General features: G+C 34.4%; 97 protein-coding genes and 6 tRNA genes (1 of these 103 only partly in view). 63 read left to right on the forward strand and 40 right to left on the reverse strand.

Annotated elements, in window-relative coordinates; all coding sequences use genetic code 11:
* The 8 genes from groL to miaB form a co-directional block, all read right to left on the reverse strand.
* On the reverse strand, nt 1–13 hold the beginning of the coding sequence (gene groL, locus ACNQGJ_RS04755; RefSeq protein WP_417969565.1) for a chaperonin GroEL. 1,613 nt of this gene lie to the left of the window's left edge; only the first 13 of its 1,626 coding nucleotides appear in the window; its start codon is at nt 11–13; its stop codon lies off the left edge, out of view.
* A gap of 136 nt (nt 14–149) precedes the next feature.
* A complete protein-coding gene (locus ACNQGJ_RS04760; protein ID WP_007137725.1) occupies nt 150–425 on the reverse strand; it encodes a co-chaperone GroES in 276 nt (91 codons plus the stop codon).
* Between the two features lie 140 nt (nt 426–565).
* Nucleotides 566–910: a preprotein translocase subunit SecG gene (secG, locus tag ACNQGJ_RS04765; protein WP_417969562.1), complete on the reverse strand. Its 345-nt coding sequence runs from the start codon at nt 908–910 to the stop codon at nt 566–568.
* 3 nt (nt 911–913) lie between these two features.
* The gene (locus ACNQGJ_RS04770) at nt 914–1,765 is read right to left on the reverse strand and encodes a tetratricopeptide repeat protein (protein WP_417969560.1); all 852 of its coding nucleotides are present in this window, start codon (nt 1,763–1,765) and stop codon (nt 914–916) included.
* 89 nt (nt 1,766–1,854) lie between these two features.
* The gene (locus ACNQGJ_RS04775; RefSeq protein ID WP_417969558.1) at nt 1,855–2,358 is read right to left on the reverse strand and encodes an LptE family protein; all 504 of its coding nucleotides are present in this window, start codon (nt 2,356–2,358) and stop codon (nt 1,855–1,857) included.
* A gap of 99 nt (nt 2,359–2,457) precedes the next feature.
* Nucleotides 2,458–3,714: a sigma-54 interaction domain-containing protein gene (locus ACNQGJ_RS04780; RefSeq protein ID WP_417969556.1), complete on the reverse strand. Its 1,257-nt coding sequence runs from the start codon at nt 3,712–3,714 to the stop codon at nt 2,458–2,460.
* Nucleotides 3,715–3,770: 56 nt separating this feature from the next.
* Entirely contained in the window at nt 3,771–4,142 is a 372-nt protein-coding gene (locus ACNQGJ_RS04785; protein WP_417969554.1) for a GxxExxY protein, read from the reverse strand.
* Nucleotides 4,143–4,231: 89 nt separating this feature from the next.
* Nucleotides 4,232–5,677: a tRNA (N6-isopentenyl adenosine(37)-C2)-methylthiotransferase MiaB gene (gene miaB, locus ACNQGJ_RS04790; RefSeq protein WP_417969552.1), complete on the reverse strand. Its 1,446-nt coding sequence runs from the start codon at nt 5,675–5,677 to the stop codon at nt 4,232–4,234.
* Nucleotides 5,678–6,438: 761 nt separating this feature from the next.
* Here miaB and ACNQGJ_RS04795 point away from each other — a divergent pair.
* The 8 genes from ACNQGJ_RS04795 to ACNQGJ_RS04830 all read left to right on the forward strand — a co-directional run bounded on the left by ACNQGJ_RS04795 (nt 6,439) and on the right by ACNQGJ_RS04830 (nt 17,157).
* Nucleotides 6,439–6,996 carry a hypothetical protein gene (locus ACNQGJ_RS04795; protein ID WP_417969550.1) on the forward strand — a complete coding sequence of 186 codons (558 nt, stop codon included), beginning with the start codon at nt 6,439–6,441 and terminating at the stop codon, nt 6,994–6,996.
* 361 nt (nt 6,997–7,357) lie between these two features.
* Complete coding sequence (gene topA / locus ACNQGJ_RS04800; RefSeq protein ID WP_417969548.1) at nt 7,358–9,874, forward strand: type I DNA topoisomerase; 2,517 nt, start codon at nt 7,358–7,360, stop codon at nt 9,872–9,874.
* Nucleotides 9,875–9,941: 67 nt separating this feature from the next.
* Nucleotides 9,942–11,093: a formimidoylglutamase gene (locus ACNQGJ_RS04805; RefSeq protein WP_417969546.1), complete on the forward strand. Its 1,152-nt coding sequence runs from the start codon at nt 9,942–9,944 to the stop codon at nt 11,091–11,093.
* A 272-nt stretch (nt 11,094–11,365) separates the two neighbouring features.
* Complete coding sequence (gene porK, locus ACNQGJ_RS04810; protein WP_417969544.1) at nt 11,366–12,769, forward strand: T9SS ring complex lipoprotein PorK/GldK; 1,404 nt, start codon at nt 11,366–11,368, stop codon at nt 12,767–12,769.
* A 50-nt stretch (nt 12,770–12,819) separates the two neighbouring features.
* A complete protein-coding gene (gene porL / locus ACNQGJ_RS04815; RefSeq protein ID WP_417969542.1) occupies nt 12,820–13,467 on the forward strand; it encodes a type IX secretion system motor protein PorL/GldL in 648 nt (215 codons plus the stop codon).
* A 45-nt stretch (nt 13,468–13,512) separates the two neighbouring features.
* On the forward strand, nt 13,513–15,060 hold the full coding sequence (porM, locus tag ACNQGJ_RS04820) for a type IX secretion system motor protein PorM/GldM (RefSeq protein WP_417969540.1): 1,548 nt from the start codon (nt 13,513–13,515) through the stop codon (nt 15,058–15,060).
* 53 nt (nt 15,061–15,113) lie between these two features.
* A complete protein-coding gene (gene porN / locus ACNQGJ_RS04825; RefSeq protein ID WP_417971340.1) occupies nt 15,114–16,004 on the forward strand; it encodes a type IX secretion system ring subunit PorN/GldN in 891 nt (296 codons plus the stop codon).
* Nucleotides 16,005–16,104: 100 nt separating this feature from the next.
* Nucleotides 16,105–17,157: an NAD(P)/FAD-dependent oxidoreductase gene (locus ACNQGJ_RS04830; protein ID WP_417969538.1), complete on the forward strand. Its 1,053-nt coding sequence runs from the start codon at nt 16,105–16,107 to the stop codon at nt 17,155–17,157.
* A 2-nt stretch (nt 17,158–17,159) separates the two neighbouring features.
* Here ACNQGJ_RS04830 and ACNQGJ_RS04835 read toward each other — a convergent pair whose 3' ends face one another.
* Nucleotides 17,160–17,543, reverse strand: a complete 384-nt coding sequence (locus tag ACNQGJ_RS04835; RefSeq protein WP_417971338.1) for a DUF983 domain-containing protein — start codon at nt 17,541–17,543, stop codon at nt 17,160–17,162.
* A gap of 774 nt (nt 17,544–18,317) precedes the next feature.
* On the opposite strand from ACNQGJ_RS04835, the gene abc-f reads away from it, so the two are divergent.
* Nucleotides 18,318–20,225 carry a ribosomal protection-like ABC-F family protein gene (gene abc-f / locus ACNQGJ_RS04840; RefSeq protein ID WP_417969536.1) on the forward strand — a complete coding sequence of 636 codons (1,908 nt, stop codon included), beginning with the start codon at nt 18,318–18,320 and terminating at the stop codon, nt 20,223–20,225.
* A gap of 32 nt (nt 20,226–20,257) precedes the next feature.
* Here abc-f and ACNQGJ_RS04845 read toward each other — a convergent pair whose 3' ends face one another.
* Nucleotides 20,258–21,226, reverse strand: a complete 969-nt coding sequence (locus ACNQGJ_RS04845) for an App1 family protein (RefSeq protein ID WP_417969534.1) — start codon at nt 21,224–21,226, stop codon at nt 20,258–20,260.
* Nucleotides 21,227–21,290: 64 nt separating this feature from the next.
* Between ACNQGJ_RS04845 and ACNQGJ_RS04850 the strand changes: the two genes are divergently transcribed.
* Nucleotides 21,291–22,181 carry a diacylglycerol/lipid kinase family protein gene (locus ACNQGJ_RS04850; RefSeq protein WP_417969532.1) on the forward strand — a complete coding sequence of 297 codons (891 nt, stop codon included), beginning with the start codon at nt 21,291–21,293 and terminating at the stop codon, nt 22,179–22,181.
* Here ACNQGJ_RS04850 and ACNQGJ_RS04855 read toward each other — a convergent pair.
* Entirely contained in the window at nt 22,174–23,322 is a 1,149-nt protein-coding gene (locus ACNQGJ_RS04855) for a GNAT family N-acetyltransferase (protein ID WP_417969530.1), read from the reverse strand. The two genes, ACNQGJ_RS04850 and ACNQGJ_RS04855, sit on opposite strands and share 8 nt — an antisense overlap.
* 96 nt (nt 23,323–23,418) lie before the next feature.
* On the opposite strand from ACNQGJ_RS04855, the gene ACNQGJ_RS04860 reads away from it, so the two are divergent.
* A complete protein-coding gene (locus ACNQGJ_RS04860) occupies nt 23,419–23,697 on the forward strand; it encodes a 4a-hydroxytetrahydrobiopterin dehydratase (RefSeq protein ID WP_417969528.1) in 279 nt (92 codons plus the stop codon).
* A gap of 59 nt (nt 23,698–23,756) precedes the next feature.
* Here the strand turns inward: ACNQGJ_RS04860 and ACNQGJ_RS04865 are convergent, their stop codons facing one another.
* The gene (locus ACNQGJ_RS04865; protein ID WP_417969526.1) at nt 23,757–24,239 is read right to left on the reverse strand and encodes a DUF1761 domain-containing protein; all 483 of its coding nucleotides are present in this window, start codon (nt 24,237–24,239) and stop codon (nt 23,757–23,759) included.
* 181 nt (nt 24,240–24,420) lie between these two features.
* On the opposite strand from ACNQGJ_RS04865, the gene ACNQGJ_RS04870 reads away from it, so the two are divergent.
* Nucleotides 24,421–25,275 carry a leucine-rich repeat domain-containing protein gene (locus ACNQGJ_RS04870; protein ID WP_417969524.1) on the forward strand — a complete coding sequence of 285 codons (855 nt, stop codon included), beginning with the start codon at nt 24,421–24,423 and terminating at the stop codon, nt 25,273–25,275.
* A 358-nt stretch (nt 25,276–25,633) separates the two neighbouring features.
* Here ACNQGJ_RS04870 and ACNQGJ_RS04875 read toward each other — a convergent pair.
* Both ACNQGJ_RS04875 and ACNQGJ_RS04880 read right to left on the reverse strand, forming a co-directional pair.
* A tRNA-Met gene (locus ACNQGJ_RS04875) sits at nt 25,634–25,706 on the reverse strand.
* 25 nt (nt 25,707–25,731) lie between these two features.
* Nucleotides 25,732–25,804, reverse strand: a tRNA-Met gene (locus tag ACNQGJ_RS04880).
* Between the two features lie 116 nt (nt 25,805–25,920).
* On the opposite strand from ACNQGJ_RS04880, the gene era reads away from it, so the two are divergent.
* Nucleotides 25,921–26,802: a GTPase Era gene (gene era, locus ACNQGJ_RS04885; protein WP_417969522.1), complete on the forward strand. Its 882-nt coding sequence runs from the start codon at nt 25,921–25,923 to the stop codon at nt 26,800–26,802.
* Nucleotides 26,803–26,960: 158 nt separating this feature from the next.
* On the opposite strand, the gene ACNQGJ_RS04890 is transcribed toward era, so the two are convergent.
* A complete protein-coding gene (locus ACNQGJ_RS04890) occupies nt 26,961–27,524 on the reverse strand; it encodes a hypothetical protein (RefSeq protein ID WP_417969521.1) in 564 nt (187 codons plus the stop codon).
* A gap of 41 nt (nt 27,525–27,565) precedes the next feature.
* Between ACNQGJ_RS04890 and der the strand changes: the two genes are divergently transcribed.
* Nucleotides 27,566–28,876, forward strand: a complete 1,311-nt coding sequence (gene der / locus ACNQGJ_RS04895) for a ribosome biogenesis GTPase Der (RefSeq protein WP_417969519.1) — start codon at nt 27,566–27,568, stop codon at nt 28,874–28,876.
* Between the two features lie 60 nt (nt 28,877–28,936).
* Here the strand turns inward: der and ACNQGJ_RS04900 are convergent, their stop codons facing one another.
* On the reverse strand, nt 28,937–29,176 hold the full coding sequence (locus ACNQGJ_RS04900; protein ID WP_417969517.1) for a hypothetical protein: 240 nt from the start codon (nt 29,174–29,176) through the stop codon (nt 28,937–28,939).
* 125 nt (nt 29,177–29,301) lie between these two features.
* Complete coding sequence (locus tag ACNQGJ_RS04905) at nt 29,302–30,042, reverse strand: DUF2490 domain-containing protein (RefSeq protein WP_417969515.1); 741 nt, start codon at nt 30,040–30,042, stop codon at nt 29,302–29,304.
* Between the two features lie 112 nt (nt 30,043–30,154).
* Between ACNQGJ_RS04905 and ACNQGJ_RS04910 the strand changes: the two genes are divergently transcribed.
* Nucleotides 30,155–32,929: an outer membrane beta-barrel protein gene (locus tag ACNQGJ_RS04910; protein ID WP_417969513.1), complete on the forward strand. Its 2,775-nt coding sequence runs from the start codon at nt 30,155–30,157 to the stop codon at nt 32,927–32,929.
* 63 nt (nt 32,930–32,992) lie between these two features.
* On the opposite strand, the gene ACNQGJ_RS04915 is transcribed toward ACNQGJ_RS04910, so the two are convergent.
* The 7 genes from ACNQGJ_RS04915 to ACNQGJ_RS04945 form a co-directional block, all read right to left on the reverse strand.
* On the reverse strand, nt 32,993–35,581 hold the full coding sequence (locus ACNQGJ_RS04915) for a TonB-dependent receptor (RefSeq protein ID WP_417969511.1): 2,589 nt from the start codon (nt 35,579–35,581) through the stop codon (nt 32,993–32,995).
* A 246-nt stretch (nt 35,582–35,827) separates the two neighbouring features.
* Nucleotides 35,828–36,241: an RrF2 family transcriptional regulator gene (locus ACNQGJ_RS04920; protein WP_417969509.1), complete on the reverse strand. Its 414-nt coding sequence runs from the start codon at nt 36,239–36,241 to the stop codon at nt 35,828–35,830.
* Between the two features lie 111 nt (nt 36,242–36,352).
* Complete coding sequence (locus ACNQGJ_RS04925; RefSeq protein ID WP_417969507.1) at nt 36,353–37,165, reverse strand: TPM domain-containing protein; 813 nt, start codon at nt 37,163–37,165, stop codon at nt 36,353–36,355.
* Nucleotides 37,165–37,602: a TPM domain-containing protein gene (locus tag ACNQGJ_RS04930; protein ID WP_417969505.1), complete on the reverse strand. Its 438-nt coding sequence runs from the start codon at nt 37,600–37,602 to the stop codon at nt 37,165–37,167. The genes ACNQGJ_RS04925 and ACNQGJ_RS04930 overlap by 1 nt, the downstream gene beginning before the upstream one ends.
* A gap of 144 nt (nt 37,603–37,746) precedes the next feature.
* Nucleotides 37,747–38,334 (reverse strand): LemA family protein, encoded by a 588-nt coding sequence (locus ACNQGJ_RS04935; RefSeq protein ID WP_417969503.1) that lies wholly within the window; start codon nt 38,332–38,334, stop codon nt 37,747–37,749.
* Between the two features lie 65 nt (nt 38,335–38,399).
* A complete protein-coding gene (locus ACNQGJ_RS04940) occupies nt 38,400–38,732 on the reverse strand; it encodes a MerR family transcriptional regulator (RefSeq protein WP_091165014.1) in 333 nt (110 codons plus the stop codon).
* A gap of 79 nt (nt 38,733–38,811) precedes the next feature.
* Nucleotides 38,812–39,789 carry a peptidoglycan DD-metalloendopeptidase family protein gene (locus tag ACNQGJ_RS04945; RefSeq protein ID WP_417969501.1) on the reverse strand — a complete coding sequence of 326 codons (978 nt, stop codon included), beginning with the start codon at nt 39,787–39,789 and terminating at the stop codon, nt 38,812–38,814.
* Nucleotides 39,790–40,129: 340 nt separating this feature from the next.
* On the opposite strand from ACNQGJ_RS04945, the gene alaS reads away from it, so the two are divergent.
* The 5 genes from alaS to ACNQGJ_RS04970 all read left to right on the forward strand — a co-directional run bounded on the left by alaS (nt 40,130) and on the right by ACNQGJ_RS04970 (nt 46,479).
* The gene (gene alaS / locus ACNQGJ_RS04950) at nt 40,130–42,778 is read left to right on the forward strand and encodes an alanine--tRNA ligase (protein WP_417969499.1); all 2,649 of its coding nucleotides are present in this window, start codon (nt 40,130–40,132) and stop codon (nt 42,776–42,778) included.
* A gap of 239 nt (nt 42,779–43,017) precedes the next feature.
* Nucleotides 43,018–43,782, forward strand: coding sequence for a hypothetical protein (locus ACNQGJ_RS04955; protein ID WP_417969497.1), 765 nt, complete (start codon nt 43,018–43,020; stop codon nt 43,780–43,782).
* 135 nt (nt 43,783–43,917) lie between these two features.
* Complete coding sequence (locus ACNQGJ_RS04960; RefSeq protein WP_417969495.1) at nt 43,918–44,772, forward strand: hypothetical protein; 855 nt, start codon at nt 43,918–43,920, stop codon at nt 44,770–44,772.
* A gap of 133 nt (nt 44,773–44,905) precedes the next feature.
* A complete protein-coding gene (locus ACNQGJ_RS04965) occupies nt 44,906–45,856 on the forward strand; it encodes a GSCFA domain-containing protein (protein ID WP_417969493.1) in 951 nt (316 codons plus the stop codon).
* A gap of 2 nt (nt 45,857–45,858) precedes the next feature.
* Nucleotides 45,859–46,479 carry a DUF4230 domain-containing protein gene (locus tag ACNQGJ_RS04970; RefSeq protein ID WP_417969491.1) on the forward strand — a complete coding sequence of 207 codons (621 nt, stop codon included), beginning with the start codon at nt 45,859–45,861 and terminating at the stop codon, nt 46,477–46,479.
* A 69-nt stretch (nt 46,480–46,548) separates the two neighbouring features.
* On the opposite strand, the gene ACNQGJ_RS04975 is transcribed toward ACNQGJ_RS04970, so the two are convergent.
* Nucleotides 46,549–48,306: an aromatic amino acid hydroxylase gene (locus ACNQGJ_RS04975; protein ID WP_417969489.1), complete on the reverse strand. Its 1,758-nt coding sequence runs from the start codon at nt 48,304–48,306 to the stop codon at nt 46,549–46,551.
* A 346-nt stretch (nt 48,307–48,652) separates the two neighbouring features.
* On the opposite strand from ACNQGJ_RS04975, the gene ACNQGJ_RS04980 reads away from it, so the two are divergent.
* Together ACNQGJ_RS04980 and ACNQGJ_RS04985 are read left to right on the forward strand one after the other, a co-directional pair.
* Entirely contained in the window at nt 48,653–48,901 is a 249-nt protein-coding gene (locus ACNQGJ_RS04980; protein WP_417969487.1) for a hypothetical protein, read from the forward strand.
* Nucleotides 48,898–49,017 carry a type II toxin-antitoxin system RelE/ParE family toxin gene (locus ACNQGJ_RS04985; protein WP_417969485.1) on the forward strand — a complete coding sequence of 40 codons (120 nt, stop codon included), beginning with the start codon at nt 48,898–48,900 and terminating at the stop codon, nt 49,015–49,017. The genes ACNQGJ_RS04980 and ACNQGJ_RS04985 overlap by 4 nt, the downstream gene beginning before the upstream one ends.
* Before the next feature lie 240 nt (nt 49,018–49,257).
* On the opposite strand, the gene ACNQGJ_RS04990 is transcribed toward ACNQGJ_RS04985, so the two are convergent.
* The 5 genes from ACNQGJ_RS04990 to ACNQGJ_RS05010 form a co-directional block, all read right to left on the reverse strand.
* Nucleotides 49,258–50,391: an esterase-like activity of phytase family protein gene (locus ACNQGJ_RS04990; RefSeq protein ID WP_417969483.1), complete on the reverse strand. Its 1,134-nt coding sequence runs from the start codon at nt 50,389–50,391 to the stop codon at nt 49,258–49,260.
* A gap of 60 nt (nt 50,392–50,451) precedes the next feature.
* Nucleotides 50,452–50,853 carry a group III truncated hemoglobin gene (locus ACNQGJ_RS04995; RefSeq protein WP_417969481.1) on the reverse strand — a complete coding sequence of 134 codons (402 nt, stop codon included), beginning with the start codon at nt 50,851–50,853 and terminating at the stop codon, nt 50,452–50,454.
* Nucleotides 50,854–50,913: 60 nt separating this feature from the next.
* On the reverse strand, nt 50,914–51,450 hold the full coding sequence (locus ACNQGJ_RS05000) for a DUF4136 domain-containing protein (RefSeq protein ID WP_417969479.1): 537 nt from the start codon (nt 51,448–51,450) through the stop codon (nt 50,914–50,916).
* A gap of 49 nt (nt 51,451–51,499) precedes the next feature.
* Nucleotides 51,500–53,482, reverse strand: coding sequence for a urocanate hydratase (locus ACNQGJ_RS05005; RefSeq protein ID WP_417969477.1), 1,983 nt, complete (start codon nt 53,480–53,482; stop codon nt 51,500–51,502).
* 208 nt (nt 53,483–53,690) lie between these two features.
* The gene (locus tag ACNQGJ_RS05010) at nt 53,691–53,867 is read right to left on the reverse strand and encodes a DUF5522 domain-containing protein (protein WP_417969475.1); all 177 of its coding nucleotides are present in this window, start codon (nt 53,865–53,867) and stop codon (nt 53,691–53,693) included.
* A 115-nt stretch (nt 53,868–53,982) separates the two neighbouring features.
* Between ACNQGJ_RS05010 and ACNQGJ_RS05015 the strand changes: the two genes are divergently transcribed.
* The 5 genes from ACNQGJ_RS05015 to hemL all read left to right on the forward strand — a co-directional run bounded on the left by ACNQGJ_RS05015 (nt 53,983) and on the right by hemL (nt 60,161).
* Entirely contained in the window at nt 53,983–54,321 is a 339-nt protein-coding gene (locus ACNQGJ_RS05015) for a hypothetical protein (RefSeq protein ID WP_417969473.1), read from the forward strand.
* A 799-nt stretch (nt 54,322–55,120) separates the two neighbouring features.
* A complete protein-coding gene (locus tag ACNQGJ_RS05020; protein WP_417969471.1) occupies nt 55,121–56,956 on the forward strand; it encodes a T9SS type A sorting domain-containing protein in 1,836 nt (611 codons plus the stop codon).
* An 86-nt stretch (nt 56,957–57,042) separates the two neighbouring features.
* The gene (locus tag ACNQGJ_RS05025) at nt 57,043–57,939 is read left to right on the forward strand and encodes a 1-aminocyclopropane-1-carboxylate deaminase/D-cysteine desulfhydrase (protein WP_417969469.1); all 897 of its coding nucleotides are present in this window, start codon (nt 57,043–57,045) and stop codon (nt 57,937–57,939) included.
* Nucleotides 57,932–58,843: a glucosaminidase domain-containing protein gene (locus ACNQGJ_RS05030; protein WP_417969467.1), complete on the forward strand. Its 912-nt coding sequence runs from the start codon at nt 57,932–57,934 to the stop codon at nt 58,841–58,843. The genes ACNQGJ_RS05025 and ACNQGJ_RS05030 overlap by 8 nt, the downstream gene beginning before the upstream one ends.
* A 31-nt stretch (nt 58,844–58,874) precedes the next feature.
* Nucleotides 58,875–60,161 (forward strand): glutamate-1-semialdehyde 2,1-aminomutase, encoded by a 1,287-nt coding sequence (gene hemL, locus ACNQGJ_RS05035; protein WP_417969465.1) that lies wholly within the window; start codon nt 58,875–58,877, stop codon nt 60,159–60,161.
* 65 nt (nt 60,162–60,226) lie between these two features.
* On the opposite strand, the gene ACNQGJ_RS05040 is transcribed toward hemL, so the two are convergent.
* From ACNQGJ_RS05040 to lysS, 3 genes are all read right to left on the reverse strand, one after another.
* Nucleotides 60,227–60,688 (reverse strand): hypothetical protein, encoded by a 462-nt coding sequence (locus ACNQGJ_RS05040; RefSeq protein ID WP_417969463.1) that lies wholly within the window; start codon nt 60,686–60,688, stop codon nt 60,227–60,229.
* A gap of 437 nt (nt 60,689–61,125) precedes the next feature.
* Nucleotides 61,126–61,623 (reverse strand): hypothetical protein, encoded by a 498-nt coding sequence (locus ACNQGJ_RS05045; protein WP_417969461.1) that lies wholly within the window; start codon nt 61,621–61,623, stop codon nt 61,126–61,128.
* Nucleotides 61,624–61,899: 276 nt separating this feature from the next.
* Nucleotides 61,900–63,609, reverse strand: coding sequence for a lysine--tRNA ligase (gene lysS, locus ACNQGJ_RS05050; protein WP_417969459.1), 1,710 nt, complete (start codon nt 63,607–63,609; stop codon nt 61,900–61,902).
* Nucleotides 63,610–63,874: 265 nt separating this feature from the next.
* On the opposite strand from lysS, the gene ACNQGJ_RS05055 reads away from it, so the two are divergent.
* The 3 genes from ACNQGJ_RS05055 (at nt 63,875) to lipB (ending at nt 66,953) form a co-directional block, all read left to right on the forward strand.
* Nucleotides 63,875–64,600 carry a hypothetical protein gene (locus ACNQGJ_RS05055; protein WP_417969457.1) on the forward strand — a complete coding sequence of 242 codons (726 nt, stop codon included), beginning with the start codon at nt 63,875–63,877 and terminating at the stop codon, nt 64,598–64,600.
* A 274-nt stretch (nt 64,601–64,874) separates the two neighbouring features.
* Nucleotides 64,875–65,981, forward strand: coding sequence for a glutathione-independent formaldehyde dehydrogenase (locus ACNQGJ_RS05060; protein ID WP_417969455.1), 1,107 nt, complete (start codon nt 64,875–64,877; stop codon nt 65,979–65,981).
* Nucleotides 65,982–66,233: 252 nt separating this feature from the next.
* Nucleotides 66,234–66,953 (forward strand): lipoyl(octanoyl) transferase LipB, encoded by a 720-nt coding sequence (gene lipB, locus ACNQGJ_RS05065; protein WP_417969453.1) that lies wholly within the window; start codon nt 66,234–66,236, stop codon nt 66,951–66,953.
* Nucleotides 66,954–66,959: 6 nt separating this feature from the next.
* Here the strand turns inward: lipB and ACNQGJ_RS05070 are convergent, their stop codons facing one another.
* On the reverse strand, nt 66,960–67,622 hold the full coding sequence (locus ACNQGJ_RS05070; RefSeq protein ID WP_417969451.1) for a ribonuclease HII: 663 nt from the start codon (nt 67,620–67,622) through the stop codon (nt 66,960–66,962).
* A gap of 198 nt (nt 67,623–67,820) precedes the next feature.
* On the opposite strand from ACNQGJ_RS05070, the gene ACNQGJ_RS05075 reads away from it, so the two are divergent.
* Together ACNQGJ_RS05075 and ACNQGJ_RS05080 are read left to right on the forward strand one after the other, a co-directional pair.
* Nucleotides 67,821–70,925: a SusC/RagA family TonB-linked outer membrane protein gene (locus ACNQGJ_RS05075; RefSeq protein WP_417969449.1), complete on the forward strand. Its 3,105-nt coding sequence runs from the start codon at nt 67,821–67,823 to the stop codon at nt 70,923–70,925.
* A gap of 4 nt (nt 70,926–70,929) precedes the next feature.
* Complete coding sequence (locus ACNQGJ_RS05080; protein ID WP_417969447.1) at nt 70,930–72,480, forward strand: RagB/SusD family nutrient uptake outer membrane protein; 1,551 nt, start codon at nt 70,930–70,932, stop codon at nt 72,478–72,480.
* A gap of 790 nt (nt 72,481–73,270) precedes the next feature.
* Here ACNQGJ_RS05080 and ACNQGJ_RS05085 read toward each other — a convergent pair.
* From ACNQGJ_RS05085 to ACNQGJ_RS05095, 3 genes are all read right to left on the reverse strand, one after another.
* On the reverse strand, nt 73,271–73,738 hold the full coding sequence (locus ACNQGJ_RS05085; RefSeq protein WP_417969445.1) for a DDE-type integrase/transposase/recombinase: 468 nt from the start codon (nt 73,736–73,738) through the stop codon (nt 73,271–73,273).
* Nucleotides 73,735–73,956: a hypothetical protein gene (locus ACNQGJ_RS05090; RefSeq protein WP_417969443.1), complete on the reverse strand. Its 222-nt coding sequence runs from the start codon at nt 73,954–73,956 to the stop codon at nt 73,735–73,737. The genes ACNQGJ_RS05085 and ACNQGJ_RS05090 overlap by 4 nt, the downstream gene beginning before the upstream one ends.
* Before the next feature lie 65 nt (nt 73,957–74,021).
* Nucleotides 74,022–74,267 (reverse strand): transposase, encoded by a 246-nt coding sequence (locus ACNQGJ_RS05095; RefSeq protein ID WP_417969441.1) that lies wholly within the window; start codon nt 74,265–74,267, stop codon nt 74,022–74,024.
* Between the two features lie 229 nt (nt 74,268–74,496).
* On the opposite strand from ACNQGJ_RS05095, the gene ACNQGJ_RS05100 reads away from it, so the two are divergent.
* From ACNQGJ_RS05100 to ACNQGJ_RS05140, 9 genes are all read left to right on the forward strand, one after another.
* On the forward strand, nt 74,497–76,446 hold the full coding sequence (locus ACNQGJ_RS05100; RefSeq protein WP_417969439.1) for a S8 family serine peptidase: 1,950 nt from the start codon (nt 74,497–74,499) through the stop codon (nt 76,444–76,446).
* A gap of 196 nt (nt 76,447–76,642) precedes the next feature.
* On the forward strand, nt 76,643–79,699 hold the full coding sequence (locus tag ACNQGJ_RS05105; RefSeq protein WP_417969437.1) for a SusC/RagA family TonB-linked outer membrane protein: 3,057 nt from the start codon (nt 76,643–76,645) through the stop codon (nt 79,697–79,699).
* Nucleotides 79,700–79,710: 11 nt separating this feature from the next.
* Nucleotides 79,711–81,192 (forward strand): RagB/SusD family nutrient uptake outer membrane protein, encoded by a 1,482-nt coding sequence (locus ACNQGJ_RS05110; protein WP_417969435.1) that lies wholly within the window; start codon nt 79,711–79,713, stop codon nt 81,190–81,192.
* Between the two features lie 15 nt (nt 81,193–81,207).
* Nucleotides 81,208–81,975, forward strand: a complete 768-nt coding sequence (locus ACNQGJ_RS05115) for a hypothetical protein (protein ID WP_417969433.1) — start codon at nt 81,208–81,210, stop codon at nt 81,973–81,975.
* Between the two features lie 613 nt (nt 81,976–82,588).
* Entirely contained in the window at nt 82,589–84,547 is a 1,959-nt protein-coding gene (locus tag ACNQGJ_RS05120; RefSeq protein ID WP_417969431.1) for a putative porin, read from the forward strand.
* A 207-nt stretch (nt 84,548–84,754) separates the two neighbouring features.
* Nucleotides 84,755–86,116, forward strand: a complete 1,362-nt coding sequence (locus tag ACNQGJ_RS05125; protein WP_417969429.1) for a pyridoxal-phosphate dependent enzyme — start codon at nt 84,755–84,757, stop codon at nt 86,114–86,116.
* A 99-nt stretch (nt 86,117–86,215) separates the two neighbouring features.
* Nucleotides 86,216–86,698, forward strand: a complete 483-nt coding sequence (locus ACNQGJ_RS05130) for a 3'-5' exonuclease (RefSeq protein WP_417969427.1) — start codon at nt 86,216–86,218, stop codon at nt 86,696–86,698.
* Between the two features lie 77 nt (nt 86,699–86,775).
* On the forward strand, nt 86,776–88,056 hold the full coding sequence (locus ACNQGJ_RS05135) for a DUF2851 family protein (RefSeq protein ID WP_417969425.1): 1,281 nt from the start codon (nt 86,776–86,778) through the stop codon (nt 88,054–88,056).
* Nucleotides 88,057–88,110: 54 nt separating this feature from the next.
* Complete coding sequence (locus ACNQGJ_RS05140) at nt 88,111–88,338, forward strand: PspC domain-containing protein (protein WP_417969423.1); 228 nt, start codon at nt 88,111–88,113, stop codon at nt 88,336–88,338.
* A 74-nt stretch (nt 88,339–88,412) separates the two neighbouring features.
* Here the strand turns inward: ACNQGJ_RS05140 and ACNQGJ_RS05145 are convergent, their stop codons facing one another.
* Nucleotides 88,413–89,891, reverse strand: a complete 1,479-nt coding sequence (locus ACNQGJ_RS05145) for an amino acid permease (RefSeq protein ID WP_417969421.1) — start codon at nt 89,889–89,891, stop codon at nt 88,413–88,415.
* Nucleotides 89,892–90,263: 372 nt separating this feature from the next.
* Between ACNQGJ_RS05145 and ACNQGJ_RS05150 the strand changes: the two genes are divergently transcribed.
* The 20 genes from ACNQGJ_RS05150 (at nt 90,264) to ACNQGJ_RS05245 (ending at nt 108,718) form a co-directional block, all read left to right on the forward strand.
* Nucleotides 90,264–91,058, forward strand: coding sequence for a ComEA family DNA-binding protein (locus tag ACNQGJ_RS05150; RefSeq protein ID WP_417969420.1), 795 nt, complete (start codon nt 90,264–90,266; stop codon nt 91,056–91,058).
* Between the two features lie 164 nt (nt 91,059–91,222).
* Nucleotides 91,223–92,392, forward strand: a complete 1,170-nt coding sequence (locus ACNQGJ_RS05155; RefSeq protein WP_417969418.1) for an acyl-CoA dehydrogenase family protein — start codon at nt 91,223–91,225, stop codon at nt 92,390–92,392.
* Between the two features lie 326 nt (nt 92,393–92,718).
* Complete coding sequence (rpsU, locus tag ACNQGJ_RS05160; protein WP_035670421.1) at nt 92,719–92,913, forward strand: 30S ribosomal protein S21; 195 nt, start codon at nt 92,719–92,721, stop codon at nt 92,911–92,913.
* 69 nt (nt 92,914–92,982) lie between these two features.
* Nucleotides 92,983–93,876, forward strand: a complete 894-nt coding sequence (locus ACNQGJ_RS05165) for a tyrosine-type recombinase/integrase (RefSeq protein ID WP_417969416.1) — start codon at nt 92,983–92,985, stop codon at nt 93,874–93,876.
* Between the two features lie 35 nt (nt 93,877–93,911).
* Complete coding sequence (gene hpf, locus ACNQGJ_RS05170; RefSeq protein WP_417969414.1) at nt 93,912–94,214, forward strand: ribosome hibernation-promoting factor, HPF/YfiA family; 303 nt, start codon at nt 93,912–93,914, stop codon at nt 94,212–94,214.
* 90 nt (nt 94,215–94,304) lie between these two features.
* Nucleotides 94,305–94,378: transfer RNA gene (locus ACNQGJ_RS05175), tRNA-Thr, on the forward strand.
* Between the two features lie 33 nt (nt 94,379–94,411).
* Nucleotides 94,412–94,492, forward strand: a tRNA-Tyr gene (locus ACNQGJ_RS05180).
* Nucleotides 94,493–94,563: 71 nt separating this feature from the next.
* Nucleotides 94,564–94,635: transfer RNA gene (locus ACNQGJ_RS05185), tRNA-Thr, on the forward strand.
* Between the two features lie 54 nt (nt 94,636–94,689).
* Complete coding sequence (gene tuf, locus ACNQGJ_RS05190; RefSeq protein ID WP_417969412.1) at nt 94,690–95,877, forward strand: elongation factor Tu; 1,188 nt, start codon at nt 94,690–94,692, stop codon at nt 95,875–95,877.
* A 60-nt stretch (nt 95,878–95,937) separates the two neighbouring features.
* Nucleotides 95,938–96,008: transfer RNA gene (locus ACNQGJ_RS05195), tRNA-Trp, on the forward strand.
* 16 nt (nt 96,009–96,024) lie between these two features.
* Nucleotides 96,025–96,222, forward strand: coding sequence for a preprotein translocase subunit SecE (gene secE / locus ACNQGJ_RS05200; RefSeq protein ID WP_131908565.1), 198 nt, complete (start codon nt 96,025–96,027; stop codon nt 96,220–96,222).
* Nucleotides 96,223–96,232: 10 nt separating this feature from the next.
* A complete protein-coding gene (gene nusG, locus ACNQGJ_RS05205) occupies nt 96,233–96,784 on the forward strand; it encodes a transcription termination/antitermination protein NusG (protein ID WP_417969409.1) in 552 nt (183 codons plus the stop codon).
* Nucleotides 96,785–96,852: 68 nt separating this feature from the next.
* Nucleotides 96,853–97,290: a 50S ribosomal protein L11 gene (rplK, locus tag ACNQGJ_RS05210; protein WP_035639405.1), complete on the forward strand. Its 438-nt coding sequence runs from the start codon at nt 96,853–96,855 to the stop codon at nt 97,288–97,290.
* A gap of 13 nt (nt 97,291–97,303) precedes the next feature.
* Complete coding sequence (rplA, locus tag ACNQGJ_RS05215) at nt 97,304–97,993, forward strand: 50S ribosomal protein L1 (protein WP_417960970.1); 690 nt, start codon at nt 97,304–97,306, stop codon at nt 97,991–97,993.
* A gap of 22 nt (nt 97,994–98,015) precedes the next feature.
* Nucleotides 98,016–98,528 (forward strand): 50S ribosomal protein L10, encoded by a 513-nt coding sequence (gene rplJ / locus ACNQGJ_RS05220; protein WP_417969407.1) that lies wholly within the window; start codon nt 98,016–98,018, stop codon nt 98,526–98,528.
* Nucleotides 98,529–98,618: 90 nt separating this feature from the next.
* Entirely contained in the window at nt 98,619–98,987 is a 369-nt protein-coding gene (gene rplL / locus ACNQGJ_RS05225; RefSeq protein WP_143389578.1) for a 50S ribosomal protein L7/L12, read from the forward strand.
* A 276-nt stretch (nt 98,988–99,263) separates the two neighbouring features.
* Nucleotides 99,264–103,076 carry a DNA-directed RNA polymerase subunit beta gene (gene rpoB, locus ACNQGJ_RS05230; RefSeq protein WP_282710498.1) on the forward strand — a complete coding sequence of 1,271 codons (3,813 nt, stop codon included), beginning with the start codon at nt 99,264–99,266 and terminating at the stop codon, nt 103,074–103,076.
* 307 nt (nt 103,077–103,383) lie between these two features.
* Nucleotides 103,384–107,700, forward strand: a complete 4,317-nt coding sequence (gene rpoC / locus ACNQGJ_RS05235) for a DNA-directed RNA polymerase subunit beta' (RefSeq protein WP_417969404.1) — start codon at nt 103,384–103,386, stop codon at nt 107,698–107,700.
* 3 nt (nt 107,701–107,703) lie between these two features.
* Nucleotides 107,704–108,015, forward strand: a complete 312-nt coding sequence (locus ACNQGJ_RS05240; RefSeq protein ID WP_073354716.1) for a DUF3467 domain-containing protein — start codon at nt 107,704–107,706, stop codon at nt 108,013–108,015.
* A gap of 343 nt (nt 108,016–108,358) precedes the next feature.
* Nucleotides 108,359–108,718 carry a hypothetical protein gene (locus tag ACNQGJ_RS05245; protein ID WP_417969402.1) on the forward strand — a complete coding sequence of 120 codons (360 nt, stop codon included), beginning with the start codon at nt 108,359–108,361 and terminating at the stop codon, nt 108,716–108,718.
* 83 nt (nt 108,719–108,801) lie between these two features.
* Here ACNQGJ_RS05245 and ACNQGJ_RS05250 read toward each other — a convergent pair whose 3' ends face one another.
* Entirely contained in the window at nt 108,802–110,391 is a 1,590-nt protein-coding gene (locus tag ACNQGJ_RS05250; protein ID WP_417971336.1) for a peptide chain release factor 3, read from the reverse strand.
* Between the two features lie 188 nt (nt 110,392–110,579).
* The gene (locus ACNQGJ_RS05255; protein ID WP_417969400.1) at nt 110,580–112,022 is read right to left on the reverse strand and encodes an alpha-amylase; all 1,443 of its coding nucleotides are present in this window, start codon (nt 112,020–112,022) and stop codon (nt 110,580–110,582) included.
* Between the two features lie 766 nt (nt 112,023–112,788).
* Here ACNQGJ_RS05255 and ACNQGJ_RS05260 point away from each other — a divergent pair.
* Nucleotides 112,789–114,219 carry a peptidylprolyl isomerase gene (locus ACNQGJ_RS05260; RefSeq protein ID WP_417969398.1) on the forward strand — a complete coding sequence of 477 codons (1,431 nt, stop codon included), beginning with the start codon at nt 112,789–112,791 and terminating at the stop codon, nt 114,217–114,219.
* 116 nt (nt 114,220–114,335) lie between these two features.
* The gene (locus ACNQGJ_RS05265) at nt 114,336–115,289 is read left to right on the forward strand and encodes an AAA family ATPase (RefSeq protein ID WP_417969396.1); all 954 of its coding nucleotides are present in this window, start codon (nt 114,336–114,338) and stop codon (nt 115,287–115,289) included.
* Nucleotides 115,290–115,343: the final 54 nt, after the last annotated feature.

Here is a 115,343-nt window from a genome sequence, read left to right on the forward strand (position 1 = left end):
TATCTTTTGCCATTTTTATTGTCATTGCGAGGTACGAAGCAATCGCATCCTCATTATTAATTTAATTTGTTTTAAGTTTGCTTTACCAGTTCCAGCAAAGCTATCGAGTCAAATTGTCTCGATACTTAATTTTTCAGATTGAATACTATTTAGATAATCGCTAAAATATCATCTTCACGCATGATCAGGTAATCTTTACCTTCCAGTTTCAATTCAGTTCCTGCATATTTTCCGTACAGTACTGAATCGCCAATTTTCACAGTCATTGTGTGTTCTTTTGTTCCGTTTCCAACAGCAACAACAGTTCCTTTTTGTGGTTTTTCTTTAGCTGTATCTGGAATAAAAATACCTGAAGCAGTTTTTGTTTCCGCTGCAACGGGTTCGATAAGAACTCGGTCTGAAAGAGGTTTAATGTTTAAAGCCATAATTTTATATTTTTTATATTAGTTGTTTTTATTACGGTTAACTATATTTCAGAAATTATGCCAGCCTAATAAAACTGACATAATTTCTTATAAAAAATGCCAGCTTTGACAGGCTGGCATTTAGAATATGGTGTACTAATTTATTCTGCTGGATTTGTTGCAGCAGGTGTGTTTTGTGCAGGAGCAACTGGTGTGGTTACAGCAGGCGTTGCATTTCCTGTGTTTTCAATGATTTTAGAGTCAGTATCACTTAATGTTCCCGTAAAGCTTAAGCTAGAAAGTAATATAAGTGCAATTAGTATAGTTGCTAATGTCCAAGTACTTTTGTCTAAAAAATCAGTTGTTTTTTGTACTCCACCTAACATTTGAGAACCACCTAATGTAGATGATAATCCTCCGCCTTTAGGGTTTTGAACCATGATAACTACGATTAATAGAAAACAAACTATAGTTATTAAAACTAAAAAAATTGAAAATGTACTCATTGTTTAATTATTATTATGTTGTAAAATCTTAATATCCGATATGCGGTCTGCAAAGAAACTACTTTTTTCTGGATATTTCAAAATTAATATTTCATAAGCTTGAATCGCTTTTTGATATTTTTTTTGCTCCAAATAGACTCTGGCTAAAGTTTCCGTCATCAAGAACGAATTGTCAGCAGCATTTAGGTCAAATTGAACAGTGGCAGCAACTCCGTGTCTTACTGGAGAAATCTTTGGACTTGCTTCAATAAATTTATCTATTAATTCTAATTTCTTTCTTTTACCTTCGTTTACTATAAGCGGCATTAAGTTACTGGGACTTTCTTTTTCTCTTATTATAGGTTCAGTGCGGGAAAGTTGTAACCATTCTTGAAAGGAATGTTGTTCACGTACAGAAAAATCTAACGGTTTGCCAATTGCCAGTTTTTCTTCGGTGATTTTTGAAGCATTATCAACTTCGAGTACTGAAGCTTTTCTTATCGATGTCAATATCGATTTTTCTAAAGAATTTATTTTGGATTCAGTTTTTTCTGCACTAATAATAATTTCACTGTCAACAACTGTTATATCAAGAATTTCTAATGCTTTTTTATCATAAAGATCTTTTTGAATCGAAGTGAATGTATCTGATGTAATGAAATCAAATAAAATAGATCGGTCCGTTGAATGTGCTGCGGTGATTTTTAAGGCAGTATTGTATTTAAAACTGTTTTGATTGTAAAGCCCTTTTAATTGAATTGCTCTGGCGCTTTGAAAATAAGGAAACTCCGTGAGTACGTTTTCCAAAGCTTCCGTTTGCTTTTCATGGATCGCATTAGGTTTATTAATCAAGTAAGTATAATCGGTTACGTTCATCTTTTAAGAGTTCAATGTTTAGTGATCAGTGTTCAATTTTTAGTGTATTTAAATGAATACTAAAAACTGCCAGTGGAATACTACTTCAGTTACCATTTTGCCAAAGACTCATTAAAGATGTCTTGTGTTATTCTTTCAAAAATTTCTTTCAAAGCATTGTTTAAAGTCGCTCCTGTCAATTGCTGTTGCGCGGGATAGTCATAGAAGAACGTAAATGGTTTTTCAAAATCATCCGTTTCTTTATTTTTATTGGTAAACCGAACGTTGACTCTAATTGTCAAACGATTTTGAGATGCCTGCTGATCTGCAGTTGCTGTCATCGGACTTATTCTGTAATCTACAATTTCGCCTTCGTAAGTGAGATCCGCATCATTTTTAACCAAGTTCAAATTGGTTTGATTCTGAATTAAATCCTGTAGTTCTAATGTAAATGTTCTGTCAATACCAGGCTCAATCAATTCAGCGTTATTCTGAAAAAAACCAACCTGAAATGTTTTAGCATCAATTTTACCGGTTCCTGTAAAGTTATAAACCGAGCAACTGTTGATGCTCATTATGATTATTGAAAGAAGAATAAGTTTAATATGTTTCATTTTATGTTTTAAAAATTGCTTCCCCGGTTCGCTAACGCGTGGGTTAAAGATATTCATTTTGAATTATAGCATTTGTCTCTGAGTAATTTGAGGTAAAAACTACAAGTCAAATTGCTTAATTTTTCGATATAAAGTCCTTTCAGAAATGCCTAATTCATCCGCGGCAGCTTTTCGTTTTCCTTTATTTTTCTCTAATGATTTTTTAATCATTTCGATTTCTTTTTGTTCTAGACGTAAAGTTTCTTCTTCTTCGATTGTTTCTGCAAAAAGGTAATTCTCATCATTTTCCTGATATACATCTTCATTGTTTTTAGCAGTGATTAATGTTGACCTTGGTTCTTCTTCAAAATCTATTTCGCTGTCATTTTCTTTGGAACCATATATTTTTTTTATTAAATGCTGATTGGTTTCCTGTACTTTGGACACGCCATTTTGAATCAATTCCAACGTTAATTTTTTCAAATCATTCAAATCACTTTTCATATCAAAAAGTACTTTGTACAAAATTTCTCTTTCAGTACTAAAATCACTTTCGCTTTTCTTATCTTTTATGACCGATGGTAAATTGTTGCCCAAAACCGGTAGATACGATTGCAAAGTCGCACCGGAAATATCCCGATTTGTTTCCAAAACAGATATTTGTTCGGCCACATTTCGCAATTGTCTGATATTACCACTCCAACGGAATTTTTGTAATAATTGAATAGCGTTTTCTTCCAGTTTTAACGGAGGCATTTTATATTTATGGGCAAAATCAGCCACGAATTTCCGGAATAACAAATGAATATCATCTTTTCGATCGCGCAAAGGCGGTAAAGTAATATCCACCGTACTTAATCGGTAATATAAATCCTCGCGAAATTTCCCTTTTTCAATAGCCTCAAATAAATTGACATTTGTAGCCGCCACAATTCTCACATCTGTTTTCTGTACTTGCGAGGAACCCACTTTTATAAATTCGCCATTTTCTAAAACACGCAACAAACGAACTTGAGTGGTAAGCGGCAATTCACCTACTTCATCTAGAAAAATAGTTCCGCCGTCAGCGACTTCAAAATAACCTTCACGAGTATTAGTCGCACCGGTAAAAGCCCCTTTTTCATGCCCGAAAAGTTCACTGTCAATCGTTCCTTCCGGAATGGCTCCACAGTTTACGGCAATATATTTCCCATGTTTTCTGTGCGAAAGCGAGTGAATAATTCTAGGAATATTTTCTTTTCCCACACCGCTTTCTCCTGCAACTAACACCGTAATGTCAGTAGGAGCTACCTGTATGGCTTTTTCTATCGCACGATTGAGCTTTTGATCGTTCCCGATAATCTCAAATCGTTGTTTTATGTTTTGAATTGATTCCATACTTTATTTTTTTTGCCACAGATTAAAAAGATTTTCACAGATTTACTTAATTTTATTTACAAAGCATATCTTTTATATTGTAAAGATTTATTTTGAAAATTAACTAATAATCCAACTTTTGAATCTGCTAATTTCAAATAGTTTAAAATTTGTGCAATATGTTCGTTGCAGAATTCTTTTACAGCTTTTATCTCTAATACAATATCTTCACATACAATAAAATCGGCATTAAATTTACTACGCAAAATCTCACCTTTATAATTAATTGAAAATTCTTTTTCTCTTTCGTAAGAAATATTGTTTAGCTTGAATTCTATTTCTAAAGCATCTTTGTAAACAATTTCTAAGAATCCTGGACCAAGAATTCTATGTACTTCCATACAAATTCCTATAATTTTATACGTTTCTTGTTCTCTGTATCCTTCCATCACAACGTTTTAATTTTTTATAGCAGATCAGAAAGATTAAAGAATTAAAAAGAAATCTGTGAAAATTTTTTTAATCTGTGGCTAATTTTTTAATTCATTTCACTCAAACCAACTGCTGTTCCTTTTAAAGTTCCGCTGGTGCAGCTTTCAATTTTAACTAAAACAAAAGCACCGATTTTATAATCTTCTTTTGGAAAAACCACCGTAATGCTTTGTGAATTTCTACCTGAAAATTCTTCGGTTGATTTTTTTGAAACTTTCTCTACCAAAACTTCAACGGTTTGTCCTATGAATTCTTCACTGCGGAACCAAGCGTGTTTTTGTTGTAAATCGACAATTTCCTGCAATCTTCTTGCTTTCGTTTCTTCGGTTACATCATCTTCCATTTTTCGGCCAGCTAAGGTTCCGGGACGTTCTGAATACGAATACATATAACCAAAATTATATTTCACATATTCCATTAAACTTAAGGTATCGTTATGATCTTGTTCGGTTTCTGTTGGAAAACCACTAATCATATCCTGTGAAATTGAACCATTTGGAATAATTGTTCTGATTTTATCAATCAATGTCATGTATTCCTCACGCGTATGTAAACGGTTCATTGCCGCTAAAATTCTATTGCTTCCTGATTGAACTGGTAAGTGAATATGCTTGCAAATATTAGGATGTTTCGCAATTACATGTAACACACTTTCATGCATGTCCTGCGGATTAGAGGTTGAAAATCGGATTCTCATTTTTGGGAAACCAACCGCCACCATATCCAGTAATTGGTCAAAGTCAACAGCAGTTGCTTTTTGCATTTCAGTAGCATTTTCAAAATCTTTCTTCAATCCGCCACCGTACCAAAGGAAACTATCCACGTTTTGTCCCAAAAGCGTAATTTCTTTAAACCCTTTATCCCACAAATCCTGAATTTCGGTCATGATGCTCTGAGGTTCTCTACTTCGTTCTCTCCCGCGGGTAAAAGGTACCACGCAAAACGTGCACATATTATCACAACCACGAGTAATTGAAACTAAAGCGGTAATTCCGTTACTCATTAATCGCACTGGAGATATATCGCCATAGGTTTCGTCTTTCGACAAAATCACATTAATCGCATCACGGCCTTCTTCCACTTCTTGTAAAAGGTTTGGTAAATCTTTATACGCATCAGGACCCACAACAAGATCTACAATTTTTTCTTCTTCCAAGAATTGACTTTTCAAACGCTCGGCCATACAGCCTAAAACGCCTACTTTCATTTTCGGATTAATACGTTTGACGGCATTGTATTTTTCTAAACGTTTGCGAATCGTCTGCTCTGCTTTGTCCCGAATAGAACAGGTATTGACCAAAACCAAATCGGCTTCTTCCAAAATTTGCGTTGTATTGTATCCGTTTCCCGATAGAATGGAAGCAACGATTTCACTGTCTGAAAAATTCATTGCGCAGCCATAACTTTCAATAAAAAGTTTCTTTGTATTCTCGGGTTTATTTTGTAAAACAAGACTTTCGCCCTGTTTGCTTTCTTCAATAATCTTTTCCATTATGTATTTTCAAAGTGCAAAGATAAGGGAATTCAAATAAATATGACAAGATGTCAGATTAAGAATTAACACTATTTTGTTTTTTACATAATTACATTAAAAAGAGGGTAAGATTTCTTTAGCGGTGCCTTTAATATCATAATTAGTTTTTAATACCAGTCCAAAATCCTAGTTGTTAATTTTTTCGAGTTTGTTGATATTGGGTTGCGCTAATTCCTTTAAAGCGATTGTTGTTTTCTTTTATGTTAAAAAAAAACAACTGAGCTGTTATGATTGGTTTTTCTGAGGGCAGTAATAGTTTCGTTTTTTATAATGATCTGGCAGTTACAGCTCGGATTAATCTATGGATTATTTACTAGAAAGGTAAAATTAATTTTAATCGTAGTATAAATTCTATTTACTAAGTGGTTGTTTTATTTCTATAAAAATCAATTATTTGATAATTTAAATAGGTTTCTAAAGATTACGATACAAATTATATTAGACCGTTAAATTTTTATTAAAAAACTAAAAATCAGATATTTATAAATTAAATTTATAATAATTTTACGGATGTAATTAATTGGAAGAAGTAGTACTTACCGTATTTTTTGGATATAAGATATCAACATCTATGTGAACGGTTTCCACCTGTACATTTTCTTGTTATCGATGTGATTATTCGAACAAAAAACAAAAATTAATCGTATTTATTATAATTAAAACTAATTGCACCTATTATTTAATTCTAATCAAATAATTCTAATCTTAAATTAAAAACTATGGACACTGAAAGAGATCAAAACCGAGCTGAAGGAACTAATTCGGAACGAAAAATGTTAACAGGAATGTTTTCAGATCGCGAAAGCACCGAGAAAGCTTACAATTCACTTCATGAAAGAGGGTATAGTAAGGATGATATAAACTTAATTATGTCTGATGATACTCGTAAGAAACATTTTGCCGATGATGCTCAAGAAACGGAAATTGGTACTAAAGCAGCAGAAGGAGCAGGAAAAGGATCTGCTATCGGAGGTACCGTGGGCGCAATTGTAGGAGTGGTAGCAGCACTAGGCACTAGTTTAGTTATACCTGGCTTAGGGTTGCTTGTGGCCGGGCCTTTAGCAGCCGGTTTAGCGGGTGCGGGTGCGGGCGGAATTGCAGGTGGAGTAATTGGAGCCTTAGTGGGTTCAGGAGTTCCCGAAGAACGCGCTAAATTATATGAATCTGGAGTAAAAGATGGGCATATTATTATGGGAGTTCATCCTCGTAATGATGAGGATGCTACGATGATAGAACAGTCGTGGCGTGAAAATAAAGGACAAGAAATATACCGTTAAATTTAACAGTTTTAAAAAGGGGAATGTATTGCAAAATGCTTCCCTTTTTTTTATTGCTTTAAATTTTAGCTTTAAAATAATTATTAGGTTAAGACAAATTTAAAATTAGGCAATCAGTTTAATCCCTAGTTTCAATCAAATCCTATTAAATTTTTTTTTGAAAATAAAATGTGGGTGCTAAGGAATAAGTATGGAATTTTGAGAAAATAATACAATAATTTTTATTTGTTTAATTGATTGATATTTTAGCGAGTTGGTAGTAATCCAAAGCTGTATTTCAACGAGAAAATTTACTTTTAAAATTTAAAAAACTTAAAATTTAAAAAAATCATATACTTTTGCCGACATAAACAATTGGAATATGGCAAAGAATTTAGTTATAGTGGAATCACCTGCGAAGGCAAAAACAATCGAAAAATTTCTAGGAAGTGATTTTCAGGTCGAGTCAAGTTACGGACATATTGCTGACTTGCCCTCTAAAGAAATTGGTGTAGATGTAGAAAATGGTTTCAAACCCAAATATGAAGTTTCTGCTGATAAGAAAGCGTTGGTAAGCAAATTAAAAACTTTAGCCAAGAATGCCGAAATGGTTTGGTTAGCAAGCGATGAAGATCGTGAGGGGGAAGCTATTTCTTGGCATTTAGCCGAAGAATTAAAACTAGACAAAAAGAAAACCAAGCGAATTGTTTTCCATGAAATAACTAAAACTGCCATTCTAAAAGCGATTGATAATCCACGTGAAATCGATTATAATTTAGTCAATGCACAACAAGCCCGTCGTGTTTTGGACAGATTAGTTGGTTATGAATTGTCTCCAGTACTTTGGAGAAAAATAAAAGGCGGGCTTTCTGCGGGTCGTGTACAATCAGTATCCGTTCGTTTAATTGTAGAGCGCGAAAGAGAAATTCAAAACTTTAATGCAATTGCATCATATTCTGTTGTAGCTGAATTCACTACTGAATCTGGCAAAACATTTAAAGCCAAACTGCCTAAAAATTTCAATACTAAAAAAGAAGCCGAAGATTTTTTAAATAAAAATATAGGTTCTACATATAAGGTTTCGGATTTAGAAACAAAACCTACCAAGAAAACTCCAACTGGTCCATTTACGACTTCGACCTTGCAACAAGAAGCTGCACGTAAATTGTATTTACCTGTTGGGATTACCATGCAACTTGCACAACGTTTGTATGAAGCTGGACTTATTACATATATGAGAACGGACAGTGTGAATTTATCTAAAGATGCGATGGAAGCTGCTCAGGCTGAAATTATCAAATCCTACGGAAAAGAATTCTCGAAACCGCGAACTTTTGTCAATAAAAGCAAAGGCGCACAGGAAGCGCACGAAGCAATTCGGCCTACGGATATGTCTCGTCATACCGTAGATATCGATCGAGATCAAGCACGATTGTACGATTTGATTTGGAAAAGAACATTGGCTTCGCAAATGAGTGATGCGCAATTAGAACGTACTAACGTGAAAATTGAAGCAAATAATCACGGTGAAATATTCACAGCTTCTGGAGAAGTATTGCTTTTTGAAGGTTTTTTGAAAGTGTATCTTGAAGGTCATGATGACGATGAAGAAGAGCAGGAAGGGATGTTGCCAGCTATGAAAGTCAATGAAAAGTTACAAAACAATTATATTTCAGCGACTGAAAGGTACTCTAGAGCGCCTGCACGATATACCGAAGCTTCATTGGTAAAAAAATTAGAAGAATTGGGCATTGGTCGTCCTTCGACTTATGCGCCAACAATTTCTACCATTATCAACAGAAATTATGTAGAGAAAGGAAATCTTGATGGACAAGAACGTAATTATAAACAATTGACTTTACAGTCCGGGAAAGTAGGGGAGAAGTTGTTGAAAGAAAATACAGGTTCTGATAAAGGAAAATTAGTTCCTACAGATATTGGAACTATTGTTACCGATTTCTTGGTAAAGAATTTCGGAAATATTTTAGATTATAATTTCACGGCAAAAGTCGAACAGGATTTTGATGAAATTGCTGAAGGAAATATTGTTTGGACAAAAATGATGCAAGAGTTCTACGATAAATTTCACCCGACGGTAAAAGACGTAGAGGCCAATGCAGAAAGAGAAAGCGGTGAAAGAATTTTGGGAACAGATCCAAAAACGGGAAAACCAGTTTCAGTTCGTTTGGGTAAATTTGGTCCGATGGCTCAAATTGGAGCTGCAGATGATGACGAGAAAAAATTTGCCAGTTTGATGACCGATCAAAATATTGGAAACATTACTTTGGAGGAAACGTTGAAATTGTTTTTGTTGCCAAAAAATCTCGGAGAATATAAAGGAGAAGAAGTTGAGGTAAGTAATGGACGATATGGCCCATACATTCGTCATGGCGCTGCTTTTGTTTCTTTGCCAAAAGGAGAAAATCCCTTAGATGTAGATTTTGAAAGAGCTCAGGAATTAATTGATGAGAAAGCAGTTGCCGATGCTCCGATAGCTATTTATAAAGGGGAAGGTGTGCAAAAAGGAACAGGCCGTTTTGGTCCTTTCATTAAATGGAACGGTTTGTTTATTAATGTAAGTAAAAAGTATAACTTTGATAACCTATCTCAATCGGATATCGAAGCCTTGATTGAAGATAAATTGCAAAAGAATATTGATAAGGTTTTGCATAATTGGGAAGAAGAAGGAATTTTGGTTGAAAAAGCCCGTTGGGGACGCTCCGTTATTACTAAAGGTAAAATCAAAATTGAATTGAGTAAAGATGTTGATGCTGCAAAATTGACCTTAGCAGAAGTTCAGGAAATGGTTGCCAAGAAAACGCCAGCCAAAAAAGCAGCTGCCAAAAAAGCACCGGTCAAAAAAGCTCCAGCAAAGAAAGCTGTTGTGAAAAAAAAATAATAACTAATTCCAATCTTGTCTCCCTCTCTCTTAAAGAGGGTTGGGGAGCGGAAAAAATATAAATATAATGGAATTTGATTTTCTAAAACCAGTCGATAACGAAATTCTTACTTATATAAACGGATTGACTTCTCAGCAATTAGGAAGTAAAATAGTGTTGCATACTGATAAACAGTTTCCAGATTTAAATAAGATTAAAATTGCTGTCATAGGCGTTGTAGAAAATCGAGGAGATAAAAAAGCCGTTTCAGATGTGGATTTAATACCACTTAGAAAAGAGCTTTACGGATTGTTTCCTGGAAACTGGGATGCTTCTATTGCTGATTTAGGCGATATTCTTGCTGGGAATTCTAGTGAAGACACTTATTTTGCATTAAAAAAAGTTGTTGCAAGTTTAATTAAGAAAAAAATTACTCCTATAGTTATTGGTGGTTCTCAAGATTTGACGTACGCGCTCTATAGAGCTTACGATGATTTGGAACAAATGGTTAATTTAGTTTCGATAGATAATAAATTTGATTTTGGTAAGGACGAGGAAGCAGTTTCGGCATCGTCTTATTTGACAAAAATAATTGTAGACGAACCCAATAATCTTTTTAACTATTGTAATATTGGGTATCAGACGTATTTTAATTCGCAGGAAGAAATAGATTTAATTGAAAAACTATTTTTTGATGCGTATAGGCTAGGAGAGGTTTCCAATAACATTTCTATTTCGGAGCCAGTTTTTAGAGATGCTGATTTAGTAAGTATTGATTTACATTCAGTCAAATCATCTGATTCGGGAAATTTTATTTCGTTCGCGCCAAATGGATTTAATGGAAAAGAAATTTGCGCTTTGTCACGATATGCAGGAATAAGTGATAAAGTATCGTCATTTGGAATATTCAACCATAATAACTCAATACAAGAATCGGTGCTTATAGCGCAGATAATTTGGTATTTTATAGAAGGGTTTCATTATCGCTCTAATGAGTATCCTTTTGGAAGTAAGGAAAATTATTTGAAATATATAGTGCCATTGGAAGAGGAGGAATTAATTTTTTTTAAAAGTGATAAAACGGATCGCTGGTGGATCGAAATCCCTTTTATTTCAAATGGTAATAATAAACTAAAAAGAAATACGTTATTACCATGTTCCTACGAGGAGTATTTATTGGCTTGCAACCAAGAATTACCGGAAAGATGGTGGAAAGCACAACGTAAAAATATTGTGTAAATAATGTAACTAGATTCACGATTCAATCCTTAAAAAACGTTTGAAAATTAATGTGTTTTATGGTAGTTTTACCGTAATGTAATACATGAAAAATGCAGTTTAGATGTATTTTATCGGTTATTTTGGTATTTTATCGATAAAATATTTTTTTTGTATTTTATTTAACATTATTTTTGAGCGTCAATTAATTTCACGGCAAAAAATATTGTTTTATAAATAAATAATAAATAGGTTTACACACTTAAAAATAATGAATAGATAACAAAATTTATATGAAGAAGTTCATTGCATATACGTCAATTTTAGCCCTTTTGATCGGCTGTGGTAAATCAAGCGATAAAGGAGAATTAGTTGGTATTAATGGAGGCAAATGGCATCCTGAAAAACCGTATGGAATGGCTTTAATTCCTGGTGGTGCTTTTATTATGGGTAAATCAGATGCTGATTTAGCTAATGTGGAAGATGCACCTACTAAAACCGTTACTGTTCGTTCATTTTACATGGACGAGACGGAAATTACTAACAGTGAGTACCGTCAGTTTGTAGAATGGGTAAAAGACTCTACAATGAGAGTTCGATTAGCGATTATGGCTGATATGAGCGGGCAAACTGCTGATGCAGGGGCTGCTAAAGGTAAAAATGCTGGAAGCATTGGTGATTTTGCTTTTAATGATTCAGATCCTGAAAAAATGACGGCGTATGATAAATACATGTATGATAATTATTATAGTGTAGGTACCGCTGACGATCCTTATGCAGGTAGAAAATTGAACAAAAAAGTGAAACTTATCAAAGATACTAAGCTGTATCCAGATGCTGAATATACTGAAGTGATGGATTCTATGTACTTGCCGATCGAAGCTTCATACAATGGATTAAGAACTATTGACGTAAATAAATTGAAATTTCGGTACTCCTGGATGGATATTCAGGCAGCTGCAAAAGCTAAAGTAGGAAATAGAAAAAACTTCATCAGAACAGAAGAAGTAAAAGTATATCCTGATACAACGGTTTGGATTAAAGATTATGCGTACTCCTATAATGAGCCTATGCATAATGATTATTTTTGGCATAAAGCGTACGGAGACTATCCGGTTGTAGGAGTTAGATGGACTCAGGCAAAAGCATTTTGTGCTTGGAGAACATTAAATAAAAATACCTACATAAAATCTAAAAAGAAAGGCCACGATCTGATAAACTCTTTCAGATTGCCAACAGAGGCTGAATGGGAATATTCAGCAAGAGGAGGTTTAGAATCCGCTACTTATCCTTGGGGTGGTCCTTATACTAAAAATGACAGAGGTTGTTTTCTTGCTAACTTTAAACCTAACAGAGGGGATTATGCGGCAGATGAAGCTTTGTATACAGTAGAAGCAAAATCCTATGAGCCAAATGGTTATAATCTTTATAATATGGCTGGGAACGTTTCGGAATGGACAGATTCTTCCTATGATCCAAATGCTTACGAATATGTTTCTTCTATGAATCCGAATGTTCAGGATTATAGAAATCAAAGAAAAGTAGTTCGAGGTGGTTCATGGAAAGACGTTGCTTATTTTCTTCAAGTAAGTACTCGTGATCATGAATATGCAGATTCTGCAAGAAGTTATATTGGTTTTAGAACGGTTCAAGATTATATGGGCCTTCAAACTACTGGAACCGGGAAAAAGAAATAATTATAACAAAATCAAATCTATATCTACTAAATTTTAAAAAAAAAACTATCATGGCTTTACTAAGTAAAAAACAAATGAATTTCGCATACGGTATGGGAGCTGCGGTTGTAATTATTGGAGCGTTATTCAAAATTACACATATTGAATTTGGAATTATAACAGGGAATTTAATGCTTACAATAGGTCTTATAGTGGAAGCTTTAATTTTTGCTCTTTCTGCTTTTGAACCAGTTGATGATGAGTTAGATTGGACATTAGTTTATCCTGAATTAGCAAATGGAGTAAAAGGAGAACCAAAGAAAAAAGTGGAAACGCCATCAGATGCGCAAGGATTATTGTCTCAAAAATTGGATGCAATGTTGAAAGACGCTAAAATTGATGGAGAATTAATGGCCAGTTTAGGTACTAGTATAAAGAACTTTGAATCAGCAGCTAAAGGAATTGCTCCAACGGTAGATTCTATTACGGCAACCAAAAAATACAGTGAAGAATTGTCTATGGCTGCGGCACAGATGGAATCTTTGAATAGTCTCTACAAAGTACAATTGGAAAGCGCTTCAAGAAATGCTGAAGCAAATAAAGAAATTGCTGAAAACGCTGTGAAATTAAAGGAGCAAATGCAATCTATGACTACAAATATTGCATCATTAAACAATGTTTACGGCGGTATGCTATCTGCAATGGGTAATAAAGGATAATTAGTTTCAAACTATAAAAAAACAACAAACTAATTAGTAGAAAATATGGCAGGAGGAAAACTAACCCCTAGACAGAAGATGATTAACCTAATGTACTTGGTTTTTATCGCAATGTTAGCTTTAAATATGTCCAAAGAGGTTTTATCAGCTTTTGGGATTTTAAATATTAAAATAGTAGAGTCTAACTCTATAACGGATACCAGAAATGAAAGTTCATTTCAACAGTTAGCTCAAAAAGCTGTAGATCAGCCAGGGCAGTTTGGGGATAAAAAAGCAAAAGTCGAAAAAATTAGAGCTTTGTCTAAAGAGTTTAACGACTACATAGAAAACATCAAGACAACTGTTACCCAAAAATTTGTAAGAGATGCCGAAGGAAATTTGCCCTATGAGGAAATGGATAAAGGGGATTTAATTGATAGAATGTTCTTTACCGGAGATAAAGTTTCTAAACAAGGGAAAGAGTTTTTAGATAAAATCAATAATTTTTCTTCTCAAATAAAAGCCATTGGTGGAAGTTCAATTGCTGAATCTGAAATGAAAAAAATAGAAGCAAGATTTGCTACAAAACCAATTTATTCTGAAAAAGCAGGTGCTAAATTAGATTGGATAGATTATAATTATAAAGGGTATCCGCTTATTGCTACAATTACTAAATTATCGCAATTACAAGCAGATATCAAAGCAACGGAGAGCGACGTAATGACCGGAATGTTCCAATCGGATTTAGTTGCAGCTGCATCACTTACGGCCTATCAACCGATTGTAGTTCTTGATAAATCAGTTTTCTTTCAAGGAGAAGCAGTAACAGGAAAAATTATTTTAGGAAAATTTGATCCATCATTAAAAGCAAAATCGGTTATTGTCAATGGATCTAGTGTGCAAGCGCAAGCTGGTCAAGCTAAATTCTCTTTTGGAGCGGGTAATATAGGTGAACATGCTATCGGAGGGTCTTTTAATTTTGATGAAAACGGGAAAGTGGTAAGCTTACCTATCAAAGATAAATACGTAGTTGTTGCTAGACCAAAATCAGCTACTATTTCTGCGGATAAAATGAATGTAGTTTACAGAGGTGTTGTAAACCCGATGACTATTTCTTTTGCGGGTGTTTCTGCAGATAAAGTGTCGGCAAGTGCTCCAGGATTAAGTTCTGCGGGTGGTGGAAAATATAACATGAGTCCGGGATCAGGAACAGAAACTGTTATCAATGTAACAGGAACACTTCCTGATGGTTCTAAAGTTACGGATAGAAAAACCTTTAGAATAAAAGGTATTCCTGGTCCAACTGGAACTATTAGAGGAGAAATGGGTGTGGTAAAAGGACCTAAATCAAATTTACAAATTGCTACAATTGGAGCAAAATTAGTGGATTTCGACTTTGAAGTTGGTTTGAATGTTGTCGGATTTAATTTAAAAGTAACAGGTCAGCCTACTGTTGTTGTTCAAGGCAATAAATTGAATGCACAGTGTAATGCTGTACTTTCAAAAGCAGTTAGAGGGGATCAAGTTACTATTTCTGAAATAAAAACAAAACTTGTAGGTGCAGGTAGCTATTTATTGCCAAGAACTGCTCCCGTAATTTTTGAAATACAATAAATAAAAAGTAAGTTTATATTTGACCTACTTCAATATCTTATTATGATACCATGATGAACGTAAGAAATTTTTTAATCGCTATTGTCTCTATCACGGGGAGTTTCGCTTCCTTTGGACAGTCTAATTTGCTTAATGCAAAAACTCCTGACCAAATAGGGCTTAAAACTGCAGCACAGCTCATTTCAGATAATGACAAACCATTAGAGTATGGTTATGTGCATGATAGGGATGTTTTAATGGGTAAGACTACATGGGAAATTATTGACTTAAGTGAAAAAATTAATTTTGCTTTGTATTTTCCCGTTGATACTGCAAATATTGGATCCGATAGAAGATCGTTATATGATGTGCTTACCAAAGCTATGAAGAATGGTGAAATTACTGAGGTGTATACCGATAGTTATTTCAATACCAAAAAATCAATGCAAGATATTCAAGCTTCATTGACTCGAATTGACACTACTGATGCAGGTCGAGAACAGATTAATGCAGGAAATCAAATATCTGATGAGTATATTTTACGACAAGACTTATCTGCTCAAGATGTAACCCAATATAAAATTAAAGGATACTGGTATTTTGACAAACGTCAAAGCGAATTGAAGTATCGTTTATTGGGAATTTGTCCTGTAACTCCTGATGTTTACACGATGAACAGTGATCAAAAAGATTATATTGAATTGTTCTGGGTATTCTTCCCAGCAGCACGAGAAGTTTTACATGAAGCAAAAGCTTTCAATGATAAAAATTCAGCAATGCCAGTTTCATTCGATCAAATATTAAACTCCAGGCGTTTTAATAGTGTTATTTACAAAGAAGAAAATGTATACGGTGATAGAAGCATTGACGAATACATGAAAGATAATGCGCAGAATCAATTATTAGAATCGGAAAGAGTAAAAGAGAAAATTCGTAATTTTGAATCCGATATGTGGAATTATTGATACCAATTTTAAAAGATTATATAAAACTCTTACTGTAATGGTAAGAGTTTTTTTGTTTTAATTTGGTTACTTTGCACTTATTTAAAAGGTATAATTTCAAATGATTGATTATTTAATTGTAGGATCAGGTTTAGCAGGGATATCATTCGCAGAGGTTGCTTTGCGCCATGATAAATCTATTTTGGTATTGGACAATGACTCCCAAAATTCATCTAAAATTGCTGGAGGTTTGTACAATCCTGTTATTTTAAAGCGTTTTAGCGAAGTGTGGCAAGCACAAGAACAATTGGCGTTGATGAATGAATTTTTTGCTATTTTAGAAGAAAAACTAAATTGCAAGGTCGATTTTAAAACTCCTATTTTAAGAAAATTCTTTTCCGTTGAAGAACAAAACAATTGGTTTGCTGCTTCAGATAAAGTAACGCTTGCTCCTTTTTTGTCGACAACATTAATTTCTAAAAAATATGTCGGGATTGATTCTCCTTACGGATATGGCGAAGTTTTACAAACTGGTTATGTGGACACCGCTTTGCTTTTAAATAAATACAGGGACTATCTGAAAAATAACAATTGGTTTCAAAAAGAATCCTTCGATTATAGTGCTTTGCAAACAGTGTCTGATGGCATTCGTTATAAAGATATTCACGCTAAACATATCATTTTTGCGGAAGGTTTTGGTATGCATGCAAATCCCTATTTTAATAGTTTACCCTTAGACGGGACTAAAGGCGAGCTTTTCATTATTAAAGCACCTGAATTAGATTTAGACGTAATTGTAAACACGAGTGTGTTTATTTTGCCACTTGGGAATGATTTATTCAAAGTTGGAGCAACATACAATTGGAAAGATAAAACAGATGTACCTACAGAGGAAGGTAAAACGGAGTTAATGGCGAGAATAAAAGAAATTATTACATGTGATTTTGAAATTGTTGAGCATTTTGCTGGCGTTCGACCAACAGTTAAAGATAGAAGACCATTAGTGGGAACGCATCAAAACCAGCAAGCAATACATATTTTAAATGGATTGGGAACTAGAGGAGTTATGTTAGGACCTGCAATGGCAAAAGCGTTATTTGAGAATATAGAACATCAAGTTCCACTAAACAAAGAAATTGACATTACTAGATTTCTAACTAGAGCAAAGAAATAATTTTATTTTAGTTTTGTTTTTGGATCATAGGAAACAAACATATTGATATAGATGTTTCTGGACCACCGCAAGACAAATGGAAATAAAACGATTATCGATGCAATTATGGTAATAAATGCAACTTTTAGGCTGGAGCCAAATAAAATAAATGAAATTACAAAGGCTGCTATTCCAGTAGCGACATTTAGTCCGTAACTCACATACATTGCACCATAAAAAAAAGATGGTTCAATTTGATATTTTAAGCCACAATGGCTACAATGTTCATGCATTTTTAAAATTTTACTGAAATGTAACGGATTTTCATCCGAATACATACTCTCATTCTGACATTTAGGGCAAGTTCCTGTTAAAATGCTATTTAATTTGGATCCTTTTTTAAACATTTGCATAAATAATTAATTTTTTAATGTGCTGTAATACAGGTATGTGTGAAGATTAACTTGTTGTTGCTGTCGAATTTACAGTTGAATAGGTAAGCATTCGATGTGATAGTCAAGTTCTATCATTTTAGGTGCTGCAAATATAGTGATTTTTGACCAGATATTATAGCGTGTACAAGAGATTTATTGTCATATTCTTAATAAAACCGAATTATTGTTGAATAATAACTGAATAAAATAAATAAACAATTATAATAAACTAATTTAATTCAAGGTTTATTGATAATGATGCAATATAATTGTTAAAATAGATTCAAATGAACGGTATTCGTTAACCTCAGCTCCAAAAAAGCTTTAACGAAATACTATTAAAGTGAGCACGTTTAATTCTTTTACCCGTGCTAATCACCTTAGTAATTGAATTTGGTGAAAAATGTAATCGAGATTTCACCTCAAACCTGACCATCAATTTCTTTTTTAAACTTATCGAATCTAATATTATTTACCATACTTTTGCATTTTGAAAATTACAATGATAAATATGGATGTTTTACTTTCGAATTTAGTGTTGAATTCAGCAAAAATTTAATAAAAAAACAGGCATACTGTTGAATTACAATCGAATTATAAAAATATAAATAACAGATTAATAATTAGTTAGGTGTTTTGGTAATAGCGTAATTCTAAACATTTGCAAAAAATTTAATTTTTCCTTTTTTACTCCCGGCAATTCGGGATACAAATTTGCAAATTCGAAAAGGAATAAAATAACAATACATGCTTAATATACACAATTTATCCGTTTCGTTTGGTGGTACTTATTTATTTGAAGAAGTTACTTTTCGATTGGGTGCCGGTGACCGTGTGGGTCTTGTTGGGAAGAACGGAGCCGGAAAATCTACCATGCTTAAAATGTTGGCAAAAGATTTTGCTCCTGATTCAGGTGTTATTTCTCAAGAGAAAGATCTTCGTATGGGATTCCTGCGTCAGGATATCGATTTTGAACAAGGAAGAACAGTGCTTGAAGAAGCATACGAAGCTTTTACCGAGATTAAAATTGTGGAGAAAAAACTTGAAGAGATTAATCACTTATTAGTTACAAGGACTGATTATGAAAGTGATGAATACAGCCAGATTATAGAAGACTTATCCGATTATACGCATCGTTTTGAATTATTAGGCGGTTATAATTATGTAGGAGATACAGAGAAGATTTTACTAGGCTTAGGATTTAAAAGAGATGTTTTCGATAATCAAACGGAAACTTTCTCTGGTGGATGGAGAATGCGTATTGAATTAGCGAAATTATTATTGCAGGCCAATGATGTTTTGTTGCTGGATGAGCCTACGAATCACTTGGATATAGAAAGTATCATTTGGTTAGAAAGTTTCCTCCGTAATTATCCCGGAGTGGTAGTGATTGTTTCACACGATAAAATGTTTTTGGACAATGTAACAAACCGAACTATCGAAATTTCCTTGGGTAAAGCATATGATTTCAATAAACCGTATTCGCAGTACTTAGAACTGAGACATGAAATACGGGAGAAGCAATTGGCGACGCAAAAAAACCAAGCCAAGAAAATTGAAGAAACAGAAAAATTGATTGAAAAATTTCGTGCCAAAGCTTCCAAAGCGTCAATGGCACAATCATTAATCAAAAAATTAGATAAAGTAGAACGAATTGAAGTTGATGAAGATGACAATTCTGTGATGAACATTACTTTTCCAGTTTCAAAAGAACCGGGACGGGTAGTTATAGAAGCCGAAAATGTAACCAAAAGCTACGGTGATAAAACAATTTTGAAAGATATCAATCTGTTAGTGGAGCGTGGAAGTAAAATTGCATTTGTTGGACAAAATGGACAGGGAAAATCGACTTTTATTAAGGCTATTGTTGACGAATTCGAATATAAAGGAAACATCAAGCTAGGTCATAATGTACAATTGGGTTATTTTGCCCAAAATCAAGCGGAATATCTGGACGGTGAAATCACATTGTTGCAAACAATGGAAGATGCCGCTGCAGATACGAACCGAATGAAAGTACGCGATATGCTGGGCTCTTTCTTGTTTCGTGGCGATGATGTAGAGAAAAAGGTAAAAGTCCTCTCTGGGGGCGAAAGAAATCGTTTGGCGTTGTGTAAACTATTGTTGCAACCCATTAATGTTTTATTGATGGATGAGCCTACGAATCACTTGGATATCAAATCTAAAAATGTTTTGAAAGCCGCTCTTCAAAAATTTGGCGGTACTTTATTGTTAGTTTCTCATGATAGGGATTTCTTGCAGGGAATGTCAAATTTAGTATATGAGTTTAAAGATCAAAAAATTAAAGAATATTTAGGCGATATCAATTATTTCTTGGAGCAACGTAATATGGAGAATATGCGTGAAGTAGAGAAAAAAGATGCTGAAAAAGCAGCCGCACCTAAAGAAAGCAATAAAGCTTCCTACGAAGATCAGAAAAAAGGAAAAGCACTGCAAAATAAATTAAGCAAAGTGGAGAGTCAAATTAAGCAATTAGAAAAAGATATTCAGCAAGATGATAAAATGCTCGCTTCTAATTATGACAAACATATTGAAGACGCGAAGTTTTTCATAGCTTACAATAAAAAGAAAGCAGAGTTGGAGAAATTACTGTTAGATTGGGAAGTAGTTCAAGACGAAATAGAGCATTTATAAAGAAGAGAGAGTTCCAGTTTGGAACTCTTTTTTTATACAATAATCCCAATCATTTTTGAGTGTGCAATGGCTTCACTGCTATTTTGGAAATAACAAACAGCAACGTTCAGGGTTTCTAAATTTTTCAAAACCTTCGTCACCTTCTCTTTTTTGCTTGTCCTGGTTTGCCTTATATAAACCGCTTTTACGGTTACTGGAAAAATTTTACAAATGGCCTCGTAGAGAAATGGATCGTGCTGAGAGTCATCTCCAAGAAGTACATATTCTAAATTAGGATAGAATTCTAATATGTGTTTTATTTTGTCAAACTTATGATTGTGATTGCCGCTGCCGGTAAAGAAAAAATCAGTGAGACTCGTTTTAATATCCTTCAATAATAAAACTGCTTTTGGAAGTTTATGAATTTCGGTGAATTTTGTAATAAAACGATACAGATTCCATTCACTGCTGGAAACATAGAAAAAAGCATTAAATTCTTCTTTATTTTCCCTTCCGGCGGTACTTAAAGCCTGATAATGTGTGACTACATCTTCATATATTTTTCTTTTGTTTACATTTTTAAATAATAAAACATATAATTTTTTTAAAGGATTAAACGTGTGTGAAACTAAAAAAGTGTCATCGATATCAGATATAATTCCCAAATTTCCTTTGTGAGGTCGAATGTAACTGTCTCGGGTTTTTACGAATTGATTTTTGTAAACGATACTTACTTCATAATCAATCCAGCCATAATTAGTTTTTTGATCTAATGGGACACAGAATTTAAAATAACCATCGATTAATGTTTTGGTATGAATTTTGGCATTGTTGTGTTCTAAATATACATCGGCGTTTGCTTGTGTTTTTATTTGAAACATTTTAATTACCGAAGTAGCGTTTTTTAGATTCTTTTTTTGAAAATTATATTCCTCAATTGTGGAAGGTATAAAAACGTGCCCCATCACAATCAATTCTTGTTCATTAGCATAACCGCGATATAATTTTAAAATTGGTTTCATTTATTGTAGTACTTTTGAGTGTTGTTGAAATTAATTATTTTTAATCAATAAAAGAAGAAAAAGTTTGAAAAATAATATTATGTTGATTGTAAATCCAATCTCTGGAGATGTTGACAAATCAGAATTAATCGATGCAACAACGATATTTGCCGGAAACGAGAATTTAAATCTGGTGATTTATAATACCTCGGGAGCTTCTGATATTGAGAATATAAAAGTGCTCTTTCAAACCTATAATCCGGAGCGAATAATTGTTGCTGGAGGTGACGGAACAATAAAAATGGTTGCTGAGGCGATGGAAAGTCATGATGTTATTATAGGGATTTTACCGGCTGGGTCTGCCAATGGTTTAGCGGTCGATTTAAATTTGCCAACTACCATCGAAGAAAACTTAGAAATTGCATTTCATAACGACTACATTGAAATAGACATGATTTCTATCAATGGAAAAAAAAGTATTCATTTAAGCGACTTGGGCGTAAATGCGGAAATGATCAAGAACTATGAAAATAGTAGTATCAGGGGTAAATGGGGGTATGCGATACAAACAGTCAATACTTTAATTGATTTGGATGAACCATTTACAGCGACCATAAAAGGCGATTTTGAAACGATTGAATGTACAGCAAGAATGATTGTAATTGCGAATTCTCAAAAGTACGGCACAGGAGTTTCTATTAATCCAAATGGCGTAATGGATGACGGAAAGTTTGAATTAGTTATTTTGAAAAATTTAGATTTAGTTGTGCTTGGGAAAATTATTTCAGGCAATATGCCTGTAGATTCAGAAGATGTTGAGATAATATCTACCGATAAAGCGGTTGTTACAACAAATGTTCCGGTTAGTTTTCAAATCGATGGGGAATATTGTGGGACAGAGATAGAACTGAATATTGAAATTTTGCCCAAACAAATGAAAGTGGCTATTCCAAATATAAATAGTGACATTATTTAAAAGGGTTTCGTTCGTGCCAATTAGTTTCGGGTTCTAAATATCTAAATATTTTTGGCATGTACGAATTGAGTATTTGATTGCTGTGCGCTATAAATCCATACATTTTTATAGGTTTTGCACCCACCGAACTTTTGATTTCCAATGCGGTTCTAGCAAGTACAATTTCCTTAAAACCTTTATTTATTGAATACGCTATCATATCATATAACATATTTAAATACAGCATTTTCTCGCGTTGAATACTTTCGTCATATCCTAAAAAGTAAGTGTCCATTACGGAACCATTTTTTATCAAAGTATTAAATCCAATTAATTTGTCATCAATAAAGTAGCCATAAAAAAGAAATTTTTCTTTAAAGATTTCTTTAAAAATTCTAAAATGGGTTTTTGGCAGAAAAAAAGTATTGAAAGGAGCATTTTGGGCTACATGAAGGTACAAATCATAAATAGAATCTTCCAAAGCTATGATGTCCTCCAAATGCATTTTTCTTTTCTCAATAGAATCTGCTTTTTTCCGAGCTCTTTTATATTGATCTCTGTATTTTTTTGAAAGCGAGTCGATGTAATCTTGTTCTGATTTCCAGTTTTCATTAATGTGAAAAACCATATTTGGTTGTGTCGAAAACTGATAATCATTTTTGAATTCCGGAATGGCAAAATTCTCAATGTCTTCTTTGTGAAAATCTTTGTAGGTAGTAATATGAATCTTTTTACCTTTACAATGAAACATTTTTTTTAATGCTATTGTAGCTGTATGCAAGGTTTGCAATGCTTTCTTATTATCAATAGATTCGGAAAATGCAAAAGAATTTTGCCCGGTCAACATATTGTTTCCAATTACGAGAACATGAGAGCCAAATTTCCTGAAGACTAAATTCCGAACAATGGTTTTAATACATTTATCGCGATCTCCAAAGGATTTTAATTGATTTAAATCTAAAAATTGAGAAAGAGCAATGCCAACTAAATTTTCATTTTCGAATAGTCCAATAAAATGACACATCATGTTTTCCGGAGATGATTTTTCTAAAATCTCCAAGTATTTTTTGGATAAAAATATGGATGAAACTGCTAAATCATCCCAGTTTGACGGAAGATGTGCTGTGGCGCTATAAATTTTAAAGGAATAAAGTGTATTCAAATTGAAAAATAATTTTTTTCAAAATTAGTTAATAAAGTTAAAGTATTTCTCAATATCTCGAAATTAACTAACTTTATATGAATTAAAAAGAAGATTATGAAAACCTATTCAAAAGAGACCATTCAACCAGAGTTGAAACTACTTAAAGACTGGCAATTTGCTAATAATGGAATGGAGAAAAAGTTTGTTTTTTCAGATTTTACCCAAGCATTGGGTTTTATAGTGCAAGTAGGTGTGATGGCCGAGAAAAGGAATCACCACCCGGAATTATTCAATGTATATAATAAGGTAACAATTAGGCTGACAACCCATGATGCGAAAGGAGTTACTGATAAAGATTTAGATTTAGCCAAAGCTATTGACGGAATCCAATAAAAAAAATAAATTTCGTCGTGTTATTATTTAAAGACGAAATTTATTTTTATTTTTTATAATTATTTCCAAGCGCAAATAATCCCTCCCATTATCATAAAGCATACGATCCAAAAACCACCGGTAACGAGCGTGTATTTGAAACTTCTTCTTTCGTATAAGGCATTCGTTCCTATAACGGGTAATACTAAAAAAAGCCCAGTCATAAAACCGTGTAATGCGCCGTGCTTGAAAGTTCTAAATGAGGATCCATAATCTGCCATAAAAGCTTGGTAAGAAGGTTTTGCTACGCTTGGATCTCCTCCCACCATTCCTAATGCACCAAATTGATGTATTGTTAGCATCTGTAGAACGAAGCTTATAAAAAAAGCATATAATAATGAGATTCCAAATGTTAAGAGCATACTTCCTCCTTTCATTTTTTCTTCCGTCATGCCAGATTCATTCATCCAGATTGTTCCAAAAACTTTTGGATTGTACCACACAAATCCTACTACAAGTGTAGACAGTGCTGCAACAAAAAGTGCTAAAAAATTGATTTCCATAAAATTAGATTTAAAGATTAGTTAATCAAATTTAATAAATTAATATTTAATTAAGAAAATCCATCTTTCTTGTAAGATATAACGCTATAAAATTATAAAACCGTGTATTTCGTCGATTTTATTTGCTGATTAGCTTTGGAGTATGTAGTTTTATGTGTAATAAAGAATTAAATCTAACGGTATGAAAAAAATAACTACTCTATTTTTAACCCTTTTGTTTTCATTGCCAATGTTGGCAGATGTGTCTCAATCCGAGAAAGATGCGTTGATAAAACTGTATCAGGCTACAAACGGAGACAAGTGGACCGTAAAATGGGATTTAGCTTTGCCAATTTCTACTTGGTATGGAGTTAAGGTTCAAGACGGTAAAGTAATTTCTATTACTTTAAACAATAACAATTTAGTTGGTGAAATTCCGGAAGAAATTTCAAGCCTGGTAAGTTTGCAAGAATTGGATTTACATAAAAATCAACTATCAGGTACAATCCCTTCCGCTATCGGAAAATTAAAAGAAATGAAAATATTGAATCTTTCTTTCAATAAAATATCAGGTACAATTCCTTCTTCTATTTGTGAAATGAGTAATCTGAAAGATTTAGAATTGTTTATGAATACAATTTCAGGTGAATTACCAATGCAAATTGGAGCTTTGAATCAATTAGAAACGCTTTCTTTATTTAACAATGAAATAGAAGGACAAATTCCAAATTCTTTATATGATTTAAAAGCGTTAAAAATATTACTCTTAAACAGTAATAAACTTTCGGGAGGATTAAGTAGTGAAGTGGTAAACATGACATCACTTGAAAATCTTAGTTTATTTGATAACAAAATGAATGGTCAAGTACCTTTAGAACTTGAGAAATTAGATAAATTAAAAGAAATGAATATTTCTTACAATAGGTTTAAGGGTTTAATATCTAAAGATTTGGCAATATTAGATACACTGAACATGACAATGATAAATGATAAGGGAGTAGCGGTTTTGTTAGAAGTAAATACTGGTAAAAATACAGCGTTTGCATCTGAGGATTAATTTATATTTAGTTGTTTTAATAAACGTAGTTGGTCTGAACCTGTGAAGCTTGCTTTACAGGTTTTTTATTTAGATTAGTTTCCGAAGTGATAATATTATGTAATATTTTTTTAGCCGCTTAATGTATCACATTTAAAATAAGGAAGTTTTTAGTCCAATTTGTGCAAAAAGAATCCGCATAGCGATAAAGAAAATAAATATGTAAGTCCGAAGGAATTATTGATACTATTTTGGCTTTTAAATGTAGTAGGTTTTTACCGATTATCTAAATTTAAAAAATTTCACAAATTTTAAAGAACAATTATTTCAAAAAGGGTTTTAAATTAAAAAAGCTTCAGATTTCTCTGAAGCTTTCTAGTAGCGGGAACAGGACTCGAACCTGTGACCTTCGGGTTATGAGCCCGACGAGCTGCCTACTGCTCTATCCCGCGATGTACGGTAATTTCAATAAATTAGTAGCGGGAACAGGACTCGAACCTGTGACCTTCGGGTTATGAGCCCGACGAGCTGCCTACTGCTCTATCCCGCGTTGTTTCGGGTGCAAATGTACGACGAATTTCCGTATTTCCAACGAAAATTTTAAAAAATGTTTTATTTCGTCTATTGACTTGATATGTCTACCTTTGCAAACAAATTATAATAGAAATGTCACACAAAGCAGGTTTTGTTAACATCATAGGGAATCCAAATGTTGGGAAATCAACATTAATGAATGCCTTTGTTGGAGAAAGATTGTCAATAATCACATCAAAAGCACAAACAACACGTCATAGGATTCTTGGAATTGTAAATGGGGAAGATTTTCAAATGATCTTGTCGGATACTCCTGGGATCATAAAACCGGCATACGAAATGCAGGAATCAATGATGAATTTTGTAAAGTCAGCTTTTGAAGATGCTGATGTTTTGATTTACATGGTGGAAATTGGAGAACAAGAGTTGAAAGATGAAGCGTTTTTTAATAAAATAATCCATGCCAAAATCCCTGTCCTGCTGTTATTGAATAAAATTGACAATTCAAATCAGGCGCAGTTGGAAGAACAAGTGGCTTTCTGGACTGCAAAAGTTCCTAATGCCGAAATTTTTCCAATTTCAGCCTTAAAGAATTTTAATGTGCCGGAAGTTTTTGGAAGAATCATTTCATTATTACCAGAATCTCCTGCGTATTATCCAAAAGATCAACTGACAGATAAACCGGAACGTTTCTTTGTAAATGAAACTATACGCGAGAAAATCTTATTGAATTACAGCAAAGAAATTCCTTATGCCGTAGAAATTGTAACCGAAGAGTTTTTTGAGGATGAAAATATCATTAGAATCCGTTCTTTGATTATGGTGGAGCGTGAAACCCAAAAGGGAATTATTATAGGTCACAAAGGTGCTGCTTTGAAGAAAGTAGGAATGGAAGCGCGTGTCGATTTAGAGAAATTCTTTGGAAAGCAAATTCATATTGAGTTAGTGGTGAAAGTGAATAAAAACTGGAGAAGCAACGCGAATATGTTAAAGCGTTTTGGGTATAACCAATAATTTTTCTGGTCCGTTTTTTTCAAAAATCAATATTGGAATTCAATTTCTGATATTGATTTTTTTTTAGCCCAGATAGCAGCGGCATCCTTTTATGCAGTCCCGAAACATCGGGACGGCATAAAAGATATAGCGGAGAGCTGGAATTGCTCCAGATATAACTAAGATTCTATAATTTCCAGAAATAAGTTTTCCAGATCATTCATTTGGTTGTGGCCGTTACTTCGGATTTGTTTGGCTATAATATAGAGTAAAAACCAGACGAAAACCATTAATCCCATTACTACTAAATCGAATGTTACGGGATTTTTCAGGATATAATCTGAATAACCAATTCCCGAAAAAATCAAAAAGATTCCCGCAATAATAAAATGGAAGAACATAAAAAGTGTCCATAAAGTTGGGTCAGGGCCAAATAATGCTCTGACATGAGTCTCGTTTTGGTCTTTTGATTCCATTTCTATATGTAAATGGGGAGACCAATACGCTTTTTTTGGGCCTTTTATGTTTAACCAAATGTGGTAGCCGCGAATTTTAAAGAAGTAATCGTTGGACTTGATTTGGTTGTAATTGACAAATTTAACTCGCAAAGCATCTATGTTTTGCGGAACATCTTTATAAAACCGTAAGCGAAGTCTGAGCTCAGTATTAGCATCCATAGCAGTAAACTTGTAAGTATTAAAAAGATAAGGGTTTGCTAATATATCAAAAAAATTGATATTCATGGTTTTAAACACTAGCTTTGCAAAATATTTGAATTTATATTATGAATAATATTGTTGCGATAGTAGGAAGACCTAATGTAGGGAAATCAACCCTTTTTAATAGGCTGATACAAAGAAGAGAAGCTATTGTAGATTCAGTATCGGGGGTGACCCGAGATAGAAACTATGGTAAAAGCGAGTGGAACGGAAAAGAGTTTTCTGTAATTGATACCGGCGGATACGTGCGTGGTTCTGATGATGTTTTTGAAGGAGAAATCCGTAAACAAGTGGAACTTGCAATCGATGAGGCGGATGTTATCATTTTTGTGGTTGATGTAGAAGAAGGTATTACTCCAATGGATGATGCTGTTGCGAGATTGTTGCGTAAGGTGACAAAACCGGTTTTGCTTGCCGTAAATAAGGTGGATAATTCGATGCGTGAGAAAGATGCGATCGAGTTTTACAACCTTGGTTTAGGAGAATATTATACGTTTGCCAGTATTTCAGGAAGCGGAACTGGAGATTTATTGGATGCATTGATTGATGCTTTTCCAGTGAAACCAGAGCCAACTCAAGAAGAAGTGGTATTGCCTCGTTTTGCGGTTGTAGGTCGGCCTAATGCTGGAAAATCAAGCTTTATCAATGCTTTAATTGGTAAGGACAGATATATTGTTACTGATATTGCTGGAACAACCCGTGATTCGATTGATACCAAATTTGACCGTTTTGGTTTCGAATTCAACTTAGTGGATACCGCAGGAATTCGTCGTAAAGCAAAAGTGAAGGAAGATTTAGAGTTTTACTCGGTAATGCGTTCGGTGCGTGCGATTGAGCATGCTGATATTTGTATCTTGATTATAGATGCGACTCGTGGATTTGAAGGTCAAGATCAAAGTATTTTTTGGTTGGCGGAGAAAAACCGTAAAGGAGTTGTAATCTTAGTGAATAAATGGGATCTAGTGGAAAAAGAAACGATGTCGACTCGTGATTACGAAGCTAAAATTAGAGAAGAATTGATGCCATTTACTGATGTGCCTATTCTTTTTGTTTCGGCATTAACAAAACAACGTTTGCTCAAAGCATTGGAAGCAACAGTGAAAGTTTTTGAAAACAGACAACAACGTATTGCGACTTCAAAATTCAATGAATTTATGTTGAAAGTGATAGAGGCGTATCCACCGCCAGCAACAAAAGGGAAATATGTGAAAATTAAGTATTGCATGCAATTGCCGACACCAACACCTCAGTTTGTGTTTTTTGCCAACATGCCACAATATGTAAAAGAACCTTATAAACGTTATCTGGAAAATAAAATTAGAGAGAACTGGGACTTTTCAGGAGTGCCAATCGATATTTATATCAGAGAGAAATAGTGAAAATCCCGAGAAATCGGGATTTTTTTTTGGTTAAAACAAGTGTCAAGAATAATTGTACTACTGGTCTTCTTTATCTTCCAAAGTTTCCATGGGCTGATCCTCGTACCAATCTTTAAATGTTTTGGACGTTGTATAATCATCGTTTAGTACGGTGTACACCATGAAAAGGATTAACGGTATTCCAACGCAATATACGGTCATTATTACCGGTAAAGGAAGGTAAGTTTGACATAAACCGGCAAATACAAATACATAAATGGTAGTAAACCAAACGAGTTTAATTGCAAAATTTTTCATGGCTATATCTTTTTATTAAAGATACACAAGGAATTGCAAATATTAAGTTAATATGCTGATAATCAGCGAATAAAATAAAATAAATTATTTATTATTCTTTTCAATTTTAAAAAGGTAACGCTGATTTAAACTTTTTTTTGGATTTTTATTTTATGGAAAATACTGAATCGGACAATATCTCTGTTAAAATAATCAATTCCATTGGCTCGTCGTTGATAACTGTTTAAATAGCCCAATTCTAATGCAATATTTTTATTTATGCCGTATTGCAACGCAGCATAAATTCTATTTTGATCAAAGGTGTTTTTAGCGATTGCATTTCCGGCATTGAACATTATCTCATCCGAAAGAATAGTTTTCAAATATTGATTTTCTTTTTTCCAAAAAATGTAATCACCCTGAAGTCTGTATCTGAATCTCCAGGAAAATGTAGTGCCAGGTAATAAGGATTCTTGATTGGCATTATGAATAAATCGTTCTTCTACCTGAAATCGCTGGTTCACTGTAATTTTGCTTACATTAAATTTCCATGTAAGATCTTGCTGTCCCCTATATTCAGGTATATTGAAATCATAAGAGAGTTGGGGGTTTTGTGTAGCAACTGAGAAATGAGCAAAACCAATTCCTGTTTCCAAATGTTCATTTATTTTATATCGGGTTTGCACTCGTATTACGTATAGATTTTCCTGTACTGGTTTTAAAAAAAGCCTATTGTCAAATTCTGTATGTAAAGACCATTTTTCATTTAATAACAATTGATTGTAATAGCGTGTCCAAAGAATGCTTTGATGATCTATGTTTTTCTCCGTTTGCGCTTGGCAGAAAACGGATACAGATAAAAAGAAAATGATTCGAATGGTTTTCACGGATTATTATTTCAATTTTGGCAAATTTACATAAACGCATTAAAAATTAAGTGTAGATTAAACCTTTTATTTTTTTTATTGTCTTATCTAAATTATTTAAATAAATTTTTGCATGTCTAAATTTCACTTTTTTTTGGTTTTTTTACTTTTATGTTTTTCTGCCAATGCTCAAGAGGAGTTCATTCTTAAAGGAACAGTCCTTGACGTTACTACCCAGATTCCTTTAGAGGCTGCAACGGTTTATTTTTCCACGGTAAAAGATTCCGTAGTATTAGAATACACGACTACCGATAAAAATGGGTTTTTTAAAATTACTACCAAAAAATATGAAAAACCTGTTTTCTTGAAGATTTCTTATATGGGATATCAAACCGAAGTTGAGGAACAAAAAGAAATTACTGAGAATAAAGATTTTGGGAAAGTTTATTTATTAGAAAATGTAAATGCATTAGCTGGTGTAGTTATAAAAAGTGAAGCGCCTCCAATTCGTATAAAAAAAGATACATTAGAGTTTAATGCCAACTCTTTTAAGGTACGACCAGATTCTAATGTAGAAACCTTGTTAAAGCAATTGCCCGGTTTTGAAGTTGATAGTGATGGAAAAATTACGGTTAACGGTAAAGAGGTGACCCAGTTTTTAGTAAACGGAAAAACTTTTTTTGATAGAGACGGAGCAATGGCTTTGAAAAACCTGCCAGCCGAAATCATCAGTAAAATTCAGGTTTCCGATTTCAAAACCAAAAAAGAAGAATTGTCTAAACAAGAATCAACGTCAGATTTTTCGAGTATCAATTTGACTATAGAGGAAAAGAAAAACAAAGGGTTTTTTGGGAAATTCTTAGGAGGATATGGTACGGATGATCGGTACGAAGCCAGTATGGTAATGAACTTTTTTAATAACAAACAAAAAATAAGTGTTTTAGCTTCTTTTAACAACATTAATTCTACCGGTTTTTCGATGGATGAGGTATTTGATAGTATGGGTGGAGGGAGAAACACTAGAGGAGGCAATAGTGCTTCGGGAAGCGGTAAAGGAATTACTCAGTCTAATTTGGCCGGATTCAATTATACCGATGAATGGTACAAAGGCTTTGATGCTACTGCAAATTATTCTTTTTCGAATACAGTTACCGAAAATGAAAATAAGTCGAAACAAACCAATTTCTTGCCTACGGATAACTTCTCCACTGAATCCGAGTCGAAATCAAGGGATGAGAATACTGTAAATAAAGCAAATTTGGAGTTTGAATATAAAATTAATCCAACAACGAGACTTGTAGTTATTCCAAAAGTGAATCTGTCAAATTCTAATAGTAATTCTAGTGCTGAAAGTTTCTCCAGAGATGAAGACGAAGGACTTTTAAACGAAAGCATATCAAAATCGTATCGAGAAAATAAATCGACTAATTTTGGTAACACGATAAATTTTAATAAAGCGTTCCAAAAAAAGTCTCGTAATCTAAGTTTTGTTTTCAATAATAATAATACTAATAGTGGCTCAGATGCTTTAACGGAGTCTAAAACTGTTTTTTATCAAGATGGGCAATCTGATGATGAGAGAAATCAAAAGAGTAAAAATGAAAACACCTATGATTCGTACTCAGCTGATATTGAATATACAGAGCCGATAACCGATTCTATACGCATTCGTTTTGGTGCCGATTTTGATTGGAGGAAGGAGGTGAAAGATTTGAAAACCTTCGATTTTGAGGATAATTCTCAATTGTATTCTGTTCTAAATGAGTCTTTGACTAATTTTATCACTTCCAGACAAAATTCCATTAGTCCAAAAGTGGGTATCACTTTCGAAAAAAATAAATTCACTTTTAATTTGAATTCTAGTACTTCCATTATTGATTTTGATAATCATTCGCTATACCTAAATAAAGTAACTGATTTGAATAAAAAATATGTGTTGCCTTATGGTAGAGCCCAAATTAGATACAAGTTGGATCGTTCAAAATTTATTACTTTGCGATATGATTATTCCAATAGTCTGCCTTCGTCAAGTCAATTGCTGGCAGTAGAAAATCTGGCTAATCCTTTGAATACGATAATAGGAAATCCTAATTTGAATCCAAACGAAAAACATAGTGCCAATATCAATTTCAGGAATTTTGATTTTCGTACCCGTTCGGGGTATAGTTTGTTTGTAAGGGGAGATTATAATAATAATGAGGTAGTTTCCATTTCGGTATACGATGCCAGTAGAAAAAGAACCACCACTTATGAAAATATTTCAGGAACATACGCTACTGCTATAGGAGGAAATTGGAGTCAATCCATAAAAAGAGAAGCACATGCGCTACGATATGGGATTGGTTTGAATGGGAGTTATTCTTTGGATAAAGGGTTTACCAATGGCGTTTTGTATAGTGCAAAATCATTGGGGATTACACCAAGGGTATATTTAAATTATGATTATGGGGAAGTGTTGACTATAGCGCCATCGTATAGTTTATATTATAATGAATCGAAATATTCAAATTATGTAACCAATGGAAGTTCTAATGTGGTACACCGAATTAATCTGCAGACGACCAGTTATTGGCCAACAAACTGGGTTTTCGGAAATGATTTTGGGTATACCTACAATTCTAATATTGCACGTAGTTTCAAGAAAGATTTTTATCTCTGGAACACCAGTTTGTCTTATAGTTTTTTAAATAAAAACATGATTGCTAAAGTAAAAGTGTATGATGTCCTCAATCAGAATCAGAGTTCCACAAGAACCATTTCTGCTACCACAATTCGCGATGAAGAAAATACAGTTTTAAAGCGTTATGCAATGTTTTCTGTAACCTATAAAATTCAAGATTTTTCAGGAATGAAGAAGCTTCCAAGAGGTGGAAATTGGAGAGAAGGTAGGGGAGATAATATGAGATAAAATTAAAAAAAGCGGTTGTAACTCACAACCGCTTTTTTATGGGATTGTATCACTTTGAAACTATTATAATGAATATTTCAATGTAATTCCATACGTTCTTTGGTCTCCTAATACACCAGCGTATTGTCCCGCATTACCTCCAGCAGGTAATAATTGTTCATAGTAATCCTTATTTAAAAGGTTACGGCCCCAAATGTAAATTGATAGCCCATGCGAAGCTCGGAAACCAATACGACCGTTAAGCAGGGCATAGGAATCAACTACCAGATATTTTGAAGGCGATGCGCTGGAAGAAAACGAGGAACGATAGTATGTGTCTAAAGCAAAGTATAACTTCCCTACATTTCCGAACAGTTGCCCCGAGTCAGCAATTTCAGCGCCCAAAGAACCTGCCCATTTTGAGATGCCAGGAAGAGCTGCGCCCGAAATATCCTTAGCAAACACGGCGTTATTATTGGCATCTTTTAATCCCGTTTCTTCCAGTGGAAGTGGGGCGTTCTTGAAAGTAACGTATGTTCCATCAGTGTAGGATACTGCACCGTTTAATGACAGATATTGGTTGATAGTAACACCAGTATCAAGCTCAGCTCCGCGCACACGTACCTTTTCTGCGTTAGCAAGATAGCCACGGTTTAGACTCAAGTCAGGACTTTGAACCAGGGTCTGAAAATTTTTGATATCTGTATTATAAAGTGTGAAATTGATTATCGTATTGTTAAACGGTGTAGTTTTCATTCCCACTTCAAGATGATTTACTTCTTCAGGTTTTATCTCAGCAAGCGCTACTATCGGACCATTGACATCAGTAGGTATGCCACCCACATTTACTCCTACGGGCTTGTAGCTTCTCGCATACGTTGCAAAAGTGTGGACACGATTAGAGGCTTTGAACGCCAAAGTTAAAGTTCCTGAAAAGTTGGTGTCATCTGCAGCCACTTTAAAAGCTTGATTAGAATAAACCTTCTTTTTTAAAGCAAGTAAAGCTGGATCGGTGGTTTGAAGACCACCATATGTTTCTCTACTGTAATCCAATTTTTTTTTGTCATAATTATACCGTAGACCAGGCAATACGTGAAGGCTTTCAGTAATTTCCCAGTCCAATTGACCAAATACTGCCCCACTAAACGTATTAAGTGTGTTCCGTGTTTTGATTCCGTATCCATTTAGAAGGCCGGGTGTCTGCCATAATGAGTAACCATTGGAATCATTAGGGGTATCTTGTGAAAAGCGCCATTGAGCCGATCCAGCTTCTTCGATCTGGACAGGATCTGCTTTAAGTTCTTGTCCAATAGCGAATACGCCAATGACGCCACTTAATTTTCGAAAAAAATCTCCAGCATACCGAACTTCTTGCGACCACTGTTGGTGTTTTGAGGTAGCTTGAGAGAGTTTGAGTACTTGAAGACCGGTAAAATCCCTATCGTTAGATGGATCCCAATTCCAATAACGCCAGGCGGAGGTCGATGTAAGTGTTGCTTCTCCAATTTTAGTTTCCGCATTTAGCGATATTCCACCTAAATCTTGTCCTGAATGCCATGGCGTATCCGTGTCAATTTTACGGTCGAATGCATTTCGACTAGGTAGTTTGTAATTTAGGTCGGTTATGATCTGTTCAAATTGGCGGTATGGAGCTCGTTTAGTAGGAGCCACTCCTGCAATTACTTGCGCATATCCTACGGGACGCTGACGCGAAAAGTCTGCTGCTAATAAAATTTCTGTGTTTTCACTTGGGCGATACAGCAATTGTCCACGAACACCTTGATTATTAAGGTCATTAACAGATTTTCCTGTAGCGGCATTCTCTATTAAACCGTCACGTTGCGTGCCTGAAAATGATAACCTTCCTGCAATTTTTGTGGTTAATGCGCCAGTGATTGAACTCTTGGCTTGAAGGAATCCGTAATTTCCGTAGCTAACTTCAAGGGTAGCGGCGGAAGTAAAGCTGGGTTTTCGAGTGGTTACGTTAAAGGCACCGGCAGTAGTGCTTTTGCCAAACAAGGTGCCTTGTGGTCCGCGCAATACCTCAATTCGGTCGATGTCAATAAAGTCTAGCGTTGTTGCTGCGGGACGGGCATAATAAACACCGTCAACGTAAAAACCGACACCTGGATCGATTCCGTCATTGGTAAGTCCAAAAGTGGAACCCAACCCACGAATATTTATGGTTGTATTTCTGGGATTTGACGAATAAAGCTGAACTGACGGTACCAGTTCCTTCAGACGATTGACGTTGAAAGCACGGGCTTCTTCGGCTTGTTTGCCACTTATAACAGATATGGGGATGGGAACATTTTGTGCTTTTTCAATACGACGTCTGGAGGTGATCACCACTTCAATAAGTTGATTTTCTTCAGAAAGAATTATTTGTAAGACTACCGATGTTGGTTCTGGAATATTGATTTCTTTAAATTGATAACCAGCATTTTGTATAAGAAGTGAGAAAGGAAGTTTTTGCGGGGTTTCAATAGTAAAGCTACCACTTGAATCTGTAGTAGTGTTGTATTTTGTGCCTTTCAATAGAATATTTGCACCTTGCAAAGGTATGTTTTGGTTATTTGTTACCACTCCTTGTACAACACTTTGTGCTTTAAAGGAGGTGAATGTCAACAATAATATTAAAGTTGTAATCGCTTTTGTATAGATGGTTTTCATAATTATATAAATTATATGTATTTAGTAGAGTTTAATTTAAATTTTTTTAAACTAATACATGCACACTATTTGGAAACTCTTTTTTTTAATTATGATTTGGTTGTTTTTGCGGGATTGCTCTTTTAAAAAAGCAAACTTACTTTCGTACGTTTTCATAGGCGCAGATTTGGATTGTTACTTATATATTACATTACAACAAATATATAATTAATTCTATAAAATTAGTAGGGTTTAAATAATATTTTTTTATTTTTTTACTAATGAGGCAATAGTAATGCCTTCCATAGCTTTTAAAGTTTCTTCTCTAATGGTTATCAATCCATCTCTTAACAGGCATTCCGATTCATCGGCGCAATCAGAACAGCGTTCATAAAAATTCAGTGATGCACAAGGAAGCAAGGCAATTGCGCCATCAAAAAGTCTATGAATATCGGCTAAAGTAATATCGTTTTTAGATTTTAAAATATAGTAACCACCAAATTTCCCTTGTTTACTGCCCACAAAATGGCCGCGTTTTAGATCCAATAGAATCTGTTCCAAAAATTTTTTTGGTATAGAGGCTGCCTCGGCAATTTCGATAGTTCGAGATACATGGGTTTCCTCTTGTTGCGCTAAGTATAAGAGTGCTTTTAGAGCATATTTGGCTTTATGTGAAAGCATTTACTATAATTGATTTATGTTTTTTGAATAAATTTAAGACGCTGCAAATATTTAAAAGTGTCTTAAATTTTTGAATTTCGGAATTTGTTTTATCAAGATGGAAATTGAATACTACCAACCTCCACCAGATCCACCACCAGAAAAACCTCCGCCGCCAAAACCTCCGCCGAAACCGCCTCCTCCAAATCCGCCACCAGATGAACCTCCGCCAAAACCACCTCCGCCTATGTTTCGTCCAAGGCTGCTTAGAATAATGATATCAAGTAGACTTGAGCCTACGCCACTGCCGCTGTTACCAGAATTTCCACCACTACCTTTGTTTCGAGATATCAGCACCAGTATAATAATGACAATAACAATTAATGGTAAAATGGGAAATCCTTTATCTTTGGTTTTTTTTACACGCTCGCCTTTATATTTTCCTTTAAAGACATCAAATAAAGCATCCGTTCCTTTATCAAGTCCTTTGTAATAACTTCCCGCTTTAAATTCAGGAATAATAATATTTCGGGTAATTTCTCCACCAATACCGGCAGTCAATCGATCTTCAAGACCATAACCTGCGGAGATCCATATTTTTCTTTCGGCTTTAGCCAATAAAATAAGAACTCCATTGTCATTTTTTGCTGTTCCTCCAATTCCCCAAGTTTGTCCCCATTTTGGTGTAAGAATACCAATGTCTTCCCCTTTAAGAGTTTCTATTGTAACAATCACAATTTGGGTGGTGGTAGAATCAGAATATCTAATCAGTTTTTCTTCTAATTGTGCTTTTTCTGTTGCGCTTAAAACATTCGCATAATCATAAACAGAAGTCTGTAAAGTTGGTTTTTCAGGAATGGTGAATTGTGCAAAGCCAATTTGTGTGAATAACAAACAAACAAACAGCTTTAGGAAAATTGTAGTATTCTTTTTTTGTAATAGCATTATCCTCTAGATATTTCGTTTGATAATTCATTTGTGTCGCCTTCCAGCCAAGGGAAATATTTCTGTAATTGCGCTCCGGCTCTGGTAATTCCGTCAATAAGACCTTGTTTGAAATCTCCTTTTTTGAACTCTGCTACCATAATATCTCGGGTACAATTCCAAAAATCATCTTGAACAACATCATTAATGCCTTTGTCACCACAAATTACAAAATGTCTGTCTTCTACAGCTAAGTAAATCAAAACACCATTTTGAAGTTCGGTTTCATCCATTTTCAGTTCATGAAAAACTTCCATGGCGCGATCATACGCATCCATGGAAGTTGTTTTTTCAATATGAACTCTAATCTCGCCAGAAGTGTTTTTTTCAGCCATACGAATAGCTTCAACAATTTCTTGTTCATCTTCTTTGCTTAAAAAATCTTCTACTTTTGACATTGAAATATTTTTGAGTTAAGAATAGCGATTTTTGCTTTTAGAAATGTTGAATCTGCAATCAAAAATCATTAATTTTTAAAGTTTGTTTCTTAAATTTAATCTATTTTGACTTCTGAAAATTTAAGAAGTCTACTATTCTAATCTTTAGAATTGTACTTCAACGGGTTTATCTGCACCTTCAACCGCATTAAAGTATGCTTTGTCTCTAAATCCAAACAAGCCAGCAAATAAGCTATTTGGGAACGTTTTAATATGAGAATTATAAGGTTTAACCGCTTCGTTGAAACGAGTTCTTGACGTTAAAATTTGATTTTCAGTACTGGCTAATTCATCTTGTAATTTTAAGAAATTTTGATTGGCTTTCAACTCAGGATACGCTTCGACAGTTACTAATAAACGAGACAATGAACTGCTCACGCCACTTTGTGCTTTGTTAAATTCCGCTAACTGTTCCGGAGTAATATTTGCTGGATCAATTTTTACAGAAGTAGCTTTAGACCGCGCTTCGATAACTGCTGTCAAAGTGCTTTTTTCAAAATCAGCGGCACCTTTTACCGTATTTACTAAATTCCCAATAAGGTCATTTCTTCTTTGATACGCTGTTTGTACATCACCCCAAGACTGTTCTACATTTTGGTTTAAAGTTACGGCGGTATTATTAATTCCTTTAACCCAGCTGTAAATGACAAACAGCACAACTGCTCCGATAATCCAAGGCAAAAATCTTCTCATGTTTATTTAATTTAAGTTTATTGTTTAATTTTTTAAAAATTCTGATTGATGAGTAATCCTACTGACTACAATTCGTTTTTGATATTTGTTAATTGTGTGCGTATTGTTTCTAATTTTCGAATAATTTCAAACTTATCCAATGTTTTCTTTTGTCCTTCTTTCAAATGTGTTTTGGCGCCTTCCAGCGTAAAACCTCTTTCTTTTACTAAATGATAGATCAATTGTAAATTAGTAATATCCTCCGGAGTAAACATTCGATTCCCTTTGGCATTCTTTTTTGGTTTCAGAATATCAAATTCATTGTCCCAAAAACGAATCAGCGATGCATTCACGTCAAATGCTTTGGCTACTTCTCCAATGCTGTAATATCTTTTATCTTTAGAAAGTTCAATGTGCATGTTTTTTTATTTTAATCTTTTCCCTGAACACTTCTTTTATAGACTGTTAAGACTGAATACTGAACACTTTGTTAAAGCATTAATCTAACGATTGATTCTCCTGATTGGCCAATTTTGCGATGACAACATACTCCACTGCCGAAATATTCCCGTAATAAAAATTTAGCGGATTCACCACTTTTTTGTCCTTGTGCACCTCATAATGTAAATGTGGTCCTTCTGATCTTCCCGTGCTGCCCACATATCCTATGACATCTCCTCGTTTTACACGTTGTCCCGCTCTAGCTTTATATTTGCTCAAATGCGCGTATAAAGTTTCGTATCCAAATCCATGCCGAATAACAATATGATTTCCATATCCTGAGGCGGAATTGTCTGCTTTTGCTACTACTCCGTCGCCAGTGGCATAAATAGGAGATCCTTTTTTAGCTGTAAAATCCATGCCTTCATGCATTTTTCTAGCTTTTGTAAAAGGATCCGTTCTATAGCCAAAACCAGATGCAATTTGTTTTAAATTCTCATTTCGTACTGGCTGAATGGCAGGAATGGCTGACAAAAAATCACCTTTGGCTTCTGCCAATCTCAATATTACATCCAATGATTTTGATTGAATAGCTAATTCATTTCTAAGGACATCAATCCTTTTTGTGGTGTTCAGCACTAATTGCGAATTGTTATACCCCTCTAATGCTTTATACCTGTTTATATCTGAAAATCCTGCTTTCCGAATCGAATCAGGAATCGCCGCTTTGTTAAAATACACACGATACAAATTATTATCTCGATCCTCGATAGCTTCAACAACACTATTTACCTCGTCCATTTTTTTGTTTAACAGCGCATAATTCAATCTCAAATTTTCAATTTCACGCGCTTGCAAACGGTCTTTTGGTGTTTCAAAATAAGGGGTGTTCAGTAAAACAATAAAACTTAAAAAACCAAATAATACTGATGCTAATAAAAACAGGATAATAACACCGAATTTTTTTCTTTTTCGTGTTTTTATTTTTCTGTAGGCTAGATTTTCGGAATCGTAATAATATTTTACTTTCGACATATTTTAAAATACCCTATTTTTGCAGACTGTAAAAGGTTAGACGAACAAATTTAATAAATGTTTCATTTGTTACACCCTTTTTTCAATAATAAATAAAATAATGTGCCTATTCCAGCTATTCGTTGCAAGTTCTCGTTTATAAATCTTTTTTTCTAATGAGCCAGCAGGAGCTTCCTCCGGTCGCTCTGCCATCTCAAGAAAAAATAGATGTATAAATCTCGAAGCTTTTCACTTTTATCTGGGGCAAAAGAAATTAAAAGATATAATCATTTTAAGATTGAAAATCTCAATTCTAAATAATCTTTAAATTTTTGAATCTTTAAATATTTAAATTATAAAAATGACATCACAAGAAGTACGCAAACAATTTCTGGATTTTTTCGCATCTAAAGGACACTTAATCGTTCCATCGGCACCCATAGTTCTTAAGGACGATCCAACACTGATGTTCAATAACTCAGGAATGGCACAGTTCAAAGAATATTTTCTGGGTAATGGAACGCCAAAAAGTACTAGGATTGCCGATACTCAAAAATGTCTTCGTGTTTCAGGAAAACACAACGACTTAGAAGATGTTGGTTTTGATACCTATCATCACACCATGTTCGAAATGCTTGGGAACTGGTCTTTTGGTGATTATTTCAAAAAAGATGCCATCAAATGGGCGTGGGAACTTTTGACAGAAGTGTACAAAATTCCAAAAGAAAACTTATACGTTTCTGTTTTTGAAGGAAATCCAGAAGAAAATGTACCCTTCGATCAGGAAGCTTGGGACATTTGGAAGGAATTAATTGACGAAAATCGAATCATTCTTGGAAACAAAAAGGACAACTTCTGGGAAATGGGGGACCAAGGACCTTGCGGACCGTGTTCAGAAATCCACGTTGACATTCGTTCCGCAGCAGAGAAAGCTTTGGTTTCCGGAAAGAGTTTGGTGAACAATGACCATCCGCAGGTTGTGGAAATTTGGAACAATGTATTCATGGAGTTCAACCGTAAAGCCGATGGTTCTCTGGAAAAATTGCCTGCCAAGCACGTTGATACCGGAATGGGATTTGAGCGCTTATGCATGGCATTACAAGGAAAAACATCTAATTATGACACGGATGTTTTTACGCCACTTATTGAAAAAGTAGAACAAATTACAGGATTAAAATACACGACCAATGATGTCATTCTGAACGATAGTGAAGAATCTCAAGAGCAAAACAAAACAAATATTGCTATTCGTGTAGTGGTTGATCACGTTCGTGCCGTAGCTTTTGCTATTGCTGACGGGCAACTGCCATCAAACACAGGTGCAGGATATGTAATTCGTAGAATTTTGCGTCGTGCAATTCGTTACGGATTTACGTTCTTGGATATCAAAGAGCCTTTTATCAATCAATTGGTTGCTGTTCTGGCCAATCAAATGGGGGAGTTTTTTCCGGAAATAAAATCGCAACAACAATTGGTTACCAATGTGATTCGGGAAGAAGAAGCTTCTTTCTTAAGAACGTTGGACCAAGGATTACAATTACTGGAAAATGTGGTTACGGAAACTAAAGGTGCAATAGTTCCTGGAACAAAAGCATTTGAATTATACGATACTTTCGGGTTTCCAATTGATTTAACGGCATTGATTCTTAGAGAAAAAGGATTCGAACTGGATGAAGCAGGTTTTAACGTTGCGATGCAAGAACAAAAAAATCGTTCGCGTGCCGCATCAGAAGTTTCGACCGAAGACTGGTCCGTGTTAATTCCAAGAAATGTAGAAACATTTGTTGGGTATGATCAATCAGAAAATGACGTGAAAATCACTCGTATCCGTAAAGTGGACAGTAAAAAAGACGGTGTTTTGTACCAAATCGTTTTGGATAACACGCCATTTTATCCAGAAGGAGGAGGACAAGTGGGAGATAAAGGAATTTTAGTTTCGGCAAATGAAATTATCGAAATCATCGATACTAAAAAAGAAAATAATCTGATTTTGCATTTTGCCAAAAAAATACCGGAAAATATAAATGCTAGTTTTACAGCCAAAGTAAATCAGGATTTGAGAGGTTTGTCTTCTAGAAATCACTCGGCTACGCACTTAATGCATCAAGGGCTGAGAAGTATTCTTGGAACACACGTAGAACAAAAAGGTTCCTTGGTAAATCCAAACTATTTGCGTTTTGACTTTTCTCATTTTGCTAAAATGACAGAAGCCGAATTGCAACAAGTAGAGGATTTTGTAAACGAAAGAATTCAAGAGCAATTGCCATTAATTGAAAGAAGAAACATTCCTTTTGCGCAAGCAGTTTCAGAAGGTGCAATGGCTTTGTTTGGAGAGAAATATGGTGATGAGGTTCGCGCCATAAAATTTGGCGACAGCATGGAATTATGTGGTGGAATTCACGTAAAAAACACGGCTGAAATCTGGCATTTCAAAATCGTTTCAGAAGGTGCGGTTGCAGCGGGAATTCGTCGTATCGAAGCCATAACGAGTGAGGCGGTAAAAGCACATTTTGCTTCGTATGAAAATACATTGAACGAAGTAAAATCTGCCTTGAAAAATCCTCAGGACATCTTGAAAGCCGTTCAATCGATGCAAGAAGAAAATACGAAATTGACCAAACAAATTGAGGCTTTGGTAAAAGATAAAGTGAAAAATTTGAAAGCGAGTTTAATTGCTGAAATACAGGAAATAAACGGTGTTCAATTCTTGGCAAAACAAGTGGATTTGAGTCCGGAAGGAGCAAAAGATTTGGCCTACGAATTAGGGCATTTAGGAAATAATCTATTTCTTGTTTTGGCTACAGCCGACGAAGAAAAACCAATGTTGACCTGTTATATTTCTAAAGAATTAGTTGCGGACAAAAACCTAAATGCAGGACAAGTAGTTCGTGAATTGGGTAAATTTATAGAAGGTGGCGGTGGCGGACAACCATTTTTTGCGACAGCAGGAGGAAAGAATGTAGCTGGAATTCAACAAGCTTTGGAAAAAGCAATTGAGTTTGTAAAGTAGAATAAATTTATTTTTTATAATAAAAACCTTTTAGGACTTAAGTTCTAAAAGGTTTTTTTTTGTTTAAAAGGCTATTTATGAGGTCTTCACATAGCGTAATTAGGAGATTTGTAAATAGTAGTTTAACCGAAATATAGGGTTTGTAACGATGAATATTGTAGCTTTTGTTTTATTTTTTTACGTTTGAATGATGTAGCGCCTATAGCTTAGATAAAGGCGAATACGATTTATTTACTATAATGAAAAAGACAAAAAACATATTTTGGGTATTATCAATTTTTGTATTGGCACTTTGTTCGTGTTCAAATGACACCGACGGAAGCCGAAAATTACTAAAAAAGGTAGTAGCTACTTCAGCAGATGGAGTTGTAGCGACAACTTTGTTTACTTATAACGGTACTAAAATTGTAAGTGTTGATGGCGTTCAGAAGCATACTGACTATACCTATACGGATGGTTTAATTACCAAAAGTGTAACGCTAAATAAAACAAATCAGCTTGTGGAAACTATTGAATACAGTTATGTTGAAAGTAAATTAGTCGAAGTTGAATCTTTGGGTAATTACCGAATAAACTACATTCATAATTCAGATAAAACGGTGTCTTATGAAAGATTCACGATTGTTTCGGCGAATCAGAAAGTAAAAGAATTTCACGGAACATTATATTTTGAAAATGAAAATTTTATTAAAGAGGAAAGAATATTAGACAACACAGCGGCTGGTGTTTTGTCAAAATACAGTATCAGTTTTGACTATGATTCTAAGAATAATCCGTTGTATCCTATTTTAGGATATAAAAGATTATTAGATCATATGAAGGGTATTTCGTCAAATAACAGTTTGATCAATACTGTAATTGCAACTACTACAAATGGAGATCAAGTATTATCGTCCGCTAATTTTTATAAAAGTTCTTTTAAATATGATTCTGATAATTATCCAACAGAACAGATTTCGGAAAATGAAAATACAGGATATTTGAAAACAGAATACTTCTACTAGTGTACGAAATGCGCACTAATAATACCAGGTGTAAATCAAAACTTAAATATCCACTTAATAAGATATTTGATTTTTTTTATATAATTAGTAGTGCTAAGTTGTTTTTTTATCGTTTAATTTATTAAAAATTATAATATGAAAAAAACAACTTTAATCTTAAGTGTTTTGATATTAGTATTATCATCGTGTTCAAGCGATAGTAGTAAAAGTGATATGCCGATAATGCCACCATCAGTACTTGTCAAAAAAATTATTGAACTAGATAAGAATGGAAAAGAAATGAGTACGACTGATTTTGTTTACAACGGAAACAAAATCGTAAGTGAAGTTATAGCAAAAAAAGATCTTTCGGTAGTTGGGAATGTAGGTTTTTTGTATAAGTATAAAACTGAATACACCTATACGGGTAATTTAATCACCAGTATAAAAGTAAAAAATAGTATTGCTCAGGATAAACTTGTTTTAAAAACAGATTTTTTGTACGATAGTAACGAAGATTTAATTTCTTCGACGAGAGAACAATATTTTGATACGTTTAAAGGTATTTTGAGATTAGTATATAGTAAATTAGAAGCTAATGCGGTTACTTGCAAAATGTACTCTAGTGATTCTAGGGATAATATAGAAACTAAAATATGGGAAGGTAAGTTTTCTTTTGATGCAAATAAAAATATTATCAAATCAGAGTTTTTGGATGCTAGTTTTCTTTTTGGCAGTTTTGAATATGACACAAAATCGAACCCTAAAAAGGGTATTTTAGGTTTAAATAAAATTATGTTTCAGGAAATTCCACCTCTTTATACTGCCTCAGCTTTACAATATCATTTGCATAAGTTTAATAATGTTTTGAAATCTAATATTTCTGGCTTTTCTCCTAAATTTAATCAATATACTTATAATACTACTGGATACCCAATTGAGATGACAGAGTATTATATCTTTAATGGAAACAATATTCACGATGTAACTTTTCAATATTTTTATGAATAAATTTTTGAGATTATAGATTCATAAACCCTTTCAAAGTTTAAAACTCTGAAAGGGTTTTTTTGTGCAAACGAAAAAAGAGTTAAACTTCGTTTAATTCGCTAAAATTATTGAAATTTGCAGCAAATAAATAGCAATGCAATTTAGAACCCAAATTCCCATTCCTAAAAGTAATTATCCTATGGATTACAATTCTAAAATTGTGTCTTTGGGTTCTTGTTTTGCGGTAAATATGGCGGAGAAACTAGACTATTTTAAGTTTCAAAATAGCTGTAATCCAGTTGGTATTTTATTTCATCCATTGGCAATTGAAAAACTGATTGATTTTGCTGTTTCTGGAAAGCAATATACTGAAAATGACATTTTTTTTCACAATGAACGTTGGCATTGTTTTGACGTGCATTCAGATTTGAGTAATTCAAATAAAGAGGAATTGTTAGCGTCTTTAAATGCAATAATTATATCAACAAATCGACAATTAACCGAATCAACACATTTTATTATCACCTATGGAACATCGTGGGTCTATCGAAATATAGAAAGTGATTCTATTGTGGCGAATTGTCATAAAGTGCCACAAAAGCTATTTCAGAAAGAATTACTTTCTATTGAAGAAATAGAGGAAAGTATAGGAAATACAGTGAAGTTAATTCATTCTGTAAATAGTAATTGTAACATTATTTTCACGGTTTCGCCAATACGTCACATTAAAGACGGTTTTGTCGAAAATCAGTGGAGTAAAGCTAATATAATTAGTGCACTTCATAAGACTTTTGACTTTCGATTTCCGACTGTAAGTTACTTTCCCAGCTACGAAATCATGATGGATGAACTTCGAGATTACCGTTTTTATACCGAAGATATGTTACATCCCAATCCAGTGGCAATCGATTATATTTGGAAACGTTTTAAGGAAACAACGATTTCTGAAACTGCTTTTGATGTGATGGGTGACGTGGAAGGTATTCAAAAAAGCCTTTCGCACAGGCCTTTTAATTCAGATTCTACTAGTCATTTAAAATTTAAGACCAAACTTAACGAAAAAATCACTAAATTAGAGAATCGATATTCATTTATGAAATTTTAATTATGCTTAGAAGAATACTTATTGGAGTAGGAGTAATCGCCGGAATATTTTTATTATTCAAATACTGCGATTTTAAGAAAAACGACGATGAAGATATCGAGTACAACACAAATCTTATTCAACAACAAATTCTAAACGTTGGAAAATTAGTAGTTACCGAAGGTCATTTCTCGGAAGTGATTACCTATAAGAATCAGCAGAAATACTTATTGGATATGCTTTCATTCGAGAAAAAAGCATTAGTGATCGTCAATGCCGATGTGACTGTTGCGTATGATTTGCACAAAATGAAATACGATATTGATGAAAAAAATAAAACAATCACTATTATTAGTATTCCCAAAGAAGAAATAAAAATCAGCCCTGATATTCAGTTTTACAACGTCGAACAAAGTAAATTGAATCCATTTACGGGAGATGATTATAATAAAATTAATAAATCTGTAAAAGCAAATTTAGCCAAGAAAATTGAAAAATCGTCACTGAAAACGAATGCGCAAAACCGCTTAATTAGCGAATTATCTAAAATATTAATTTTGACCAATACTATGGGTTGGAAATTGCAGTACGAAGGAAAAGTTATCGAAAGCGAGAAAGATTTTGGACAAAAAATTAAATTATAAAAAAAATGAACCGCAGATTCGCAAATTATTAGAGTTGTCTAAAATCTGTGAATCTGCGGTTAGTTTTTTTTAAGCTTTCTCTTGGTCAAAGATCAAATCCAAACCACCAGCAATCAAATGTGCTACTTTGGGTCTCTTTACTTTCAATTGATCGAGATAAACCAGTACTTCCTGTAATAAGTGCGGTTCATTTCGATCCTTCAAAAGTTCTGCAATTTCAATAGTCAGTAACCAATCGTTTGGATGATTGGCACATAATGTATTAAAAATCGGCGACAAAGAAATTTTTGTATCCTTGGTTTCTCTTATGTTTCGAATTGTTTGGTATAAGACCTCTAAATCCTCACGTTCTGCGGTGTGTATTGATTTGATAGTTTTACTACTTGGAACATGCGAAATAAAATCGTAGCTATTGACATCAGCGGGGCCTGAAAAAGCCGAAAGCACTTTTTTACCAACAGCCATGTCGTAAATTCCCCATTCCGGTTGAAATAAAATAGTTTCTCCATGCGTCACTGTACAATTCTCTAAACTGATTAAAATAATCTCTCCGTGAAGGTTTCTGGATCCAGTGATAATTTCTCCTTTTACGGTAATATCACCTTCAAATTCCAGTACTACACTTTTACTTTCGGTAATGGAATAAGCGCTTAAATCTCTTGGACTCATGTCTTCAATTGCGAGATTTATTCCTTTGAGTTTTCCAATAGGACTTCCAAAACCTTCTGCATGTTTAGCCGTTCCATGACCCACTAATTCTTTTTCTCGGTATGATAATGCCGTTTTTCCTGTTGTTTGGATATAAACGGGTTTTCCTTCTTCTTCAATAACAGTGGTGAAAACGCCTGCAATCTGAATTCCAGTGCTCAGTTCAATTGTTCCTAAAGCATTCGAATGGATCAGCTTATTGATTCCCGATAATCCGCCGGTGCGCAACGCCATTTTATTGGCAAATTCTTCTAAAACCAAGCTCAAATAAGCAAAATCTGGAGTGACGTAAAGTTGTGGTTGCAGTTTTGTAATATCAAAACTCTGGTTGGCTGCTGATATGTCGTAAGGGATTTTTTGTACATTATCCGTCATGCACCACGCACTTTCACCAATAGATGACAATAGTCCAGCCCCATAAATTTTTGGATTGTCGATAGTGCCTATCAAACCATATTCCACAGTCCACCAATGCAGATTTCTTATTTGTGCCATTTCTGATAATTCACCCATGTTATTCTGCAAATCTTCCACTGCTTTTTCGGCCGCATCGATATCGGCTTGCGGCGTATCTTCGGCTTCTTTTAGGATAGAAAGCAGTCGGATAGCTTCGTACATTTGATAATCTTTATGCGAAGAAATCGCTTTGCAACCTATTTCTCCAAAACGACGCAGGTATTCCGCATATTCCGGATTGGCAATAATAGGCGCGTGGCCGGCACCTTCGTGAATAATATCCGGTGCAGGCGTGTATTCTATATGTTCGAGTTGGCGTATGTCAGAAGCAATTACAAGGACATTATACGCCTGAAATTCCATAAAAGCATTTGGTGGAATAAATCCGTCAACGGCTACTGCAGCCCAACCTATTTCTGTCAATATACGATTCATACCGTACATACTCGGAATGTTATCAATCTCGATTCCTGTTTTTTTTAATCCTTCTAAGTAGGAGCTATGCGCCACTTTTGATAAGTAATCTACATTTTTGCGCATCACATAACGCCAAACCGCTTGATTTATGGGCGTATAATCGTTATAATCCTGAGGCTTAACGAATTGCTTTAAGTGCTTTGGCAATCGGTCTAGTAACGGATTGCTTTCTATAGTTGAGTTCATATCGAAAACGTTGTAGTTCTACAACAAAAGTACAAATTTCAAGAGCTATTTCCCGCTTTTCACTGCAAGTTTTTGCAAACCCGTTTGTTTTTCTAAAGTTCATAAAAGAGCTTCCCTTGGTCGCTTTTTATAAACTAGAAAAACCAAAACGGCGTTCGCAAAAAGCTTTTCATTTCACTCGGGGCTAGGGATTTGCGGTTTATGAGAAAGTCCTCTTCAAATTTTTACGTTTTTTATTACTGGTTAGTTTTGCTATTTTTTAAAATAAACCGTTCCATGAAAGAGTAATTTCTATTTAGTGATGCGTTTTAAAATTCGTATATTTACTTTATTAAATAAATGGGAAATGAATATCGATGCATATAAAAATCAGATTATTAAAAAACTAATAGACATTCAAGACAAAAAAATATTAGAACAAATAGATGCCGTTTTAAATGGAAATCCTACTGTTGCAGATAGTCTTGATGGCAAATCTTTAACTAAATCCCAGTATATAGAACACATTGAATCTATTAGCGAATCAGTTGCTGATGGAGCAGAAACGTATACTTCTGAACAGGTTCGGGAACACATTTTATCCCAAAAAAAATGAATGTAATTTGGTCTCACGAAGCTAGAAAATCGCTTTCTGAAATTTATAATCACATTTCTAAGGACAGTCCACATAATGCCGAGAAAGTCTTAAATAAGATAATTGATTTGGCATAGTCGTTACTCGATGATCGATATGATTATGCAATTGATCCTATCATTAATAAAGAAAAATTCCGTCATATAAGTATTTGGTCTTACAAAATTATATATGAGCGAACTAAAAAGGGAATACTAATTTTAGAGGTTTTTAACGGAAAACAAAATCCTGATAAATTAAAAAAATATTAAAGAAGAGTAATATCACGATTACGATTTTTGATGTTCACTTTTGAATATTGTATATAAGCAAATAGGCTACTTCACCACTTCAAACATTAACACCTGAGTTCTTTGTTGATCTGAAAAATTATTATCTGAAACAAAAATTATAGATGGATTGCCATTAGCCAATTTTGGTCCAAAAGTAAGTCCTTCGATATTATCAATAAAAATTCCCAAATCATCCATGTTCAGTATTAGTTTTTTAGAAGCTAGTTCCAATTTTTGGTTTTGTAAGGAAGCGTGATTTTTAACGTTAGTTGCTTTTTTCAAATCACATAAAAATACTTTTACCGTGCAGGCTTGCGTACCGGTAGAATAGGAACGTTCCACAACCAGCAACTGATTTTTACCGTAATACAGAATAGCCGAAACGCCATTTACACCAAAAGCGCCTTTCGGACTGGGTTCACGAGCAATAGGCTCTAATTGGTAGCCGTATTGGGCAGTATTCTTTTTTGTTTTGGCATTAAATTGATACAACCGAATTAAACCGCCTTTGCTGGTGTTGGCTTGGTTGCCATCATCAAATAAAGGTTCTTCTATATTAGTATAGATATTTTTATACTTTTTGTCAAAAGTTATCCCTTCTAATGTGCCGTTATTTCTAGGACCTTTTTCTAGTTTCTGCATTGCTAAATTTTCCGGGAAGGTTATATTTCCTAGAAAATCACCTTTTAAATCCATGAAATTCACGAAAGGATTTTGTAAAACTTCCTTGTCTGCTGTAATTACACGTGCGCCTTCGCTACTCCATACCAAAGTGTTCGTTGTTGGATTAAATCGAATGTCTTCCGGGTCTGCTGAGGTTGTTGGCGTGGTATTCCAATTGCCATACACTTTTCCGTTTTCATTTTTTAAGACAGAAACGCTTTGAAAATCGATACCTTCTACTTTACTGTCGAACAAACGAATTTTTACAGTATAAAATCTGGAATCGTTAAACACCGATCGATCGTCACTTATCAAATAATACAAATCATTTTTTGCATCATAATCGATTCCAGACAATCCGCCCACTTTTGTCTTCTGAAACGTTTTATTAAAAGGAATTTCAATGGAACTGATTAGTTTTAAACTTGGAGCTGTTTTGTTTCTAGTCGTTTGTTTTAAATTGGAACAAGAAAGTAGAATAGTTTGTATGAGAATAAGAAATAATAATTTACGCATAAATTTTTTGTTGCTATTGGAGAGCGGTAATGCAGTATGGACTAAAAAAAATAGTAATGACTACGAATTATTTGTTTGGTTTTTCTCAAGATTGCGGAAGTAGTCAATTTTATAATTAAACATTTCAGCCATACTTTTAGCGCGAAGTTTTGCTTCGTCGGCTAATGGACCTGTAAATAAACTATCGGTAGTTTCGGTGAAAATTTGCATCCAGCGGTCAAAATGTTCTTTGGCAACAGGTAGTTGTTTGTGCGGCGGAAATGGGCTTCCGGAATAGGAATGAACTTCCAGTAAAATGGTTTGCCAAAAGCGATACATTTTTTCCAGATGTTCGGGCCAGCGGTTGCCTATTTTTTCGTTGAAAATGGGTCCAATAAATTCGTCTTTTTGAATTTTAAAATAAAAAGTATCAACTAGTAATTTGATATCTTCGAATGTAGTAATGTCGTTAGATTGTGCCATGATTGGGGATAAAAAAAGCCTACGCAAAGGTAGGCTTTTATGTTGAAATGTAATGGTAAACTATTTGGCTTTAGGCGGAAATTGCTCAAGTATTTTTGCGACAAATTCATTAATTCGTTTTTCTTTTTCACTGCGGTTTTCATTCAGATAACCAACACCCTCTCCTTGCCAAACCAATTCTTTTTTCTTGGCATCAATTAAATCAATATACAATGTTCCTTCGGTGGATGACGAAACATACGTACTACGTCCTCCCCATAAGTAAGGATTCCATCCCCAACCCCAGCCATAGCCCCATCCGGCGTTATATTGGTTTACGTCAATTTTTTCTCTTTCTTTTGTAAGTATATTAATCAGCAAATCTGGATTTTCACTTTTGGTCATTCCTTTGTTGGTTAGTTCTCGGTCGATAGCATTCAGTATTCTTTTCTTATCCAATTCTGAAATTTCAACTCGGTCAATTCCTTTTTTATGAAAAGCATATGTTTTGTACTGATTAAAATCTACATTGTTATCGTAATCTGAATATACTTTTACGGAGCTGCAAGAGGCAATTGCGAAAAGTAAAAATACGGGAAGGAGTTTACTTGCTTTCATGATGCGATTATTTGATTACTATATGTTTCCTAAAGATACGCCCAAATTTTTAAAAATCCAACAAATTGTCGGCGACTATATTAGGGATGGTTACTTTTAATAAAGGTTGCGTCTCCATCGCCCTTTTAATTGCAAAGAGTGCTCCGTCATTCCTAGCCCAGCTTCTTCTGGAAATTCCATTGTTGACATCCCAGAAAAGCATTGATTCTAAACGTTTTGAAGCTTCTTTAGATCCATCAAGAACCATACCAAATCCACCATTAATAACCTCACCCCAGCCTACGCCGCCGCCATTATGAATGGATACCCATGTTGCTCCTCGAAAGCTGTCTCCAATGACGTTTTGTATCGCCATATCGGCAGTAAAACGGGAGCCATCATAAATATTAGACGTTTCTCTGTACGGAGAATCAGTCCCGGAAACATCATGATGATCCCTGCCTAAAATTATAATTCCTACATCGCCTTTGGCAATAGCCTGGTTAAAAGCTTCAGCAATTTTTACACGTCCCTCGGCATCAGCATAAAGGATTCGCGCTTGGGAACCTACGACTAATTTATTTTCTTGTGCACCTTTTATCCAGTGAATATTATCCTGCATTTGTTGCTGAATTTCGGCTGGTGCTGTTTTAGCCATTTCTTCTAGAACTCGGCAGGCAAGTAAATCTGTTTTGGCCAAATCTTCCGGTTTTCCCGAGGCACAAACCCATCGAAAAGGACCAAAGCCATAATCAAAACACATCGGTCCCATAATATCTTGTACATAACTCGGATATCTGAAATCGATATGATTCTCCGCCATTACATCAGCACCGGCACGGGAAGCTTCCAATAAAAAAGCATTTCCATAATCAAAAAAATACGTTCCTTTGGTAGTGTGTTTATTGATCGCTGTGGTATGACGACGTAATGTTTCTTGCACTTTTATTTTAAATAACTCAGGTTTTTCTGCCATCATTACATTCGCTTGCTCAAAAGAAATGTCAGCAGGATAATAGCCTCCCGCCCATGGATTGTGTAAAGAAGTTTGATCGGATCCTAAATCGATATGGATATTTTCTACGTCAAATTTTTCCCAAACATCAACTATATTTCCTAAATAGCCGATGGAAATGGTTTCTTTATTGGCTTGCGCCAAGGCGACTCTTTTTACTAATTCGTCAATATTTTCAATCACTTCATTAATCCAGCCCTGGTTGTGACGAATGTGTGTGATTTTTGAGTTTACTTCGGCACATACGGTGATGCAACCCGCAATATTACCAGCCTTAGGTTGTGCGCCGCTCATGCCTCCCAAACCAGAAGTAACAAATAAACCCCCTTTTGGGCTGCGTTTTATTTTACGAAAAGCATTCAAAACCGTAATGGTTGTTCCGTGTACAATCCCTTGCGGACCAATGTACATATAACTTCCTGCTGTCATTTGTCCGTATTGAGAAACGCCTAATGCATTCATTTTCTCCCCATCGTCCGATTTAGAGTAATTAGGGATCACCATTCCGTTTGTTACAACAACTCTGGGCGCTTCTTTGTGGGAAGGGAATAGTCCCATTGGATGTCCTGAATACATTGTCAATGTTTGCTCGTCGGTCATTTCCGATAAATATTGCATGGTTAATAGATACTGTGCCCAGTTTTGGAAAACGGCTCCATTTCCGCCATACGTGATCAATTCATGCGGATGTTGTGCTACGGCATAATCCAAGTTGTTTTGAATCATCAGCATAATTGCTTTTGCTTGTTCACATTTTCCAGGGTATTCGGCAATTGGTCGCGCCTGCATCTTGTAATCCGGACGCAAACGGTACATATAAATACGCCCGTAAGTTTCTAATTCTTCCAAAAATTCTTTGATTAATTCGACGTGATGGTGCGGCTCAAAATAACGTAATGCATTGCGTAACGCGAGTTTTTTTTCTTCTTTCGAAAGGATTTCTTTACGCTTTGGTGCGTGATTGATATCTATTTCGTATAATTTTGGTTTTGGTAAAACCGATGGAATTCCGTGTTGTATTTGTTCTTGAAAAGTCATTCTCGATTTTTATTCGTTAATTTATTTTTTTATTCAGTACAGAAGATTGGCTTCTTGTGAATGAAACAATTAAGGATAACGAATATCCGACCTGTGGTAGGATTTATGAATTTTGATTCTGTATTTCTGTAAACAAATATCCATTTTTATTTTTGTTTTTTAATCCTGGCGTTCTCTTGCTTTAGGTGTTTTGAATACTAAAATGTGATTACTTTTTATTGGTTCCTGTTTTTTTATCAAAACCGTACGGGCAATGACGACAGCCACTTTTACAACAATAACCGCGTTGTAAATGATGTTTTTCTGTAAAACATTTATAGCCTTCGGGTGTGTAATAGAAATCTTCTCCTTCTGTCAATTTATTTTCATTACTTTGGTCAATCATATTTGGGATATTCTATTGTAAAATTTATTTGAATTGCCGAATTTCAACGCAAACGATTGAGTTTTTCATTAAAAACAGCCATTTTATTATTACAAATTTATAAATTTTATAGCGAATGTTTCTAATTGTTGCTAAATATTTAATTCCTAAGGGATATCGTGGATTGGCAATCTTTCCTTTTGTATTTGTAAAATATGATAGCGATGCATTTAATAGAATTTTTGTCAATCACGAAAAAATCCATCTGCGACAGCAGACAGAATTATTACTACTTCCTTTTTTTATTTGGTATTTGGTAGAGTATTGTTTTCGATTGGTCCAATATAAAAACGTAAACTTGGCCTATAGAAATATTAGTTTTGAAAGAGAAGCTTATGCGAACGAATCAAGTTTTGAATACTTGAACAACAGACCTTCTTTTCAATTCCTAAAATATGTGAACTTAAAAAATTAGTAGTATAATAATGCGGTGGGAGTAATTATCATAAACCTTAGTTCGAGTGTTTTTTTGCAACACAACGAAACAAACAATGTGTCGAAAACCGTTTTTGACACTTATTCCCTAATTCTTGTCGCGTTTTTCTGATGAATAATAATCGAGCTGTCAAAAATTTCAACAAAAATTAAGTACACGTAGCGGGTTAATGGTATTCTACTTTCGAAGTCCTTTATCACTTCATTCTTTTCAAGTCTAAATAAATATACAGTATTAACTTACAGTATGTTAAGTCGGTATTCAAGTAGAAATTTTAGCTTGCTCCATTATTTTTAAGCAATTTATTGTTGTAAGAAATTATATGTTTAATATAAAAAAAGAAACGTTTAATCGAGTATTTATACTTTTTATCGGCATTTGTGCTAATTCCTATATTGTTTTTTTTTAACTTTAATTAAAAATAACGCAAAACAGTTATTATTCGCTAAAATAAGGTGATCAGGAATGTGTTTTTAGACTTTTTTTTAGCTCGAAAATATTTTATTTTTTAGAGTAATGGATCATTATCTCATATGTAATTTTCTGAAAGAGAATATAATTTGCCCGTTGGTTGCAATTATTCAAAACTTTAATTCGGGGGTTTTTTGTGGAGTAAAACGGAACAAAAAAGGTATCAATAACGCGGTTTAATAATAGTTTCCTAGTTCCAGATATTGTTTTCTATCGAAAATCAATCGAACCGACGAAAATTTTCATCACAAACTAAGTATACCGAACGGGTTACTTTATTTATACAGACTATATAATAATCAAGCTTATGAACTCAAAATTACTTAAACGAACACTTATGACTGTTATTGGATTGTTTTTACAAAACAGTGCAAACGCCCAAATGTATGTTAGCCCGAATAGTTATGTATTTGCGACTAACGAAGTGGTGTATGTAAAGCAGCAACTTGAGTTAAATGCTGCCAACAGTAATTTCTATTTGCGGAAAGATGCGCAGTTAGTTCAAGGTTCTATGGCGACAAGTACTAATAAAGGTCTTGGAAGTTTATCTGTTTTTCAAGAAGGAACTACTAACAATTTTCAATTCAATTATTGGTGTTCACCCGTTGGCGGCAGCACTGCGACTGCAGGAAATTCTGCTTTTGGAATTACGCAATTAAAAGATATTGTAGACTTGACAAACAGCAATAATTCGACTCCATTGGCAATGAATAATTATGACGGTACCGCCAGTCCATTTGCAATTGCACCCTATTGGATTTATAAGTTAACATCTGCATCTAGTTATTCCGATTGGAATCAGGTTGGAACAAATTCTACTATAAATGCTGGAGAAGGATTTACGATGAAAGGGACATCAGGGACAAATACAATAACCATAAATGGAGTTCAAAATAATCCCGGAAGCAAACAACGCTACGATTTTAGAGGTAAACCTAATGATGGGACAATTGCTGTTTCAGTGGCCGCTGGGCAATTTTCACTGACAGGGAATCCATATCCATCAGCAATAGATTTGTCTGCTTTTTTAATTGAACAAACAAATTGTACCGGAATTGCTTATTTCTGGGAACAAGATAAAACAGTTAATTCTCACTTTATTGCCGATTATAAAGGAGGTTATGGAACTTTTTCTCCAATTTCACGAGGAGGAATAGGTATTTATGTTGCTGCAACATTCTATTCTTATGATGGTTCTGGAAATGAGGGAGCTGCTTCAGGTACCGGAGGAAATTATCAAAGACGTTTTTCTCCAATCGGACAAGGTTTCATGATCGATGGACTTGCCAACGGAACGGTGGAGATGAAAAATAACTATAGGGCTTTCATTAAAGAAGATGCTTTAAATTATTCTCAATTTGCAAAAAATATAGATTTAAGTAAAACGAAAACTACTTCAGCTTACATGGCTGATATTCCATCAGTATCTGGATTTGATTACAAAATGGTAAGTACTGCACCAACGCCGCAAATACGATTTAATACTTTACTGAACAATCAGGGAGTTCGTCAAATTGTTTTGGCATTTGTACCGGAAGCTACTGACGGGATTGATCGTGCGATGGATGCCATATCTTCCAGTGATGATAGTCCGGCCGATGTTTACTTTGTGATAAATAATGAAGAATACCTCATAAATGCAATAAATTTTGATATTGATAAAAAAATCCCAATCGGTTTTAAAAATACAAATCAAGCGAATTTTAAGATTACAGTGAATGAAATGCTAAATTTCACAAGTGCTAGCGTCGTCTATTTGCATGATAAAACGACAGATGTGTACCATGATATCAAAAATGATTTCTATGAATTGACGTTACCGGGAGGAGTGAACAACTCACAGTTTGAAATTACGTTTAAAAACAATTCGACTTTAGGTGTTGAGGAGATTGCACGTCAAAATTTCGTAGTTTATCAAAATAATGAAACCAAGAACTTAATCATTAGTAATCCATTATTATTGGATCTTGCTACTTGCAATTTGTACGATGTGGCTGGAAAATCAATTTTTAATAAAAAAGATTTGGGATCAAATTCGTCGTATAGTTTTTCCACTTCAGGACTTAGTGATGGAGTATATATCGTTAAAATAGCAATGAAAGATAAAATGGAAGTTGGTCAGAAAATAATCATCAGAAGATAGGAACTAATAGTAATATAATGACATGCAATCATACAGGTTGCATTTTTAGTCTATAAAATTTTACCTTTGTGCCAAAATCACTTAGCTTGAATCAACACATAATAACTTCGTTTCCAAATTCCATTTCAGTAACCATCAAACGGGAAGATTTGATTCATCCTTTTGTTTCGGGAAATAAATTCAGAAAGCTGAAATACAATTTGCTGCAAGCAAAAAAGGAGCAGTACAAAACGCTGCTTACTTTTGGAGGAGCTTTTTCAAATCATATTGCAGCAGTAGCTTTTGCGGGAAAGGAAAACGGATTTAAAACGATCGGAATTATTCGGGGAGAGGAATTAGGGGGTAAAATAGTAGAAAACCCAACGTTGTCATTTGCTCAAGATTGCGGAATGCAACTGCAATTTATTTCAAGAGCGGACTATCGATTCAAAAGCGAAGCTTCATTTTTAGCGCATTTAGAACAGCAATTTGGTGTTTTTTATCTAATACCTGAAGGAGGAACAAATGCACTAGCCATCAAAGGTTGTCAGGAGATAATAACTCTAGAAGATGCTGAATTTGATTACATTTGTTGTTCAGTAGGAACCGGCGGGACCATTTCGGGAATTATCAACAGTGTTTTGCCGCACCAAAAAGCTTTAGGATTTCCCGCTTTAAAAGGTGATTTTTTGAAAGAGGAAATTCGTAATTTTGTGCAAAATGAAAATTGGACGTTAATTACGGAGTATCATTTTGGTGGATATGGCAAGGTTAACGCTGTCCTAATCGATTTTATTAATCAGTTTTATTCACAAAATAAAATTCCTTTGGATCCCATTTATACAGGAAAGATGGTTTTTGGCGTTATAGATCTAATACAGAAAAATTATTTTCCTGCTAACTCTAAAATTTTACTGATTCATACGGGAGGAATTCAGGGAATTCAGGGAATGAATATAAAATTAAGAAATAAACAATTACCAACAATAGATATCAATGTTTAAAAAAATCCTACTTATTTTTACGATAATCACTTTAATAGGGTGTAATGCCGCAAAGCCAGTTATTGTAACTACAAAAAAAGCACCTTTAAAATCAAAAACTGTAGTAGTCAGAACAATAAAAAAAACGAGTTCTACAGCCGCCAAGACAACAAAACCGCTGACGTCAAAAACAGTTAAACCAGCATACAAAAAGAATGAAACGGAAATAATTGTTTCAACGTCAAAAACGGTGGTTACGAATGACATTGTTAGCCTATATATCTCTCAGTACAAGGATGCTGCAATGGGAAATATGAGGAGTTACGGAATTCCTGCAAGTATTATATTAGCGCAGGGAATTCTAGAATCGGGTGCTGGAAGAGGCAATTTAGCCATGAATGCCAACAATCATTTTGGAATAAAATGCCATGAAGGTTGGACTGGTGAAACAGTACAACATGATGATGACTCCCCACAAGAATGCTTCAGAAAATATGATAATCCATCGGAATCTTTTAATGACCATGCGCTATTTTTAACAGGAAGAAGCAGGTATGCCAAACTTTTTGGGTTTTCAAAAGATGATTATAAAGCGTGGGCCAGAGGACTTAGAGCTGCGGGATACGCCACAGATCCAAAATATCCCGATAAATTAATCTCTTACATTGAACGGTACCATTTGGATCAATATGACAGTCAGGTTTTGGATGTAAATTATGTTTCTAATGAAAAACAAATGGTGGAGGAATCAACTGTAGCGTACAAAAATTTGGTGATTAATAGTATGGCTTCTTATGTAGTTGAAAAAGGAGATACGCTATATTCTATTTCGAAAAAATTCGAATTGAGGATTGAGGATTTAAAACAAAAAAATAATCTTTCTGACAATACACTTTCTATTGGACAGAGATTGATGGTAAAATAAGTAAAAGATAACTATAATTCACAATTCATAAATGTTGTATAAAAGAAGCAGTCAGCTTTTTGCTGAAGCAGAAAAAGTAATTCCGGGAGGTGTAAATTCGCCAGTAAGAGCTTTTAAAGCAGTGGGTGGAACTCCAATTTTTGTAAAAAGTGCCAAAGGTGCTTATTTATATGATGAAGATGGAAACCGTTTAATTGATTATATCAATTCTTGGGGGCCAATGATTTTAGGACATGCTTACGAACCGGTAGTGCAATCCGTGATTGCGAAAGCGAAGTTAGGAACCTCGTTTGGGATGCCTACAGAGCTGGAAACACAAATTGCTGCTTTAGCCGTTGCGATGGTTCCAAATATAGATAAGATTAGATTTGTAAACTCCGGGACTGAGGCGTGTATGAGCGCAGTAAGGCTAGCGCGTGGATTTACCAAAAGAGATAAAATAATAAAATTTGCTGGATGTTATCACGGTCATTCTGATTCGTTTTTAATCCAAGCGGGAAGTGGAGCGATTACCTTTGGATCACCAAACAGTCCCGGAGTTACTGCAGGAACAGCCAAGGATACTTTGCTTGCAAAATACAATGATTTAGAGAATGTAAAAGCGTTAATTGAAGCGAACATAAATGAAATTGCTGCCATAATCGTTGAGCCAGTAGCAGGGAATATGGGTTGTATTCCTCCAAACAAAGGCTTTTTGGAAGGCTTACGCCAATTGTGTACTGACAATGGAATTTTACTGATTTTTGATGAGGTTATGACGGGATTCAGACTCGCGAGAGGTGGGGTTCAGGAATTATTTAATATAACGGCTGATATTGTTTGTTTCGGGAAAGTAATCGGTGGAGGATTGCCAGTTGGTGCTTTTGCTGCTCGTGCAGAAATTATGAATTATCTGGCTCCATTAGGACCTGTTTATCAGGCTGGAACATTGTCAGGAAATCCATTGGCGATGGCTGCGGGATTAGCAATGTTACAAGCTTTAGATACTGATCGTGCTGTTTTTCAAAGATTAGAAGAGAAAACAGCTTATTTGGCAGCAGGAATCGATAAAGTGCTGCAAGCAAATGATGTCACATTTACAATCAATAGCATTGGATCAATGATTTCAGTTCATTTTGCTGCTACTCCGGTTGTTGATTTTCAAACAGCGGCAAACGGCGATAACGAAACGTTTAAAAAGTTCTTTCATGGATTATTGCAAGAGGGGATTTATATCGCTCCATCAGCATACGAAACCTGGTTTATTTCCGATGCATTAACGTATGATGATTTAGACTTTACCGTTCGAGCAATAGATAAAGTTTCTAAAACGTTTTAATAATAATAAAGCCCCTACTAGGGGCTTTACTTATGAAATAAGATGAAATATTTCAAGTGAAGGGGTTATTTTTTATCACCCAGAGCTGCTGTTCGTTCTTTGTGATGCATTGTTCGTTTTTTCATTTCGTTATGTCTCTTCCCTTTCATGTCATCCCATTTTTCATATTGTTCAGAAGTAAGAATTTTTTTCATTCTTTTCTTCATTACAATTTGCTCGTCTAACATCATGCTTTTTTTTGCAAAAAGCGCGTCAGAAGTAAGTTGTTTCTTAACCGACTCGTTAGTTTCTTTTCTCTCCGCTTTTTTAGTTTCTCTTTTGGCACTTTGTTCAGCGATGATTTTACTCATTTCGTTTTGTTGTGAGGCATTCAAATCTAACTCCAAAGTCATCTTTTTCAAGTGCAATTGATTTCTTTGCTCTGGCGTCAGTTGCTCCATTTGGGCACGCTCGGATCTTGCTTTTCTTTCTTGAGCAAAGCTTGCCATGCCGACAACTAATAATGCAATGATAAATAATTTTTTCATTTGTATTGTTTTAAGTTTTATGGGTATAAGACAAGGATGCGTGTGAAAAGTTTAATCATTAACAAAAATTTATCGTTTGGGTTTGATAGTAAATAAATATTTGTAGCAGCTATTTTTGTATAAGTGACTTCAAAAAAGCAGCTTTTCTTACTGCTAAAGCATGACATTTATTAGTTTTTATGCAGTTTAATTTTTTCACTTTATGTTACCCATCAATCAAAATCTTACCGGCGGCAATTTAGAAGCTAATTATCGTTGGAGTATCAATTTGAATTACAGTTTGTAAAATAGATAAAGGAGCTTCAATTACAGCTCCTTTTTTTATATCTGATAACCCACAGGTTTTTTGCAAAGTATGCATTTAGATCACAAATTTCTGGCTTAGAAGCTCAGTTGTTTTTTGGACAATATAGCTTAATCTTTATTTTAAGTGAAAATTAAAAATGCAAGGCAAAACCAATATTAAATTGGAATTTATCGTCATAAAATTCGTTATGTAGAGCCTTATTATATCGGAATCCAGGTTCAATACTTACATTTTTACCCAAGAACAAAGCATAGCCAGCTTGAAGACCAAGATCAGTAGGATTCGCATCTGTAGAACCGATACCAATGCCGTTGTAAGATAGCTCAATCGGAATCATTTTCTTAAAATAATATTTAGCTCCAATTTTGTAAGCAATAGGTGTCTCGATAGCATCGATGCCGTTGTCGCCATATCCTAATCCAAGTTTGACAGCCAAATTATCTTTAATAAAATACCCGCCTTCAGCGCCAATGTTATATGCGGTTACGCCATCCGAAGTGGTTAGGGACAAAGATGTATTACCTACATGATCCCCAAAACCAGTATTCACTTCGATGAGCCATTTTCCTTTTGAAACTTGCCCCTCTTTCGCTTGTCCATTAGCAAAACCAAATGTAAATAATGCCACTACAGCCAAAGTAATTTTTTTCATATTTGATAATTTATGTATTCGAGTAAATATATAATTAAAAAATATTAATATAAGAAATTTATGACTTATTTAACTTGTTTGTAAGTCATGAAATTTAAATCTAAAACTGATATGGATCATGCTGTCAAATTTCAAAATCCCAAATTATTTTCTCAAAAGAAGAGCATAATCAAAGTTGGATGGGGCAGTTTTATAAAAGAAAGGAGCTTCAATTGAAGCTCCTTTTTTATAAATATATTTTATAGAATAAACTTATTCTATTAATCGACAGGCTTTACTATCACCATTCACGACAACTTCGGTCAATCCTAAAGAAGATAAATTTTTCATTGCTTTGTCCCATTTTTTACCGCTCAATTCTGATTTGATTTTCAAAAGACCAAATTCCATTTGGTTTTCACTTCCTTGTAATAACGAGACAATTAATTTCTCATCCTCTTCCAATTCAATTTTAACCTGTTTTTTTTCTGGTCGCATTTGAGGGAACAATAATACTTCTTGAATAGAAGCATTATTCGTCAAGAACATCATCAAACGGTCCATTCCAATTCCTAATCCGGAAGTTGGTGGCATTCCATATTCTAAAGCTCTTAGAAAATCTTCGTCGATAGTTCCTGTGGCTTCATCATCTCCTTTTTCTGACAATCTCAGTTGTTCTTCAAAACGTTCTCTTTGGTCGATCGGGTCATTCAACTCAGAATACGCATTTGCAACTTCTTTACCACAAACCATTAATTCAAAACGCTCTGTCAATTCAGGATTGTCGCGGTGTTGCTTACACAATGGAGACATTTCTTTTGGATAATCAGTAATAAAAGTGGGTTGAATATAATTTCCTTCGCATTTAGCGCCAAAAATCTCATCAATCAATTTCCCTTTACCCATGGTTGCATCCACAATAATACCCATCCCTGTTGCTGCATCAAATAATTCAACTTCACTTTTTCCTGAAATATCAAAACCTGTAAATTGTTTGATAGAATCTGTCATTGTAACTCTAGCATAAGGCGCTTTAAAGTTCACAGTGTGTTCTCCAAAAGTCGCTTCTGAAGTTCCGTTCACACTAATGGCGCAATGTTCCAACAAGTTTTCGGTGAATTTCATCATCCAGTTGTAGTCTTTGTAGGCTACATATATTTCCATGGCGGTAAACTCTGGGTTATGGGTTCGGTCCATTCCTTCGTTACGAAAGTTTTTGGAAAACTCATACACCCCGTCAAATCCACCAACAATCAATCTTTTTAAGTACAATTCATTTGCAATACGCATGTACAATGGCATATCAAGAGAGTTGTGATGCGTGATAAAAGGACGCGCTGCAGCACCACCGGCAATCGGTTGTAAAACCGGGGTTTCCACCTCAAGGTACCCTTTTTCATTAAAGAAGGAACGCATGGCGTTGAACAATTTTGTTCTTTTGATAAACGTTTCTTTAACGTGGTCGTTTACGGTTAAATCCACATAACGGCGGCGGTATCTCTGTTCCGGATCGGCAAAAGCATCATGCATTTTTCCGTCGGCATCAGTTTTAACTACAGGAAGAGGTTTCAAGGCTTTCGCCAAAACCGTCAATCCATAAACGTGAATGGAAATTTCTCCTACTTGCGTTTTGAAAACCGTTCCGCGTACACCAATAAAATCACCAATATCCAATAGTTTTTTGAAAACTACATTGTACATTGTCTTCTCTTCATCAGTCGAAATGTCATCTCTGGAAACATAAATTTGAATCCGTCCTTCGGCATCTTTTAATTCCGCAAATGACGCCTTTCCCATGATACGCTTCCCCATCAAACGTCCTGCTAAAACAACTTCCTTTCCGTCGTACTTCTCAAAATCGGTAAGGATTTCGCTGGAATATGCGGTTGTGGTAAATTCAGCGGCAGGATAAGGCTCAATGCCCAAATTGCGTAATTCTGTAAGTGCTTCTCTACGTAGAGTTTCTTGTTCGGATAAGGCCATTTTAATCTAAATTTAAGAGCGCAAAGATACTATTTAAGTTTTAAAATTTAAAGTATAAAATGTACCGTTTTTTGGAGCAAAATATTTTTTTTTCAAGACGATTGGTCCCGCTATTCGCTCTATCTTTTTTTCTTGTTCGAAAAAAACAAGAAAAAAAGGATGCCGCTGCTATCGGGGCTATTCAACAACTTTTATTTTTCAAAAACCCCTGAAAAATAGTACAAATCATCTATATTTGAAATCAAATTATTTCCAAAAAAATCCAATGAAAAAATGCATTATATTATTTTTGACGGTATTCCTTACAAGCTGCCAAGTAACTGAAACCATTAATCTTAATCAGGACGGGACCGGTAAAATTGAAATCATGACACTCCGTGATGAACGTAGTTATATGCAATTAATGGGTGAAAATTATTCCAAAGAAGAAGTTTTTAAGGATTCTACTTATGTTTTTAAAGATTTGATAACGAAACATTCAGAAACTTTTTCCAGGTTGCCGGCGTTTGAAAAAGTCATTTTTCAAAAATTTTCCGCAGTAAAAGTACATACCAAGAAAAGTTCTTTTGAAAAAGAATTTCGTACAACAATCAGTCAAAATTTTAATAAAATAGAGGAAGTTGCGGATTTAAACAAAACCGAAGAATACGCAGATGATATAGAAAACAATTATGCATTGGTTGCCGAAGAACATTATTACAGTGTAAACTACACTTTTAACGGAAGTGTTTTTAATAGGATAGTAAAAATTTCAGATGCAGTTGAATTAAAAAAACAGCAGGATAAGATTGAAGGATTCAAAACACAAGTTTCTAAATTCAAAATTACGCAAGACTATGTTTTAAAATATTATTTTCCCAGAAAAATAAAGTCGGTTTCAAATCCAAAAGCAAAAATAAGTGAAGACTGCAAATCAATGGAACTACAATTTTCTTTAGCTGATTGTTTACAAAGTCCCGAAATCACTTCGTTAGAAGTGCTTTTAGAGTAACATTATTACTGTACTTTTTTATAGGAAAGGAACCATTACAAAATCCCATTTTAATTGTTAGCCTATTTTCGCTTCCCTAAACTATAACACTATATTAACTATTTGATATTTAAGTACTTAAAAAAATAACTATATCTTTAAATCTTTATTAAATTCCAAAAATGTATTGAAATTACAAGGAATAAATACCTTAATCAATAAGTAAAACGATTTAAATAAAGATAGTATGAAAGCAATTGTTTATTACGGCCCGCGCGATGTAAGGGTCACAGAAATGCCAGATGCCACGATTGAGCAATCGACGGACGTTTTGGTTAAAATTACCGCAACTAATATTTGTGGATCTGACCTCCATATGTATCAAGGTCGAACGGATATGGAATCCGGAAGGATATTTGGGCATGAAAATATGGGTAGAGTTGTGGAAGTGGGCAAAGCCGTAACGCAAATTAAGGTGGGAGATATGGTTTGTCTTCCATTCAATATTGGATGCGGTCATTGCCGAAATTGTGAAAGTGGTTTAACGGGTTTTTGTCTTACAATGAACCCAGGAATGGCGGGTGCTGCCTATGGTTTTGCCGGAATGGGCCCTTTCAGTGGCGGGCAGGCCGAATATTTGCGCGTTCCTCATGGAGATTTTAATTGTCTCAAATTACCTGAAGACGCTGTTGAAAAGGAAAATGACTATGTAATGTTATCTGATATTTTCCCGACTGGATATCATGCCACTGAATTGGCATGTGTACAACCGGGCGATTCAGTAGTTATTTATGGCGCAGGTCCAGTCGGACTCATGGCGGCACATTCAGCAAGTATAAAAGGCGCTAGCCAAATAATGGTGGTTGATAATCATCCCGACCGGTTGAAGCTTGCTGAAGAATTGGGTGCTATTGCTATTGATTTTTCGAAAGGTTCCGCTGTGGAACAGGTGCTGGAACTTACCAAAGGGATGGGCGCCGATAGAGGTTGCGAATGTGTTGGCTACCAATGTTGTGATAAACATGGCACAGAGCATTCTAATATAACGATGAACGAACTCGTACAAGCCGTAAAAGCAACAGGTTGCATCGGAGTCGTAGGGGTTTTTGTGCCAAAAGACCCGAAATCTAAAGAAGAGTTACAAAAAGAAGGACACATGGATTTTGATTTTGGTCAATTTTGGATGAAAGGGCAACGAATTGCCACGGGACAGGCGAATGTAAAATCGTATAACCGCCAACTTTCTACATTGATTTCTGCAGGTAAAGCAAAACCATCATTAATTGTCTCGCATGAACTTTCATTAGAAGAGGCTCCTGATGCTTATAAACATTTTGATGCACGTGACAATGGATGGACAAAAGTAATATTAAAACCAGAAATGGTCAAAATCATAAAATAAGAAACCATGTAGTTTTTTTTTAATACAACCTTGAACGGAAGTTTCCTCTGTGAATTAATCCGTCGGGATGCGGAATAAAATTGGTGACTATTTTCTAATACTTTTATAAAGTGAAGATTATTGTCATCAATTGTTTCTCCGCAGACTATTTGATTTTTTAAAATTTAAAAATTCAAAATTTCTTAATCAACGTTCTTGTTTCAAACCTTTGTATCTTTGTGGCTTAAAACCACTGGTATTTCTTAAGAAAAAATGAACAAAAAAGTAATTCTACAAGATTTAGGAACTAAAGATTATAAAGAAACTTGGGAATACCAAGAAGAATTGTTTAAAGAGGTAGTTGACTTAAAAATTAAAAATAGGAGAGAAGAAACTAATTTGGAAACTCCCAATTTCTTTCTTTTTGTGGAGCATCCTCATGTTTACACTTTGGGTAAAAGTGGTAATTTGAGTAATTTATTGTTATCAGAAAAACAACTGGAATCCAAAGGAGCTACTTTTTATAAAATCAATCGTGGTGGTGATATTACGTATCATGGACCGGGACAGATTGTGGGCTATCCAATTATAGACTTAGAAAATTTCTTTACAGATATTCATAAATACCTGCGTTTTCTAGAAGAAGCCATTATTCTTACCCTTCAAGAATACGGAATTGTTTGTGGAAGAAGCGAAGGGGAAACCGGAGTTTGGTTGGGTGTAGGAACTCCATTTGCCAGAAAAATCTGCGCTATGGGCGTTCGTGCTTCCCGTTGGGTAACCATGCATGGATTTGCACTTAACGTAAATGCTGATTTGGGTTATTTTGATAATATTATTCCGTGCGGGATTCGCGGTAAAGCCGTAACTTCTTTAAACGTAGAACTTGGAGTCGAAAAAGTGGATGAAGCCGATGTAAAAGCAAAAATCCTGAAACATTTCTCCATTCTTTTTGACGCAATTTTTCAGAAATCTGAAATCAGCAATCTTTAATCTAAATCATAAATTTAATTTTAACTGTTGTTCTGGCAACAAACGAAATGTCATTCGGTGGTATTTTGTAACCCCATAAATTCGAATTGCTTCTCGGTGTTCTTTGGTAGGATATCCTTTGTTTTGTTTCCAATTGTACATTGGGAATTCCTCGTGAATACGGTTCATGTACTCATCTCTATGTGTCTTCGCTAATACTGAAGCGGCTGCAATACTCAAGAATTTAGCATCTCCCTTTATAATACTGGCATTTGGAATCGAAATTAATATTTCAATTTCAGCATCGGTAAAAATCTTGCCTCCGCGATTTTTAATTCCTCCTTTGGGGATCAAAGGACTGTTTCCATCTACAATAATAGATTCCGGTCTTGGATATAATTTCAAAATACTTTCCTGCATGGCCTTAATAGCGGCGTTCAGAATATTAATTTGATCGATTATTAACGGTTCCAGATGTGTTACTGCAAATGAAATGGCTTGCTGCTCAATAATGGGTCTTAATTTTTCTCTTGTTTTTTCAGATAATTGTTTACTGTCATTTAAAAACTCATTTTGGAAATTCACAGGTAATATTACAGCGGCTGCCGTAACAGGACCTGCCAAACAACCACGACCCGCTTCGTCAGTTCCTGTTTCTAAATATGGTGTTAAAAAAAAAGGTCTTAACATTAAAATTAATTTTGACAAAAATATAATTTTTTATAGCACTATCAATATATAATAAGTGTATAGTCTCAAAATATAAGAGGTAATCTATTTTTTTGAGTAAAAACTTTAACAAATATTAATTCAGTTATTTGTGAAATAAGTTTGTTTCTTTAAGAAATAATTATGATTTTTGTCAACTAACTAATTCAATAAATTAATATGAGATTAAAGTACAAATGGATTATCACGCTATTTTTAGCGTTATCGATGCAGTTTTCGTTTGCTCAGGAAAAAACTGTTACCGGGGTTGTTGTTGATGAAACAGGACCAATACCAGGAGCTAACGTTGTGGTTAAAGGCACAAATCGAAGCACACAAACAGATTTTGAAGGAAAATATGCAATTAAAGCGAGCGCTGGAGAAGTTTTAGTATTCTCATTTATAGGAATGAAAAACATTACTGCAAATGTCGGAACCTCTTCAACTGTTAACATAAAAATGCTACAAGAGGATAACACTTTAGAAGAGGTGATTGTTGTAGGTTATGGTGTTCAGAAAAAGAAAGATCTTACTAGTTCTATTTCCTCAATTAGTGGAGAAGCTATAAAAGGTTTAATCACACCTAGTTTTGAAAGTCAATTGGCAGGAAGAGCTGCAGGTGTTCAAGTTACTACACAGAACGGGATTTTGGGTGTAGCGCCGAGGGTTAGAATTAGAGGTGTAGCTACCATTAATAGTGGTACTCAACCTTTGTATGTAGTGGATGGTTTGCCAATTTACTCTGGAGATATTGGAGGTTCTGCTGACACCAATGGTTTGGCCGATATTAACCCTAACGATATAGAGTCTTTTGAAGTCTTGAAAGATGGTGCTGCGACTGCAATTTATGGTTCTAGAGCTGCAAATGGTGTGATTTTAATTACTACTAAAAGAGGTAAGAAAGGCACGATGAAAGTATCTTACAGTAATGTCACTGGATTTGCCTCAGCAACAAAAACATTTGATTTGCTTAAAACTGCTGACTTTTTAGTAATTAACAACGAAAAAAGAATAAATGCTGGACAAGCAGCTTGGGCAGCTGGTAGTAATTTTGACACTGATTGGCAAAGTGAGGTTTTGAATAAAGGTGCTGTTCAAACAGATCATTCTCTATCTTTTAGTGGGGGTTCTGACAAGACTAGATATTTCATGTCTTTAGGTTATTCCACTCAAGATGGTATTGCGAAGTCGAACAGTTTAGATCGTTATTCTCTTAGGTCAAATCTAGAACATGAAATTTCTTCATGGCTAACAGCTGGTGCTAACATTGGGGTCACTAAAACTAATACGGAAGGATTGAATACAGGAAGGAACTCTATTTCAGGAAATATCTTTAGTGCAATAAGACAGTTGCCAAATACTTCTCCTTTTGATGCAACAAACCCAACAGGTTTTAACCTTAATGCATCTGGAAATATTGGTCAAGGTACAAATCTTACACAAGCCACGGATAATCTGTCTAATATTAGCTATGTGTTAGCAAATAACAAATTTGAATCTGAAGTAACTAGGATTATATCTAGTGCTTTTTTGTCCGCTGATATCCTTAAAGGTTTAAATTATCGTTTCCAAATTGGAGTTGATAACGCTTCAACAAATGGATTTTTATATTGGAATCCATTACATGGTGATGGTCGTGGGACAAATGGACGTTTGAGTAACAATAATAACACTTTAACTCGTTGGAATGTTCAAAATGTTTTGTCATATAATAAAACATTTAGTGACGATCATAACTTATCTTTAACCGCTGTTTACGAGGCTCAAAAAGAAAAGAATGAAAGTTTTTTTGCTACTGGTACAAATATAACTGATCCATTTTTTAATCAAAATGTGGTAACAGGGGCTTTTGGTACACAAGAATCAGGGGGTGGTGTCAACGAAGAAGGTATTATTTCTTATATTGGAAGAGCAAGTTATAATTTTAAAGAAAGATATTTTGTTCAAGGTACTATAAGACGTGATGGACTATCGAAATTTAATTCAGACATTCGTTACCAAAGTTTCCCTGGTGTTTCTGGAGGTTGGAATATTGCGAATGAAAGTTTTATGGAAGATTTTAAAAGTGTCATTTCACAATTCAAAATCAGAGGATCCTACTCTTTAACGGGTAACACAAATGTGGGTAGGAGTAATTATCCTTATTTGAGTACATATTCTCCTTCATTTTATGGTCCAAATAATGGTATCGCATTTACAACTTTTGCAAATAGAAATTTGAAGTGGGAAACTAGTACCAAAATTGATTATGGAATAGATCTAGCTCTATTCAACAACCGTTTAACGTTAAACTTTGATTATTTCAAAAACACTTCTGAAGATGTAGTGCTTCAATTTCCGATAGATCCTTCATTAGGTGTTCCAGGAAATGCAATAGATAGAAATGCTGCAAATGTATTAAATAAAGGGTATGAATTTGGAGTAGATTATAGAGTTATAAACACTAAAGATTTCAAGTGGAATGTCAATGCAAATTTAACTTTGCAGAAAAATAAAGTTTACAATTTGCCAAATAATGGTGCAGATATCATTGGTGGAAGTTCCGGAGATATAAATATTCAACCAAATATCATTATTCGGGAAGGTGAATCATTAAATTCACTTTATGGATTTACATATTGGGGTGTAAATGCTGCAAACGGTAATCCGGTCTATTATAAAGCTGATGGTAGCTTGGTACAAGGAAATATAGCAACAGCTAATTACAAAGTATTTAATCCAGCCGATCCCACAAATGTATCCGTTGCATCGTCTTTAACACAAGCCGATAAAAAGATTCAGGGAAATTCACTTCCTACTTATTTTGGTGGATTTAATTCTAGAATGAGCTACAAGGATTTTGATTTTAGCTTCTTGATTCGTTTCAGTGGTGGAAACAAAGTTTTTAATGGTACTAGGAGAGATTTACTTAATTTAGGTCTAAGTAATAATAGCACAGAAATTCGTGGTAGATGGCAAAGTATAACTAACCCGGGTGATGGTGTAACACCTAGATTAGTTGCAAACCAAAATCCATTTATTAACCAAGCAAGTAATCTAACAACTCGTTTTGTAGAAGATGCAGACTTTATCAGCTTAGATAACATAAGTTTAGGGTATTCATTTCCAAAAATGTTAACCGAAAAAATAAGTGTTGAAGGAGTGAGATTGTCAGCTCAGGTTCAAAATTTATTTTTAATAACGAAATACAAAGGATTAGATCCGGAATTAGAAACTTCTGGGGTTGATTTAAACGGTACACCAAGAGCAAGAATTTTTTCAATTGGTATTAACGTAAATTTATAAAAAGATGAAAAAATACATAAAAATAGTAACTAGTGTAATGCTAGTAATGGGATTGTTTTCTTGTTCAGATGAGAAAATATTGGAACTAACCCCTATAAATGCGGTAGCGTCTGATGTCGCATTCACAACACCTACTTTGATAACGGCTTCAATGAACGGTATGTATAACGCGGCTTCGGTTGGTATTTTTAATAATACAGCAAACAATCCGAATAGTGGTCGAGGTTATATCTGGGGTGCGGCTTTTGTTCAGCAAGGTGATAATAGAGGAGAAGATGTAATTAATTTAGCCGGATTTTATCAGTTAACATATACAGGTACATACGATGCTGGTACGGCAAACAACACCTATTATTTTGTGGATGGTTACCGATTAATTAACAGATGTAATCTAATTATTGAAGGTGTAACTGATGCTGTAAGTAAAAATGTTATTACAGCTCAGCTTGGAAATAGTTATATAGCGGAGGCAAGGTTTTTAAGAGGAATAACACATTTTGAAATGTTAAATTATTTTGCAAGGCCTTACAATTTTACGGCTGGTGCAACTCACCCAGGTTTACCATACAGAGAGGTAGGTGTTGATACTGATGCGGAAGTAGAAAGCGAAAAAGCGCAAGGAAGAAATACAGTTGCGGAGTGTTATACAAAAGTCTTAGCTGATTTGGATTTTGCTGAAACTAATCTTACAGGTACAAATAAATTTCGTGCAACAAAAAATGCTGCTATTGCTTTCAAAACACGAGTGTATTTACAAAAAAGAGATTGGGATAATGTAATAGTTGAAGGTTCAAAATTATCGGCACTTTCTTTAGCTCCAACTCCAGCGGCGGCCTTTACTCTAGGTACTAATGTTGAGACTATTTTTTCAATTCAACACGGCGCTACAGCTGGTCAAAACCCTGGTGTCAATGGTGCTCTTGCGTCAATGTATAAAAATAGAGCTTTAATTTGTATTAGTCCAATCATTTGGAGAGATCCAATTTGGTTAAATGATGACAAAAGAAGAGAAAATGGTGTGATGACAACAATTAATGCCGGTAATGTTTTAACAAACAAATATACTGATATTACAAATTCAACTGATCCAGCTCCAATAATTCGTTTTGCAGAAGTGCTTTTGAATATGGCAGAAGCCAATGCTAGAAAAATTTCGCCAGATGTAACATCTGCTTTAGCACAGTTGAATAGAGTTAGAAATAGATCATTAGCGGTTCCTGCTACTCAAGCTTACACTGCAGCAAATTTTCTTACTGCAACAAATTTGGTTGGTGCAATTCTAAAAGAACGTAGAATTGAATTTATTTGTGAAGGAAGAAGATGGTCAGATATTCACAGATTACAAGGCGATAATTTATTCCCGATAGACGGAATTCCTGCAAAATTAGCAAATGGTAATCCTCCTGCGGGTTCTTTTACATTAGGAACGCCATATACAGGTCCAAGAACAAATGCGGCTATTCCAGGAAGCGATTTTAGATTCTTATGGCCAATTCCATTATTAGTAACAACAACCAATCCAATTTTAGCTGCTCAGCAAAATCCTGGTTGGTAAATTACATTTACAATTTAAATAGAGAAAATCTTCCCAATCACTTTGATTGTGGGAGATTTTTTTTGTAATTAAAGCATTGTTGTTAGTTTAGTTGAATTCGGTTGATTGAGTAAACAAGTTAGTCCTTTCATTAGCTATTATAAAAGAAGTTTAATATGATAACGTTCCAGTCTATGGTATAATTTATTTGTTTATTTTTAGGCGTTCATCTAATTACTTATTGGAATGTCTTAATGTAAATTTTTTTGAGTGTATATCATTCTGTTAATAAGTAGGTTAAATGTGTTTTCCTTGTAAATTGACCTATTAATTCGGCAACTAAACTCGTCTAAATACTTCTAAATATGTGTTGTATGAAGCAAAGGAAAAGTACTTTTCAACTAAGATTTTACTTGATGAATAATAGTATGTAATTCTTTTGTAAATTTTCATTTGTCATTATTGATATGTTTTAAATCAAACTCTTTTTTTAATGGATTATCATTAGTCCATTTGTCCGTTTTTATTGTCGCAGATTTAGAAATATTTTTATTAAATATTTTACGTATTTCTTTACACAAATAATCTTCAGGTTGGTCAAAATATACTCTTTCGATTGCGTCAGTATCATTTGCTTCAACGGCGATTATATTTTTTTTTTTGAATCATTTCTCCTTCCTTGCTTCTGATCTTCTTTACCTCCAAAATAAATTCATCAACAAAAACTTAACCAATCATTGGTTCTGAAGCGCTAGTTGCCATACTGATTCTAACTTTTTTTATAAATTACTTGCCGTAGTTCTACTGATTTTTAATAGTTTGCTACTGTTTTGTCCCAACAATTTCCTTTGCGGCTCATACTACGGTTTATTTTTTTATAGGAATCAAGAACATTTACAAACTTTTTGCTTGCATATTGAACACCTCTGTCGGAATGAAAAATCAAACCTTCCTCAATATTTCGGTTTTTAATCGCCATTTTCCAAGCTCTAAGCGTAGTTTGCTTCGCCTGTTCGCTATCGCTCGGGTCATCTGTACTCATTCCATCGCTCAAACTCCCACCTATAATTTTTCGGTCGTATAAATCCATAATAGTTGTCAGGTATACAAATCCCTCTTTGGTTTGAATATAGGTGATATCAGAAACCCAAGCTTTTGAAGGCATTTTTACAATAAACTCTCTGTTTAATATATTTTCAACGATTAAATAATTATGATTTGAGTTGGTCGTTACTTTGAATTTCTTGCTTAATTTACTTCGTAAGCCTAGCTGTTTCATATATTTTGCTGCACTAATTGCTTCGCCTGTTCGAGCAAAGCTCTCGGGTCTTGAAATTTTATAACCAATCTCCAAAGTTCTAATGTTATTCTAGGACTTCCGTATCTTTGTTTGGATTCAAAATAAATCAATGTTATCTTTTCTTTTATGGCGATTTTTCGTTGCTGTCTTGCAGTGATTGTTTGTTTTTTCCATCGGTAATAACTTCCACTACTCACTTATAGAACTTTGCACATTTTTTCAACCGGGAATACTTGTTCATTGTTTTTAATGAAACTATAAATCATCGACCGCTCTTGGAAAAAATGCCAATTGCTTTTTTTAATATATCTCGCTCTAACTCGGCATCTTTGAGTCTTTTCTCCAATTCGTGAATTTTTTCTTGTTCAGGACTTAATTTTAAATTCCCTTTTCCAGGAAAACTTCCCTCTCCAAACTCCTCGAACTCTTTGCGCCATTTATACAACTGTGGTGCTGTTACTTCCAGCTCTCTGGCCAGTTCTGATACGTTTGTTCTCTCATAACTCAATTGGACGGCTTTTTCTTAGAAAGCTTTGTCGTAGATTTCGCGGACTTATTTCATAGGTTAAAATTAAGATTATTTCTTAACTTTCTGTGATGGCTAAGTTAGCATGTCCAAATCGTTTCTTTAAAAGTAATTTATAGAGTAAAAAATAGCGTCTGAAGCTATTTTTACCATATTTATGTTAATTTTTATTTTAATTTTGGAAACAAAAAAATTCATTTAATTTTAAATCATGAAAAAAAATACTTTTAAAATACTATTGTTGTTTGTATTGATTTTTTCGAATTTTTTGTATTCACAAACTGACAAAGAAAAACGTGTCATTTTAAGTCAGACGAATGTTTCAAATCTTAAAAAACTGAAAACGCAGTTTGGGAAAAATCAAATCAAAAATTACGAGAAAGCAATTGTTCTTGCTAAACAAAACGGATGGCCAGTTACGTTTTCAAGTCCTGATGGAACCTATTCAGAGATAAAAGAAGTTACTGAAAACGGATTTCCATTATATCGTGTTACCAGAAACGAAGGTTCAGCATTTACATCCAGAGCCAATAAATTACGTCCCAATGGTGGATTAGGTTTAAATCTAACAGGCAATGGATTATTTGTTGGAGTCTGGGATCAGGATAATGCTACTATCGCGCATGAGGATTTTGGAGGAAGAGCTTTTGTTTATGATAATAATACCAATCCCACTTCGTATCATTCAAGCCATGTAACAGGAACAATCATTAGTTCTGGGGTAAATTCTACTGGTGGTTTGGGCAGAGGTATAGCTTATCAAGCATACGCTTATATAAGTAATTGGACAAGAGATTTGGAGGAGATGGCTGAACTGGCAACGAATAATGGTTTGTTACTATCTAATCATTCTTATGGACTTCTTGCAACTAACACAAGTTTTCCAGAATATATTTTTGGAGCTTACAGGAGCGACTCGAGAGATTTAGATCAAATAGCTTTTGATGCGCCTTATTATCAACCGGTTATAGCTGCTGGAAATGATAGAAATAAAGTGCCTAACATCAACGCTACAAAAGAAGGGTATGATTTGCTTACCGATTTTAGTACTTCAAAAAATGCAATTGTTGTTGCGGCTGTGGAAGGTTTGGGTGTTAATGGCTATGTTAATACAAGCAGTGTAGTCATGTCTAATTTTAGTAGTTGGGGACCAACAGATGATAATAGAATAAAACCAGATATTTCTACAAAAGGTGTTAATGTGTTTTCAACAACCAATGCAGCCGGTAATAAAGGATATGGGACGATATCTGGAACTTCAATGGCTGCTCCCGGAGTTACAGGGACTTTACTGTTATTGCAAGAGCATTTTAGAAATATCAAAGGTGATTTTATGCGATCTGCTACATTAAGGGGGTTAATGATTCACAGTGCTGATGAAGCAGGTGATTCAGATGGACCAGATCCAAGATTTGGTTGGGGCTTGCTAAATGCTGAAAAAGCTGCTCTATTAATTTCTGATGCATTTCAGATGAATAACAAAGTTTTAATTCAGGAATTTGATTCTAGAACATCTCCTTTAGTACAGGGCTCTGTTTTTACTAAAGTCATTAAAGCTAAAGGGACTGAGCCAGTGGTGGCAACTATTTCTTGGACAGATCGTTCAGGTATTGTTAATACTGGTACTGTTGACTTAACAACTCCTGTTTTGGTAAATGATTTGGATATTAGAATTACAAAAGGTTCTGAAGTTTTTTTTCCATGGAGATTAAATGGTGTAAGGAGTCAGCCAGCTATTAAAGCGGATAACAGTGTTGATAATGTTGAAAAAATTGAAATTAACAATCCTACTAATGATTTTTATACAATAACAGTTAACCATAAAGGGAGCTTGGTGGGAAATAGCCAAGATTTTTCTTTAATAGTTTCAGGTGTAGATGAAAATACATTATCAAATTATGAATCCGATTTTGAATCATCGAATGTATGGCCAAATCCAATGAATGATGTTGTTAACATATCTGTTAAGTCTGATCTTTCTGACGAAATGTATTTAGAGGTGTATGATGTTTCGGGAATTAGACAACTTTATAAAAAAATTGATCATTTAAATACTAATTTTGTAAATGCAATAACTGTAAGCTCCTTGAAAAAAGGGCTTTACATTTTTAAAATTAAGCAAGGTAAAAAGCAATCAATTTGGAAAATATTAAAAAATTAAACCTTAGAAAACTAAATTTTTTTATTTTTATTGATTTTTCCATTCTAAAATCGGAATAACCATTTACTGTGTCAAAAGTTTTGTTTTTAACAAAATATCTTTTTTATCTAAATATTAAGAATATTAACTATTAAATATTTGTTAATTAGGAATTAATTAATAGTTTTGCTTTTTAACTAACTCAAAAAAAATATTTATGAAATCAAAGTTTACTTGGATTCTTACGTTATGTTTAGCGTTTTTTATTCAGTTTTCCTTTGCGCAAGAGAAAACTGTTTCGGGGACTGTTACTTCCAAAGCTGATCAGATGACTATGCCTGGGGTAAATGTTGTTGTACAAGGTACAAGCCGTGGAGTGCAAACCGATTTTAATGGTGAATTTGCCATTAAAGCCTCCGTTGGAGAAAGATTAGTAATTTCTATTGTAGGGTCAAAAACTGTTACGGTTGTAGTAGGAGCCCAAAACAGAATTAATGTTCAGCTTGAAGATGATACTACTGTATTGGAAAATGTTATAGTTGAAGGTTACAACGTAACAAAAACAAAAGCAAAGTCTAACGTTGCCTCGGTAACTGTTAGTTCTAAAACTATTGAGGGGAGACCTAATGCCTCTTTTATTCAAACTTTACAGGCGCAAGTTTCTGGTTTGAATATTACATCAGGAACAGGACAGCCAGGTGGAAATAGCCAAATTATTATTAGAGGTACAGGTTCTATCAACGGTAAAGTTGAGCCATTATTCGTTATTGATGGTATTCCTTTGAATTCTGATAACTTTAGAAGTATCAATCCAGATGATATTGAATCAGTTTCAGTTCTTAAAGATGCTGGTGCAACTTCTATTTATGGTAATAGAGGTGCAAATGGTGTAATTATTGTTAAAACCAAAAAAGGTAACTATGATTCAGCGCTTAGCGTTAAATATTCATCAACTACAGGTTTTTCAACTTTACAAAAAACAGAGTATAACCTGATGAATTCTCAGCAATTACTAGCTACCGAGAGAACGTTTGGTAGAGGTAGAGGTTTTACTAATGGTCCAAACGGTGGCCCAATGACAGATGCTCAAATAGCGGGTGCTATAAACACAAACTGGAATGATTATTTCTTTAGAACCGGGGTTACTCAAAATCAAGTGGTTAGTTTGTCTGCTGGTGGAAAAAATATGACTTCATTTACATCTCTTGGGTATTTTGACCAACAAGGTATCTTGAAAGGGTCTGATTTGAAAAGATTTAGTTTCAGAAGTAATATAAGTGGTAAATCTAACAATGAAAAATTAACTTATTCTACTACTACATCTATCAATTTTTCTAGAAGAAATGAAGCTAACGCTATTGGTACTGGCGGAGTAAATCAAAATTATGTACTTGGAGCTAATAATAGTGCTCCATATATTTCACCGAAAGATTACAGCACTAGTCAGCAATTATTGTTAGATTATCAAGCACAAGGAGGAACGTTATTATTGACTCCATTATTTTTGGTTGATAAATTAAAAACTTTTGAAAACCGAATAGATGAATTAAAAGGGTTAATTAATCTTGAAGGGGGTTATAAAATCACTAAAGATTTAAGTCTTGGTACATCTATAGCATTAGACTATACACAACAAAATTTATATACTTGGCAAAGTCCAACGGCTTTTAATTCACTCCTTTTTGCTGCAGCTGCAACTGCACCTGAATTTGAAGATCAATTGTTTGAAAGAGATGCAGCTATAACTTCAAATACTCGTTTGATTTATAATCGTACTTTTAATGAAAAGCACACTGTAAATGCAGGGGCGTATGTTGAATACATCAAAGCACACAGAAATGGTTTTAGTTTTAGACAAAGAGGTTTAAATCCTAAAACTACCTCTCCAGGTGCTGGTACAGGATACATTCTAGATGGCCCAACCAACGATAGATTTGTGCCAGCTGTAGGTGCTTTTAAACAAGAAACAGGTTTGTTCTCTTATTTTGGCACTGCTGATTATGATTATGACAGCAAATATGGTTTTGGAGCTACTGTTCGTAGAGATGCTTCTTCTAGATTTGCAGGAGATAACAAATGGGGTACTTTTTACTCATTAAGTGGCCGTTGGAATATAGACAAAGAAGCTTTCATGCAAGGTTCTGTAATTAATATTCTTAAACTAAGAGGGTCTTATGGAACATCAGGAAATCAAGACGTTTTAAATGGAACATACTTAGCTTTAAATAATACTAGAGAGTTATATACTACTGGTGTTGGTTATAATGGAACTCAGTCTTTTATACTTTCTCAGTTGGCTGTGCCAGATTTACGTTGGGAAACAACTGCCCAAGCAAATGTAGGTCTTGACTTTGAAGTCTTTAAAGGTAGATTGAGTGGTTCGTTTGATGTTTATAGAAAGAAAACGACAGATTTGTTCATTCCAGTACCTTTATCAGCGGTTAATGCTACAGGTAGTATAAATGCGAATTTTGGAGCATTAGAAAATAAAGGAGTGGAAGCGACTTTGAATTACGACTTAATTAAAAGTGCCAGTGGTTTTAACCTAACTTTAAACTTTAATGGTTCTTACAATAAAAATACGATTCTTGATATTGCAGGTACAACAGGACTAATTGATAATGGATTTACCGTTATAAAAGAAGGAGTTACTATTGATGAATTTTTTCTTACAAGATATCAAGGAGTTAATCCAGCTAATGGTAATTTACTTTTCCTAAATGCTGCTGGAGAAATCACAGAAAATCCTAATCCTACAATTGATAGAGTTCTTACTGGTAAGTCTAGAATTCCTTTGTATCAAGGAGGATTTGGTTTTGATTCAAGCTATAAAGGTTTTTTCGTAACAACTAATTTTTCTTATGCTGCTGAAGTGTACAGAATTGATTTTGATTTACAAGGATTACAGAATCCTACAAACAATGTAGGAGTATTTAATGTTTCTGCTGACTTATTAAATGCTTGGACGGTTGATAATAGAGTTACTGACATTCCTGCTTTGAGAGCTGCTAATTATGCTGCGCAAAATAATTCAGATCGTTATTTAGTTGATGCTTCTTATGTTAGATTAAGATTTGCTTCCTTTGGATATGATGTTCCTAAAAAATTACTTGACAAAACACCTTTCAAAACTGTGAAAGCTTTTGTTCAGGGAGAAAACTTAGTTACATTCTCTAAGTGGAGAGGATGGGATGCTGAAAGCCCACGTACTGCTGACCAATACCAATACCCTACCCCGAAAATCTTTTCGGTAGGATTACAATTAGAATTTTAATATAAAAAGATATGAAAAAAATTAATTTTATTTTATTAGCATTGATCGTGTCATTTTTCTCTTCATGTGAAGATGCGATTGATATTATTCAGCCTGGTGAATTAGGTCCAGATGTTACTTTTCAGACCGTAGATGATTTGCAATTGGGTCTTAATGGGGTGTATGCTGCTGTTGCTGGTGAGAACCCTATAGCTTTTAGCACTGTTTTTACAGATGAAGTTGCTATTGGTTTTGCCAATGGAGGTCAAGGATTGAATGGTGGTGAATATGTTTTTAATCTAACAGCGGCCTCAGGTGATCCTGCGGCAATATGGTATTCTAACTATTCTTTAATAAATAGAGCGAATAGAGTTATCGCTGGAGCTGCGCTTGTTACTCCAACTGCTGCTAATGAAGCCGCATACAAAAACATATTGGCACAAGCACACATATTAAGAGCTTGGGGGCATTTTGTATTGTTAAGCCATTTCACAACAAATATCGCTGATGACAGCGCCCTTGGTGTTATTAAACTGGATTTTGTCCCGCTTGTAACTGACCAATTGCCAAGAAATACGAATGGTGAAGTTTTTGCATTAATCAATGAAGACTTGAATTTTGTTTCTTCATTATCTACAAATGCTGCTAATACTTCTCGTACTTTTGTTTCAACTGATTTTGTGAAAGCTTTCAGAGCGAGAATGGCTGCATACAGAGGTAAGTATGCTGAAGTAACTGCTTTGGCAGATCAATTAATAGCTGCTTATCCTTTGACTCCGAGATCAGCTACTCTTGCGACAGAAGCTACATCGCTATATTTAAATATTTGGACTGATGTAGCTATACCTACAGCTACTCAGAATGAAGTTATTTTTAAACTAGAGCGTGTTCCTGGAAATAGATTGATAAATGCAATATGGGCATCTGTTAATAGTACTGTAAATGGTTCTCCTTTTTATGAAATGAGTACTAGTTTATACAATTTACTTAATAATCCAAATGATATCAGAAGACGTGCTTTTTTAAGCCCTTCTTCAGATCCTGCTGGAAATAGAATAGTTATTGGTAAATATCCTGGTTCAGGTGGAATTGTTCAATTGAATGATATTAAGATTTTTAGAACTTCAGAAATGTATTTCTTAAAAGCGGAAGCTCTTGCTGATGCTGGAAATTTTGCAGGTGTTGCAGTTCAATTGCAAGCGGTTACTAATGCTAGATTTGTTGCGGGAACTGCTCCAGTTATTGCTACTCCAACTACCGCACAAGCAGCATTTGCGGAAATCTTGAAACAACGTAGAATAGAGTTGAGTTTTGAAGGACACAGATACTTAGATTTAAAACGTTTGGGTGTTAGAGCGGGTGTTTCTATTGATAGACATCCAGCGGACTGTAGTATTTATAATGCTTGTACTATACCAAATACTGATTATAGATTTACATTGCCTATTCCTGTTGGTGAACTTAGTGCTAATACAGGTATTAAAGATCAACAAAACCCTGGTTATACTAACTAATTTAACTATAGTAATATGAAAAAATATTTATTAAAAATAACTGTAATTGCCCTTTTTATAGGGGTTATTGCAGGTTGTGAAAGCGAGAGTGTAGTATTTGATAATGTAAATGGCCAAGAAGGTGTTCAATTTACTACAAGAAGTTATAACATTACTGTTCCTGCTGAGGGAACAAAAGTAACTATACCAGTAAGCGTTACAACTATTTCTGATGTCGCTAGAACATTTCAAGCGGTAGCAGATGAAAAGTCTACTGGCGCAGCCGCTTCTTATGCAATAGGTGTAGCAAATATTCCTGCGGGATCTTATGCGGGAACTTTAGATGTTACTTTAAATACTAATTCTTTGCAAGATGGTATTGCATATGCACTGCTTGTAAAGTTAGTAGCGCCAGCTGGTGGCTCGGCTTTTAACAATGTTGCTACAATAAATTATAATAAAAAAGTTGTATGTAATAATGTGGTTCTAACTGTAACTACTGATCAATATGCAGAAGAAACTTCTTGGAAAATTAGAAATGCTGCTGGAGTAGTAGTTGCGTCAATACCTCCTGGAACCTATGGACCTGCTGGATCTGTTGCTAGTAGAGGAAAAGTTTATACGCATAATATTAATTTACCTAACGGGAAGTATACTCTCATCATGGAAGATGTTTATTGTGATGGACAAACTGATGGTGTTTATGAGGGTAGTTATAAATTAGACTGTTCAATTATTAAGCACGCGTCTGGTAGTGGAGCTTTTGGATGTACTGAAGTAACTAATTTTGAAATAAACCCGTAAAGAGTTTTTTCTATAAGTAAAAAGAGTGTTTTGTGGCTAACAAAACACTCTTTTTTTTTGTGAATAATTAGGTTGTATTTTAGTTTATCACTATTGACCGCTGATAAAGAAATAGCTTTATTTTGCAAAAACAAGTATGTAAAGTGCAATATGTACCAACTCTAATTCTCTTTAATTCAGTTTCACTAGTAGCAGATTGAATTTAGAATATCAATTCATAAGATTACATATAGGTTGTTTATGTTTAAATAGTTATTTGTCAGATAGATTATAAAAATTAAATTCTGAAACAGGATGAGTGCAGAACAAAGTTCTTAGATACCTATGAGAATGGTTTTAAAAAATAGATTATTGAAATAATAATTTATGATTGACAATAGTCCCTTATATAATATAAGCTGTTTAATAATAAAAAAAAACAGTAATCAACTACATTCTTCTTATTGGAAATAAACTTTTATTTTTATTTAGTCTTGTGCATGTTTAATAGTAAAGCATATTGAAGTTAATTTGATTATTTGATTTGTTATTTCTTTTTTTAATCATAACTCTTAATAATATACCTTTGCTTGATTAAAATTGTTTTTAAAATCGACTAATTAGATCCTGTCAAATGAGAATATTATTTTTGTTTTGTTTTATAGCATTCCCGATTCTATTATTTTCTCAAAAAAAAGAGATTGGAAATTTGAGGAATGATAGTAAATACAACAGTTCTGATTCTATTACAAAGAAAACCGAAAAAATTGCCACCATTGATATGTATCGTTTTATTTCAATCGATAACGATACAACGTACATTGATACATCTTTAACCATTCAAAAAGAATACAGTCACAATTATTTGCGAAAAGATATTTTCGGGCTTTTGCCTTTTGCAAATGACGGACAAACTTACAATACGTTGCAATATAGTTTGACTGATTTTTCGCCTTATCCAGAATTTGGTTTTAAAGCAAAACATTTCAATTTTTTAGAGGCCAACCAAATAAGATATAGTTCTGTAGCTACCCCTGTTACGGAGTTATACTTTAAAACAACTGTAAGAAAAGGGCAGTCTGTAGATGCCTTTATAACCTTGAATATAGCTGAAAATCTTAATTTTTCTATGGCATACAAAGGCTTACGGTCAGAAGGCGAATATATCAACCAGTTATCCAGCACAGGCAATTTTAGGTTTACCACCAGTTATAATAGCAAAAATAGGCGGTATTTTGCCAAAGCCCATTACACGTTTCAAGATATTCTAAATGAAGAAAATGGAGGAATAACCACGATCGATGATTTCGAAAGTGAAGATCCAAACTATAATAATCGACAAAGATTTGAAGTTTACTTTTCTGATGCGAAATCATTTCTAAAAGGAAAAAGAATATTCGTAGATCATAATTTTCGAATAAATGCAAAAAAAGGTGCTAATAACTTGTATGTAACGCACCAGTTTAATTATGAAAATAAATTTTTTGAATACAATCAAGCTACTGTTCCGTCAACAGTAGGAGGCGCAGTTGTATATCGATTTGGGGAGTCTTTCAAAAATAGTGGTATAAATGACCAAACCCGATACAACAAAATGTATAATAGAGTAGGGCTGGTCTATGAGAATACGACTTTAGGTAAATTCCTGTTTTTCGCAGATGATTTTAGAACGAACTATTATTACGATCAGATTTTGATTTTTGACAATCAAAAGTTGATTCCAAATTCCTTTAGCCAGGAAATTAATAGTGTTGGTGGTCAGTATGAATACCGAAAAAAGAAATGGAATGGTAAATTTTTATACTCAAGATCGGTTACGGCGCAGTCTTTGTCAAATCTAGATGCTAAATTAGAATACGTACATAATGATGCAACACAATTCTCATTTCAGTATCAAAATATAAATAAATTGCCTAACAGTAATTACAATCTGCATCAAAGTAGTTACGTTCAGTACAACTGGTCAAATGATTTTAAAAACGAAAAAATAAATTCAATCAGTGCTAATGCAAGTACTCCGTGGGTAAATGCAGAAATGCAATTTTCAGTTTTAAAAGATCATTTGTATTTTAATGATGTGTCTAGTTTAGCACAAATAGCAGCTAAAACACAAATCGTGGCTCCCTCGCAATATGAAGGGACAATAAATTACGTATCGGTAAAAGTAAGTAGAGAATTGAAATTTGGAAATTTTGCTTTAGATAACACTATATTATATCAAAAAGTAGTGCAGCAGGAGGCCATTTTAAACGTTCCTGAAATTGTAACAAGAAATACGTTTTATTACTCTAATTATTTATTTAAACGCGCTTTGTTTTTGCAAACAGGAATAGTCCTGAACTATTTCACTAGCTATTATGGAAGCGATTACAATCCGGTTATTGGTGAGTTTTTTGTGCAAAATGACAAGCAATTTGGAAATCATCCAAACTTTGATTTTTTTATAAACGCAAAAATTCAAAGAACTCGGATATATTTCAAAGCAGAGCATTTCAACTCTTCTCTTACAGGTAATAATTTTTATTCCTCACCTAACAATCCATCGCGTGATTTCACGATTCGATTCGGATTAATTTGGAACTTCTTTAATTAAATTGAGCCAAATAGTGTTGCCTTTTTAATGCTCTTTTTTGGGCGTTTGCCGTGCTATTCGCTATATCTTTCCTCGCTTAAAGGAAGCAAGGAAAGGATGCCGCTACTATCACTAACGCAAATTTTCGCAAATCAGAATATTTTTGTAACAAAATACTATCTTTGTACTGCTATTTACAACAAATCAAAATCTTAAATTCATAACAAAATGCGCTACGCAGAAAATATATTAGGAACAATAGGAAATACACCATTAGTAAAACTGAATAAAGTAACTGCGGAAGTAGACGCTTTAGTTCTTGCTAAGGTGGAAACTTTCAATCCGGGAAATTCAGTAAAGGATAGAATGGCTGTTAAAATGATTGAAGATGCCGAAGCAGACGGTAGATTAAAACCAGGAGGCACCATTATAGAAGGAACTTCCGGGAATACAGGTATGGGATTGGCATTAGTTGCTATAGTAAAAGGATATAAGCTCGTTTGTGTGATTTCAGATAAACAGTCCAAAGAAAAGATGGATATTCTTCGTGCAGTCGGCGCCAAAGTAATCGTTTGTCCTACGGATGTTGAACCAACAGATCCGCGTTCGTATTATTCTGTATCTAGACGATTAGCAGAAGAAACGCCTAATTCCTGGTATGTGAATCAATACGATAATCCTTCGAATACGATAGCGCATTACGAGCAAACGGGACCAGAAATTTGGGAGCAAACGGGTGGTAAAATTACTCATTTTGTGGTTGGAGTAGGAACTGGCGGAACGATTTCGGGTGTGGCTAAATATTTGAAAGAGAAAAATCCAAATATTAAAATTTGGGGAATTGATACGTATGGTTCTGTATTTAAAAAGTACCATGAAACGGGAATTTTTGATGAAAACGAAATCTATTCGTACATAACAGAAGGAATTGGAGAAGATATTCTTCCTAAAAATGTAGATTTCTCGTTGATCGATGGATTTACAAAAGTAACGGATAAAGATGCAGCAGTTTATACCCGTAAAATTGCACTCGAAGAAGGCATATTTGTAGGTAATTCAGCTGGAGCAGCGATAAAAGGATTGTTACAACTAAAAGAACATTTTAAACCGGAAGATGTGGTTGTGGTTCTTTTTCATGATTCAGGAAGCCGCTATGTAGGTAAAATGTTCAACGATGACTGGATGCGTGAACGTGGTTTTCTCGATGAAGAAATTACAAAAGCCGAAGATGTTATCAAAGATCATATTGATAAACCATTAATCGTCGTTCGCACGGAAGAACTCGTTTCACATGCAATAGAAAGAATGCGTAAATACAAAATTTCTCAAATTCCGGTGATGGATGTAACAGGTTTTGTAGGTTCTGTTGATGAAAGTGATTTGTTTCAAAGCTATGTTGCCGATAAAAATGTTGCTGACAAGCCTATAAAAGAAGTTATGGGGAAACCATTTCCAATAGTAAAATTTGGAACTCCTATTGAAGAAGTATCTCGATTATTTACAAAAGAAAATGCAGCTGTTTTGATCGAATTAGAGAATGGAAATCACCATATTATTACCAAATATGATATTATTGGATCGATAAAGTAAAAATTTATTATCCAAAATATTAAAATTATAACAGCCATGAATTTGACGACTTTATTTCGTTAAATTTGTGGCTTTTTAGATTTATAACACACTTATAATATGAACTTCACTGCCATAGATTTTGAAACAGCAACGGCATTCCATCCGTGTTCAGTAGGAATTGTTACCGTAGAAAACGGAATAATTGTAGATGAGTTTGTTAGTTTAATTAAACCGCCAAATAATTTATATTCTCCCTTTACAATTCAAGTTCATGGGATATATCCGCGAGATACGGTGAATGCAAAATCATTCGCACAAGTGTATCCTGAAATACAAAAACGCCTTAAAAACAGAGTAGTCGTGGCTCATAACGAAAGCTTTGACAGAAATGTTTTGGCAAAGTCAATGGCGCTTTATGGTTTAGATTATGCTGATTTGAATATTGCATCACGTTGGGAATGCACGGTAAAAATATATAAAGCCAAAGGATTAAAGCCAACTAAGTTAAGTGATTGTTGCCGAGAAATGCACATAGCTTTAAATCATCACGAAGCATTATCCGATGCTCGAGCCTGTGCCAAATTATATATGTTGAGATAAATTTCTTTCATTTTAGTTTTTTTTCCTTATTTTAGATGGCTGTTATCTCCAAGTGTATCTCTATTATCTGAAAAAAAATGAAAGAAGATTTTCTCCATTACCTCTGGAAGTTTAAGAAGTTTGACATTCTAAATTTAAAAACGGTTAACAACGAGAATGTCACAATTGTTACTGTGGGTCAATATCTTGAATTAGCTGGTCCTGATTTTTTTAATGCTCAGATAGTCATTGGTATTCAAAAATGGGCTGGAAATGTAGAAATTCATTTAAAATCTTCTGATTGGTATGTGCACCATCACGAGCAAGATGCGGGATATGAAAACGTAATTTTGCATGTAGTTTGGGAACATGACGGAGCAGTTTTTAGAAGTGACAATTCTGAAATTCCAGTTTTAGAATTAAAAAAATACGTTGATAAAGCGACTGTAGAAAACTATCAGTCTTTGATGGCCCCAAAATCATGGATTTTTTGCGAAAAACAACTAAAAGATCTAGATGCGTTTACTTTGCAAAACTGGCAAGAGCGTTTGTTTTTTGAACGTTTGGAAAGAAAATCTCAACCCATATTTGATTTATTGGAGAAAACCAATCAAGATTGGGAAGGAGTTTTGTTTTGTTTGTTAGCTAAAAATTTTGGTTTAAATACAAATGGTGAGCTCTTTTATAAAATGGCGCGGTCTATTCCTTTTTCAATAATTAGAAAAGAATGTTTTGTAGCGGAAAATTTGGAAGCATTGATTTTTGGTGCTGCAGGATTATTGGATTCTGAAAAAGAAGATAACTACTTCAAGGATTTAAAATTCAGGTATTTCTACTTGTTGCATAAGTATCAAATGGAGAAAACTTGTTTAGAACCAGTTCAGTTTTTTAAGCATCGTCCTGATAATTTCCCAACAGTACGACTCTCGCAATTAGCTAATTTGTACTATTGTCATCAGAATTTATTTTCAAAAATAAGTAGCTTAAATTCATTAAAAAGCACTTACGAGTTGTTCCAAATTACGGCTTCGGAATATTGGCAAAACCATTATCAGTTTGATAAAGAAAGTCCGAAAAAAAAGAAACCGCTATCTAAATCTTTCATTGATTTGATTGTTATAAATACTATTATTCCCATTCAATTTGCTTTTGCAAAAAGCCACGGAAAAGAAATTTCGGAGGATTTAATACGTTTGTTAAATGAAGTTGCACCAGAAAAAAATGCTATTATTGATAAGTTTAATTCTTTCGGGATTGTTTCAAAAAGTGCTTTTGAGACGCAGTCATTACTCCAACTCAAGAATGAATATTGTAACAAAAGTAAATGTTTAGAGTGTAGTGTTGGAATAGAATTGTTGAAAAAACAATTAGTGGTTTAGCAACGCCGTCAATTGGATAATTTGTAATTTTGTATATAACTAATAATTCATAAAATGTCAGCAATTATAAAACTTAAGTTTTTTTTTGAGAAACACGGTTTCCATGTTTCGTCGCGTTTAGCTGATACTTTGGGAATGCGTGCCAGTAGTGTGCGACTTTTTTTTATCTATTTGTCTTTTGTTACCGTTGGATTATGGTTTGCGGTATATCTCACGTTAGCTTTTTGGATGCGTTTGAAGGATTTAATTCGGGCAAAACGGACTTCTGTCTTTGATTTGTAAATTAATGTAAATAAAAAAAGGGATTATAGCGTACTTCAATACGCTATAATCCCTTTTTTATTTATGCTAAAAATTTATTTGTCAGGATTGTTTAACTTACTTTTTTTCTTTCCGTAGGCGAAATATATAACAACTCCAATAATCATCCAAATTGCAAGTCTTTCCCAACTTTCAATTGGTAAGCCAGCCATCAAGATTAGACAGATGATAACTCCTAGAATAGGAAATACTGGTACAAATGGTACTCTAAAACCTCTTACTGCATCGGGATTAGTTTTTCTCATTACAACAACTCCAATACATACAAGAGCAAACGCAAATAATGTTCCTATACTTACCATATGACCTAGGTCTGACACAGGAACAAATCCAGCAAATATACTAACAAAAACCATGAAAAGGAGGTTTGTTTTGTATGGTGTTCTATTTGTTGCATGTAATGTACTGAAAAATTTAGGTAATAATCCATCAATACTCATACTGTAGAAAACCCTACTTTGCCCCATCAACATCACTAACATTACAGAGGTATATCCTGCAATAATCGCAATTGTTAATGCTGAGTTTAAAAACGTGTAACCTGTCTTAGCAAACGCTGTAGTTACAGGGCTTGCGTCACCTTTAAAGTTAAGGTAGTTTTCTAAACCAGTTAAAACAAAAGCAAACAGAACATATAAAACGGTACAAATTATCAGCGATCCTAATATACCAATTGGCATACCTTTTTGTGGATCTTTTGCCTCTTGTGCAGCTGTAGAAACAGCGTCAAATCCTATAAATGCAAAAAACACAACTCCTGCACCCCTTAGAATACCACTCCAACCATAATGACCAAAGTAATCGCTACTAAAGAAATTTAAAAATGTCATTTTTCCTGAGCTCAAAAGGGCTTCACCTTCATTTACAGGAATAAATGGAGTATGATTCGCTCCATCCATAAAACCCCATCCTATACCAATGAATACAATAACAACAGTTACTTTTAGGATAACCAAAATATTATTTAATAAAGCAGATTCTTTTGTACCTCTAATTAATAGTAGAGAGAGGGCAAAAATAATTAATATGGCGGGTAAATTAATGAATCCTGGTTTCTCATCCCATGGCCCATGGAGGATCTCTTGGGGAATATGGAGTCCATAATTGCCGAGGAATTTATCTACGTATTGAGACCAGCTCACTGCTACGGTTGCGGCTCCAAGAGCATATTCAAGAACTAAATCCCATCCAATAATCCACGCAACAAATTCTCCCATTGTGGCATAAGAGTATGTGTAAGCGCTTCCTGCTACTGGGATCATAGATGCAAATTCAGCGTAGCACAATCCAGCAAAGGCACAACCTACGCCTGCTAAGATGAAGGATAGAGTTACTGCAGGGCCTGCATTATCTGCGGCTGCGATTCCTGTTAAAGAAAATAATCCTGCTCCAATAATTGCTCCAACTCCAAGTGCTACTAATGAACGTGCAGACAAAGTTCTTTTTAATCCTTTTTCAGATTCTGATGCTTCATTTAGCAATACCGAAAGGGGTTTAGTTTTCCAAATTGACATGGGTTATATGGTTTTGTTTGTTATTAAGCCCCAAATGTATTGTTTTTTATAAAAAATAAAAACAATAATTGAATTTTAAGTTGCAAAAAAGTAATTTCACTATCTTTATTTGGAGTTTAGCCTAAGAAAAAACTTTTTTTAATTGTAGCGGCGCGAAGTTTTACTTTATTTTGAAATAAGTTTATTTCTTTCAACTATTTTTTGTCAGAAAGTACTAGGTCAGGATTTAATTTATAAATTTAGGAAACTTTATGTACGATACTAATCCTGATATTTTAAATGAATTTTAAAACAGTCCAAACTTTCTTCAATTTCACGCGAGAGCAACGCACGGGTATTTTCGTGTTATTCGCAATCATAATTCTTTTGCAAATGATTTATCTTTTTGCAGACTTTAGTTTTGAAACCAAAGAATATCCGGATAAGCAAAAATGGCTTTCCCTGCAATCTAAAGTTGATTCCATGAAAATAGAGGATAGCAGAAAGTTGCCTAAAATTTATCTTTTTAATCCTAATTTCATAACGGATTATAAAGGATACAAATTAGGAATGTCAGTAGAGGAGATTGATCGCTTGTTGGTTTTTAGAAAAAATAATAAATACGTTAATTCAGCTAAAGAGTTTCAAAATGTAACCAAAATTTCGGATTCATTGTTGAATATGATAAGTCCGTATTTTAAATTTCCAGATTGGGTAAATAATAAGAAAGAATTTAAAGAATTTAAAAAGCGGCCATATGAGGCTTTCGCCAAAAAAGAAAAAATTGTTTTAATCGATATAAATCTGGCGACTAAGGAGGATTTGATTAAAATCTACGGAATAGGTGAGTCGATTTCTTTGCGAATTTTAAAACAAAAAGAAAGTTTAGGTGGATTTGTTTCTATGGATCAAATGAAGGATATTTGGGGATTATCTCCCGAAGTGGTTGAAAATTTAATAACGCATTTTAAAGTTTCGGAAGTACCACGATTTAAAAAAATAGAGATCAATAACGCTTCGTTGAAGGAGCTTTCACAGTTTCATTATTTCAGATACACGCTGGCTAAGGAAATAGTAACGTACAGGAGTATGTACGGAAATATTAAGGATATTGAGGATTTAACAAAAATTAAGGGATTTCCTGTTGATAAAGCAAAAATAATTGGCTTATATTTGGACTTTCATTAGAAGTATCAAGCCTACAGCTGTGGATAGTTATCGTAATACATTTTAAAATAGATGCGTTACTTTTTTATTTACTACTGTTTTGACCGTTAAAAAAACGAAAACTGAAACATCACTGCATCATTATGGTTTCAATTAATACTATTTGTTAAAAAAATATATAATATATGAATTCAATTTATTTTACGGAAGAACACCAAGCATTTAGAGAAAGTTTAAAAGATTTTTTGAAGAAAGAAGTTGTTCCTCATGTTGAAAAGTGGGAAAAAACAGGTACGATAGATCGTTTTATTTGGGAGAAATTTGGCGAGATGGGGTACTTTGGTCTTGCGTATCCAGAGGCTTATGGCGGTCTAGATCTAGATTTATTTTATACTGTTATTTTTCTGGAAGAATTACAAAAAATTAAGTCGTCCGGTTTTGCTGCTGCAATGTGGGCTCATGCATATTTAGCGATGACCCATTTGAATGTAGAGGGTGACGAAAGAATAAAGCAAGACTACTTAGCGCCAAGTATTGCTGGAAAGAAAATAGGCGCTTTATGTATTTCAGAGCCTTCTGCGGGTAGTGATGTTGCGGGGATGCGCACTAATGCCGTGAAAAAAGGAGATAAATATATTATTAATGGTTCTAAAACATTTATTACAAACGGTGTGTATGCAGACTATTATATTGTTGCAGCAAAAACTAATCCTGAACTGGGTAATAAAGGGATTAGCATCTTTTTAATGGATACTGGTTTAAAAGGTATATCAGCTGTCAAGCTGGATAAATTAGGTTGGAGAGCATCCGATACAGCTGAAATCGCCTTTGATAACGTAGAGATTCCAGTAGAAAACTTAATGGGTGAAGAGGGAAAGGGATTTCCTTATATCATGCAGCATTTTTCTTTGGAGCGTTTAATCATGGCGATCAACGCACATGCTAGAGGAGAATATGCGATAGATTATGCGATAGATTACATGTCGCATAGAGAAACTTTCGGAAAAAAAATCAGTAAGTATCAGGCATTGAGACATACGCTTGTTGAGCATGCAACAGAGGTAGAACATTGTAAGGTGTTTAATTATGCGGCAGTCGCTCGTTTAAACAAAGGAGAATATGTTGTAAAAGAGGCGACTATGGCTAAACTGAAGTCGACAAAAGTTGCAGATGAGGCTATTTATAGCTGTTTGCAAATGTTAGGTGGTTATGGTTATATGGAGGAGTATCCACTGGCTCGTTTGTTTAGAGACAGTCGTCTAGGACCAATAGGCGGAGGAACTTCAGAAATTCTTAAAGAGATTTTAGGAAAAATGATCATTGATAATAAAAATTATGAGCCAGCAGTAAAGTAGGTTGGCCTTGATACGATTATGTCCAGAGCGCATCAGTTTTTCTTAACGTGATGCTTTAGGTTTAACAAAGTGGATTTTCATAAAGTGAAAAAAGAGTCAATTTATTTTTTGACTCTTTTTTTTGTATCAAAGATAGTGGTAGAAATCCTGTACTGGTACATCGCTATGGAAAAGATTGCTGTAAATAGAATGACATCAAATGAAAATGGTATTATGATATGGAATTGATGTTTTACAAGCACACTCGAAATAAATTTGCAATTCGTAACTCAAAATTCAAAATATTGTTTACTTTTGCACACTTAAAGAAAGGGGGTGTCTATATTATGTTAATTATACCAATTAAAGACGGAGAAAATATTGATAGAGCGTTAAAACGTTACAAAAGAAAATTTGATAAAACAGGAACTGTTCGTCAACTAAGAGCACGTACTGCTTTTATTAAGCCTTCAGTAACAAATAGAATCAAAATTCAAAAAGCGGCTTATATCCAAAATATGAGAGATAACTTAGAGAGTTAATCAATATCTATTAAATAAAGTACCGTTAGTCATCTAAATTTTATAAATTTGATGCTAACGGTTTTTTTTATGAATAACAAAAATGCATTTCGGGATTACCTGCTATTGGAGAAGAAATATTCGCCACATACTGTAAATGCTTATCTGAATGATATTAGTTTCTTCGAATCATTCAATAAAAATCAATTTAATCAAGAAAGCATTGAGCATGCAAATTACGGCCAAATCCGATCTTGGATAGTTGCTCTTGTAGACGATGCCATTTCGAACGTATCTGTCAATAGAAAAATAGCTTCTTTAAAAGCATTTTACAAATTTCTATTAAAAATTAAGCAAATAGAAGTGAGTCCGTTGTTAAAGCACAGAGCGTTAAAAACTACCAAAACGCTCCAAATCCCATTTTCGGAAAAAGAAGTTTTAAATGTGCTAGATCACATGCAAAATCCAGTGGGTTTTGAAGAAATACGTAACAAGCTTATCATCGACTTGTTTTATACCACGGGAATACGAAGGACTGAATTGATTCATTTGAAGTTAGGCGATGTTAATTTGTCTGGTACTACCATTAAGGTGCTTGGTAAAAGAAACAAGGAAAGAATACTTCCTGTTTTGCCAATAATTTTAGCGCAATTCTCGTTGTATTTAAATGAGCGATTGTGCCTGGATTCGGTTATGGATTGTGAATATTTATTTCTCACAAAAAAAGGGTTAAAATTAAATGATTCTTTTGTGTATCGATTAATAAATTCTTACTTTAGTACTGTCTCGGAAAAAGTAAAAAAGAGTCCTCATATATTGAGGCATAGTTTTGCAACGCATTTGTTAAACAATGGAGCGGATTTAAATTCAGTTAAGGAATTATTAGGACATTCAAGTTTGGCATCAACCCAAGTGTATACGCACAATAGTTTAGCAGAATTGAAAAGTGTGTATAAAGAGGCGCATCCACGAGGCCGGAAGTGATTTTGAAAAATGTTTAACTATTAAAAAAATTGATTATGAAGGTATGTGTTCATGCAGTTAACTTTACTGTTGACAAAAAGCTAGTAGATTTTGTTCAAGAAAGAATGGACAAGTTGGAAAAGTATTATGACAAAGTTGTATCAGCAGATGTTTTTTTGAAAGTTGAAAAGACAAGTGATAAAGAAAATAAAATTGCAGAGTTAAAGATTAATGTTCCTGGAGATGATTTTTTGGTAAAAAAGCAATGTAAAACTTTTGAAGAGGCAGTTGAACTTTCGGCAGAATCTTTGCAAAGAATGTTAGTTAAACGGAAAGAAAAAATAAGTTCGCACATTTAATATGAATTTTTTTAAAAAAATGTTTTGTTTGAGAGATAAAATCTATACATTTGCAGTCCGTTAGAAATAGCGGACTTTTTTTATTGATTCGCCAGCGTAGCTCAGTTGGCTAGAGCAGCTGATTTGTAATCAGCAGGTCGTGGGTTCGAGTCCCTCCGCCGGCTCAAGACCGTGAAGGTTTGACGATAAAGGAAGTAGGGGAGATACTCAAGCGGCCAACGAGGGCAGACTGTAAATCTGCTGTGTGAACTTCGCAGGTTCGAATCCTGCTCTCCCCACGATGAATGTTTTAAATATTAAATTATAAGTTTAAGCGAATTTAAAATTCAACATTTAAAATTAATTCTCTGCCGACTTAGCTCAGGGGTAGAGTGCTTCCTTGGTAAGGAAGAGGTCACGGGTTCAATTCCCGTAGTTGGCTCAAGTAAGTAGGAAATAGAAATTAATATATAACTAAGATTAAAAATTAAGTAAAATGGCAAAGGAAACCTTTAACCGTAACAAGCCCCACTTAAACATTGGTACAATTGGGCACGTGGATCACGGAAAAACGACATTAACAGCAGCAATCACAAAAGTGTTATCTGATGCGGGTTACTGTCAAGCAAAATCATTTGATCAAATTGATAATGCTCCTGAAGAAAAAGAAAGAGGTATTACAATTAATACATCTCACGTTGAGTACGAAACTGCGAATCGTCACTACGCACACGTTGACTGTCCAGGTCACGCGGATTACGTAAAAAACATGGTTACTGGTGCTGCTCAAATGGACGGTGCTATCCTTGTTGTAGCTGCTACAGATGGACCAATGCCACAAACACGTGAGCACATCCTTTTAGGTCGTCAAGTAGGTATTCCTAGAATGGTCGTATTCATGAATAAAGTGGATATGGTTGATGATGAGGAATTATTGGAACTTGTAGAAATGGAAATTAGAGACTTATTGTCTTTCTATGAATATGATGGAGATAATTGTCCAGTTATTCAAGGGTCAGCTCTTGGAGGATTGAATAATGATCCAGCTTGGGTACCAAAAATCATTGAATTAATGGCTGCTTGTGATTCATGGATTGAAGAGCCTGTTCGTGATACAGCAAAACCATTTTTGATGCCAGTTGAAGATGTATTTACAATTACTGGTCGTGGAACTGTTGCTACAGGTCGTATCGAAACTGGTATTGCTAATACAGGAGATGCTGTTGAAATCATTGGAATGGGAGCTGAAAAATTGACTTCTACTATTACAGGAGTTGAGATGTTCCGTAAAATCCTTGATAGAGGTGAAGCAGGAGATAACGTTGGTTTATTATTGCGTGGTGTTGATAAAGAATCTATCAAAAGAGGAATGGTTATCATTAAGCCAGGTTCAGTTAAACCACATGCTACTTTCAAAGCAGAGGTGTATATCTTGAAAAAAGAAGAAGGTGGTCGTCATACGCCATTCCATAATAACTACCGTCCACAGTTCTACGTTCGTACAACTGACGTAACAGGAGTTATTACTTTGCCAGAAGGTGTAGAGATGGTAATGCCAGGAGACAACTTAACTATTAACGTTGCTTTGTTAAGCCCAATCGCTATGAGCGTTGGTTTACGTTTTGCTATCCGTGAAGGTGGTAGAACAGTAGGTGCGGGTCAAGTAACTGAAATTGTAGGATAATCTACTAAAAATAAATTTAAAAAATAGTGTCGTTCAGCGATGACACTATTTTTTTATTCTACGGGCGTAGTTCAAGGGTAGAATAGCGGTCTCCAAAACCGTTGATGGGGGTTCGAATCCCTCCGCCCGTGCAAAAAATAAATCATAATGACAAAAGTTGTTAATTACATATCAGAAGCATTTGAGGAATTAAGGTCAAATGTGACTTGGCCAGCTTGGCCTGAGGTACAACGTCTAACGATTGTTGTTGCTGTTTTTTCAGTATTATTCGCTTTGGCAACTTGGGGAGTAGATGAAATTTTCGCAAAAGCTTTGGCTGGATTTTTTAACTGGATAAAAGCATAATTTTTTTGTTATGGCAGATAATAATATTAAGAAGTGGTATGTTGTTAGGGCGGTAAGCGGGCAAGAAAATAAAGTGAAAGCTTATATTGAAACCGAAATTGCACGACTAGGAATGGGAGATTATGTTTCGCAAGTTTTAGTGCCTACTGAAAAAGTAGTTACCGTAAAAGAGGGAAAAAAAATAATCAAAGACAAAGTTTATTTTCCTGGTTATGTTATGATTGAAGCCAATCTTATCGGAGAGATACCGCATATTATCAAATCTATAACGAGTGTTATTGGTTTTTTAGGCGAAATAAAAGGTGGAGAGCCTGTACCATTGAGAATTTCTGAAGTAAACAGAATGTTAGGTAAAGTAGATGAGTTGGCTGTAAGTACAGATACTCGTTCTATTCCTTTTAACATTGGTGAGACTATCAAGGTTGTTGATGGACCTTTTAATGGTTTTAACGGAACTGTTGAAAAAATCAATGAAGAAAAGCGTAAACTAGAGGTGATGGTTAAGATTTTCGGAAGAAAAACACCATTAGAGCTTAGTTTTATGCAAGTTGAAAAAGTATAATTTTTTGTTACATCTATAATATCCATTACAATCGCTTCCAATGATTGTAGTGTTAAATTTTTTAAAAAATGGCTAAAGAAATTAGTAAGGTAGTTAAACTACAAGTTAAGGGAGGTGCTGCGAACCCGTCGCCACCGGTTGGACCTGCTTTAGGAGCTGCTGGGGTAAACATCATGGAATTCTGTAAGCAATTTAATGCTAGAACTCAAGATAAACCCGGCAAAATATGCCCAGTGCAAATTACTGTGTATAAAGACAAATCATTTGATTTTGTTGTAAAAACTCCTCCAGCGGCAGTCCAGTTATTGGAAGCTGCAAAGCTAAAGTCAGGATCTGGTGAACCAAATCGTAAAAAAGTAGCTAGCGTTACTTGGGATGTTATCAAAGCAATAGCTGAAGATAAAATGGTAGATTTAAATGCATTCACAATCGAATCTGCTATGAGCATGATCGCTGGAACAGCTAGATCTATGGGTATAACTGTATCAGGAGATTCTCCTTTTTAATTAAGAGAAAGACATGGCAAAATTGACAAAAAAGCAAAAAGAGGCTGCTTCAAAAATTGAAAAGAACAAATTATACTCTTTAAAAGATGCAGCTGCATTAATAAAAGTAATTGCTTCTGCAAAATTTGATGAGTCTGTTGATATCGCAGTTCGATTGGGTGTAGATCCAAGAAAAGCGAATCAAATGGTAAGAGGTGTGGTAACATTACCTCATGGAACTGGTAAAGATGTTAAAGTATTAGCATTAGTTACTCCAGATAAAGAAGCGGAAGCTTTAGCGGCTGGTGCAGACTATGTGGGTCTTGACGATTACTTGCAAAAAATTAAAGACGGTTGGACAGATGTTGATGTAATTATCACAATGCCTTCTGTTATGGGTAAATTAGGTCCATTAGGTCGTATTTTAGGACCTAGAGGTTTAATGCCTAACCCTAAAACAGGTACTGTAACTATGGATGTTGCAAAAGCTGTTCAAGAGGTAAAAGCTGGTAAAATTGACTTTAAAGTTGATAAAACTGGTATAGTGCATGCAGGAATTGGTAAAGTTTCTTTCGGAACGGAACAAATTGTTGACAATGCTCACGAAATTATTCAAACATTAATCAAACTTAAACCAACTGCGGCTAAAGGAACTTACATTAAAAGTATTTACCTAACTAGCACTATGAGTCCTGCAATTGCTTTGGACCCAAAAGCAGTATAATTGGTGGTTAAAAATTTTTAGTATGACTAGAGAAGAAAAATCAATCGCGATTGAAGTTTTAACTGCACAGTTAGCTGGTACAAACATTGTTTATGTATCTGATATTTCTGGAATGAATGCAGAAGCAACTTCAAACTTGAGAAGAGCTTGCTTTAAAGCAGGTATTAAATTAGAAGTGGTAAAAAACACTTTGCTTGCAAAAGCAATGGAAGCATCGGCTAATGATTATGGAGAATTGCCTTCAGTTTTAACAGGTAATAGTGCTATATTCATTGCTGACATAGCAAACGCTCCTGGTAAGATAATCAAGGATTTCAGAAAAAAATCAGCTAAACCTATTTTAAAGGGAGCTTATATAAATGCTGAAGTTTATATTGGGGACGATCAATTAGATGCATTAGCAACTATTAAATCTAAAGAAGAGCTTATCGGCGAACTTATTGGATTATTGCAGTCACCAGCACAGAGAGTTATTTCTGCTCTTCAAAACCAATTTGCAAAAAGCGAAGAAGTTACCGAAGAAGTGGAAGCATAATAAAACGGACTTTATAGTCAAAGTTTTATATTAAAAAGCGCACAATAAATAAATTATATTTTTACAAATCATTTTAAAACGATAGAAAAAATGGCAGATTTGAAACAATTCGCAGAACAATTAGTTAACCTGACGGTAAAAGAAGTTAACGAATTAGCAACAATATTAAAAGATGAATACGGAATCGAACCAGCTGCTGCAGCTGTAGTAGTTTCAGGTGGTGGAGAAGCTGCTGCTGAAGAAGTTCAAACTGAATTTACAGTAGTATTAAAAGAAGCAGGTCCTTCTAAATTAGCTGTTGTGAAAATGGTAAAAGAACTTACAGGTTTAGGTTTGAAAGAAGCTAAAGATGTAGTTGATAGCGCTCCAAGTAATGTTAAAGAAGGTGTTTCTAAAGATGAGGCTGAAGGTCTTAAAAAATCTTTAGAAGAAGCTGGAGCTGTTGTTGAGCTAAAATAGTTAAACTCAGTTTAAAGAATTAGGTTTAGGTCTTGGGTTTAGTCGCCCAATGACCTAAACCATTTTTCGTATAACAAAAGTCTACCTTGTATAATTACATAATAGTCTTTTAAAACAAATTCATTTTACCCATTACGAGGAAAAAAAATTAACAGATAATAAGAAAGTAGTTATCTTAGATTGGTTTTTAAAGATGTAATGGTTGTAAAAGAAAAGTATAAATAGTTCAATATTTGTACAAAAAAATTACTTTTTTAATCAAAATTTTGTCCATTGATGATAACAAATCAGACTGAAAGATTGAATTTTGCCTCAACAAAAAATATTCCTGATTATCCAGATTTTCTAGATGTTCAGGTTAAATCGTTCAAAGATTTTTTTCAATTAGAAACTAAATCTGACGAAAGAGGTGACGAAGGGCTTTACAATACCTTCATGGAAAATTTCCCAATTACTGATACAAGAAATAACTTTGTATTGGAATTCCTTGATTATTTTGTAGATCCACCACGTTATACAATTCAAGAATGTATAGAAAGAGGTCTTACCTATAGTGTGCCTTTAAAAGCAAGGTTAAAACTATATTGTACAGATCCAGAACATGAAGATTTTGAAACTATTGTTCAAGATGTTTATCTTGGTACAATTCCTTACATGACACCGAGCGGTACCTTTGTTATTAATGGTGCTGAGCGTGTAGTTGTTTCTCAATTACACAGATCTCCTGGTGTTTTCTTTGGTCAATCATTCCATGCAAATGGAACAAAATTGTATTCTGCCAGAGTAATTCCTTTTAAAGGTTCTTGGATAGAATTCTCTACAGATATAAACAGCGTAATGTATGCTTATATTGACAGAAAGAAAAAATTACCTGTAACTACTTTATTCCGTGCAATTGGATTCGAAAGAGACAAGGATATCCTAGAGATTTTCGATCTTGCAGAGGAAATTAAAGTTTCTAAAACAGGACTTAAAAAATATATCGGTAGAAAATTAGCTGCTCGTGTATTAAATACATGGCATGAAGATTTTGTAGATGAAGATACTGGTGAAGTAGTTTCTATCGAACGTAACGAAATAATCCTTGATAGAGATACCATTATCGATAAAGATAATGTAGAAGAAATCATTGATTCTAACGTTAAATCTATTTTGCTTCATAAGGAAGATGCTAATCAAGGTGATTATGCGATCATCCATAACACGTTGCAAAAAGATCCAACAAACTCTGAAAAAGAGGCTGTTGAACACATCTATAGACAATTGCGTAATGCTGAACCGCCTGATGAAGAAACGGCTCGTGGTATTATCGATAAATTATTTTTCTCTGATCAACGTTACAACTTAGGTGAAGTAGGTCGTTATAGAATAAATAAAAAATTAGGGTTGGATACTCCAATGGAAAAGCAAGTCTTGACCAAAGAAGATATCATAACTATCGTGAAATATTTGATTGAATTGATCAACTCTAAAGCAGAGATTGATGATATTGATCACTTATCAAACCGTCGTGTTAGAACAGTTGGAGAACAATTGTCTCAACAATTCGGTGTTGGTTTAGCGCGTATGGCTAGAACTATTCGTGAGAGAATGAACGTTAGAGATAACGAGGTGTTTACACCAATAGATTTGATTAATGCTAAAACATTATCATCTGTTATCAATTCTTTCTTTGGAACGAACCAGTTGTCTCAGTTTATGGATCAAACGAATCCACTTGCCGAGATTACGCACAAGAGAAGATTATCTGCACTAGGACCAGGTGGACTTTCGAGAGAAAGAGCAGGTTTTGAGGTACGTGACGTTCACTATACGCATTACGGACGTTTATGTCCAATTGAGACTCCAGAGGGACCAAACATTGGTTTGATTTCATCTCTTGGTGTTTATGCCAAAGTAAACGGAATGGGTTTCATCGAAACACCGTACCGTAAAGTAACTAACGGAACTGTAGATTTAGTATCTACTCCGGTTTACTTAAGCGCAGAAGAAGAAGAAGGAATGATGATTGCTCAGGCAAACATTCAAATGGATGCTACCGGAAAAATTACTGCCGAAGACGTAATTGCACGTCAAGAAGGTGATTTCCCAGTAATTGAACCAACAAAAGTAGATTATACTGATGTTGCTCCAAATCAAATTGCTTCTATTTCAGCGTCTTTGATTCCTTTCTTAGAACATGATGATGCGAATAGAGCCTTGATGGGATCTAACATGATGCGTCAGGCCGTACCATTAATTCGTCCTGAAGCTCCAATTGTTGGAACTGGTTTAGAGCGTCAAGTAGCTTCTGATTCAAGAGTATTAATTAATGCTGAAGGAGATGGAGTTATAGAGTATGTAGATGCAAATATCATAACTATCAAATACGACCGTTCTGAGGAAGAAAGAATGGTGAGTTTTGAGCCAGATGAAAAAACATACAATCTAATTAAATTTAGAAAAACCAATCAAGGTACAAGTATCAACCTTAAACCTATCGTAAGAAAAGGGGATAGAGTGGTTCCTGGACAAGTATTATCTGAAGGATATGCGACTCAAAATGGTGAATTAGCTTTAGGTCGTAACCTTAAAGTTGCCTTTATGCCATGGAAAGGGTACAACTTCGAGGATGCGATTGTTATTTCTGAAAAAGTAGTTCGTGACGATATTTTTACCTCTATTCACGTGGATGATTATTCATTAGAAGTTAGAGATACTAAATTAGGTAACGAAGAATTGACGAACGATATACCGAACGTTTCTGAAGAAGCTACTAAAGATTTAGATGAAAATGGTATGATTAGAATTGGTGCCGAGGTTAAGCCTGGTGACATTCTTATCGGAAAAATTACTCCAAAAGGGGAATCAGATCCTACTCCGGAAGAGAAATTGCTTCGTGCAATCTTCGGGGACAAAGCAGGTGATGTAAAAGACGCTTCATTAAAAGCCTCTCCTTCTTTACATGGTGTTGTTTTAGACAAAAAATTGTTCGCAAGAGCAGTAAAAGATAAACGTAAACGTACTCAAGATAAAGATGCTTTAGGAGCACTTGAAATGGAGTTTGAAGTTAAATTTGTTGAATTAAAAGACAAATTAGTCGAAAAACTTTTCTTGATCGTAAACGGAAAAACATCTCAAGGGGTAATGAATGATTTGGGTGAAGAAGTTTTACCAAAAGGTAAAAAATACACGCAAAAAATGCTTTATGCTGTTGAAGATTTTGCTCACTTAAGTAAAGGTCAATGGGTTGCTGATGATGCAACTAATAAAATGGTGAATGATCTAATTCATAACTATAAAATTAAATTGAACGATTTACAAGGTGCTTTACGTAGAGAGAAATTCACTATCACTGTTGGAGATGAATTGCCAGCAGGAATCTTGAAATTAGCGAAAGTATATATTGCCAAAAAACGTAAGTTGAAAGTTGGGGATAAAATGGCGGGACGTCACGGTAACAAAGGTATTGTTGCCCGTATCGTTCGTCATGAAGATATGCCTTTCCTTGAAGACGGAACTCCAGTTGATATTGTGTTGAACCCATTAGGTGTACCTTCACGTATGAACATTGGTCAAATTTATGAAACGGTTCTTGGTTGGGCGGGACAAAACTTGGGTAGAAAATTTGCTACACCAATTTTTGACGGAGCAACTTTAGATCAAATCAATGAATTGACTGATGAAGCTGGAATACCACGTTTTGGACATACACATTTATATGATGGTGGTACAGGAGAACGTTTCCATCAAGCAGCAACAGTAGGAGTTATATACATGTTGAAACTTGGACACATGGTTGACGATAAAATGCACGCACGTTCTATAGGTCCATACTCGTTGATTACGCAACAACCACTTGGAGGTAAAGCTCAATTTGGAGGGCAACGTTTTGGAGAGATGGAGGTTTGGGCACTTGAAGCTTATGGAGCATCAAGTACTCTTAGAGAAATCTTGACTGTGAAGTCTGATGATGTTATCGGTAGAGCTAAAACTTACGAAGCAATCGTTAAGGGTGAATCTATGCCAGAACCAGGATTACCAGAATCATTCAATGTATTAATGCATGAATTGAAAGGTCTTGGACTTGACATTCGATTAGAAGAATAGAAAAAAGTTTGCAGTATTCAGTTTTCAGGTAGCGAGACCTGAAAACTGATTACTCATTTATAAGAGTTTTTAGGATTTAGACCCGTAAACCGTTCCGATTTTTTATTAAAACCTCATAGGTTTTGTAATTAGCACTTCAAAAATTTTTTTATTTGAAGTTTAGAGAAGTAATTCGAGGTAGTGTTTAAGTCGAAAGTTTCAAAGTCCAAAGTCTAAAGTCATTCGTGACTTTAAAAACTTTATGACATTTGACTTTAGACTAAAATAAAATCAATTTTTAATTGCAAATAAATCAATAGTAAAAACTATGATGAATAATAGAAATAATAATAATAATAAAGATAAAAACCCTGTAAAAAGGTTTAATAAAATCTCCATAGGACTTGCTTCTCCTGAATCGATCTTGAAAGAATCAAGAGGTGAAGTATTGAAACCTGAAACTATCAACTATAGAACGCACAAACCTGAGCGTGATGGTCTTTTCTGTGAACGTATTTTCGGACCAGTAAAAGATTTTGAATGTGCTTGTGGTAAGTATAAAAGAATACGTTACAAAGGAATCATCTGTGACCGTTGTGGTGTAGAAGTAACGGAGAAAAAAGTACGTAGAGACAGAGTAGGTCACATCAATCTTGTTGTGCCAATTGCTCATATCTGGTATTTCCGTTCTCTTCCAAATAAAATCGGTTATATCCTTGGACTTCCATCTAAGAAATTAGATATGATTATTTACTACGAAAGATACGTAGTGATCCAAGCAGGTATCGCTAAAAATGCAGAAGGGGAATCTGTACAAAGATTAGACTTTTTGACAGAAGAAGAATATTTAAATATTTTAGACACGCTTCCTGCTGACAATCAGTATCTTGATGATTTTGATCCAAATAAATTTGTTGCCAAAATGGGAGCAGAATGTATTATGGATTTATTGGCAAGAATTGATTTAGATCAACTGTCGTACCAATTGAGACATAATGCTAACAATGAAACGTCTAAACAACGTAAAACTGAAGCATTAAAAAGATTACAAGTTGTAGAATCTTTCCGTGAGTCTAACTTGAATCGTGAGAATCGTCCAGAATGGATGATTATGAAAGTGGTACCGGTCATTCCACCAGAATTACGTCCGCTTGTGCCACTTGATGGAGGTCGTTTTGCAACTTCTGATTTAAATGATTTATACCGTCGTGTAATTATACGTAACAACCGTTTGAAAAGATTAATGGAGATTAAAGCTCCAGAAGTTATCTTAAGAAACGAAAAACGTATGTTGCAGGAATCTGTAGATTCACTTTTCGATAATACGCGTAAAGCATCTGCAGTAAAAACAGAATCTAACAGACCTTTAAAATCATTATCTGATTCCCTTAAAGGTAAACAAGGACGTTTCCGTCAAAATTTACTTGGAAAACGTGTGGATTATTCTGCTCGTTCGGTAATTGTTGTTGGACCTGAATTGAAATTGTCTGAATGTGGTATCCCAAAAGATATGGCAGCTGAATTGTACAAACCTTTCGTTATCCGTAAATTGATAGAAAGAGGTATTGTGAAAACGGTTAAATCAGCTAAAAAAATAATAGATAAGAAAGAGCCTGTAGTTTGGGATATCCTTGAAAATGTTATCAAAGGTCACCCAATATTACTGAATCGTGCTCCTACTTTGCACAGATTAGGTATTCAAGCATTCCAACCAAAATTAATTGAAGGAAAAGCAATCCAATTGCACCCTTTAGTTTGTACGGCATTTAATGCGGATTTTGATGGGGATCAAATGGCAGTTCACTTGCCATTAGGACCTGAGGCTATTTTAGAAGCGCAACTATTAATGTTGGGTTCTCACAATATCTTGAATCCTGCAAATGGTGCTCCAATTACGGTACCTTCTCAGGATATGGTTTTGGGTCTATATTATATGACCAAAGAACGTTTATCTACTCCAGAGCTTAAAATTTTAGGTGAAGGAATCACTTTTTATTCTGCCGAAGAAGTAAATATTGCTTTGAACGAAGGCAGATTAGAATTGAATGCTGCTGTGAAAATTAGAGCCAAACATTTTAATGAAGCCGGTGACTTAGTTTACCAAATTATTAAAACAACTGCGGGTCGTGTATTATTTAATGAAGTAGTACCGGAAGCAGCTGGATATATCAATGATGTATTGACTAAGAAAAACCTTAGAGACATTATTGGGCATGTTTTAAGTTCAACTGATGTACCTACAACAGCGGCCTTCTTGGATAATATGAAAGATATGGGATACAAATTTGCCTTCAAAGGTGGTTTGTCATTCTCTCTCGGAGATATTAGAATTCCAGATCAAAAACCTAAATTAATTGCAGACGCCAGAGAACAAGTTCAAGGTATCTCAGTTAATTACAATATGGGTCTTATTACCAATAACGAACGTTACAACCAAGTTATTGATGTATGGACTTCAGCAAATGCTCAATTGACAGAGTTAGCAATGAAAAACATTAGAGAAGACCAACAAGGTTTCAACTCAGTGTACATGATGCTTGATTCTGGAGCAAGGGGTTCCAAAGAACAAATTCGTCAGTTAACTGGTATGCGTGGTTTGATGGCTAAGCCTAAAAAATCTACTGCTGGTGGTGGTGAAATTATTGAAAACCCGATTCTTTCTAACTTTAAAGAAGGTCTTTCTATCCTTGAGTACTTTATTTCTACTCACGGTGCACGTAAAGGTCTTGCAGATACAGCATTGAAAACTGCGGATGCAGGATATTTAACGAGAAGATTGCACGATGTTTCTCAAGATGTTATTGTTAACATTGAAGATTGTGGTACACTTAGAGGTGTTGAAGTTTCAGCATTGAAGAAAAATGAAGAAATTGTTGAATCATTAGGAGAAAGAATTTTAGGACGTGTTGTTTTACAAGACGTAATTAATCCTTTAAACAATGAAGTTTTAATTCAAGGTGGACAACAAATCACAGAAGTTATAATGAAGGCAATTGACGCTTCTCCAATCGAGAAAGTAGAAGTTCGTTCACCATTAACTTGTGAAGCGTTAAAAGGTATTTGTGCAAAATGTTACGGTAGAAATTTAGCTACGGGTAAAATGACACAAAGAGGAGAAGCAGTTGGTGTTATTGCAGCACAATCTATTGGAGAACCTGGTACACAGTTGACATTACGTACATTCCACGTTGGTGGGGTTGCAGGTGGTATTTCTGAAGAATCAAGCATCGTTACCAAATTTAATGGTAAACTTGAAATCGAAGATCTAAAAACGGTTAAAGGTGAAGATAGCGAAGGCAATGCAGTTGATATCGTTGTATCTCGTTCTACGGAATTGAAATTAATTGACGAAAGAACAGGTATCTTATTAAGTACCAATAATATTCCTTACGGTTCAAGTATCTTCGTAAAAGATGGTCAATCTGTTGCTAAAGGAGATGTGATTTGTAAATGGGATCCATATAATGGAGTTATCGTTTCTGAATTTACCGGTAAAATTGCTTACGAAGAATTAGAGCAAGGTCAATCATTCATGGTTGAAATTGATGAGCAAACGGGTTTCCAAGAAAAAGTAATTTCTGAATCTAGAGCTAAAAAATTAATTCCAACTTTATTGGTTTACGGTAAAGACAATGAATTGATTCGTTCTTATAACTTACCAGTTGGAGCCCACTTGATGGTTGAAAACGGTGAGAAAATTAAAGCAGGTAAAGTATTGGTGAAAATTCCACGTCGTTCTTCTAAATCAGGAGATATTACAGGAGGTTTACCTAGAATTACAGAGTTGTTAGAAGCTCGTAATCCTTCAAACCCAGCTGTTGTTTCTGAAATCGATGGTGTTGTTTCTTTTGGGAAAATTAAAAGAGGTAACCGTGAGATTGTTATCGAATCTAAATTTGGTGACATTAGAAAATACTTGGTTAAATTATCAAGTCAAATACTAGTTCAAGAAAATGACTTTGTAAGAGCAGGGGTGCCTCTATCTGATGGTGCAATTACTCCAGACGATATTTTACGAATCCAAGGGCCAGCAGCTGTTCAACAGTATCTGGTTAATGAAATTCAAGAAGTATACCGTTTACAAGGGGTGAAAATTAACGACAAACACTTTGAAGTAGTAATACGTCAAATGATGCGTAAAGTAAGAGTACAAGATCCGGGTGATACTTTATTCTTAGAAGATCAATTGATTCACACTAAGGATTTTATCGTTCAAAATGATAAATTATATGGTATGAAAGTAGTTGAAGATGCTGGAGATTCTAGTGCTTTAAAAGAAGGTCAAATTATTACGCCTCGTGAGTTGCGTGATGAAAACTCTTTATTGAAACGCACAGATAAAAATCTTGTTGTAGCTCGTGATGTTGTTACCGCAACAGCAACACCAGTTTTACAAGGTATTACTAGAGCATCGCTTCAAACTAAATCGTTTATTTCTGCTGCATCTTTCCAAGAAACTACTAAGGTACTGAACGAAGCTGCTGTTGCAGGTAAAATCGATTACTTAGAAGGATTGAAAGAAAATGTAATTGTAGGACATAGAATCCCTGCCGGTACAGGTATGAGAGAATATGATCATACAATTGTAGGTTCAAAAGAAGATTATAACGATATGATGGCTAACAAAGAAGAATATATTTATTAAAATATGAGTAATTCTAATCAACAACAAGAGCAAATAAATATTGAGCTAGATGAAAAAATTGCGGAAGGAATTTATTCCAACTTAGCAATAATAAATCACTCCTCGTCAGAGTTTGTTTTAGATTTTGTAAGCATCATGCCTGGTATTCCTAAAGCTAAAGTGAAGTCAAGAATTGTTTTGACACCACAACACGCTAAAAGATTATTGAAGGCAATAGGAGAAAACATTCACCGTTTTGAAGTCGCTCATGGCGAAATTAAAGACACTGAACAAGCTCCAATACCGCTTAATTTTGGTCCAGCAGGACAAGCATAATACTTTAAAGGCTCCAGAAATGGAGCCTTTTTTATTTATAGCCAATTTTACAGCCTCTTATGAATTACTATTCACTTTTTAATTTTAAGATGTCTCTCAGGACCGCTTCTTTATTTTTCTATCATGGTTCTTGAAATTTTGAATTTTAGAAAAAAAATCAAGCAATACTGCTATTTGATAAATTGAAATTATGAAACTATTAAATTCATGCCTTTACGAAATGTTTGTGTTTTAACGATTATTAATGCGCTTCATCGGAAATATTTTTTGCTGGTATGTAAATGGTATATTTTCGTTCTCGAGATAGTGAAGCAAACTCTATCGATCATAAAAACGAATTGTTATGAAATATATTTCTTTTAAAGCTGGCAGCAAAGGGTTTTCTAATCTCTTATTAATGTTTGTTTTTACAGTACTGTTTAATGCATCTGTATTTGGCCAATCTGCTCAAAAGTTAGTGCATGTTAACAATGTAAAAGTCTATAGCAATTCAAAAAAAGAAAAGGTTGCTATAAATTCTTCTTCAAATAGTTTAAACTTCATAATGTGGTTTATGGGGACAAAGCAAGGTCAAAAAGATGTAATTTTTAAAGAAAGTACAAATCCTAAAATTCAAGTTATAACTTCTGGTTCGGCGCCAAACCGATTGTTAATTAAAGCTTTTTTAAAGAAAGCGGTAGATTCTGACAGTATGATTGCTTAAGATTATATTTATTTTAACGATAAACAAAAAAAACGCTAATTATTAAATTAGCGTTTTTTTTGTGATTTTTTAAAATATCTGTTTTATTCAAATTCAGAAGTAAAATATAATTTCACATTCGGATATTTATTTTGTGTCATTTGAATTGTAAAATCAGAATCGGCTAAAAAGACTAATTGCCCGTACTTATCATGCGCTAAGAATTTTTGTTTGATTCTTCTAAATTCTTTAAATTCTTCACTTTTTAGATCGTTTGGTTTTACCCAACAGGCTTTGTGAACTGGGAAGTTTTCGTAGGTACATTTGGCGCCATATTCATGTTCTAAACGATATTGAATCACCTCATATTGAAGTGCTCCAACTGTTCCAATGATTTTTCTGTTGTTCATTTCCAAAGTGAATAATTGCGCAACACCTTCGTCCATCAACTGATCAATTCCTTTGTCCAGTTGTTTGGCCTTCATGGGATCAGCATTATTTATGTATCTAAAATGTTCCGGAGAGAAACTTGGAATTCCTTTGAAACTCATGATTTCACCTTCTGTCAACGTATCTCCAATTTTGAAATTTCCAGTGTCGTGTAAACCTACTATATCGCCGGGATAAGAGATATCTACGATTTCTTTCTTTTCAGCAAAGAAAGCATTTGGACTGGAGAATTTTAAATTCTTTTTTTGGCGAACGTGATAATACGGTTTGTTTCTTTCAAACGTACCAGAAACAATTTTTATAAAAGCCAGACGGTCTCTGTGTTTTGGATCCATATTGGCGTGGATTTTAAAAACAAATCCAGTCATTTTGTCTTCTTTCGGATCAACTAATCGTGTTTCGGAGTCTTTTGGTCGTGGCGAAGGAGCAATTTGTACAAAACAGTCCAACAGTTCTCGTACGCCAAAATTATTTAAAGCTGAACCAAAAAAGACAGGTTGTAATTTTCCGTCCAAATAATCCTGACGATCAAATTTTGGATATACTTCGTCGATTAATTCTAATTCTTCCCGTAAAGTTGCTGCTGGTTTTTGACCAATTATTTTCTCTAATTCTGAATTTTTAACGTCGGAGAAAGCAATTGTTTCTTCAATATTTTTTCGGCTATCTCCACTAAATAAATTGATGTTTTGTTCCCATAAATTATAAATTCCTTGAAAATCATAACCCATTCCTATCGGGAAGCTTAATGGCGTAACGGTTAAACCCAGTTTTTGTTCCACTTCATCCATCAAGTCAAAAGCGTCTTTTCCTTCTCGGTCTAATTTATTAATAAATACGATAATTGGAATTTTTCGCATTCTGCAAACGGCTACTAATTTCTCCGTTTGTTCCTCAACTCCTTTGGCAACGTCAATTACAACAATTACGCTGTCAACTGCGGTTAAAGTTCTAAAAGTATCCTCGGCAAAATCCTTGTGTCCAGGGGTATCGAGAATGTTTATTTTTTTGTCATTATAATTAAATGCTAATACCGAAGTAGAAACTGAAATTCCTCTCTGGCGTTCAATTTCCATAAAATCACTCGTAGCACCTTTTTTAATTTTATTATTCTTTACGGCACCAGCTTCTTGTATAGCACCACCAAATAGGAGGAGTTTCTCAGTAAGTGTTGTTTTTCCGGCATCAGGATGTGAGATTATCCCGAAAGTTCTTCTGCGTTGTATTTCTTCTAAAAAGCCCATATTTATATAAATAGTTTGCAAAAGTACTATTTATAAATGCCAATAAAAAAAATTGTATACTCTAAATGGAGTCGTTGAATTTTGAAGCTGCGATTTTTGTGGTTTTCAATCAATAGTAGAATGCAAAGATTTAAGACCTTATTGAATTAAAGGCTGCCTTTTCAGACAGCCTTTAAGAAATTTGGGTGTTACATATTGATTGACCAAACTGAATATCCATTTGGTGGACACTGAATTTTTACCCATTTATCACCTTGGGTTGTTGGTAACCAGGTTGAATTTCCTGTGAAATCTTTAATTTGTGCATTAACCCAATTCGTCGGGATCCATCTTTCTTGCCAAGTTGATGAGTTGTTTATGTAAACCACTAAACCAGGATTTCCGTTATAACCATTTCTTCGGGCAATATATTCATCAGTATCGGTGTATAAAATAGAAGTAGTTCCTGTTCCTTTATTGTTATGAATCCAAATAAGATTGTCCATTTTGGTTTTATTCAGCCATTCTTCATAATCTCTGTAGAAAATAGTCGGATATCCTTCGTGCGTTAAAATATAAGCATAAGCTAACTCTTTTTTCGAAATTTCATCCGTATCATGATTGGAAACAAAAGTAACCGCTTTGTACGGATTTCTTTTCCACATCATGTCATCATTCAAAAGATTTAGATTATTTCCGTCAAATGCATCGTTCATTTTATAATAACAGGCAAAATCAAAAACAGAACTATTGGCATTGTTAGCCCAATCGTTAAGGATGTTTACGTTAGAATCCCATAATTCACCAACGGAAAAGCCACCAACGTTTGCATTCCAGTCTTTGACAACCCAAGGAGCAAAACCTTTCACGTAATCAAATCTCCAGCCATCAAACTTCATAGTATTTTTATAATATTTACCTACTCCGTCTGTTCTTTTCCAAAGCCAGTCTTGTACATTTGGAACCACATGAGCTAAGTCAGGAAAACCGCCAAATGCACCTTCGTCATTATTTCCGTATGAATTTTTATAAAAATCAGCACTGGTTCTAGGGAATTTGCCCGAAGCGACACCCGTAAAGTTAGTGTACGTTTGCGTTCCTGTAAAAGGATTGTTTTCTAACTGCCCGCCACTATTATGATTTAATACCATATCAGCATATACTTGCATATTCTCGGCATGCACTTTTGTTATCAGACTTTCTAATTCTGTGCGCGAACCAAATCTGGTTTCTACAGTACCATTTTGATTGTAATTTCCAAAATCGAAATAATCTGTGGGATCATATCCCATAGAAAATGGTCCGTTTTGTGCTTTTGATACTGGTGGAAGCCAGACGGAACCAATGCCTGCATTTGACCAAGCAGTTATTTTAGTGTTAACGGTATTCCACCAGTTTCCTCCAGCAGGAACGTCCCAATAGAAAGCTTGCATCATAACGCCACCGCCGGGATTTGCAACATACCTTCCAGTGGTGGAATTAGTAGATTTTCCAGTACTGAACGGATGTCCGTCGTGATGTGTAACGTTGATCACTTTAAACTGTGAAACTGCAGCAGCTGAATCGGATACCAGATCGTCATTCGAATTACACGAATACAGGCCAACTAATAGGGCTGATAATAAATAGGTTTTAAAATTTTGTTTTTTCATAAAAGCAATAAATTAGGTTAAGTAATAGATTTTGGGTTAACAATTTAATAATAGAATGCAATAGGATTTGGAGAAATTTAATTTTTATTTATCGGTTTTTTTCCAAGATTAGAAATCGATCCTCATTTATTTAAAAAGAATAAATAGTTATAAATTTATTTTAAGTTCCATATTTTAATAAGAATCACGTGAAGCTAATTTATAAAAATTCTTACATGAGGAGCTTGAGAATTTTATTTAATTTATTACGAAAACGTTATAGTGTTCACAACTTTTTGAACAGAATATTTTAAATGACTGATTTAAACACAGATTCCGTACTTTTTATCCTTTACGGATGGATTTTTAATTATAGCTCCATTTGTGACCAATAAAACATTGGCAAGAGAAAAACGTACCTTAAAAAAAAACAGGATGTTTGAAAAACGAAAATGGAGAGATACTGCTACAATTGAATATGCTACACTGAATATTTTAATTTTTTCCCACTTTTAATGAATCGTTTCTTTATGATTTAGAAGCTATAGATCTCAATAAATAAGTGCGTTAATAATTTTTTGTTAATAGTAGGTAGGAAACTTGTATTATGTAATTGAATTGTTATTTTTGTTCGTTTTAAATTTAAAGAATAGTAAGAAATTGTAATATAAATTCAGTTCGCTTCTTGATTCTTAAAGTGTATATTTGCCAAAATTATTCTGGACTTTAGAAATAGGTTTAAAGACAGTGAAATAAGGATGTTTTATTTTAAATAGAAATTATAATAATGCCAATAAATAAATTACAAATGAAATTCATTAATAATAAAATTGCACTTACTTTTTTCCTTTTGCTTTTTACAAGCGTTATAACAAGTGCGCAAGAAATTATTAAGGACTCAGTGGTTGCTCCGATTACAAAAATCCAGTCAACTGGAAAACAAAAAATTGATGGTGTCATTGCTACGGTAGGGGATTATATTATACTGGATTCCGATATCGATAAGTCGTATCTAGAAATTTCTTCTGGAGGAGGTTCTGTAAAAGACATTACAAGATGTCAAATGCTTGGAAAATTATTGGAAGATAAATTATATGCCCATCAAGCCATTCAAGATAGTATTGTAGTTACTGATGCTGAAGTTAAAGGTATGATGGAAGATCGATTGAACTATATGATTGAGCAAATAGGATCTTTGGAAAAAGTGGTGAAATATTATAAAAAGGATTCTGAAGAAGAGTTTAGAACATATTTCTCCGATATTTTGAAAGAAGGTAAGTTGAGTTTAGAAATGCAAAAGAAAATTGTTGATGGTGTAGAAATTACTCCGGAAGAAGTTCGTAATTATTTCAAAACAATACCTACAGCAGATCTTCCTTTTTTTGGTGTGGAGTTGGAAGTATCGCAAATTGTCATTACTCCTAAAGTTTCGGATGCCGACAAACAAAAAGTAATAGATAAACTGAATGTTTTTAAAAAGGAAATAGAAGAAGGTTCGAGTTTTTCTACTAAAGCAGTTTTGTATACCCAGGATACCGCCTCAAGGTCAAATGGAGGTTTCTACAAAATGAATCGCAAAACACCTTTTGTAAAGGAATTTAAAGATGTAGCTTTCAGTCTTGCAGAGGGAGAAATTTCGGCGCCATTTGAAACAATTTTTGGTTATCATATCATTTATGTAGAAAAAATTAAAGGACAAGAAATAGAATTACGCCATATATTATTGACACCCAAGGTAACTGAAGAAGCTTTAAACGAAGCCAAAGAAAAAATCACTTTGATTAAAAAAAGAATCGAAGATAAAGAAATTACTTTTGCGGATGCAGCAAGAACATTATCTGATGAGAAAGAAACTAGAGCCAATGGTGGCGCTTTGATTAATCCAAAAACACAAGATACTCGTTTTGAGTTGACAAAAATGGATCCTAGCTTTTACACGCAAGTTTCTAATTTAAAAGAGGATGAAGTTTCTGCTCCATTATTAGAACAAGGTGAAGAGGGAAAGAAAACCTTCAAGTTAATTACCGTTACGAATAGAATAGGGGAACATACGGCGGATTATTCTAAGGATTACATCAAGATAAAAGACTTGGCTTTAAAAAGCAAACAAATCTCTACTATTGGGAAATGGTTTGATGAAAAGATTAAAGAAACGTACATTAAAATCATTGGAGAATATAGAGATTGTGATTTTACAAACAATTGGCTTAAAAAATAGTATCCTCACATTTACCCAATTGGAATTAGGGATAAAAAATTTTCAATAAATAAATAAAAAGAGTTAGTTTTATGATTTCATAATGCTAACTCTTTTTAATTTTAAATACTTATCACATGTCAGACGTAGCAGCAATACACAACTTAGTTCAAAAAAGGAATGAGTTAAAAAAAGAGATAGCAAAAATCATTGTTGGCCAAAATGATGTGGTAGATCAAATTTTGCTTTGTATATTTTCTGGAGGTCATGCATTATTAGTTGGAGTTCCTGGACTGGCCAAAACATTGATGGTAAATACGCTCGCCCAAGCATTGGGACTTGATTTTAAAAGAATTCAGTTTACTCCCGATTTGATGCCTTCAGATATACTTGGAAGCGAAATCCTGGATGAAAACCGTCATTTTAAATTTATAAAAGGGCCTATTTTTTCGAATATTATTCTGGCAGATGAGATCAACAGAACCCCTCCAAAAACGCAGGCAGCTTTGCTGGAAGCGATGCAGGAACGTTCCGTTACGATTGCTGGTGAAAACTATAAATTAGATTTACCTTATTTTGTTTTGGCAACTCAAAATCCTATTGAGCAGGAAGGAACATATCCTTTGCCCGAAGCGCAATTAGACCGTTTTATGTTTGCCATAAAACTGGAATATCCTTCTTTTTCAGAAGAAGTGCAAGTTGTCAAACAAACAACTTCTGATATAAAAAATACTGTAAACCCTTTATTTACTGCACAAGAAATAATTGATTTTCAGCAATTAGTCCGTAGAATACCTGTTGCTGATAATGTAATTGAATATGCAGTGACATTGGTTAGTAAGACAAGGCCTGATAATCCGTTGTCCAATGAGTTTGTGAAAAATTATTTGGATTGGGGAGCTGGACCAAGAGCATCGCAAAATTTAATTTTAGCCGCCAAAGCCAATGCTGCTTTTAATGGGAAATTTTCTCCGGATATTGAAGATGTAAAAGCCGTGGCCACCGGGATTTTGCGTCATAGAATTATTAAAAATTACAAAGCGGATGCTGAAGGAATTACCGAAGAAATGATAATTGCGAAATTAATTTAATTGAAAAGACTAATTTAGAAAGGTTCTTCGTTGAAATTAGCATGTTTTATGGTC

This window comes from Flavobacterium cryophilum, assembly GCF_048286555.1.
Lineage (GTDB): Bacteria > Bacteroidota > Bacteroidia > Flavobacteriales > Flavobacteriaceae > Flavobacterium.

What these genes read in the sequence shown, in the direction of transcription:
- ACNQGJ_RS05150 (WP_417969420.1), top strand. Translation starts at nt 90,264, where the DNA reads ATGATTTATCTTTTTGCAGACTTTAGTTTTGAAACCAAAGAATATCCG.
- secE (WP_131908565.1), top strand. Translation starts at nt 96,025, where the DNA reads ATGACAAAAGTTGTTAATTACATATCAGAAGCATTTGAGGAATTAAGG.
- ACNQGJ_RS05145 (WP_417969421.1), bottom strand. Translation starts at nt 89,891, where the DNA reads ATGTCAATTTGGAAAACTAAACCCCTTTCGGTATTGCTAAATGAAGCA.
- lipB (WP_417969453.1), top strand. Translation starts at nt 66,234, where the DNA reads ATGAACAAAAAAGTAATTCTACAAGATTTAGGAACTAAAGATTATAAA.
- miaB (WP_417969552.1), bottom strand. Translation starts at nt 5,677, where the DNA reads ATGGAAAAGATTATTGAAGAAAGCAAACAGGGCGAAAGTCTTGTTTTA.
- ACNQGJ_RS05115 (WP_417969433.1), top strand. Translation starts at nt 81,208, where the DNA reads ATGAAAAAATATTTATTAAAAATAACTGTAATTGCCCTTTTTATAGGG.
- hemL (WP_417969465.1), top strand. Translation starts at nt 58,875, where the DNA reads ATGTTGTATAAAAGAAGCAGTCAGCTTTTTGCTGAAGCAGAAAAAGTA.
- porN (WP_417971340.1), top strand. Translation starts at nt 15,114, where the DNA reads ATGAACGTAAGAAATTTTTTAATCGCTATTGTCTCTATCACGGGGAGT.
- ACNQGJ_RS05030 (WP_417969467.1), top strand. Translation starts at nt 57,932, where the DNA reads ATGTTTAAAAAAATCCTACTTATTTTTACGATAATCACTTTAATAGGG.
- nusG (WP_417969409.1), top strand. Translation starts at nt 96,233, where the DNA reads ATGGCAGATAATAATATTAAGAAGTGGTATGTTGTTAGGGCGGTAAGC.
- ACNQGJ_RS04865 (WP_417969526.1), bottom strand. Translation starts at nt 24,239, where the DNA reads ATGGAAATCAATTTTTTAGCACTTTTTGTTGCAGCACTGTCTACACTT.
- ACNQGJ_RS04975 (WP_417969489.1), bottom strand. Translation starts at nt 48,306, where the DNA reads ATGAACTCAACTATAGAAAGCAATCCGTTACTAGACCGATTGCCAAAG.
- ACNQGJ_RS04925 (WP_417969507.1), bottom strand. Translation starts at nt 37,165, where the DNA reads ATGCTATTACAAAAAAAGAATACTACAATTTTCCTAAAGCTGTTTGTT.
- ACNQGJ_RS04770 (WP_417969560.1), bottom strand. Translation starts at nt 1,765, where the DNA reads ATGAACGTAACCGATTATACTTACTTGATTAATAAACCTAATGCGATC.
- ACNQGJ_RS04920 (WP_417969509.1), bottom strand. Translation starts at nt 36,241, where the DNA reads ATGCTTTCACATAAAGCCAAATATGCTCTAAAAGCACTCTTATACTTA.
- era (WP_417969522.1), top strand. Translation starts at nt 25,921, where the DNA reads ATGTCACACAAAGCAGGTTTTGTTAACATCATAGGGAATCCAAATGTT.
- ACNQGJ_RS05085 (WP_417969445.1), bottom strand. Translation starts at nt 73,738, where the DNA reads ATGAAACAGCTAGGCTTACGAAGTAAATTAAGCAAGAAATTCAAAGTA.
- ACNQGJ_RS04980 (WP_417969487.1), top strand. Translation starts at nt 48,653, where the DNA reads ATGAATATCGATGCATATAAAAATCAGATTATTAAAAAACTAATAGAC.
- ACNQGJ_RS04940 (WP_091165014.1), bottom strand. Translation starts at nt 38,732, where the DNA reads ATGCACATTGAACTTTCTAAAGATAAAAGATATTACAGCATTGGAGAA.
- ACNQGJ_RS04965 (WP_417969493.1), top strand. Translation starts at nt 44,906, where the DNA reads ATGCAATTTAGAACCCAAATTCCCATTCCTAAAAGTAATTATCCTATG.
- rplJ (WP_417969407.1), top strand. Translation starts at nt 98,016, where the DNA reads ATGACTAGAGAAGAAAAATCAATCGCGATTGAAGTTTTAACTGCACAG.
- ACNQGJ_RS04955 (WP_417969497.1), top strand. Translation starts at nt 43,018, where the DNA reads ATGAAAAAGACAAAAAACATATTTTGGGTATTATCAATTTTTGTATTG.
- secG (WP_417969562.1), bottom strand. Translation starts at nt 910, where the DNA reads ATGAGTACATTTTCAATTTTTTTAGTTTTAATAACTATAGTTTGTTTT.
- ACNQGJ_RS05125 (WP_417969429.1), top strand. Translation starts at nt 84,755, where the DNA reads ATGCGCTACGCAGAAAATATATTAGGAACAATAGGAAATACACCATTA.
- rplL (WP_143389578.1), top strand. Translation starts at nt 98,619, where the DNA reads ATGGCAGATTTGAAACAATTCGCAGAACAATTAGTTAACCTGACGGTA.
- hpf (WP_417969414.1), top strand. Translation starts at nt 93,912, where the DNA reads ATGAAGGTATGTGTTCATGCAGTTAACTTTACTGTTGACAAAAAGCTA.
- lysS (WP_417969459.1), bottom strand. Translation starts at nt 63,609, where the DNA reads ATGGCCTTATCCGAACAAGAAACTCTACGTAGAGAAGCACTTACAGAA.
- ACNQGJ_RS05080 (WP_417969447.1), top strand. Translation starts at nt 70,930, where the DNA reads ATGAAAAAATACATAAAAATAGTAACTAGTGTAATGCTAGTAATGGGA.
- ACNQGJ_RS05165 (WP_417969416.1), top strand. Translation starts at nt 92,983, where the DNA reads ATGAATAACAAAAATGCATTTCGGGATTACCTGCTATTGGAGAAGAAA.
- ACNQGJ_RS05240 (WP_073354716.1), top strand. Translation starts at nt 107,704, where the DNA reads ATGAGTAATTCTAATCAACAACAAGAGCAAATAAATATTGAGCTAGAT.
- ACNQGJ_RS05060 (WP_417969455.1), top strand. Translation starts at nt 64,875, where the DNA reads ATGCCAGATGCCACGATTGAGCAATCGACGGACGTTTTGGTTAAAATT.
- rpsU (WP_035670421.1), top strand. Translation starts at nt 92,719, where the DNA reads ATGTTAATTATACCAATTAAAGACGGAGAAAATATTGATAGAGCGTTA.
- ACNQGJ_RS05245 (WP_417969402.1), top strand. Translation starts at nt 108,359, where the DNA reads ATGAAATATATTTCTTTTAAAGCTGGCAGCAAAGGGTTTTCTAATCTC.
- ACNQGJ_RS04870 (WP_417969524.1), top strand. Translation starts at nt 24,421, where the DNA reads ATGAAAAAAATAACTACTCTATTTTTAACCCTTTTGTTTTCATTGCCA.
- ACNQGJ_RS05250 (WP_417971336.1), bottom strand. Translation starts at nt 110,391, where the DNA reads ATGGGCTTTTTAGAAGAAATACAACGCAGAAGAACTTTCGGGATAATC.
- ACNQGJ_RS05010 (WP_417969475.1), bottom strand. Translation starts at nt 53,867, where the DNA reads ATGATTGACCAAAGTAATGAAAATAAATTGACAGAAGGAGAAGATTTC.
- ACNQGJ_RS04960 (WP_417969495.1), top strand. Translation starts at nt 43,918, where the DNA reads ATGAAAAAAACAACTTTAATCTTAAGTGTTTTGATATTAGTATTATCA.
- ACNQGJ_RS05000 (WP_417969479.1), bottom strand. Translation starts at nt 51,450, where the DNA reads ATGAAAGCAAGTAAACTCCTTCCCGTATTTTTACTTTTCGCAATTGCC.
- ACNQGJ_RS05265 (WP_417969396.1), top strand. Translation starts at nt 114,336, where the DNA reads ATGTCAGACGTAGCAGCAATACACAACTTAGTTCAAAAAAGGAATGAG.
- ACNQGJ_RS04795 (WP_417969550.1), top strand. Translation starts at nt 6,439, where the DNA reads ATGGACACTGAAAGAGATCAAAACCGAGCTGAAGGAACTAATTCGGAA.
- ACNQGJ_RS05070 (WP_417969451.1), bottom strand. Translation starts at nt 67,622, where the DNA reads ATGTTAAGACCTTTTTTTTTAACACCATATTTAGAAACAGGAACTGAC.
- ACNQGJ_RS04930 (WP_417969505.1), bottom strand. Translation starts at nt 37,602, where the DNA reads ATGTCAAAAGTAGAAGATTTTTTAAGCAAAGAAGATGAACAAGAAATT.
- alaS (WP_417969499.1), top strand. Translation starts at nt 40,130, where the DNA reads ATGACATCACAAGAAGTACGCAAACAATTTCTGGATTTTTTCGCATCT.
- ACNQGJ_RS04945 (WP_417969501.1), bottom strand. Translation starts at nt 39,789, where the DNA reads ATGTCGAAAGTAAAATATTATTACGATTCCGAAAATCTAGCCTACAGA.
- ACNQGJ_RS04985 (WP_417969485.1), top strand. Translation starts at nt 48,898, where the DNA reads ATGAATGTAATTTGGTCTCACGAAGCTAGAAAATCGCTTTCTGAAATT.
- ACNQGJ_RS04805 (WP_417969546.1), top strand. Translation starts at nt 9,942, where the DNA reads ATGGAATTTGATTTTCTAAAACCAGTCGATAACGAAATTCTTACTTAT.
- ACNQGJ_RS04785 (WP_417969554.1), bottom strand. Translation starts at nt 4,142, where the DNA reads ATGGAAGGATACAGAGAACAAGAAACGTATAAAATTATAGGAATTTGT.
- ACNQGJ_RS05055 (WP_417969457.1), top strand. Translation starts at nt 63,875, where the DNA reads ATGAAAAAATGCATTATATTATTTTTGACGGTATTCCTTACAAGCTGC.
- ACNQGJ_RS05130 (WP_417969427.1), top strand. Translation starts at nt 86,216, where the DNA reads ATGAACTTCACTGCCATAGATTTTGAAACAGCAACGGCATTCCATCCG.
- ACNQGJ_RS04995 (WP_417969481.1), bottom strand. Translation starts at nt 50,853, where the DNA reads ATGGCACAATCTAACGACATTACTACATTCGAAGATATCAAATTACTA.
- ACNQGJ_RS05110 (WP_417969435.1), top strand. Translation starts at nt 79,711, where the DNA reads ATGAAAAAAATTAATTTTATTTTATTAGCATTGATCGTGTCATTTTTC.
- ACNQGJ_RS05005 (WP_417969477.1), bottom strand. Translation starts at nt 53,482, where the DNA reads ATGACTTTTCAAGAACAAATACAACACGGAATTCCATCGGTTTTACCA.
- ACNQGJ_RS04890 (WP_417969521.1), bottom strand. Translation starts at nt 27,524, where the DNA reads ATGAATATCAATTTTTTTGATATATTAGCAAACCCTTATCTTTTTAAT.
- ACNQGJ_RS04845 (WP_417969534.1), bottom strand. Translation starts at nt 21,226, where the DNA reads ATGAAACCAATTTTAAAATTATATCGCGGTTATGCTAATGAACAAGAA.
- der (WP_417969519.1), top strand. Translation starts at nt 27,566, where the DNA reads ATGAATAATATTGTTGCGATAGTAGGAAGACCTAATGTAGGGAAATCA.
- ACNQGJ_RS05105 (WP_417969437.1), top strand. Translation starts at nt 76,643, where the DNA reads ATGAAATCAAAGTTTACTTGGATTCTTACGTTATGTTTAGCGTTTTTT.
- ACNQGJ_RS05040 (WP_417969463.1), bottom strand. Translation starts at nt 60,688, where the DNA reads ATGAAAAAATTATTTATCATTGCATTATTAGTTGTCGGCATGGCAAGC.
- ACNQGJ_RS05075 (WP_417969449.1), top strand. Translation starts at nt 67,821, where the DNA reads ATGAGATTAAAGTACAAATGGATTATCACGCTATTTTTAGCGTTATCG.
- rplK (WP_035639405.1), top strand. Translation starts at nt 96,853, where the DNA reads ATGGCTAAAGAAATTAGTAAGGTAGTTAAACTACAAGTTAAGGGAGGT.
- tuf (WP_417969412.1), top strand. Translation starts at nt 94,690, where the DNA reads ATGGCAAAGGAAACCTTTAACCGTAACAAGCCCCACTTAAACATTGGT.
- ACNQGJ_RS05120 (WP_417969431.1), top strand. Translation starts at nt 82,589, where the DNA reads ATGAGAATATTATTTTTGTTTTGTTTTATAGCATTCCCGATTCTATTA.
- ACNQGJ_RS04780 (WP_417969556.1), bottom strand. Translation starts at nt 3,714, where the DNA reads ATGGAATCAATTCAAAACATAAAACAACGATTTGAGATTATCGGGAAC.
- rpoB (WP_282710498.1), top strand. Translation starts at nt 99,264, where the DNA reads ATGATAACAAATCAGACTGAAAGATTGAATTTTGCCTCAACAAAAAAT.
- ACNQGJ_RS05155 (WP_417969418.1), top strand. Translation starts at nt 91,223, where the DNA reads ATGAATTCAATTTATTTTACGGAAGAACACCAAGCATTTAGAGAAAGT.
- ACNQGJ_RS04915 (WP_417969511.1), bottom strand. Translation starts at nt 35,581, where the DNA reads ATGAAAACCATCTATACAAAAGCGATTACAACTTTAATATTATTGTTG.
- ACNQGJ_RS05255 (WP_417969400.1), bottom strand. Translation starts at nt 112,022, where the DNA reads ATGAAAAAACAAAATTTTAAAACCTATTTATTATCAGCCCTATTAGTT.
- abc-f (WP_417969536.1), top strand. Translation starts at nt 18,318, where the DNA reads ATGCTTAATATACACAATTTATCCGTTTCGTTTGGTGGTACTTATTTA.
- ACNQGJ_RS05140 (WP_417969423.1), top strand. Translation starts at nt 88,111, where the DNA reads ATGTCAGCAATTATAAAACTTAAGTTTTTTTTTGAGAAACACGGTTTC.
- ACNQGJ_RS05100 (WP_417969439.1), top strand. Translation starts at nt 74,497, where the DNA reads ATGAAAAAAAATACTTTTAAAATACTATTGTTGTTTGTATTGATTTTT.
- porM (WP_417969540.1), top strand. Translation starts at nt 13,513, where the DNA reads ATGGCAGGAGGAAAACTAACCCCTAGACAGAAGATGATTAACCTAATG.
- ACNQGJ_RS05020 (WP_417969471.1), top strand. Translation starts at nt 55,121, where the DNA reads ATGAACTCAAAATTACTTAAACGAACACTTATGACTGTTATTGGATTG.
- ACNQGJ_RS04970 (WP_417969491.1), top strand. Translation starts at nt 45,859, where the DNA reads ATGCTTAGAAGAATACTTATTGGAGTAGGAGTAATCGCCGGAATATTT.
- rplA (WP_417960970.1), top strand. Translation starts at nt 97,304, where the DNA reads ATGGCAAAATTGACAAAAAAGCAAAAAGAGGCTGCTTCAAAAATTGAA.
- porL (WP_417969542.1), top strand. Translation starts at nt 12,820, where the DNA reads ATGGCTTTACTAAGTAAAAAACAAATGAATTTCGCATACGGTATGGGA.
- ACNQGJ_RS05015 (WP_417969473.1), top strand. Translation starts at nt 53,983, where the DNA reads ATGTTTCTAATTGTTGCTAAATATTTAATTCCTAAGGGATATCGTGGA.
- ACNQGJ_RS05135 (WP_417969425.1), top strand. Translation starts at nt 86,776, where the DNA reads ATGAAAGAAGATTTTCTCCATTACCTCTGGAAGTTTAAGAAGTTTGAC.
- ACNQGJ_RS04760 (WP_007137725.1), bottom strand. Translation starts at nt 425, where the DNA reads ATGGCTTTAAACATTAAACCTCTTTCAGACCGAGTTCTTATCGAACCC.
- ACNQGJ_RS04830 (WP_417969538.1), top strand. Translation starts at nt 16,105, where the DNA reads ATGATTGATTATTTAATTGTAGGATCAGGTTTAGCAGGGATATCATTC.
- ACNQGJ_RS04910 (WP_417969513.1), top strand. Translation starts at nt 30,155, where the DNA reads ATGTCTAAATTTCACTTTTTTTTGGTTTTTTTACTTTTATGTTTTTCT.
- ACNQGJ_RS04860 (WP_417969528.1), top strand. Translation starts at nt 23,419, where the DNA reads ATGAAAACCTATTCAAAAGAGACCATTCAACCAGAGTTGAAACTACTT.
- ACNQGJ_RS04900 (WP_417969517.1), bottom strand. Translation starts at nt 29,176, where the DNA reads ATGAAAAATTTTGCAATTAAACTCGTTTGGTTTACTACCATTTATGTA.
- ACNQGJ_RS04935 (WP_417969503.1), bottom strand. Translation starts at nt 38,334, where the DNA reads ATGAGAAGATTTTTGCCTTGGATTATCGGAGCAGTTGTGCTGTTTGTC.
- porK (WP_417969544.1), top strand. Translation starts at nt 11,366, where the DNA reads ATGAAGAAGTTCATTGCATATACGTCAATTTTAGCCCTTTTGATCGGC.
- ACNQGJ_RS04775 (WP_417969558.1), bottom strand. Translation starts at nt 2,358, where the DNA reads ATGAAACATATTAAACTTATTCTTCTTTCAATAATCATAATGAGCATC.
- ACNQGJ_RS04835 (WP_417971338.1), bottom strand. Translation starts at nt 17,543, where the DNA reads ATGTTTAAAAAAGGATCCAAATTAAATAGCATTTTAACAGGAACTTGC.
- ACNQGJ_RS05260 (WP_417969398.1), top strand. Translation starts at nt 112,789, where the DNA reads ATGCCAATAAATAAATTACAAATGAAATTCATTAATAATAAAATTGCA.
- ACNQGJ_RS04990 (WP_417969483.1), bottom strand. Translation starts at nt 50,391, where the DNA reads ATGCGTAAATTATTATTTCTTATTCTCATACAAACTATTCTACTTTCT.
- topA (WP_417969548.1), top strand. Translation starts at nt 7,358, where the DNA reads ATGGCAAAGAATTTAGTTATAGTGGAATCACCTGCGAAGGCAAAAACA.
- rpoC (WP_417969404.1), top strand. Translation starts at nt 103,384, where the DNA reads ATGATGAATAATAGAAATAATAATAATAATAAAGATAAAAACCCTGTA.